The organism is Blautia sp. 2227st1_G12_2227SCRN_220401 (genome assembly GCF_039062885.1).
GTDB classification, from domain to species: domain Bacteria; phylum Bacillota; class Clostridia; order Lachnospirales; family Lachnospiraceae; genus Blautia_A; species Blautia_A fusiformis.
The window spans coordinates 1-115343 of sequence record NZ_JBCLNI010000003.1; the positions used below are offsets into that span (position 1 = coordinate 1).

Consider the following 115343-nt stretch of genomic DNA (forward strand, 5'->3'; position numbering starts at 1 on the left):
TCTCAGTCCCAATGTGGCCGTTCACCCTCTCAGGCCGGCTATGGATCGTCGCCTTGGTGGGCCGTTACCTCACCAACCAGCTAATCCAACGCGGGTCCATCTTATACCACCGGAGTTTTTCACACTGAGCCATGCAGCTCTGTGCGCTTATGCGGTATTAGCAGTCATTTCTGACTGTTATCCCCCTGTATAAGGCAGGTTACCCACGCGTTACTCACCCGTCCGCCACTAGAAACAATCTAAATCTGCCGAAGCTTCAATAAAAGGTTTCCCGTTCGACTTGCATGTGTTAAGCACGCCGCCAGCGTTCATCCTGAGCCAGGATCAAACTCTCTGATAAAATGTTTGATTCATTTACTCAAGACAACCGTTTGGCTATCTCTCGTTTTTACTGCTTTTGGTTTGTTTAAACCGTTCTTTAAATGTAAAGAAATTTTCGAGAATCGTATGTGTTTCACTGTTTAGTTATCAAGGTTTGTTGTGTCTGTCTCTCAGACAGCTCGTTTATTTTATCTCATCTCTTTTTGTTTGTCAAGCACTTTTTTAAGTTTTTTTCAAACATTTTTGAGTTAAGATCTTGTTGTCGTTTCGTTGACGACTTGGATACTTTATCATATCTTCTGTCTTTTGTCAACTGCGAATTTCATTTTTCTGAAATTCTTTTTAATTGTTTGTTTTTTGAAAACAATTATTTGCGACAGCTCAGTTATAATACCACTGGGAGTTATGCTTGTCAACCATAAATTTCAATTTTTTTAGATTTTCCTGGAAGTTTATTTTTATAGGACAATTTCTTTTCTGCTATCATTCATCTATTATGCTATTATCTTCCTGTTTATTATTTTATATGTGTTGTTTTTTAATAAGACTCTTCGCTGTATGGCGCTACGCCGGTCGCATTTTCAATGCGGGAATATGCAGGGGGAAGGCCATCTCAGAGTTCCGTAGCCCGAAGGCCCTCCCCCTGCACCCCCACCCTCTTGGGCACGGAAGGAGTTCTGCGTTGTTGTATGTACTGCGTTGTTGACTTTTGTCTGTATGCTTCGGTATTGGATGTGGAACGTTGTGCCGATCTGGTTTCTGTATTCTTCGATATTTATGGTGATACACTGGGCCGATCTAGTTCCTGTATTCTTCGATATTTATGGTGATACGCTGTGACGATCCCGTTTCTGTATTCTTCGATACTTATAGGAATATTCTGTACCAGTCTGACATTTCAGGACAGGACGCCCAGTCTGCTTCCATCCCCCGCATGTTTTTTCCTGTCGGTTGGAAGAGTCAGCCAGAGGAAGGTGGCATCGGGCCGGGCTGCTGCGGAGGAGGGGTGATTACTACTTGGGCTGCGGGAGACGGCGTTATTGCGGCAGGGCCTGCTGTCTGAGCCGGAGGCGAGTTCTGGCCCTGCCACAATGCTTTTAGCCGTCTCACGGAGCCCTAGTAGTATCCCCCGACGGAGTCCCTGCCCGGAGCGATGCCACCTCCCTCTGGCGTCCCTCAACCACATCCACCTCTCAAAATCTCAAAAACATCCCCGCCTGCATCCACCCCCGGACCGATGCCACCTTTCTCTGGCGTCCCTCTCCATCCACCCCACAAAACCGCAAAAACACCCCCGCCTGCATCCACTCCCCGGAGCGATGCCACCTTCCTCTGGCGTCCCTCTCCATCCCAACAAAAAAAACGGCACCCGGCAGTTCCAACACTGCCAGACACCGGAACCAAAACACCCGTCAAACAGACCTATACAATATATAATCAACATTCGCTATCTGCTCAACTCAATTACCACCAGAAAGTTCTCTCAGCAACTCAAGATCGCTGGCCTGCACTTTAATATTCGTAGTCAGCTTCTCACCCTCAGGGCTAATATACGTCACCTCAAGAATGCTCCCCTCACGAATCCCACGCCGGGAAATCGCACTACAAAATGCCGGAAACTTCGGATGATTCTGTTTAAATGTATTCCATGCATTCATAACCTTCATCATATTTCCAATATTTCCAATATTACCAATACCCATAACCAACACCAGCCTTTCCCTTACTATCATCTATGTTTTTTTATCTATTAACCCAAACACAGCCGCCGTACAAACCATACAGCGGCTGACCACATGATCCTATTCAAAATAACCTGCCGGGAACTCACAACCCTCTGATAAAAGAAATCGCATCCCGGATCCCAGCCACATAAACCAATTTAATTCCTTTAATACTCTCTGTAGCCGTCCGGTTCACCTCAGGAAGTATCACCGTCTCAAACCCAAGCTTTTTCGCTTCCTGCACACGCTGTCCGGCCATACTCACTGCACGAACCTCGCCACTCAGACCAATTTCACCAAACGCCATCACAGAATCCGGGATCACGATCTCCTTCGCACTGGAAATAATAGCAAGACAAATACCCAGATCGATCGCCGGCTCTGTCATCTTCATGCCACCCGCAATATTCACATAAGCATCCGAAGCAGCAAGATGAACTCCCGCCTTCTTCTCCAGAACCGCCATCAAAAGATTCACACGATTAAAATCCGTACCAACTGCTGTTCTTCTCGGAATTCCAAAATTACTCTGACACACCAGAGCCTGAATCTCCACCAAAATCGGTCTCGTCCCCTCCATAGAACATGCAACAACAGACCCCGAAGCATTCTCCGGTCTTCCATTCAAAAGGAACTCGGAAGGATTCTTCACTTCTTCAAGTCCGGAATTCTGCATCTCAAAAACACCAATTTCATTGGTAGAACCAAAACGATTTTTCACCGCACGCAGGATCCGGTAAGAAGCATGCCTGTCTCCCTCAAAGTAAAGCACAGTATCTACCATATGTTCCAGTACACGAGGACCTGCCACATTTCCCTCCTTGGTCACATGACCCACGATAAAAATGGACACTCCCATACCCTTAGCGATCTGCATCAGTACATTGGTAGATTCCCTCACCTGAGAAACACTTCCCGGTGCAGACGAAATATCTTCATGAAACATCGTCTGGATAGAATCCACAACAGCTACATCTGGTTTCGTCCGCTCAATGATCTCCCGGATATTTTCAAGATTCGTCTCACAGAGCAGTTTCAGTTTATCATTAAACGTTCCAAGCCGATCTGCCCGGAGCTTGATCTGTCTGAGAGACTCCTCACCAGAAATATACAAAACAGAAATCCCCTGTGAAGATAAATTTCTGCACACCTGCAACAACAATGTAGACTTGCCAATACCAGGATCTCCACCTACCAAAACAAGGGAGCCGGGGACGATTCCGCCTCCCAGCACCCTGTCAAGTTCACCGATTCCACAGCTCTGACGTTCATCTGAAGAAAGACTGATATCTTTCAGAACTACAGGCTCCGTTTTCTTTTGTGTAGTTTTAATACTCCCTGAGGAAGATTTTTTGGAAGAAACCGTTTCCTCCACAAAAGTATTCCATGCCTTGCATGCCGGGCACTGCCCCATCCACTTGGCTGATTCATACCCGCATTCCTGACAGAAATAAACCGTTTTTTTATTTTTTAGCATTTTACAATTTTAACTTCTGCTTTGGTGTTCGCATCCAGTTCAACACTGAAAGAAAGCTTGCCGCCCAGGTTTGTGGTCATTGTACCTGTACTTACATCATCAATAAATACCTGATACTCTGTCTCAGCTTCCAGTTCAACAGTAATCTGAGAATCCTCAAAGCCCTGAACCTCAAAACTCATTGCTGTTCCATCCTGCTGAAGATGGAACACACTGGTTCCCGGAACAGACTCATATACGAACATTCCATTACGCTCAAGTTTGGTGATCTCCTTATATGTTTTTACTTTATACATATCTCCCTGATACTGATAATCCGACAATTTGGATTTCTGATTTAATTCATAATCTCCAAAACTGATAGTCCCATTATCTTCTGTGCGGATCAATTCCTGTACCACTGCCATGATCTTATGTCCTCCTGAAATCTTTCGTTGTATAGTTTTAATTTTGTTAATTATAACTTATTTCTGTTTTTTTGGCTATAGAAAGTAATAAAATTCTTACGCTTTCTCCGCATCTTTTACTTCAAAGTAGATTTTCTTGTCTTTGACCTTCACCTGTACGGTATCACCGGCTTTGATCCGACCTTCAAGGATTTCTGTTGCCATCTCATCCTCAATCTTTGTCTGGATCGCACGACGCAGCGGTCTTGCACCGTATTTACTGTCAAAGCCTGCATCTGCGATAAGATCTTTAGCTGCTCCGGTAACTTTCAGTATGATATCCAGCTGTTCCTGACAGCGTTTTTCCAGGTTTTTCAAAAGAATAGTAACGATCTTTCTGATATTTTCTTTATTCAGAGAATGGAATACCATGATCTCATCGATCCGGTTCAGAAATTCCGGCTTAAACATCCGCCGCACTTCTTCCATCACTCCGGACTTCATCCGTTCATAATCACGCTTTTCCGTATCTCCGGACATAAATCCAAGATGTTTCGGTTCCATGATCATCTGCGCACCTGCGTTAGAAGTCATGATAATGATCGTCTGCTTAAAATCCACTTTTCTGCCTTGAGCATCTGTAATATGACCATCATCAAGTACCTGCAGAAGAATATTAAACACATCCGGATGAGCCTTTTCAATCTCGTCAAAAAGAATGACACTGTATGGATTTCTGCGCACTTTTTCGCTGAGCTGTCCACCTTCTTCATAGCCTACATATCCGGGCGGCGATCCGATCATTTTAGAAACACTATGTTTTTCCATATATTCGGACATATCTACACGGATCATTGCCTGCTCACTTCCAAATACAGCTTCCGCCAGCGCTTTGGAAAGCTCCGTTTTTCCCACTCCGGTAGGTCCCAGGAATAAGAAAGAACCTATAGGCCTTGCGGGATCCTTTAATCCTACTCTTCCCCTTTTTACCGCACGGGCAACTGCAGAAACTGCCTCATCCTGTCCGATCACACGTTTTTTCAGAACCTTTTCCAAATTTGCAAGCCTACGGGATTCCCCCTCTGTCAGACGCTGTACAGGTATTTTTGTCCAGTCAGACACAATACCGGCAACTGCCTCTTCATCAACTGTAAGTGGATTTTTCCGATTTTTCCGCTCCGCCTTTCTTCGGATCTTTTCCAATTCTGCTTCCGCCTCATTCTGCTTTGCCTGTGCTGCTTTTGCACCTTCAAGATCTGCATTTATGACTGCCTGTTCTTTTTGTTTCAAAATATCGTGGATCTCTCTTTCCAGTGCTTCTGCTTTCGGAGACGGACGATATCCCGCCAGTTGTACTTTCGACGCTGCCTCATCAATAATGTCAATGGCTTTATCCGGAAGAAACCGGTCATTGATATAACGAACGGACATTTTTACAGCCGCCTCAAGGGCCTCATCCAGAATCTCTACATCATGATGTTTTTCATAATATGGGCGCAGCCCCTTCAGGATTTCAACAGCCTCCTCTTCTGTAGGCTCTTCCACGATGATAGGCTGAAAACGCCGTTCAAGCGCTGCATCCTTTTCAATGTATTTCCGATATTCTTCCAGTGTCGTTGCTCCGATCAGCTGGATCTCTCCACGGGAAAGAGACGGTTTCAGGATATTGGAAGCATCCAGTGCACCTTCCGCTCCACCTGCTCCGATGATCGTATGAATCTCATCAATAAAGAGCAATATTCCCTGCTGTTCGCTTACCTCATCGATCACATTTCGGATACGTTCTTCAAACTCACCGCGATATTTACTTCCTGCGACCATTCCGGAAAGATCCAGAACTACCACACGTTTATCTTTTACAGTATCCGGTACCATTCCTGTGACGATCCGCTGTGCAAGTCCCTCTACGATAGCCGTTTTTCCTACTCCCGGCTCTCCAGTCAGGCAGGGATTGTTCTTTGTTCTTCTGCTCAGGATCTGGATCAGTCTGGCAATCTCTTTATCCCTTCCCACTACAGGATCCAGCTTACCTTCTTCTGCCATGGCCGTCAGATCTCGGCTATACTGATCCAGAGTTGGTGTTACACTGCTGTTTCTTCCCTTTGAAGCTTTTACAGCCTGGAATTCTTCCGCAATGGCATCGCTGTCCATTCCCATAGCTGTCAGCACTGCCGCATAAAGCTTCTGGATATTGGCACCCATTGTGTACAGCAGTCTGGTACCCACACAGTCTGTTTCTTTCAACATTGCCAGCAGAATATGTTCTGTCCCGACTTCCTCAAAACGCATGGATTCTGCTTCTGCATATGCACCCTCCAGAACTCTTCTGGTTCTCGGACTGAATCCCGGTCTCTGTGAAACAGCCGTATTTCCCGGCGGTGCGATCAGTTTATCGATCAGAGCCATCGCTTTATCAGCCTGGATTCCAAACTCCTCCAGAACTCTTCCTGCTGTGCCCTCCTTTTCTTCTACAAGCCCGACCAGCAGATGCTCCGTGCCGATATAACTATGTCCGCAGGAGCTGGCTGCCTCTTTTGCCAGAGCAAGAACATTCTCTGCCTGTTTTGTATATCGTTCCTGCATGATGTCTCCTCCTATCTGTCTGTGTCATACTCGTCAAAAATCTCGTCCACCAGCTGATGGACTTCTTCTCTTGTTACATTTTTACAGCATCCCCATGCCATTGCTACTGTCAGATTCTGTTTCATTTCTTCCAGTGCTCTGACCTTATCTGCATCTATGGAGATCACCGCTCCCTTTCGCCTGTCAATAGTCACAAAGCCTTCCTGACGAAGCAGCGCATATGCCTTATTCACAGTATGCATATTGATTCCTGCAATGCTTGCAAGCTGCCGTACAGAAGGCAGAGTATCCCCTTCATGAAGCCTTGATGTAGCGATCCCCATTATGATCTGATTGGTGATCTGCATATAGATTGCCTCATCACTGTTAAAATCGATTTCTATCACCATAGGGTAATCTCTCCTCTACAACAGCAAAAGGCTGCACAGTTTCATCCTGGCAGCCTGCTGTGATTTTTGTTTTTATTTACTGATCCCTGCAATCTTCTCTATCTGTTCTTTGTTAAGAACCAGATTAAATCCCATTGGATTTACCACATAAGCGTTTGCCTGCGGAATCATCAGGCTCGGAAGTTTATCTATAGTCACTTTCGCAACACGGAGATTCTTGCCTCTTCCAAATTTCTCAAATTCCATAACATCTGTAAACACAGGCTGCATGATCTTATCCTCTTTATTTTTCAGATACGGAATATGGAGCTTTCCATCTTCTTCCTGCTCTGCATTGATTGCGATCAGAAATTCTGCCTTACGCAGGTTAGCTATCAGCTCTTCTTCCAGCTCACGGATATTTTTGTGCTCTTCCTGTTTTACCGGACGACGCAATTCCTGCATAAAATAGATTCCGGAAAGTTCAAGCGAAGGATTCAGAAGCGGTCTCTTTGACGGCTCGATCTTACTCATATCTCTCTGGTTTGCGATCTTTCCGATCTCAATCTCGATCTTCTCTTCTCCGTCGATCCAGATCACACTGTTCACTCCGATCGCGTACAGCGTACCATACAGTCTTGGATAGTCTTTTTTCTCATATTTCATGCCCATAAGAAGGATCTTATCCTCAAGGAGCTGTTTACCATATTCTTTGATCTCTTCTTCTGTGGCAAAAATCCTTGCCTGGTCATTAAATGTTTCTTCATCACAGGTCACATATGGAAGTCTGGTTGCCTGTGAATATGCAACAAATACTTCCTCTCTGTTTCTGAGCTCATGGATTGCTTCTTCTACACTGATTCCCATTTTTCTGTCCTCTCTGCCTCATCACTTGGATGCGACACCTCATCAAGGAAAATGGTTGGTTCCTGTTGTGCCCTGTCAGCATCCAGCTTTTCATGTTCGTAACTACTCACTGTGTTTCATAGTTGTTACTATTGTACAATGAAATCCCTGTTTTCGTCAAGCTGTGCCTGTGAAAAATGACCAACTTAAGCCTCGTCGATAGCTTTTCCGATATCGTGACGCATATACTTATTTGCAAAGCTGATCCACTCTGTAGCAGCATATGCATTCTTTCTGGCTTCTTTTAATGTCTCTCCTTTGGCAGTGATGCCAAGAACACGCCCACCGTTCGTAACGATTTCTCCATCTTTAAATTTGGTTCCCGCATGGAAACAGTAGTATCCGTCTTTGTCCTTAAAATTCTCAAATCCATGGATCGGGATACCTTTTTCGTATTTTACCGGATATCCATCACTTGCAAGAACAACACAAACTGCTGCATTGTCCTCAAATTTCAGATCGATCTGATCAAGTTTGCCGTCTACACAGGCTTCCATTACTTCAATGATATCATTCTCCATACGCGGAAGAACAACCTGTGCCTCCGGATCCCCAAATCTTGCATTATATTCCAGAACCTTCGGGCCATCTGCAGTAAGCATCAGTCCGAAGAAAATGATTCCCTTAAACGGACGTCCCTCTGCTGCCATGGCATCTACTGTTTTCTGATAAACATATTTCTTACAGAATTCATCTACTTCCGGAGTATAGAACGGACTTGGAGAAAATGTTCCCATTCCGCCTGTATTCAGTCCCTGATCCCCATCCTTCGCACGCTTGTGATCCTGCGCGGATGTCATGGTACGGATCGTCTTTCCATCTACAAAAGAAAGTACGGAAACCTCACGGCCAGTCATAAATTCTTCAATTACCATGGTATTTCCGGCATTTCCGAATTTTTTGTCTTCCATGATCTCTTTTACGCCAGCTTCTGCCTCTGCAAGATCCTGACAGATCAGAACTCCTTTTCCAAGAGCAAGACCATCTGCCTTCAAAACGATCGGGAATTTTGCCTCGGTCCTTAAATATTCCAGAGCTTTTTCCGGATCATCAAAATTCTCATAAGCAGCTGTAGGAATGTCGTATTTTTTCATAAGATCCTTGGAAAAAGCCTTGGAGCCTTCCAGAATAGCAGCATTTTTGCGCGGTCCGAACACACGCAGTCCCTCTGCCTCAAATACATCTACGATTCCGCCCACAAGAGGATCATCCATTCCCACGATAGTAAGATCGATCTCTTTTTCTTTGGCAAAGGCTGCCAGTTTTTCAAATTCCATTGCTCCGATATCTGCACATTCCGCATACTCTGCGATTCCTGCATTTCCAGGTGCGCAGTAGATCTTGTCAACTTTCGGGCTTTTTGCAACACTCCATGCAATTGCATGTTCTCTTCCGCCGCTTCCTACGATTAATACTTTCATCTGTTTACTCCTTTGTTTCATCTGTCTGCTGATTACTTTAAAGAAACAATTCCATCTGTCACTGTGATCTTGTCATTGGCGATAAGATTGATTGCTTCCGGAAGGATCTTCCACTCTGCTTTTTCCATTACACGTCTCTGAAGCTCCTTGGATGTATCTCCGTCTTTTACCTTTACTGCTTTCTGAAGAATGATCGGACCTGTATCCGTTCCGGCATCTACGAAATGAACCGTAGCGCCTGTTACTTTCACGCCTCTTGCAAGAACTGCATCATGGACCTTAAGTCCATAAAAACCTTTTCCGCAGAAAGACGGGATCAGAGATGGATGGATATTGATGATCTTGTTGGGATACGCTTCCACCATCATCGGAGGGATCGCAACCAGATATCCTGCAAGAACGATCAGATCCACCTCTTTTTCCTGAAGCTTCGCCAGTAATGCTTTATGGAAAGCTTCTCGGTCCGGATAGTCTTTCGGTGCGATGCATACCGCCTCTATATCATGCTTTCTGGCTCTTTCCAGAGCATAAGCGGAGGCATTATTACTGATCACAATATCCACTTTTGCATTTGTGATCTCTCCTGCATCAATAGCATCCAGGATCGCCTGAAGATTCGTTCCCCCACCGGAAACAAGAACACCGATCTTTAACATAAGGTCACTCCCTTTTCTCCCTCTTCAATGGATCCTACCACATATGGCTTATCGCCGGTTTTGCGGATAGCTTCCATTGTTTTGTCAACATCTGCAGGATCTACTGCCAGGATCATTCCAAGACCCATATTATATGTATTATACATCATATGCTCATCAATATTTCCTTTTTCAGCAAGGAGCTTGAAGATCGGAAGTACCGGATAGCTGTCTTTTTTGACAACAGCTCTGGTTCCCTCTTTCAGCATACGCGGGATATTCTCATAAAATCCACCACCTGTGATATGGCTGCATGCATGGATCTTCACGCCAGACTCTCGGATGCTCTTCAGCGCTTTTACATAGATTCTGGTCGGTGCGATCAGTGCCTCTCCCAGAGTTGTTCCAAGCTCTTCATAATAAGTATCCAGAGACTCTTTTGTCATGTCAAATACTTTACGTACAAGAGAAAATCCATTACTGTGAACTCCTGTGGAAGCCATACCGATCAGGACATCTCCTGGTTTCAGGGCCTCTCCTGTAAGAAGATCTTTTTTGTCAACGACTCCTACTGCAAATCCGGCAAGGTCGTACTCATCTTCCGGCATAAGTCCAGGATGCTCTGCTGTCTCACCACCGATCAGAGCTGCCTCAGACTGTACACAGCCCTCTGCAACACCTTTTACGATCTCTGCGATCTTTTCCGGATAATTTTTGCCGCAAGCAATGTAGTCCAGGAAAAACAATGGCTCGCCGCCTGCACATGCAATATCATTTACACACATGGCTACAGCATCGATTCCGATGGTATCATGCTTGTCCATAACCATGGCTACCTTAACCTTGGTTCCACATCCGTCTGTTCCGGAAACCAGAGTAGGCTCTTCCATATCTTTGAATTTCTCCATGGAAAATGCACCTGAGAATCCACCGATTCCTCCAAGTACCTCCGGTCTCATTGTCTTGGCAATGTGCTTTTTCATCAGCTCTACTGATTTGTATCCTGCCTCAATATCTACGCCTGAAGTCTTGTAATCCATAATGTCCTCCTTATGACAACACCTTTTTATTTTTATGGTAAAAGATTTATTTAGTAATTTTTGTATCCAACTTCCTGAAGCCTTGCGTCTTTCTTCTCAACCTGCTCCTTCAGATCCTGACTGTAGGCTTTCAGTCTGGAAAGAAGCTCTGCGTCGGAAGTTGCAAGGATCTTGGCAGCAAGAAGTCCCGCATTGGCGCCACCATTGATCGCTACTGTAGCAACCGGGATACCGCTTGGCATCTGTACGATTGAGTAAAGGGAATCTCTTCCTCCCAGAGAGGTTGTATGCATCGGAATACCGATCACCGGCATCGGAAAGATCGCTGCGCACATTCCCGGAAGATGAGCTGCCATTCCTGCGCCTGCGATGATAACTTTGAAGCCTTTTTCTTCTGCTGTCTTTGCATACTCGAAAAATACATCCGGTTCTCTGTGTGCGGAAATGATCTTCATTTCATAATCAATCCCCAGTTTCTCCAGGATATCTGCTGCTTTGCTCATAACCGGCATATCTGAATCACTACCCATTACAATTCCTACTTTTGCCATTGTGTTCTCCTTTCATGGTACACTAACTGAATATTAGCCTGTGTCCTTTGACTATTGTTATGGTTATTCTACGTATATTCTCACTTTCTGTCAATACGATCGGAAAAACTGTAAATTTACTAATTAACTTATATTATTATTTAATGGAAGATTCTCAAAAGGACGGTTCAATTCCTCTGTTCCGGGAAGAACAAACCTTCCGTTTTCGATAATGGAGATCATTTCTCCCTCATCATCGATCACCCGGATACTTCCAAGCTCATCATAAGGTATCGTAATATCTGTATGACAGCCATAATAAGCAAGGCTTACGTCATCCTTTCGCATCTCGGAAATCTCATTATCCCTGGCAATGATCTCTTTTCCATCCGGATTATATACCGGTGTATCCTCTGCCCAGCTGTAACAGGTATCGCCCACAGCAAAATGCGGTCCCATTTTTTCTGCGATCAGGATCGGAAGCTTATCCGCAATTCCGTATTTCAGCGCCGCCACATAAGCTGTGGTATTTGTACCGATGGCAAACTCTCCCATGGGGATCTTCGGATGGTGGTGGAGGATATTATCTTCAATATATTTCCGGTTCTCTTCTTCGGTTTTAAAATTCGAGCAGGTGTAATCAATAACCTGGCCGCAGTCAAATACCAGCTTCAGATCCCGGAACTGAAGACCGTTCAGATATACTTTTTTCACATGAAGGATTCCGCCTGTGCCTGCCAGCTGCGGAGATGTAAAGACTTCGCCCACCGGAATGTTCACATCTGCCACGCAGTTCTCAAAATTCGTCTGTTTCTTCGGATCTGTCAGTTCATGAAGATGGATCAGAAGATCCGTCTCATTGTCTCCACGTCCTTTGACTTCCACCCACTCACAGGTATCCAGGGTATTGATGATCGTCTGCTGGATTTCCTGATAGAGATGGTAATCCAATGTATTGATCTTTACGATCTCACGGAAAATTTCCTCATAATTTCCACCAATCTCAGGAACCGGATATGCAATGATCGTAAAACTTCTCTCATCACCTTTGATGTATCGGTTTACGATCTGTCCGGATTCATTGTCAAGTTCTGTCTGAAGCTTCTGCTGTGTCTCGCTTAATGCATAAGCTTCCGGTTTACTTATCGGAGAGAAAGGATTTTCTCCAAATGTATCAATGCAGGCCGGACCGCCATGTACTTCTGCCAGTTCTCTGTACTTCTCATAGGAGGTCTGCATAGCACGAAGTTTTCGCTGAACAAAATCCCCATCCAGGAACAATGCACTGTCCTGACGATGATCGTAATCGTACTGCGGATTGGCAACGCCGCCTGTATAGCCTACTCTCACGGCGCCTCTCTTATTTACCACATGCGTTGCATGGCGATAGATCACCGGCTTCAGACCCATTTTTTCAAACTGGAGGATCGCTGCTTTTACCATCCGTTCAAAACCAAGACTATATCGGATATTTACTGTTTTCTTTTTTGTGATATCCTTCCGTCCGGTGATAAATCCGATCCGATAGCCTTCTGTATAGGTAGAAGCCATCTTATCGATCTCTTCCTGAGAAAGGGAGTTCAGAAACTCTGCAACTCCTGTTTCATTCTCTGAAACAAACTCGCCATAGCGATACAGATATCTCAGATCCGAAAGATCCGAATTCATGATGATATCTGCTGCAAAGTCAAGCTCCGGATCTACACCTTCCCGTATCCTCTGCTCCATCATATCCTGGCAGTAATCATTTACATAGGAACGGAGAATCCCCTCCACTGTTGCCGCCTCCGGAAGTTCTTCCTCACAAAATGCAGAATATACTTCTAGAAACAGTTCCATGGATACAGTCATATCCCACAGCCTTTTCTCATGAGCATAAGCTACAGTTCCTGCGATCTCTGCATACAGAAAACTGAAGGCTTTTCCATATTCTCCCATCTGCTGTACTGCATACGCCGGATTTCCATAGCTGCTTTCATAATTTTCCGAGAGGATATCCTGATAAAAGCAATGATTTCTCTCTTTCAACACCTCCATCGTAAGCTCTGCTGCGCTCTCATCCATCACATCTGCTGCCATGGAAAGAAACTTTGCCCTGTTTCTGAAAAAATCTCCAAACGGTTTTTTTACGGTTTCTTCTGTTATGATCTCACGGATCCGTTCCTTCGCAAGTCCATAACGTTCTTTCATGCATTCTTCCAAGACTTCATCTCCCATCTTTTTCATCATCGATCACATGCCCCAGGGCAATGTGTTTGTCAACGAGTTCTTTCATATATTCCCAGATCACTTCAGAACCCTCTCCTGTTTTCCGGTTTCTCTTATAAATCTGACTTTTCTTCACCTGATGCTCTTCCCAGCTTTTTCCGTTGGAAGCATCATTTAGAAACAATGGCTGACAATTATCTAGCACATGGGCAAATTTCGCCTCCGGGGTTTCGTAAGCCTCAAACTCCTCCCATAATGCTTTTAACCACTGTCCCTGATCTTCCGGCAATAGTCCATAGATCCGTTCTGCTGCCTGCTTCTCCCTGTATTCCTTGGTTGTCGCTCCTTTTTCATCATATGCATAGGTATCACCTGCATCGATTTCTACCAGATCATGCGCCAGTACCATAGGAATCACCTTCGAAAGATCCACTTCCTCATTGGAATATTCCTTTAAAAGCACCGCCATCAACGCCAGATGCCAGGAATGCTCCGCATCATTCTCTTTCCGCTTTCCGTCTGCAAGATATGTCTGTCGGAAAATATTCTTGACTTTATCTATCTCCATAATAAAGTCCAGCTGTTTTTTTAAGCGTTCTTTTTTATCCATCTGTTATACCCCCGATAAAAAAAGTCCCAGCCAGATAACCAGGATCACTCCGTTCAAAATAGACCCGACCATGCTCGTCCTGTGTTTCCGGTTTTCTTCCGAAAAGCTGGAAAGCCCCAGTGTAAAGCCATATGCAGAAAGCAGCATGGCAAAAAGCCCGGTTCCGCCGATCAGGCCCCCGAGCTTTCCATCAAAAAAGAGTGCAAGCACAACTGCCGCGATAAACAGCACGAGGGAAGCCGCCGCAAGTCCTACAGACCATTTTCCCTTGGAAGCTTCTCTTTTTTTTGCAAATGCATATCTATATCTTCTTGCCATTAATTTTTCTCCTAATCCTGTCGCAGACTGCATAAATCCCATATCCAAGCGCTGCGCCCAGAGTATTCAATATCATATCATCCACATCAAAGCAGCCAACTTTTGTAAGCAGCTGGATCACTTCTATCGTCAGACTGATAAAAAAGCCGGATAATATGATAAAAAAGCCATTTCGCATTTTTCCGGTTATTACCGGAAGAATAAATCCGTATGGCACAAATCCCAGCACATTTCCAAAAACATTTGTGAAAAGCGCAAATGTACCCACTATTTTTCGATAAGTCCAGAAACGCCTGATCTCCACAAACGGAACAAGATTGTAACGGTATTCTCTTTCTGCATCCGCCACTCTTCCGTATCCTTCGGAAAAGAACAGAAGATACACAAGAACAAGAACATACAATACAAAAAAAGCTGTCCCGAGTTTTTTTACTCTGCGTTTTGTCCCTTTTTCCAATATTCTCCCCTGCTTAAATAGTCCGAAAAGCCACACGGAACAACGTGCGGCTTTTCAGATCATATTAGATTAATATCTCTGATTTTCTTCTGAGCAGTCTCGCACCGTTCACGATCATCAGAATTCCTGTGACAAGTCCCGTCACCAGAATGACAATACCGAGTGCAAGGCTTCCCGCCCCGCTGCTCGCCATAGTTTTATAAATTTTTTCATTCATAAGGCTGCGTCCTCCCAGTAAAAGCGGACCTTCGGAATCCGCCGCTCTTTTATGACCTTTTATAACAATATTATTCTGCGCCGTACTGGTCATAATATGCATCAATGGCAGCTTTCAGCTTATCATCGATCACAACACGGCCTTTGTATTCTTTGTTGTAGAGATGCTCAACAACCTCCGCCATAGTTACAATAGCTGTAGTCTGAAGGCCGTAGGTTTCCTCGATCTCTTTGAGCGCACTCTTTGTTCCCTGGCCGCGTTCCATACGGTCAACAGAAACCACAAGACCTATCGGATTTACATCTCCCTGCGCTTTGATGATCGGAAGTGTTTCTTTAATGGATGTTCCTGCAGTCGTAACATCCTCAATGATCACTACCTTATCCCCATCCTGGATCGGGCTGCCAAGAAGAATTCCTTTATCTCCGTGGTCTTTCACTTCCTTACGGTTGGAACAGTAACGGATATCCTTTCCGTACATTTCACTGATCTCCATAGTTGCTGCTACAGAAAGCGGAATTCCTTTGTATGCCGGTCCAAACAGCACATCAAAATCCAGTCCGAATTTGCTTTCTATCGCTTTTGCATAATACTGTCCCAGCTTGCGAAGCTGCGCACCGGTACGGTAAAATCCTGTATTTACAAAAAATGGTGTCTTTCTTCCTGATTTCGTAGTAAAATCTCCAAATTTCAGGACATTACAGTCAATCATAAATTCAATAAATTCCTGCTTATACTGTTCCATTTATCTAATCCTCCATGTTTTTCATATATACGACAAACCCAGGATCCACACTCTGCTGCAATCCCAGTGTAAAATCCCTTTATTTATCCTGTTAATTCTAACATATGAACAACAGAATTGCAAATACGGCAATCCTCCGTTATTTCACTACTCCGATCAGCTCATTGATGTCTTCCACTTTCTGTTTTTCAAGAAATGCCTGAATACCATCTGCGATCTCCACAGTAGCATAAGGGTTAAAAAAGTTTGCAGTTCCCACAGACACTGCAGTAGCACCTGCCATAATAAATTCCAGGGCATCCTCAGCAGTTGCGATTCCTCCCATACCGATGATAGGAAGGGATACTGCATTTGCCACCTGATATACCATACGGACAGCTACCGGTTTTACTGCAGGACCGGACATTCCACCAGTTTTATTTGCCAGTGCAAATGTACGTCTGTTGATATCGATCTTCATTCCTGTCAGGGTATTGATAAGAGAAAGAACATCTGCGCCGCCAGCTTCTGCTGCTTTCGCCATCTCGGTAATATCGGTTACATTTGGGCTCAGCTTCATGATCACCGGCTGTTTTGCATATTTCTTTACTTCTTTTGTGATCTCTTCAAGAGCTTTCGGATTCTGACCGAAGGCAATTCCGCCTTCCTTGACATTCGGGCAGGAAACATTAATCTCCAGCATATCCACAGGCTCATTTCCAAGGCGTTCTACAACCTCACAGTAATCCTTTGCAGATTTTCCACAGACATTGACGATGATCTTTGTATCATATTTTTTAAGGAACGGAATATCTCTTTCACAGAAAACATCAATCCCCGGATTCTGAAGACCAATGGCATTGAGCATTCCGGATGCTGTCTCTGTCACTCTCGGTGTAGGATTTCCCGGCCACGGTACATTTGCCACACCTTTTGTCACAACTGCGCCAAGTCTGTTCAGATCCACAAATTCACTGTATTCCGCTCCGGAACCAAATGTTCCGGACGCTGTCATCACCGGATTCTTAAGTTCTACGCCGGCAAGATTTACATTCATTCTGCTCATAGCTCTACCTCCGTGCTCAGGAATACAGGTCCGTCTTTACATACTCTCTTGTTATGGACATGAGAATGAGAATCCACATCTTTGGATTTGCACACACAGGCAAGACACGCGCCTACGCCACAGGCCATACGCTCTTCCATGGAGATCCAGCACGGAATTCCTTTTTCAAGGGCATATGCCTTGATGGCACGGAGCATCGGGGCAGGTCCGCAGGCAAAGATCGCATCTGCCTCAAGATCGTTCTCACGGATGGCATCCATAACATTTCCCTTTGTTCCTGCAGAGCCGTCTTCTGTTGCCACATAGACATCTCCATAAGCTTCAAATTCCTTATTTAAAAACAGCTCATCTCTGTATCCGAGAACCATGATCTTTTCTGCGTCCAGCTGTTTAGCAGTTTCCAGCATTGGCGGGATTCCGATTCCTCCACCCATGAGAAACACTTTTTTGCCTTTTACTGCATCCAGCGGAAAACCATTTCCCAGAGGTCCCATAGTCTCAATGGGGACCCCTGCATGAAGTCTGGAAAATTCCTCCGTACCGGTTCCTTTTCCTGTAACGCGATATACCAGTCTCAGTTTTCCTTCTGCTTTATCGATCTCACAGAGACTGATGGGTCTTGGCAGAAGCTTACCGCCATTGCGGCTGTAAAGTGATACAAACTGTCCCGGCACTGCATTTTTTCCAATCTCACCTGCATCCAGCCACATACTGTAAATATCTGTACCAATACATTCCTGGCTGAGTATCTTACAGGGCTTTTTTGTTTTTTTACTTTCTGATGTACTCATAAAATGCCTCCTGTATTATCTGTTCTCCAGCGCACCGCTGATATCCGCGATCATATCTTTTACTGCCGCTCTGGAAGCATCTGCGTAATTTTCAGCGCCAAACTCTTTATATTTCTCCTGCTTATATGCAGCGATGATTCCTCTGGAAGAGTTTACGATAGCACCAAGTCCGTCCTCATTAAAGAAATGGACAAGATCTGCGCCCTTTCCACCCTGAGCACCATATCCGGGAACAAGGATAAATGTCTTCGGCATGATCTTTCTTAATACCTTTCCCATTTCCGGATAGGTCGCACCTACAACAGCACCAACATAACTATATCCATCACCCATAAGCTCATCGCCCCATTGTGCAACCTTCTCACCTACCAGCTCATAGAGCGGGCGACCGTCGATGACACGATCCTGGAACTCACCACTTGATGGATTGGAAGTTTTGACCAGAACAAAGATACCCTTTTTCTCTTCCTTACATACATCCATAAAGGGTTTCACACCATCAGAACCAAGGTATGGATTGACCGTTGCAAAATCCTCATCAAAACCTGCATATTTTTTTGAGCCTACCTGAACCTGTCCCAGGTGACCAACTGCATATGCTGCAGATGTGGAACCGATATCACCTCTTTTGATATCACCGATCACAACCAGATCTTTGGCTTTACAATACTCAACCGTTTTCTTGTATGCGATCAGTCCCGGGATACCAAACTGCTCATACATGGCGATCTGTGGTTTCACTGCCGGGATCAGATCACAGGTCGCATCCACGATCCCTTTGTTATACTGCCAGATTGCTTCTGCAGCGCCCTCCAGAGTCTCTCCAAACTCTGCAAAAGCCTTCTTCTGGATATGCTCCGGAATATAATTCAGCATAGGATCCAGTCCTACAACGATTGGTGCATTTGTTTTGCGGATATTGCTGATCAGTTTGTTAATCATGATTCTTTCTCCTCCTGGTTTTTAAATACAATTTTTCCGTCACAGATGGTATAAAGCACTTTTCCCTTTACTTTCCAGCCATCAAACGGTGTGTTATGTCCTTTGGAAACAAATTTATTTTTATCGATAGCATACTCCTGCTCCGTATCCACGATGATCACATCTGCCGGATGGCCTTTCTGGAGAGTTCCTCTGTCAAGCCCGAGGATTTTCGCCGGGTTCAGGCACATCTTCTCAACCATCTGTTTCAGTGTGATCACATCTTTTTCCACCAGCTCTGTATAGGTGAGCGGAAGGCTTGTTTCCAGACCTACGATCCCAAATGGTGCATTCTTCATAGAACCTGTTTTTTCCTGTGCACTGTGCGGTGCATGGTCCGTGCTGATCACCTCGATGGTACCGTCCTTCAGGCCCTGTTTCAGCGCTTCCACATCCTTCGGTGTACGGAGCGGCGGATTCATCTTGTAATTCGGGTCATCTGTTTTAATATCATCGGATGAAAGGATAAAATGGTGCGGGCATACTTCAGCTGTGATATTGTCGTATCCTTTCTCTTTTACGATCTTCATCATCTGAGCATCCCCATAAGTGGAACAGTGGCAGAGATGAAGATGGACTCCTGTCTCCAGCGCCAGAATGATATCTCTGGCTGTAATGGTATCTTCCACTGCATTGCAGATTCCGGGAAGCCCCAGTCTTTTGGCGTTCTCATCCTCATTCATGCATCCATCTCCACGCAGATCGATATCTTCACAATGGTCAAAAAACGGCACGCCACATTCTGCCGCGATCCTCATTGCTTCTTTACAAAGCGCTGTATTCATCACAGATTTACCATCCTCGGACACTGCCGGGATCCCTGCTTTCACCATTCCGGCAATATCTGCAAGTTCAGTACCTTTTTCTCCCATGGTGGCTGCACCTGCCTGAAGTACATGAATACCGGAAACCTGCGCCGCCTTGTTATGTACATAGTTTACCCGGTCCGGATTATCAATAGTGGGAGTTGTATTTGGCATAGCAACTACAGTTGTCACACCACCACGTGCTGCCGCAGCAGCACCACTCTTGATATCTTCCTTATGTGTCTGGCCCGGATCACGAAAATGGACATGAAGGTCGATAATTCCCGGCATGACCAGCTTTCCTTTCGCATCAATCACACGGTCGCCGTCTTTCTTTTTCAGCTTCTGGCCTATTTCCGCAATGATTCCGTCTTCCAGATAAATATCGCCTGTTTTATCCGTATCTGTAGCCGCATCCACGATCCGGCCTCCTCGAATCAGAATCCCCATTTCTGTTCTCCTCTCATCCTGTATTTTCAAAGCAGATCCTTCAATCCGCTTGTATTCTCCTATATCATACACGAAATCTCTCTATTTATAAAGATTTTTTTTACAAAGCAATTTCGCCCCTTTTTACACCCCGGAATTGTTGGAATTTTCTCCTTGACATTTCAAAACACGGGTTATATAATCAGAGCATGGCAAAATATTTAATGTAAAATCACTAGTTTTTAGAGATTATATTTACATGAATATAGTCTGTAAAATCTGGTGATTTTTTATTATCATCAGAAGGCTATTTTAATTTTTTTTATTTTTATGGAGGTAACACAAAATGAACAAGGGAACTGTAAAATGGTTCAACGCAGAAAAAGGTTATGGTTTTATCACAGGTGAGGACGGACAGGATGTATTCGTACACTTCTCCGCTATCAACGGTGAAGGCTTCAAATCTCTTGAAGAAGGACAGGCTGTATCCTACGACTTAACAGAGGGCGCTCGCGGAATGCAGGCTGCTAACGTTACAAAGTTATAATTCTATAACCATAAAAAACGTATAAGTCAAAACGGGGCTGCTTTATGGCAGACCCGTTTTTTATTGCATTGTATTTATCCTGTATATAAAAATCCCCGGGATGCTTCAACACATCCCGGGAACCCATCATTTCATATGTGTTTTCTATTCCGCACTGTCTGAAGATAATCCGGAAATATAATCTGTCAATGCAGAAGTATCCATCACAGTATCCACCTTCACACTGGCTTCCTTCGCCTGGATCTTGGCATATGCGGAATATCCGATCCAGCCTACAAGCAGAACCGCGATGAGGATCCATGCCGCCATCTCAAGTACAAATTCTGCGCGTTCCTTCTTCAGGGCACTGTTTCGCGAGTATTTGTTGTTTTTATATTTGTCAACTTTCTTCTGGCTCATTGTCTTTCTCCTTTGCCGCTTCAGTACTTCGTACATTATAGCACACTTGTTTTCAAAAGAAAAGCGGCAACTCCCTGAAGAAATGTGATAATTTTCTGAACTGGAGATTTTCTCTGATCAGACTGCTACGATAACGCCACCATCGTTGGCATACATACTGCTGACACCGGCAGTATCCATAACTACGATCTTTGCTGGGTGCAGTTTCTCACGGATAGCCTCCTCCAGCATCTTCGCTCTTTCCGGACAGTTGCAATGAGTGATGGCAACTGTCTTTTCCGGGATGTTGATCCCCTTCTCTCCAATGTGATCCACCATTTTTACGATTGCTTTATTCATGCCTCTGGCCTGATCCAGCTGACAGATCGTTCCTTCCGGAGTAGCTCCCATAACCGGCTTGATCTTCAGTGCACTGGCCACCAGAGCTTTCACTCTGCCCAAACGTCCGTTCTTGCGCAGAGTTTCCAGATTCTCCAACACAAAAAATGTGTTCATCTCTTCAATATATTTCTCTACTTCACTTACTACTTCTTCAAAAGAAAGTCCCTTTTCTTCACACTCCACGATCTTCATGGCAATCAGACTCTGACCACCGGATGCAGATTTGGAATTAAATACATGAACCTTTTTCTCCGGCTGCTCTTCCAGGAACAGGTTTTTTCCAAGAATCGCACTGTTATAGGAACCACTCAATTCTGCCGATAGCGTCACCGCATAAATGTGTTCCGCATCACACTCATATGCCTTCATATAGCGTTCCGGAGAAGGGCATGCAGACTTGGGGCATTCCGGGCAGGCCGCAACCTTCTTTAAAAAATCTTTCTGATTGAAATTCTCATCATCTATAATATTCTCACCGCCCACCGTCAGCGTCAGTGGTATGGATTCAATCCTGCCGTCATTTTTCCATTCATCTAAAAGCTCCCCACAGCTATCTATCGCAATCTTATAGCTCAATTATATCGTCCTCTTTTCCATTATATGTAGTATTCAATACCACATCTATCGTATCACATAAACAGATATTTGAAAAGAGTTTTTTAAAAAGTCTGTCCTTTTTTCTTTATCTGAGATATAATGTCTACACGCGATCACATAAAAGAAAGGAAGTGCGGCATGCTTGCATTAAAGATCACAGATATCCGGGATTTCACAAACAAACTTTTTATAGGAGAAGTATTTGACAAATTCTGTCTGTCCGAAGCGACTGTGACTACTTTTAATACTTTTACCATTGATGGCAGGCTTCAGAAAGATTTTTTTGATACAGACAGCATGAACAGACTCACAGAGCACGGCCGGACACATTCTCTCTGGAAGGACATCAGACCTTTCTGCTGGTCTGTGATCCGCGGTAAGCGTACGCCCTTAAGCTTCAGGATCGTGCTGCATTTAAGTCGGAGTGGAGTTGAAGCCGCAATGAGAAATACAGATTTCGGAATTTCCTCCGAACAGATAGACGGACTATTCTTAAATCTTCAATTTAAAAATAACAGCCTTCTTTGTACTACCGGAACCTCTCTTAAAACATTCTCTATGGATAAACGCCCAGAGCAGCTCTGGGATGATATGATCCTGAGCTTTCTGTCCAGGAATCAGATTCTTTTTGAAAGGCTATAGTCAATTCTCTTCTTCTATTTCCCTCAGGTAATACGCAAGCATATCAATAAATTCACTGTTGGTAGGCTTGTATTCCAGAGGATATCCTGCAATCTCATCCAGCAGTTTTTTATTTCCTTCCCAACACACATTTACCATTGTTCTGATATCATGCTCAATATTGGTAGGTGTTGATCTGTACTTCCGCGCCAGGCATGGATAAATGTCCTTTGTGATCCGCAATGGTTTATACTGATACCCCATGGAAATCTTTACCGCTTCCGCAACGAAAAAATATCCTTTGTATTTCGAATTTGCACCAAGTCTTCTGATCAATCCATACACCTTTTTCATACATTTGTTCCTCCATTTCATTTTTTTCTCTTTTTAAAAGCACTCCCTTATGTATAATACGACAGTTATCTATATTTTTCGCTTTCTTCTGAAAATTTATTTTATACATATTAGATACTAATTTAAATTTTTAGTCATATTTTACAGGTTATTTTTATTTAATATCTATTATTTTATTTAAAATTCCTATAATTGTGTTAAAGATACACATATTGTTATAAAAAAAGCAAAGGCTTTGCCCCATTACGGGCAAAGCCTTTCGATCATTTTATATGTCGTTTTATTTTGTAAGGACCATAAGGATATCGTTGCTTCTCTTTACAAATTTTGTCATTTCTTCAGGAGAAAGCTGTTTATGGCTCATCATTGCAAGATCATAAAGCTGTTCACAGATCACCGGAACATACTCTGATCCCTGATTTTCTGCTATAAATCTTACAAGAGGATGATTTGCGTTCAGTACAAGTACTTCCTGACCACCGAACATATTCGGATCCATTCCGTACATATTGTACATTTTCATCATATCCTGCATACGGCGACTCTCCTCAGGAAGAGTGATCATCGCTGCAGTTCCCTCATTTTTCAGCTTCTCTACTTTTACTTCAAGTTTATCCTTGCCAAGATTCTTACGGAACACCTCAGTAAGTGTCTTGACTGTTGCTTCATCCGCTTTTCCGTCTTCACGAAGCTCTTCTGTCAGATCTGCATCAATTCTCTTGAACTGGATCGTCTGATCCTGCTGTTCAAGATGGGAAATAAACTGTGAATCGATCACATGCTTCAGCAGTACAGCATCTTTACCCGCTTCACGGAACATATTAATGTACTGGCTCTGCTGTACCTCATCGGTCACATAATAGATCACCGTTTTTTCCGGTTCCTCATTCTGGGATCCTTCAGAAGCTTTCTCCTCTGTCTTCTCCTCTTCAGCTGCTTTTGTTTCTTCTTTTTTATTTTCCTCAATGCAGTCTTTCAGGGTAAGATATTTGCCATCCAGATTCTTAAAGAGGATATAATCGTTCATCTTCTCACCAAATTTCGCATCCTTGATGCATCCAAATTTGATAAACGGGCTGATATCATCCCAGTACTTCTCATAAGACTCTCTGTCTGTCTTGCACATTCCGGTGAGCTTATCTGCTACTTTCTTGGTGATGTATTCAGAAATCTTTTTCACAAAACCATCATTCTGCAGTGCAGAACGGGAAACATTCAGTGGAAGATCCGGACAGTCGATCACGCCTTTCAGAAGAAGAAGGAATTCCGGGATCACCTCTTTGATGTTATCTGCAATAAATACCTGATTATTATAAAGCTTGATGGTTCCCTCAATGGAATCATACTCTGTCCTGATCTTCGGGAAATACAGGATACCCTTCAGGTTGAACGGATAGTCCATGTTCAGATGGATCCAGAACAGCGGTTCCTTGTAATCCATAAATACCTTACGGTAAAATTCTTTATACTCTTCATCCGTGCACTCATTTGGGTGTTTCATCCAGAGCGGCTGTGTATCGCTTAAGGATACCGGCCGTTTATTGATCTTTACTTTATCTTTGGCAGGAGAAACTTCCACAACTTCTTTCTCGCCTTTATCATTCTCCTTTTCCTCTGTCTTGGCATCCTCATGGATATGCTCAACTACCACATCATCTTCACGGAGATCTGCCTCATCGATCGTTTCATACTCCTGTTCAGCATTTGCTTTGGAAAGATAGATATTTACCGGCATGAAAGAACAGTATTTCTCGATAACCTCTCTCATACGATATTCATTGGCAAACTCCAGGCTTTCCTCATTGAGGAAAAGAGTGATCTCTGTTCCCGGTTCTGTTTTGTTTCCGTCTGCCATCTCATACTCCGTACCACCGTCACAGGTCCAATGTACCGGTGTGGAACCCTCCTTGTAAGAGAGAGTATCAATATGAACTTCATCTGCAACCATAAATGCAGAATAAAATCCAAGTCCGAAATGACCGATCATCTGATCATCCGTTGTTTTATCCTTATATTTCTCAAGAAACTCTGTGGCACCGGAAAAAGCGATCTGTGTGATATATTCCTCTACTTCATCTGCTGTCATACCAATACCGTTATCGATAAACTTCAAAGTTTTCTGATCCGGATCAACGATAACATTTACAGCCGGTTTGTAACCTTCCGGGAATGTATAATCTCCCATAACTTCCAGCTTTCTCAGTTTGGTGATCGCATCGCATCCGTTGGAGATCATCTCTCTTACAAAAATATCATGGTCGGAATATAACCATTTCTTGATAATCGGAAAAATATTTTCACTGTTGATTGATAAACTTCCATGTTTTGCTGACATATATGTCACTCTCCTTTTGTTTTTATTTTTATTTCTGATGTTCCGACAGAGCCGGAAACCTGTTGTTTTTTTCAATAAATATATACTAATACGACTTTTTACAAAAGTCAAGAAAAATTTAGCACTCATCATTATAGAGTGCTAGTAACAGCATATAAAACGGATCTCTATGTGCAAAAAAATCCCTCCGTACATTTTTTGTACGGAGGGTGCTGTAAAACTATCTTCTACATTCTGTTCTTATTTTTTCTTTCTACGATATACAAGGATTCCTCCAATACATACCACAGTCACGATCAAAATGATCACAAATGTCATGATCGGTGTACTGTCTCCCGTCTGCACTGCAGATTTCTGATTTGTCTGTGTCACTGCCGGACTCGGAGTCGCAGTAAGAACTGCTGCCTGTGATACCGTAAAAGTAACCGTACTTTCTGACTGTGTACCGGTATCCTTCCAGCTGGAGCCGTCGTATTTCTGCTGTCCAAAGGTAACTTTCAGAGTATATTTTCCCGGCTTGCTGACACGGAATGTTGCAGTATAAGGCTCTCCATCCCAGGTACGGGTCTCTGTGATCTTCCAGCTCTTCGGCTGATATCTGGTATCTCCCTTACGCGGGTTTGTATTATCCATTCCTGCACCAGCTGCTGTAAAGGTGATCTTTGTATTGGTATCATACTTGCCATTGGAATCAATGCCTGTGATCTTATTGTCCGATGCAGCGGCTTCCGTGCCCTGATATCCATTTACTGTAATACTTACTGCGATCACTGTACTGATCTTGTTGGGATTCTTAACCCCCTCCGGAAGAATGACGGTACCTTTTACATTAAATATCTGACGTTCTGCAGAAGACGGATCATAAGAAGATCCCTTAACATCCCATTTAACAGATGCCTTCTGCTCTCCCTTTGTTGTAGTGATCTTTACTGTTCCCGGAAGCTTCAGGGCTTTCTGGGTTTTCTGGGTTCCATTGGGTAGATCTTTGATATCGGATGGCTTTTTGATGCCTGTAAGGTTATTCGCCTTCTTACCGTTATCTGTTTTTTTCTTTGTAACGCTGAAATGGACATTTACATAAGCTTCCACATTTGCATCATTGGCGATCACAATGTCTTCCAGATATTCCCCCTGTGAAAGTCCGCTGACCGGCTGTACGCTAAAGGTTGCATTATCTCCTGCTTCCAGCTCTGTGGCGGAAAGTGTACCAATTGTATATGCATTTGATGAAGGCTGTTTCAGAACGATCTTTGTATTTCCGGTGTTGGTAACTGTAACTTTCTTCGCATCAGGAAGTTCCTTATAGCCTTCCTCTTTGGTTCCAAACTCCAGACTATCTGTTACCGAAAGACCGGGATTGGGTTCCGGTTCCGGCTCCGAAACTGTAAATTCCAGCCGGACTTCAGCCAGTGTGTTTCCGGTATTCTGATCTGTCACAGAAATCGTATCGCTGTGATCTCCGACCTGAAGACCGGTCTTGGGCTGTACGGTAAAGGTTGCCGCCTTATCTCCGGGATTGAGCACTTCCGCAGAAGGCTCTCCCACCTCATAATCCTCCGGAGCAGAAAGCTGGATCCGGATAGCCTCTGTACCTGTATTCTCTACGGTTACAGGCTGTGCATCCGGCGCAGTCTCATAGCCCTGTTCCAGTGTTCCAAACTTCAGAGGACCTTCCGGTTTCACTGTTGCAGTAACTGTTTTTGGTGTTTCTGTCTTTACCATAACCGAAGCCGTCACTGTAGCAGATGCTTCCGTGCTTTCATCAGAAGCAAATACAAGCTCTTCCACGTATGGATCATCTTTTGCAGAGAGTCCAAGCTTAGGCTGTACGGTAAAGGTCTGCTCTCCTCCCTGCGCCAACTGGATATTTCCGCTACTCTCCACTTCACTGACCGGCGCAATATCAAAAAACTCCGACTCAGGCTGTACTAACGTCACAGCTTCTGTACCTTCGTTTTTGATCGTGACTGTACTTGTTGTTTCTACCTTTTCATAACCGGCAGTCAGATCATCAAAAGGCAGTTCTGTCGGATCCGCAGTTAGCTTGTATATTTTTTCCGCTGCAGGGTCCGATGTTTCCCCGGGATCTGTCTGCTCATTATTTTCATGATCTTCGGCTTTTTTATTTTCCGGTTCTTTTACTGTAAAGTCCGCTTCAAAGAAGACATCGGCACCTTCTTCTGTCTGATACGTGATCAGATCTTTGTATTCTCCAGCCTTCAGACCTTCTCGTGGTTTTACCCACACAGCAACACTTTCACCACTCTTTAATGGCGCATCGTTAATATCCGCAGCCATGAAATTCTCCGGGGCAATCTCTTTAAAATTGAGATCTCCGGTTCCGTTATTTGTGATAGTAACCATCTGTGCTTCCGGAATTTCCGTATATCCCTCTTCCACGGAACCAAAATCCAGAATTCCACTTCCATCTTCCGTGTATGCAGATGCCGAATATGTCGGTTCCTCATTTTTTTCGGAAGCGTCTGCTGCTGTACCTGCGGAATCCGGTGTCTCTGTCTGACTATCTCCAGATGTATCTGCCTCATCGGTATTCTGAGGCCCTGACTGTTCTCCGTTTACTTCTATAACAGAGTTTTCAGCAGGCTCCTGGGTATCTGCAGGTTCCTGTGCATCTGTATTTTCCTGTACATCTGTATTCTCCTGCACATCCGCAGACTCCGTTTCTTCTGCCGGCTCTATGGTTTCCTCAGGCTGAGCACTATCAGGCTCCTCTGACGTTCCAGCTTCTGTATCCGGCGTGTTCTCTGAAGACTCCGAATCTGCCGAAGCTTCACTTTCCTCCGCATCCGGATCTTCTCCTACTGCTTTGGCTTCCTCCTCTGTTTCGGAAACCTCCTGGGTCGTCACCGTAAGCTCACCACTGACTCCCGTCTCTTCTTTTCCGGTGATCTTCAGAACGATCGGAAGACCCAGATCTTTTTCATCGATTTTATAAGTCTTATCAGTTCCTACCTCTGTAAGAAGGTCTCCGTCCTTTAATGACCAGGAAAAACTCACATTATCATCTGTGATCCCCTCCGGCTTGACCTTTGAGTAATCTGCACTTAAGGTAGACCCGATCGCAAGTGTTCCTTTGACCTTCAGCTTTCCATCAAGAGTTCCCGATGGAGCTGCAGTGGCAAATACCATCGATGGAAGCAGCGTTACCATCATAAGCACAGCCATGACGACTGCCAGCACTCTGCTTTTTTTCATATCCCATCCTCCTTTACATCATTTTATTTTCCCCACATTTACCCTTTCTACGCAGGGCTTTCTTTTTGCTGATGCAAGTTTATCATATTTAATTTTCAGAGGTGTAATCCCTGCTTTCCGTCAGCCTTCTACGATCATATATTTTCCGTCCGGGAGTTTAAATACTTCGCTTTCTTCTTCCAGCTCCTTCAGGGAAATCCCCTCCACATCTGCGCCCATTCCATCCAGATATTTTTTAACATCCTTCAGGGAATCCAGCACAACTGCCATGCAATCCTCTAGAAATTCCTCTGCCTCCTCAAAATCCTCTGCTACCGGCTCATCAAAAAGCTGCCCCTGTTTTTCCAGAAATGTCTGGACATATTCTTTCTTGTACATATTAAAGTTCCTCCTTTATATCTCCGCCCGCCGCGATCAGTCTGCGAAGTACTGGTTCCACCTTCTCTGTCTCGTAGAAAGCCGCCGCCTTTACCCCTGGCTTCGCATGCTTCATGGCAAAGCTGTATTTTACAGATTTCATCATTTCAATATCATTGTATTCATCCCCGAACGCCATGCATTCATCCGGTCCGATTCCCAAAAGTTCCTGGTATTTACGGATCCCTTTTGCTTTGTTCGTGGTAAATGGAACAAAATCCACCCACGCAAATCCGGATGTCACAACAGTACATCTGTCTTTGAACCGTTCTCTCCAGTACCGGATGGATTCCTCCGTCATTCCTTCTCTCTCATAAACTGCAACCTTCATACAAGGCTCTGCGATCTCATCAAAACTCTTTATGATCTTACACTGATTTTTTACTTCTTCGATCATCAGATGGCGATAATGTTCTGTCTTGGGCATGATATAATAAAAATCTTTTGTAGAACAGGAAAATTCCGCTCCGGGCTTTTCCCATATTGCCTGAATGATCTCTCTGACCAGTTCTTTGTCAAAGCTGTCGCAGTACAGAAACTTCTCATTCTGGACAGCAAGCCCGCCATTTTCACTGATAAATGCCATCTCGTCCTTTACCGGCGCAAAAAGATTCCTCATATTGGCATACTGTCTGCCACTGGCTGCCACAAAGAGGATTCCCATTTTTTTCAGTTCCTTTACCAGCGGAAAGATCTCTTCCGGCAGCGTCTGTCTTCCACCGATAAGCAGCGTTCCATCCAGATCACTGGCAACCATCTTAATCATGCTGCTTCTCCTCATAAATAGTAAACAGATCACCAGGTACAGCTGCTACAATATCTGCACCGTTATTTTCAAGCTCTTCTCTGTCACGGAATCCCCATAGTGCACCAACGGTATACATTCCGGCAGCACTTCCTGTCTGCATATCTGTCTTTGTATCTCCGATATACATACATTCTTCCGGCTTTACGCCGAAATCTTCTGCAATCTTCAGCGGACCATCCGGCGCCGGCTTTCTGCGGATCCCTTCCTGCTGTCCCATCACCTCATCAAACAGATCGCCATAGATCGCCTTTACCACTTTCTGCGCCGCAACATGAGGCTTATTGGAGCATACAGCCATCTTAAGGCCTGCATGTTTCAGCTTCTGAAGGGTTTCCGGCATATCTTTATATGGCACAACTTTATACAGCGGATCTTCATCAAATTTCCTGCGATAAAGTTCCCTGACTTCTTCGTAGTGTACCAGCTCCGGATCTCCTGCATCGATCAGGCATCTTCTGATCAGCATATCTGCACCTTCACCGCTGTAATAACGAAAATTATCTGCCGGCTGTGGTTTCAGGGAAAACTTTTCCATGATCTCATTCGCCACATATGCCATAGATTCTAGTGTATCCGCAATTGTTCCATCCAGATCAAATATACAAGCTTTTATCATTTTGTCTTTCATCCTCTCAGGTTCATTCCCAGTTTTTTTGTCTCATAGATCAATCTTGCTACAGGCAGTCCCACCACGTTGTTATAATCACCACGGATTCCCTTCACATAGGCTCCCCAGGCGCCCTGAATCCCATAGCTTCCGGCTTTGTCCATTGGGTCTTTGCTGTTTACATATTCCTTTATTTCTTCCTCTGTCACCGGATAAAAGCTCACATCTGTGCACTCATGGAAGGTATGAGCTTTCCATCTTCCTTTTTCTCTTATCAGCAAAGTTACACCGGTATATACCTGATGTGTATTCCCCTGCAGCATAGCGAGCATCTCTATTGCAGCTGTCTCATCTGCCGGTTTACCTAAAATCTTACCTTCATAAGATACAACGGTATCTGCACCGATCACAACCACATCTCTCAGATCTCGGTTCTCCTCTTCCTCCAGCGCGTATGCCGTAAACATAGCTTTCTGACGAGAAAGTTCCTCCACCACTTTCGCAGGCTCTGCACTGGTGATCCGTTCTTCCCCGCTGGCAGGCTTCACTTCAAAGGCGACTCCTACCTGGCTTAAAAGTTCCCGCCTCCTGGGAGATGCGGAAGCAAGCACGATTTTCTTCATGTGTAATTCCTCTCTTTCCTGTGTTATCAGTATAACCGTTTCTGTAAATGGGCGCAACCGAAATCGTTGCAGGAGCATTTTGTACTTATCCATTTATTCCTGATGACGACAAAACAAAACAAGCAGTACACCCTGATACCTGTTCACGGTGTACTGCTGTCATATGTTTCGTATTCTTTTTGACAGTTTTTATGCTTTCGGTAATTTGAAAGAGCTCTTCAGAGATACAATACGGTTAAATACCGGTGCTCCCTCCCTGGAGTCATGGATATCTGCGCAGAAGAAACCGTTACGTACAAACTGATAGCTGTCATAACCTTTTGCTTTCAGAAGCTCCGGCTCTACATAGGCACTTGTTACTGTAAGAGAATTCGGATTTACATTAAGAGAACCATCTTCTTTATTGTAAACACCTTTTTCTTCATCTACGATATTCTCGTAAAGTCTTACCTCAACTTTACCTGCATTGGATGCTTCCACCCAGTGGATCGTTCCTTTTACCTTACGTCCGTCCGGTGCATTTCCGCCCTTGGTCTCCGGGTCATAGGTACAGTGGACTACACGGATCGTTCCGTCGTCATCTGCCTCATAACCTGTGCAGGTTACAAAATATGCATTCATAAGACGAACTTCATTTCCAATATAGAGACGTTTGTATTTCTTAGGAGGCTCTGCCATAAAATCATCACGTTCAATATAAAGTTCTCCACTGAACGGGATCTTTCTGGTTCCAAGTTCCTCATTCTCCATATTATTCGGAGCTTCAAGATACTCAACCTGTCCTTCCGGATAGTTATCGATCACGAGCTTGATCGGATCAAGGATCGCCATCATACGCGGACGTTTCAGCTTCAGGTCCTCACGGATGCAGTACTCGAGCATTGCATAATCTACAGAACTGTTCGCCTTTGAAACACCACAGAGTTCTACAAATTTACGGATAGACTCCGGTGTAAATCCACGGCGGCGAAGTGCGGCGATGGATACTAGTCTCGGATCATCCCATCCATCTACGATGCCGTCCTCAACAAGCTTCTTGATATAACGTTTACCTGTAACAACGTTGGTCAGGTACAGCTTTGCAAACTCGATCTGCTTCGGTGGGTGCGGATATTCCAGCTCCTTTACCACCCAGTCATAAAGCGGTCTGTGGTCCTCAAACTCCAGAGTACAGATAGAATGTGTCACACCCTCAATGGCATCCTCGATCGGATGAGCGAAGTCGTACATCGGATAGATGCACCATTTATCTCCTGTATTGTGATGTGTCATGCGGGCTACACGGTAAATGACCGGGTCACGCATGTTCATATTCGGTGATGCCATATCGATCTTGGCACGGAGAACCTTCTCGCCATCTCCGTATTTGCCCTCACGCATCTCTTCAAAAAGCTGAAGATTCTCTTCTACAGTACGGTTTCTGTACGGGCTCTCTTTACCTGGCTCTGTAAGAGTTCCTCGGTACTCACGAATCTGGTCTGCAGTCAGGTCGCAGACAAAGGCCTTGCCTTTCTTAATAAGCTTCACTGCTGCCTCATACATCTGATCAAAATAATCAGATGCAAAGAAAAGTCTGTCTTCCCAGTCTGCACCAAGCCATTTCACGTCAGCCTTGATGGACTCTACAAATTCGGATTTCTCCTTTGTAGGGTTGGTATCATCAAAACGGAGATTGAATTTTCCGTTGTATTTCTGAGCCAATCCATAATTTAAAAGAATGGATTTCGCATGTCCGATATGAAGATAGCCGTTAGGTTCCGGCGGGAAACGTGTATGCACGGTGTCATAAACGCCTTCTTCAAGATCTTTGTCTATAATATTTTCAATAAAGTTTTTGGAAACTGTTTCGTTCTCCATTGCTTTCCCTCCTAAATATCATCCTGATGTTTTATCTTATCATAAATCCGGAGTTTTTGAAACCCGCAAAACCTGTATCTAAACAAAAAATTGTCTGTTTTTAGACACAAAAAAAGCTGCTGACGGGAATCGAACCCGTGACCTCCGCCTTACCAAGGCGACGCTCTACCGACTGAGCCACAGCAGCTTGTTTCGCGACGTTTGTGCCGCTCACAGTTGTTTATATTATCAGATGATTGTCATATTGTCAATACATTATTTTTATTTTTTTAAAAATTCATATTTTCATGATTATAGCACAAAAAATCCTGTGTGCTGTCGCTCGCAGACACAGCACGCAGGATTCTCTTTTTACTCTTCTGTCTTTGTCTCTTCTGCTTCTGTCTCTTCTTCCGCTTCGGCCTCCGATTCATCATCTGCAGGTGTTTCCTCTTCTGCTTCTGTTGGTGCCTCTTCAGCATCATCTGCCTCTTTGGAAACTTCTACAGTCTCAGATGCAGTCTTGTCCCAGTCCTGGAAGACTTCTTTCTCTTCTTTTTCTTCCTTCTTCTCGTCATCCTTGAAATCATCAAGATCTTCGAAATCATCCTCAAAGTCTTCTTCGCATACAGATCGTCTGGATACAAGTGCTGCGATAGCTCCTGCTGCGGCAGCGGTAAGCGCTCCTACTGCAACAAGTCCCCAATATTTATTGATCTTTGCCATAATTTGGTCTCCTTTCTTATTCTGCTCCTTATGAATATTATTTTAATACTTTTATATTCAAAAGGAAAGAGGTATTTACTCTTCTCAAAAATAGCTTTTAATTTTCCCACGGATCCTCTGCAGTGCATTATCAATGGATTTCGGTGTTTTTCCAAGGATCCGGGCAATATCCATATATCCATTTCCATCCAGATACAACTGCAGTACCCTGTTTTCCAGAGGGCTCAGGCTCTTTTTCATTTCATTTTCGAGAGCCGCCACATTTTCCCGGTCGATCAGGATCGATTCCGGATTATCATGCTCCACACAGGAATCTCTGAAGTTTTCCTCCGCCTCTCCGTCGCTTAAAGACACATAAGTGTTCAGTGGCTGATGTTTCTGGCGGTTTGAACTTTTAATTGCAGTATATATCTGTCTGTCAATACATATATTTGCAAAAGACTGAAAAGACGACTCCCTGTCTGGCTGGTAATCACGGACTGCCTTAAACAGTCCGATCATCCCCTCCTGTATCAGATCATCTGTGTCCCCACCTATCAGAAACATGGCACGGGCTTTTTTTCTGACCAGACCTTTATACTTTTCCATCAGATAATCTGCAATTGCAGATTCCCCTGCACGAAGTCTTTCGATAAGAGCTTCATCCGTCATCTCATTATATCGGCACATTTTTTCTCCGAACAGCTATGGCTGTATTTGATGTATTTATTTTGACAGTCTCTGTCTCACGATCTCAAAAGCAAGCACCCCTGCTGCTACAGAAGCGTTGAGGGAATCGATATCCCCCTTCATCGGGATCGCGGTAGTAAAATCACATTTCTCTTTTACAAGGCGGCTTACACCATTTCCCTCATTTCCGATCACAAGGCCAATAGGTCCTGTCAGATTCTGACGGTACATCACCTCTCCGTCCATATCTGCACATACGAACCAGATGCCTTTTTCTTTCAGTTCATCAATAGTCTGTCCCAGATTAGCAACCTTGGCAACCGGTGTATAATTCAGTGCGCCTGCCGACGTCTTGGCAACCGTAGCAGTCAGTCCTACTGCTCTGTGTTTGGGAATGATCACACCATGAGCACCTGCGAGATTTGCGGTACGGATGATAGCTCCCAGATTATGAGGATCTTCAATATTATCAAGAAGAATGATAAACGGAGGCTCTCCCTTATCTTCTGCTTTTTTCAGGATATCTTCCACTGTAGAATAATCATAAGCCGCAACCTGTGCGATCACACCCTGATGTGCACCTGTCTCGCTCATGGAATCCAATCGTTCCTTTGGAACAAATTTTACAATGGTATCATGTTTTCTGGCTTCTCTTGCGATGGTGCGGACCGGTCCGTCCTGACAGCCATCCAGAATAAACAGTTTATCAACACATTTACCGGAACGAAATGCCTCAAGGACCGCATTTCTTCCTTCTATCATTTCAGTCAATTTAAATTTCCTCCTTCTCAAGTCCTGCATGGACCAGTTCCAGTATCCTTGAAAAATCCTCTTTCAGGTAAAGATATCCCATCAGCGCCTCAAACCCTGTGGCACGCCGGTAATCCGCCATGGTGGCATGTTTGGCCATAGTAGCGGAATGCGCATTCCTTCCTCTTCGATATACACTTTTTTCTTCTTCTGTCAAAAGTGGTTCGAGGATCTCCATCATACCCGACTGTGCAGATGCTTTTACAAGGCTGCTGGCTTTTTTGTGGAGACGATTTACCGGACAATTCGCTTTTTTCACAAGAATAGTACGGATCACCAGCTCATAAACACCATCCCCGATATAGGCCAGCGTCAGCGGCGAATAAGTCCGAAGGTCTGCGTCTTTCAGATCAAACAGCTCTTTCAGTTTCTTTAAGCTCTCTGCCATTTCACACCTTCTCTTGTATCTTTAAGGATGATACCTTTTTTCAGGAGCTCATCTCGGATCTCATCTGCTCTCTTGAAATCCTTTGCCTTTCTTGCAGCCTGGCGTTCCTGGATCAGATCCTCGATCTCTTTGTCAAGAATCTCTTCTTTTTTCTCGATTTTCAGTCCCAGCACATCACTGAGCTTAAAAAGTTCCTCATAAAGACCACCGGCAAACTCCCTTGAGCTGTTCTCGTCTACGTTTGTGTTGGCAAATTTTACAAGCTCAAAAATTGCCGCAAGTGCATCTGCAGTATTAAAATCATCATCCATGGCAGCTTCAAATTTGGTAACAAAACCTTCTGCCTCTTTGAGAAGCGCAAGCTCTTCCTCTGTAATATTCTCTGCCGCCCCATTGTCTTTACGGTCGCTGAGCTTGCCTGCCGCCTCAAGGATACGCTCCAGAGAGTTCTTTGCTGCCTCCATCAGATCTGCGCTGAAGTTCAGCGGACTTCTGTAATGTGCGTTCAGCATAAAGAAACGGAGAACCTGAAGATCATACTGTTCACCGATCTGACGAACGGTACGGAAATTTCCGAGAGATTTGGACATCTTGCGGTTGTCGATGTTCAGGAAACCATTATGCATCCAGTATCTTGCAAAAATCTTACCATTGCAGCACTCACTCTGTGCGATCTCATTCTCATGATGCGGGAAGATCAGATCCTCACCGCCTGCATGGATATCAATCTCTTCTCCGAGATATTTCTTGGACATAACAGAACACTCAATATGCCAGCCAGGACGTCCGTCGCACCACGGTGACGGCCAGGACGGCTCGCCCTCTTTCTTTGGTTTCCAAAGCACGAAGTCTAACGGATCTTCCTTCTGATCCTCACCGGATACCTTAAGAGAACGGAATCCTGACTGGAGATCATCCAGATTCTTATGAGAAAGCTTGCCATACTCTTTGAATTTCTTTACACGGAAATAAACGGTCCCGTCAGCTGCCGGATATGCATATCCTTTATCAATAAGAGTCTGGATCATGTCGATCATGCCCTGGATCTCCTGTGTAGCCTGGGGTGCAGTTGTAGCAGGTTTTACATTCATATCTGCCATATCCTTCTTGCACTCTTTGATATAACGGGTAGAGATTTCCTCTGCGGAAACGCCCTCTTCAATTGCCTTCTTGATGATCTTGTCATCTACATCGGTAAAGTTGGATACATAATTTACTTCATATCCTTTATATTCCATATACCTGCGCACTGTATCAAAAATGATCATAGGGCGGGCATTTCCGATATGGATCAGATTGTATACCGTAGGTCCGCAGACATACATTTTTACTTTTCCTTCTTCCAGAGGTACAAATTCCTCTTTTCTGCGTGTCAGTGTGTTAAAAATCTTCATGTTACTCTTCCTCCAATTTCCCGATTCTGTACAGGGAGCAGATCGCCTGTGAGGAGATTCCCTCTCCCTGTCCTGTAAATCCAAGGCCTTCCTCTGTGGTCGCCTTGATATTCAGCTGTGATATTTTAATCCCAAGTGCTTCTGCGATATTTTCTCTCATCGTCGGAATATGTGGTGCCATCTTCGGTTTCTGAGCGATGATGGTGGCATCGATATTTCCGATCGCATAGTCATTCTCCTTCAGTAATCCGGCAACATGCACCAGAAGTTTCACACTGGAGATTCCCTTATATGCAGGGTCTGTATCCGGAAAATGCTTTCCGATATCTCCAAGAGCCGCAGCTCCCAGAAGTGCATCCATGATCGCATGGATCAGAACATCTGCATCCGAATGGCCCAAAAGACCTTTTTCCCAAGGAATATCAACACCACCAAGGATCAGTTTCCTGCCCTCTGTCAGTTTATGTACATCATATCCCATTCCTACTCTCATCAAACCGTTCATCACTGCCTTTCCTAAAATTTATGTCAAGTCAAAAGAACCTTTTATGAGCTGTTCCTGCTCAGTATGTGAGCATCTTCCGAAGTCTCAGAAGGCTCAACCTTCTTCTTGTATACGGTGCAAGTCTGAGACTCTCCTCGATCGCTTTTCCCGGCAGTCCGATATCCCGGACTCTGCTCACGCAGCCGACGATACTCATCATCTCCTGCATATCTGTAACTGCAGGAAGAAGATCTATGATCTTAAGGATTTCCGGAAGTGCACCGGAAAGTGTTTCTGTGCTTACATCGTCCAGAAGTTCCGGAGTGTTTTCTTTTTCAAGTGCTCCAAGAATCCCTTTTCTGCCGAAGGTCTCCTGCAGGAGTTCTCTGTCTCCGTCTGTAAAGGCATGCACTCTGCAGGCTCCTCTTCGGATAGCATCTGCAAGCTTTTTATATTCCAGAAGGACCAACATGGTTGCTGCAGAAACCTTCTCCCCGTGAAGAGCATCCAGGTGGCCATTGACCACTTCCATATCCCAGAGGTGGACCATATGGTGCTCCGCCCCGGATGCCGGTCTGGAGTTTCCTGTCATCTGCATGGCCAGTCCGGAAAGGATCAGCGCATACATCAGCTTCTCACATGCATCTTTCTCTCCTGCTGCAATTTCTTTCAGATTATCCTTAACAGTCCGGATCGCTTTTGTTTCCAGGTCTGCCACCGCTGTACAATAGTATTCATCCATAAGAATACTTGCTATCTTCCAGTCTGCCAGCGCAATGTATTTTCCCAGAATATCCGACACCCCGGCTGCTGTAAGCCTTGCAGGCGCCTTAGCAAAAATATCCGTATCCGCAAAAACAAAAAGTGGCGCAGATGCCTGAAATACTTTTTTTACACCATTCCAGGTCATGTCTGCTACTGTGGAAGTAAATCCGTCTGAACTGGCTGCGGTGGGCACAGAGACAAAAGGGATCCGGTACTGATGGGCGACAAAACGGCTGAGATCATGGATCGTCCCCGCTCCAACTGCAAGAACAAGATCGATGTCCTCTTCCATATAATTCTCCACGATCTCCACGGCACGCTCATCTGCCTCAAGACCTTCAGCATCTAGGATCAGTACCTGACACCGGTCGTAGATATCCTCCATCAGTTCCTCTGTAGCTTTGTAACTGTTCGTGTCACAGATCAGAAGCGGGGAAATACATTCTTTCAGATCACCGTCTGACATTTCCTTTTCCAGTTTCCCGATAGCTCCTGATTCAATTACAATTTCTCTAACGTCTATGTGGTGCTCCCTCCCGCAGCTGCAAGGTCGGGCAAAATCGTCCGCATCGACTCGCATGTACTTATGTCCTCCTGACTTCTTTTAATGATTCACAGCGTATTTCTCTGTCCGCTGAATGATACAATATTACAGTTTGGTATTATACAGGATTTTTTTTTATTACGCAATGATAGAGTTCAACTTGTTTCATCATATAGCAAAAATCCTTTATTTTCAAGGATTTCCGGTGTTTCTACGCCAAACAATGTTTCGCCTGGTTGCGTCTATTTTCTTTTGTTTGTCACAAAAATTGTCATAATAAAAAGCCACTCACAATAAAGGGAAGTGGCTCTGATTATTACATTACATTTTCAAGCTTTTTCAATTCATTCTGTACTCTTGCTCTTCTGCATCCTTCCCCTCCGCTTATTTCCATTCAGCGTCTGCTTCACTTAAAGTCTTTAATTGCCCAAAAAACTCTTTTGCAGCATCCAGACCTACAACCCCACTGTCTGTCAAACAGATATTCGCAATCCGCTTCGCTACTTGCTCATAACCGAATAACATCATAAAAAAAACACCGTCTCACAGACAGTGCACCTCATTTCATGCAACTGGCTGCCATTTTACAGGCCCTGTAGCTTTGCGTCCCAGACTTTCATCTGGTTTGCCGATCATCCTTATTAAGCTTTTATACGTATCCTAAAAAACTGGTTTTATTATACTACAGCGTTCTACTTTACACAAGAAAAAACATTACCGTTTTAACGCCTGAAAACACAAAAAAGAGATTGCTCCAAAACAGAGAAAAATACTTTATCACCACGAAAAAAAATCCCCGCTGTCTGACTGAAATCAGACAACAGGGATTTTTTATCAGATCATCCGATCGCTGCGATCACTTCTACCTCGCAGAGAACGTTCTTTGGCAGTGTCTTGACTGCAACACAGGAACGTGCAGGTTTATTTACGAAATATTTGGCATATACTTCATTAAATGCCGCAAAATCGTTCATATCTGCAAGGAAGCATACTGTCTTGATCGCATTCTCATAGCTGGAACCGGCAGCTTCCAGAACTGCTCCGAGATTCTTCATAACACGGTCAGCCTGCTCCTCGATGGTTGTGCCAACTACCTCTCCAGTTGCCGGATCCACCGGGATCTGACCGGATGTGTAAAGTGTATCTCCATGGATGATAGCCTGGGAGTATGGTCCGATTGCTGCAGGTGCTTTGTCTGTATGTACTGTCTTCATAATAGAATTCCCCTTTCATGAACATTTCGGATACTTCTCTGGCGGAAATATCCATCAGGATCTTACTCAGCTGTTTTTTATTCTAACTCACAGATCACCCCTGGTCAAGGTCCATATTCAGATAATTATAAACAATACCGGAAATATCCCGGATATGCGAAACTGCGTCCCCAGGTTTACAGTCTTCTGACATCACACAGAGGATATATGTAATCTTTTCTCCATATATAATGGCGATATCATGCTGGTCCGTATCCGTTTCTCCAGTCTTATTTGCAATTTCCACGGACACAGATATCCCGCTGGGGATCTTAGTAGTAACCTGCTGGTTCAGAAGCAGGTTCAGCATAGCCTCCGAAGCTTCTTTCGATACACATTCTCCTTTATAGATCCGGGAAAGAAGCTCTGTGCAGTCTTTTACAGAAGTGGTGTTCCTGCCACCGAGGCCGACATCCTTTGAAGAGGACGGGCTTAAGATGTGCTGTACGGAAGTATCTGCAAATTTCTGTTCCGCAAGAAATCCATTTACAGCCTGTGCTCCGTCCTTAAAAACACCCGATGCTGTCTGCAGACGTACCAGCTCATTAAAGGATTCATTGTCACTGACTGTGATCATATTCCAGAGAAGGTCATTGACCTTTGTGGATACGGACGGATCTGTAACATCTTTTTTCATTTTTGCCGCTTCGTTCTGAAGGACTGCATCCATGTTGGCATAGGTCTGGGCCATGACAAACACTTTGATCAGACTGGCTGAGTACAGTGACTGACTGTTCTGTTCAAACTCCTGATCACTGGTTAGATCCTTTACATAAACGCTCCATGTACCCTCATAGGTTCCAAGAAGATCCGCAAGCCGTTTCTCAAGGCCATCCATTCCCAGATCTTTCGTCTCGACTTTTCCGGATTTATCCACGGAAAATCCCTCCGGAGTCTCTCCCTCTTCCTGGAGCAGAACGCCGTTTTCTCCGCCAAAATAATAATATCCGTCAAACATCTGTCCTGCAGCATTCATTTCCAGATAATGGATACCTGGATCTGTAACCATTTTTCCATATTCATCAAAATAATACAGCCCGTTGTATGTTGTTTTGTCCACCACCAGCTCATCCATATAACGTACCTGTGGAGAGGCGCTGAGTTTTCCCAGATTGTTTACCATATAACAGCCGTCAAAAGAAACTTCCTCACCGCTGCCGTCTTTTGCCGGAGCCTTCAGATCGGTGATCTGGACCATATGCGAGTTTCCCGCTGTAAATTTACCGCTTTCGTCGTGATAATAATATCCATCAAAAACCGTTCCGTCGATCTCAAAATGATCAAAATAATACACTGCCGGAGTATTTTCTTTGGTTCCATCTTCATTCAGGCAGTAAAAGCCATTGCTTTTCAGAATATATTTCCCGTTTTCACCGGGAATTGGAAGTATCTGGGACTCCTCCGTAACAGAACCAAGGCTTCCCTGTGCCGTCTGCTGCACTGTTGTCGCAAAAACCGGCTGTGCGAGCATCACTGTGCTCAGACAAAATGCCAATGCTTTATATATTTTTTTTCGTCTCATATACTTCTTTCACTTTTCTTATGATCCTATTTTACAGTTTCTTGTCCTGATCCGGCATCCACACATTCCTCCAGTGATTTTCCAGATAAAGACTCTATAAGTATATCGGATTTCTCCGTTCTGTCAAGTAAACCTCTTCCAGAACGTCTCCACTGCACCTTCTACCGTATCCAGCCTGCAGCCTGTACGGTCCTGCCATTCCCTGGGAAAGATTTCCTGGTAATCCCGATCCCAGAAGCGGTCATCCAGAAGCAATATCACGCCTTTATCCTCTTTTGTGCGGATCACGCGCCCGGCGGCCTGAAGCACCTTGTTCATACCCGGATAGCGATATGCATAATCAAAACCACAGTGATTCTTTTTATCGTAATACTCTTTCAAAATTTCACGCTGACTGCCGATCTGGGGAAGTCCGGTTCCTACGATCACTGCCCCGATCAGACTTTCCCCTGTCAGATCAACACCCTCAGAAAAAATCCCTCCAAGGACACAGAACCCTACCAGGGTACCTTCCCGTTCCTGAAATTCCTCCAAAAATCCTTCCCGTTCCTGTTCTGTCATATCCGGCGTCTGACACACGCAGCGCACCCAGTCTACGGAAAATTCTTCCTCATAAACCTGCAGTACGTCTTCCATAAGACGATACGACGGAAAAAACACCATATAATTTCCCTGCCTCTGCCAGACACATCTGGCAATATATCCGGCGATCTTCCGGTATTCTGCACGATTTCTCCGGGTATACCGGCTGCTTACGTCGCTGCCGATAAGAATCCTGCGGTTTTCTTTTGGGAAAGGAGACTGCACATAAATCCCATAGGCATCACGGTCTGTTGTCAAAAGCTCCCTGTAATAGAGCATGGGAAACATTGTAGCTGAAAAGAAAATAGCACTTTTCCCTTTTTTCAGGTATTCTCCCAGATTTTCTGCCGGGTTCACACAGAACAGCCTCAGACGAAATCCTTCTTCTGCGCTGTTTTCGGTATATACTACATAATTTTCATCTACCAGCTCTGAAACATTTAAAAAATCACGCACTATAAAATAAAATTCCAGTATTTCCCTGCGTAGTTCTTCTTCCAGTTCTTTTTCCTCCAGTATTTCTTCCAGTTCACCTGATATCGTAAGAAATGTGATCGGCAGTACTCCGGGATTGGGAAGCACCTGATACCCTTTTCCTGTTTCCGCAAGATTCTCTTCCAGTTCCATCATCTGGCGATTTGCTTTATCCAGTGTTCTGGCCAGTTTTGAAAATCTCTTTCTTATCTTCTTTCGAAGTGCTACCAGACTCTGACGGGAAATACCGGCACTGTACATCTCTCTGCCACGTTCTACCAGATTATGTGCCTCATCGATCAGAAAAATATAATCCCCGGAAATATTTTCCCCGAAAAAACGTTTCAGATGAACATTGGGATCAAACACGTAATTATAATCACAGATGATCCCGTCTACCCAGATTGAAAGATCCAGACACATTTCAAAAGGGCACACCTGCCATTTTTCTGCATGAGCACGGATCACTTCTCTGGAATATACCTCTTCAGTGGTCCAGAGCTCATAAACCGCATCATTTACACGGTCAAAATGCCCCTTTGCATAAGGACATTTCTCCGGTGTACATTCCGGAGTATCCTGAAAACACAGCTTTTCCTTTGCCGTGATCGCCGTTACCTTGAATTTCAGACCTTTTTCCCGCAGGATGTGAAATGCCTCCTGCGCCACAGTTCCTGTGATGGTTTTTGCGGTAAGATAAAAAAGTGTTTCACCTTTTCCCTCACCGATGGCGCGCACGGACGGAAAAATGGCAGACATGGTTTTTCCCACACCGGTAGGCGCCTGAACAAATAAGGTCTTCCCGCTGGAAACCGTATGGTACACACCACTAACGATATCTCGCTGCCCTTCTCTGTATGGAAACGGAAACTGCAGATCCTTCATGGATGCATTTCTCTCTTTTTTCCAGTTAAGAGAATATGCGATCCATTTGTGATAGGCATCCAGAAGCTTCTGATACCAGCCTTTAAGCTCCTCTATGGAAAAATCCTCACGAAATCTCCTGGTTTCCTCCGTCTCAAGATGAGCGTAGGTCATCTGAATGTGGATTTCAGAAATCCCTTCTTTTTCTCCCCAGATCAGTCCGTAACACATGGCCTGGGCACGGTGAACAGGTATTGGCATGTCCATTGCCTGGACATTTCCGTAAGTCCCCTTGATCTCATCAATATAAACGGCTCCGTCCTCTGTAAAGATCCCATCTGCACGGCCCTCGACCTGAATGACCACATCGTCGTATTCACTTTCTTTTTTCAGAGAAACCTCTGCCTGATAATCGCCCTTCATACTCCGCTGTATCTTGCGGTGAAGCCTTCCGCCTTTTAACATGGCTTCCTTATCTCCGGATGTCCCACTGCTGTTATCCAGATCTCCGCTCCTCAGTATAAATTCCACAAGATTTCTGACAGAAATCCGCACTCTTGGTTTTTCCATATTTTCACTCCCGGCAGCTGCCGGAATTCCAGTCCGACAGCTATTCTTTTTCCATGCTATACCAGGATTATACCATAAAATATGATCCGAAAGCTTCCCATAATAAAAAGGACGCATGTTCTGCTTTTTTTCTCATGAACTGCGCCCTTTTATCACCGTTTTTCTTTATTCATATTTCTCAACCTGCTGCATACTTGGAAAGAACACGATTAAAATCCTCATCTTCTCCGTAACACTTTACTGTCAGAGTCTTTGTCAGATCCAGACTCAAAAGTCCGAGGATCGACTTTGCATCAATGATAATACGGTTATAAAATACATCAATATCAAAATTACATCTGCTGGCTGCACTGACAAACTCCTGTGCACTTTTTTCATCCAGTTTGATCTGTTTCTCCATAGCTGACCGCCTGCCTTTCTGATTTTTTCATATTTCAGTTTTACACAAAAGTTAAGTTTTTGTCAATACTGTTTATTTCATATCAAACTTTTTTCGACACAATGTACAATATCTTTGTCTTTCCTTTGGAAATCCTGTTGAATTTGATTGTATTATTTTTAGATAAATCTTGGATTTTTCCATAAAAATCCGCCGCAGGACGGTATGTTACACGTACTGCGGCGGTTTTAAATAAATCGGATATTCGGAATCCGTTTCCGGATTTATATAAATCGGATATTCGGAATCCGCTTCGCTACTTCCTCATAAACAAAATCCGTTTCCGGATTTATATCAATCGGATATTCGGAATCCGCTTCGCTACTTCCTCATAAACAAAATCCGTTTCCGGATTTTGTTTATATCCGTGTCAGAACAAAAATATCGTAGATTGCTCTGACTGCTTTTTCGAAATCACGATTCTCTACACCGATGATGATATTCAGTTCACTGGAACCCTGGTCGATCATTTTTACGTTTACATTTGCATGGGCAAGAGCAGAGAAGATCCTTCCTGCAGTGCCTCTCTGGGATTTCATTCCACGACCAACAACTGCGATCAGTGCAAGGTCAGATTCCATCTCCACAAAATCAGGCTGCACCAGACGGTGGATACCTGCGATAACCTGCTGCTCTTTCTCCTCAAATTCGTCCTGATGAACATATACAGTCATGGTATCGATTCCGGATGGTACATGCTCAAAGCTGATTCCCTGATCTTCAAATACCTGAAGTACCTTGCGTCCGAACCCGATCTCACTGTTCATCATGGATTTCTCGATATTAATAGAGCAGAAGCCTTTCTTTCCGGCGATACCGGTAATAGTGAATTTCGGCTTCTTACAGGTGCTCTCTACGATCAGAGTACCTTTATCCTCCGGGCTGTTTGTGTTACGGATATTGATCGGAATTCCCTCTTTACGAACCGGGAAAATGGCATCCTCATGAAGAACAGTAGCTCCCATGTAGGAAAGCTCACGAAGCTCTCTGTATGTGATCGCCTCGATAGGCTCCGGATTGTGAACGATACGCGGATCTGTTACAAGAAAACCGGAAACGTCCGTCCAGTTCTCATAAATATCTGCATGGATAGCCTTTGCAACCAGGGAACCTGTCACATCAGAACCACCTCTGGAAAATGTCTTTACCGTGCCATCTGCACATGCGCCGTAAAATCCCGGAATAACCGCATGCTGGGATTTGCTGAGTTTTTTGGAAAGGAGTTTATTGGTCTCCTCCGCTTCCAGATTACCAGCTTTATCAAAACGGATCACAGAAGCTGCATCCACAAAATCATATCCAAGATATGCAGCCATGATCTTACCATTGAGGAACTCTCCTCTGGATGCCGCATACTGGATTCCTGCTTGTGCACGGAAATCCTCATCGATCTTCTTGAACTCCTCCTCAAGAGAAAGGCTCAGTCCGAGTCCCTTGATGATCTCATAATATCGCGCCTTGATCGCATTGATCTTCTCAGTGATATCCTCCCCTTTGGATGCTGCGTCATAACATCCATAAAGCATATCCGTCACTTTGATATCCTCGTCAAATCTCTTTCCCGGAGCTGACGGAACTACATAACGGCGGCTCTCATCACTGCGGATGATATCGCCCACTTTCTGGAACTGCTCCGCATTTGCAAGAGAACTTCCACCGAATTTTACAACTTTTTTCATGATAACACCTCTCACCTGTAATTTCGACTTCCAGCGCCGCCTTTTCACCATTCACTGCAACGCTTTACCACAGAAACCTACGGCTATTTTATTGAATAATTTGTAATTTTGCAAGCCTTTCCGTAACATTTCTGCAAAAAAAGTCAAATTATACAAGAGAAAAGTATCTCCTGACCTGTTTCTTATGCACAGTACTGCTTCAGAATGTTCTCGAGAGCTGCAGCGCTGCTTGTGTGACAGCGGCATACCGGAATGGATTTTTTCTTTGCTTCTTCTACTGCGCAGTTTACCATTTTGTGGGAAACGGTACTGGTGAACAGGATCATCAGATCCGGCACCCCGATCTTTTTCTTCATGGCTCCTTTTTCCTTGGCAAAAACTTTCGCCTTGCATCCGAAGCCTTTGCAGATATCCTCATACTGACATACCATTCTTTCATTACCGCCTACAATTACAACGCTCATAATTCACTCTCCTTTGATCTCTGAACTTTTATATGACTGTTTCAAGGTTATTTTAAACTAACTTTACTTTTAAAATATTGAGTTAGCACTTGCTAACTCATTTATTATAATACCATCTTACAAAAAGTTTGTCAAAGGTAATTTTAAATTCTGTCTGATTTTTTATATCCTGTGATCTCGCATACTGTAAGTATGCCGTTTTTTACCTGAAAATGAACATCCATTCCTGCAAAAGGCATTCCGTATATCCTCTCCGGATCTTTCTGGTAGGCAGGCCTCGGATCCTCTCTGAGCACGCCTTCCAACGCAGTAAGCTTATCCTCCGGAATCCTTGCCTTCCATTCTTCCGGGATCTCTACCTGCAGAAAATGCTGCTCCACCTTCGTCGCAAAGCCGCCCAGTGCTTCCGGATGGCAGTCTGCCACAGGCAGATATGGCTTGATATCATAGATGGGGGTTCCGTCCATCAGGTCCGCACCGGATACGATCAGTACAGGAGCTTCTTTGCTTTCCAGATCGATTTTTTCAAGCTTCACACAGGATAAGCCTACAGGATTGGGACGGAAGGGCGATCTGGTGGCAAATACGCCCATCCTTTCATTTCCGCCCAGGCGTGGCGGACGTACTGTAGGGGACCAGTTCTCACGGATCGACTGTGAAAACTCCCACAGCAGCCAGATATGCGAAAAATCTTCCAGTCCTTTTACCGCTTCCCGTACCCGGTATTCCGGTTCAAAAACAATACAGGCTGTCAGTTCTTCCACTCGACCGCTCTGACGCGGGATTCCGAATTTTGTCGGAAAATCACTTCTGATCCTTGCGATTATCTTCATATCCCTATTCTCCCTTTCACTTGCCAGATATACACCTCATGCGCCTGTTACATAATTCTGCTTTCAATGACTGTCATGTCATTTCCGTCAGATTCTCTTGTAGGCAACACAGTTTTTTTGCCGCTTGGCCTGATAGAGAAGCCTGTCCGCTTCCATCACTCCATCTCTGACCTTACAGCTTCCATATACACCTCCCACGCTCATGGAAAGCCAGATTTCTTTGTATTCCGGCACATCTGCCATTGCGATCTCTTCCCGGATATCTTCCAGCTTCTGCTGAAATACCTTTTCCGGGATTTCTTCAAACATCAGAAGAAATTCGTCTCCTCCATAACGCAGTACCACGTCATCTGCCCGCACATGCTCAAAGATCGTTCTGACAATGGTACAAAGCGCCGCATCTCCAGCTACATGGCCATAGCTGTCATTGATCTGTTTAAAATTGTCCACGTCGATCATAGCTATAGCCCCCATCTTATCCAGGGATTTCAGCTGTTCCTCAAAATATCTCCGGTTTCTGGCACCAGTCAGCGGATCTTCATATAATTCCCGGTTGAATCTGCTGATCTTATCGATCAGAAATCCGCTTCCATAAGCTCCCAGAAAGATCTTATCCGTCATTTTAAAGACCATTTCCATGACAAGAGGTGTCCCGTCTATAACCACATATTTGGCGATTACCTGATAAATGTCATCATTGACGAACTCAAATTTCGTCATTTTGTTTTTACGGGCAAAAACTTTGGCAGAAATACAGTTCTCACATCTTCTGCCTTTATTCCACACTGCAAAGCATTTATGTTCTGCTTCATAAGAGCAATCGTCTAAGCCAATATTTACCGGAGCTGTACGGCTAACATCCACCAGTCTTACAATGTCAAAAACCGTCTTCAGCATTTCTATTTCCATATTTACTTCCCGGGCAGTCATAAATACACCCTTATCTTTATCCATAGTATTATCCTGCGTTTCTGAAATATTATATACATTCATGATAACATATTGCACATCAATTCACAATTGTATTTCATCGTCGTTTATGCTATTGTATAGTGTATAAGAAGTAATATTTTTATCAGGAGGTTTCATATGGCACAGAGACGTACAAAGATAGAAGTACTCAATGAGAAAATTTCCAAAGTAGATTCCAAGATTGCTGCCTGCACCGAAAAGATAGCAGCGCTGGAGGATGAAAAAACTGCACTGGCAGCTCAGCTGGATGAGATCCGCAAAGCTGAAAAAAAGGCAAAGGAAGCTGCTGAACTGAAACGTCTGCTCAAGCTGATGCAAAAAAAAGACATTTCCGTAGAAGATCTAGAAGCCATGATCTCCAGGGAAGCCTGAAACAGATCCTCAGCAAACAAAAAACCGGTTTACGAAGAATTTTTTCTTCCAAACCGGTTTTTTTTGCGATCTTTCTATGATACGATCTGTATATTTCTGCAATCTTTATATTCTTTGGAACAGCTTTCCGTCAGGATCACTGCTCCGTCAAATGAAAAGAACGTCACCGCACTGATCTGTCCGAATTTGGAGCTGTCAGACACTACGTACTTTTCCAGACACTGCTCCATGGCGGTTCGCTTTACCAGTGCTTCATTGGATTCCGGCGTGGTAAAGCCTTCTCTCTGAGTCATCCCGTTGGTCCCGAAAAAGCCCTTTGTAAAATGATAATTCTTCAGCATCTGCATGGCCTGACTTCCGATCACAGCTTCCGTAGATCCCTTCAGTTCTCCGCCGATCAGCAGCACACGGACTCCCATCTGAGCCAGAGCCCTGGCATGGGAAACACCATTGGTGACAAAAGTCGCCCCGGAGCCTTCCAGATGCTCCAGCATATATCCGGTAGTCGTTCCCGCATCCAGATACACAAAATCTTCCGGACGGATCAGAGCTGCCGCATAGGCTGCGATCTTCTTTTTTTCTTCAATATTCAGCTCAACTTTCTGGGCTACGGTAGGCTCATAGGCATTGACAGTATGTTCCAGTGCCACCGCACCGCCAAAAACCCTGGTCAGCTTCCCCGCCTTGTAAAGCGCCGTGATGTCTCTGCGGACCGTAGATTCCGATGCATCCAGGATATCTTTCAGTTCTGTTACCGTAACACTGTTTTTTTCTCTGAGAAGGTCGAGTATGATCTCGTATCTCTGCTCCGTCAGCATTCCTTTTCCTCCTTCAAAAAAGACATCCCGATCGACCGGACCGGGATGCCTTCTGTTCACTCATTCTGAGATTACAGGTTCTCCTGCATGAATTTGCTTACTGCCTCGTATGCTGCATCCTCATCTGCACCATCGAATGTAAAGGTAACCTCATGTCCCTTCTTTACGCCAAGTCCCATAAGTGCAAGAAGCTTTCTGCACTCTACAGTCTTGCCGTCCTTCTCGATAGTGATCTTGGACTCGAAACCTTTTACAAGCTTCACAAGCTCTCCGGCCGGACGTGCATGGATTCCTTCGTTATCTGTTACCACATACTTGAATTCTTTCATTTCTTTATCCTCCAGTTTTTTATTTTAATTTAAAAAAATTTAAGCAACTTTTTTCTTCAGTACCCCGAGAAGTACAGCTGAGATCAGAGTTCCCACAACCAGTGCGACCAGATACATCATTGCATTACCTACAACCGGGAATACGAAGATTCCGCCATGTGGTGCCATCAGTGTACAGTTGAAGAACATGGAGATCGCTCCAGCTGCTGCGGAACCGACGATACAGGACGGAAGTACATGGACCGGGTCAGATGCCGCAAAAGGAATCGCACCTTCTGTGATAAATGCAAGTCCCATAATAAAGTTGGTCGGTCCTGCCTCACGCTCTTCTTTTGTAAATTTGTCTTTAAACAGCAGGGATGCGAGTGCGATGGCACACGGAGGAGTCATACCTCCCACCATAACTGCTGCCATAATGTCATAGTTGCCTGCCGCAATAGCTGCTGTACCAAATACATATGCTGCTTTGTTGAACGGGCCGCCCATATCAATGGCCATCATACCACCAAGAACCAACCCTAAAATTACTTTACTTGAATTTCCCATGCCTGTCAAGGCATTATTTAATCCTGTATTAATACCGCCCATGATCGGCTCTACAACGAAGGTCATACAGAGTCCCATAAGAAGGACACCAACAACCGGATAGATCAGTACAGGCGCTATTTTTTCCAGTGCTTCCGGAAGCTTATCACAAACCTTACGAAGTCCAAGGATCAGATATCCTGCAAGGAAGCCTGCAAGAAGTGCTCCGAGGAAACCGGATTTTCCGTTTGCCGCGATCATACCGCCCACAAGTCCAACTGCAAGTGCCGGTCTGTCACCGATGGCCATTGCAATAAATCCGGCCAGGATCGGAAGCATGAAACCAAATGCGGTTCCACCAATGTTTTTCAGAACAGCCGCTACCGGTGTGATGGTACCAAAGTTTGCTCTCTGGTCTGCAGGAAGGGAACTCAAATCTACACTTAAACCATCGATCAAGAATGCTAGAGCGATCAGGATACCACCGCCTACAACCAGTGGAAGCATATGAGATACCCCGTTCATCAGCTGCATATAGATCTTGTGGCCTGCTCCGCCGCCTGCTTTTGCATTTGAGGAAGAGCTCTGACTGCCTGCTGCTGCATGATATACCGGAACATCTCCGGAAATCGCACGTTCAACAAGCTGGTCCGCTTTGCTGATTCCATCTGAAACCTGACATTCGATGACTTTCTTTCCATCGAAACGATCCATGGGAACCTTGGCATCTGCAGCTACAATGATGCAGTCTGCCTCCCGGATCTCCTGATCCGTAAGTACATTTTTTGCTCCACCGGAGCCTCGTGTCTCTATTTTAATGAAACAGTCTTTCGCCTTTGCTGCTTTTTCCAGTCCCTCTGCTGCCATGTAGGTGTGGGCAATACCTGTGGGGCAAGAAGTAACTGCCAGCAGTTTAGCTCTGGCTCCTTCGGAACTTCCTGTATCTGCCAGTCTTTCATCAATATCTTTTTTCTCCTCATCGGCCTTGTCGATGATCTCCATAAATTCATCTACAGAACCTGCGTTGCGTAAGGATTCTGTAAAATTATCATCCATCAGCATTACGGAAAGCTTGCTGAGTACATCCAGATGAATGTTATCTTCTGTATTCGGTGCTGCGATCAGGAAAAGAAGGGTAACCGGCTCATCATCCAGTGCCTCAAATTCCACGCCGTTTTTTACTACCATGGCAGCAAGTCCCGGTTTCTTTACCGCATCACATTTTCCATGAGGAATAGCGATTCCCTCACCGATTCCTGTCGTACTTTCTTCCTCTCTTAAATACACCTGTTTCCGATAAGCTTCCCTGTCACTGATCTTTTCACTTTTTACCATAAGATCTACGGCCATGTCCAGAGCTTCAGATTTCGTCTTCGGTGCAGCATCCAGTGATATGCTTCGTTTGTCAAGCAGATCTGTGATTCTCATCTTCCCTTCTCCTTTCTTCTTTACCCCTCTGTTACCTGTTCATATACTGCCTGAACCTCTTCCCTTGTGGCAAGATTTTCAGAAAATGCACTTGCGCTTCCTGCGGAAATTCCCATATGGAATGCATATTCGTGATCCTGTTTTTCCATCCAGCCTGCCATAAAGCCTGCTACCATGGAATCTCCGGCTCCTACGCCGTTTACCAGTGTTCCTTTCGGCGCCGGTTTCTCAAACACCTGACCGTTTTCTGCTACCAGGACAGCTCCCTCACCGGCCATTGAGATCAGCACGTTTCTGGCTCCTTTTTCCTGGAGCTTCTTTCCGTAAGGGATTACATCCTGACGGTTCTTAAGCTCTACGCCGAAGATTTCTCCAAGCTCATGGTTATTGGGCTTCACCAGGAACGGATGATACTTCAGGACATTTACAAGAAGATCTCTCGTTGCATCCACAACGATCATCACGCCTTTTCCGTCCAGTCTCGCCATGATCTTCTCATACATATCATCCGGCATAGATGAAGGAATACTTCCTGCCAGAAAAAGCACATCTCCCTCTTTCAGTGTGTCAAGCTTCTTCATCAGCTCCTGAACCTTTTCAGCGCTGATCTCCGGTCCCATTCCGTTGATCTCAGTCCCATCAATAGATTTCAGCTTCAGGTTGATCCTTGAAACGCCTTCCGGGATCCTGATAAAATCAGATCTCACTCCCATCTCCTCAAGCTTTCTTACAATCTCATCTCCGACGAATCCTGCCATGAAACCAAGTGCTGTATTCTCGATTCCAAGATTCATCAGCACGGTGGAAACGTTGATTCCCTTTCCGCCCGGAAGCATCAGCTCAGAGCTTGTTCGGTTGGTAAGTCCGAGTTTAAAATCCTCCACGGAAACGATATAGTCCAGAGACGGATTAAAAGTAACTGTGCAGATCATTTTTTCTCCTCCCATATCTTTTATCCTGCGGTTTTTGACCGCTTTTTGTTGTTTTTCATTTGTTGAACTCAGTATACTTCCAAATTCATTCAAAGTCAATCAAATTACTTCACAAAATTCATGAACGTTTTTGGTTGAGTTTGCACAAAAAACGTGCATCAACCTTAGCTTTCCCTGGTTAATGCACGCTTATCTCTGACTGTATTGGTCACTTTCATTCAAATTCCGTTATAAATCTATGTACCATTACAAATTCCTGTTTATATTACCTCCATCCTCAGGTATATTTCCCGGAAAACCGGATCTTCACATTCCATCACCTTTCCTGAATGTGATAGTTTCGCAATAACATTTATCTGATTTGTTTCTTATTCGCAGTATCTCTGACCATCTTCCGATATCTTCTCATCAGCTCCCTTGTCACTTTGTCTTCCTCAAACTGGATTCCTCCGATCTGACGCACCGGCATGATTCCCATCAGGGAATTTGTGACAAAGCATTCCTGATACCATTTAAGATCCTGAACATAGATATAGGTTTCTTCCACCGCTTCCGTGTCACAGAGATATTCACGGAGGATTCCCGGAAGAAGTCCGCAGCTGACTTTTGGTGTATAGATCACGCCTTTTCGCACAAAGAATACATTACTTACTGTCCCTTCCGATATCTGTTTCTTTGTATTCAGAAACAACCGTTCATCCATTCCTGCTGCTGTAGCATTTCGTTTTTCCAGGATACAATCTCCGTAATTCATGGTTTTGTGATATACAAGAGGTGATGTTTCATTTCGTTTTACCTTGCTGACATCCATGATAAAGCCTTTTTCATAATTCTCCGGCGTATAATGATTGGCACGAAGAGAATACACTGCATTTTCCTTTGTAAGCATAAGCTTCAGCGCACAGTGTTCCAGTCCGTCAAATTCTTTCTGCACCTCCGGGCGTTTTTTTTGTTCTTCCAGATATTCTTCGATCCTCCCGGCTGTGATCCCACGTACTGCCGGATCACCCAGCTTCAGGAAATCTGCCGCTCGTTCCAGTCTTTTCAGATGCTTTTCCAAAAGTATGGGGATTCCCTGCTCTATTCCTATGGTCTCAAACGCTCCCAGACCGAACTGAAAACATTCGTCTAAGGTTATGTTGTTCATTTCCTTTGACCTCCTTATGAAGTGTCCCTGTCAGATTCTCTGATCTGTCCACAGAGCCTTTCACTTTTACCGTTCTGTATGTTTCTCTACTGCAGTGCATCCAGGATTGCTTTCGCCTTCTGCAGAGTTTCCTCATACTCAAATTCCAGATCTGACTCTGCTGTGATCCCGCCGCCGACACCAAGGTGATATTTTCCGTCTTTATGAAGGGCTGTACGGATCACAATATTGAAATCGCAGCTTCCGTCCAGTGTCAGGTAGCCGATAGAGCCTGTATAAAGATTTCTCTTTCCGTGTTCCAGCTCGTCAATGATCTCCATGGCACGGTATTTCGGCGCACCGGTAATAGAACCGCCGGGGAATGCAGCCTCCAGAAGATCCATGACATTTTTTCCTTCTTCCAGTTTTCCTTCAATATCCGATACCAGATGAAAAACCGTAGCGTATGCTTCCACTGTAAAAAGCTCGGTTACCTTCACGCTTCCCGGTGTACATACCCGGTTCAGATCATTTCGCTCCAGGTCTACGATCATAAGAAGTTCACTCTTATCTTTTCCGGAATCCTGAAGCTCCCGACGGAGCATTTCATCTTCCTCAGATGTTACGCCACGTTTTCTTGTTCCCTTTATAGGACGGGTATTTACATGACGGTCTTTCATCTTCAGAAAACGTTCCGGAGATGCACAGACGATCTGATAATCTCCGAAATCCAGATATCCGCCGAAAGGAGACGGATTATTTTTCCGAAGATCATAAAAAACATCCAGAGGTGGTTTTTCGCTTTCAATGGTCAGCTGCTGCGTCATATTGGCAATATAGATATCGCCCTCTATAATATAGCGGATCATCCGATCTACTGCCTGTTTGTATTCTTCTTTCTCAAAGTTGGGATGAACCTGGATCCTGAATTTCTCACGGTGAGAATTTTCCGTGACCATCTTGTTTCCGGATTCCTTTTTTTCCCCTGTTTCCGATCCTTCCTGTTTCCCCGCCTCTGTAAATTCCCGGATTGCTTTTTCCATCGCTCTGATTTCTGCTGCAGCGTCTGCACTGATTCCGTTTGACACAAGATAGGTTCTTTTTTCCTGACAGTCTTCTATGATAAAACAGTCATAAAACGTCAGAACTGCCTCCGGAACAGTCACAAGATCCTTTTCTCCGGATGGTACTCCCATCTGTTTTCTTCCGTAATCATAGGAAAAATATCCTACTGCACCGGATACGATGGGAAGTCCGCTGTTATTTTTGTCTTCATGGGTATTTAAATATTCCCGCATATAGTCTTCAAAGGTTGTTTCTGTTTCCGGCCTTCCGTTGATAGTAAAGTTCTCTCCGTCCTTTACCAGCTTCAGATACGGACATCTTCCGATCACGGAATAATGTCCCAGCTCATTGACAAGGGAGGAATCCAGAAACGCTGCTCCGGGTTCTCCCTCGTAGATCCGAAAAATGTCCACTGCCGGGATATATGGGGTCAGTTCTTTTATTCTTCGCTGATTTTTGTACATATTTTTACTCCTCCTTCTGAAAATTCTCCGCGATCCTGCAAAAATTCTCAAGAAGCTCATGTCCATATTCCGTAAGAACGGCTTCCGGATGGAATTGCACACCATAGATAGGCAATGCTTTATGGGAAATTCCCATAACAGCACCATCATCAGAAAGCGCATCCACCTGATACTCCTCCGGAATGCTGTCTTCCCGCACGATCAGGGAATGGTATCTTGTCACCTTGTATTTCTCAGGCAGGCCTGCAAACACTCCTGTTCCGTGGTTGCGGATCTCTGTTACTTTTCCGTGCATGGGACACACGCCCTTTTCCACTACTGCTCCCGCACAGTGGCCAATCACCTGATGGCCCAGACAGACACCAAGAACAGGAATCCTCCCCTGAAATCTTTTTACAGTATCTACGCAGAGCTTCGCATCCCAGGGACGCTTCGGTCCCGGAGAAAGGATGATTCCTTCCGGGTTCAGCTCTTCCAGCTCCTCCAGGGTGATCTCGTCGCAGCGTCTGACCAGGATCTCTCTTCCAAGCTCCTGAAAATATGCCTTGAGATTATAAACAAATGAATCGAAATTATCGATCATCACATACATGCTTTTTTCCTCCATATCAAGCAGATATTTAAGACTCTCTTTATCGTCTGCTCACAAAAAAAGGGATAACGACGGCATGCCAAAAAGACATGCACAGTCGTTATCCCCTTGCGGTCCGTAATCTGTACGTTCTAATATAAATTGTACTGCTGATTATTTCTGCTTCTTGGTTTCCTCATAATGATGGATGTCTGCCAGTACAGCGTTTACATCAAGTCCGTGTACCATACATGCCTCCTCAAGAGACTCACCAATAGAAGACGGACAGCCGATGCAGTGCATTCCTTCCTGCATAAGAATGTATGCGATCTTCTCATCGTATGCAAGCATCTCGCCCATTGTTGTTTCCTTTGTGATTTCCATGATCTATATTCTCCCTTCTGGATCTGTAATCTTACCCGGAATCCCGGTTTCCTGGTTTCCTGGTTTTTTCCGCAGTTATAATATCATTATAACTGTATCTTCCATAATTGCAAGCCTAAATTTATTCTTTTCATTTTCTGTATTATACCCACTCAGGCAGTAGTTTCCTTTTTTCCCCTGCTCCACTTTTTCATCACATAAATATAATACGGGATCAGAGGGATCAGCGCTGCGATCCATGCGGCAGGATCTGCCAGACATACACCTGCAAAACTTGTTTTTCCTGCAACAAACATAACGATCGCACTTCTTGCCGCCAGTTCAAACACACCGCCCAGCATGGGAACCAAGCCATATCCCAGTCCCTGAAGTCCGTTTCTGTAGAGAAAGATACTTCCAAGGAACGGATATGCCCAGAATACCGTATGAAAATAAGTAACAGAAACATTAATAACATCCGTCTGGGATTTGTCAATAAATAACCAGGTCATGTACTTTCCGAAAAAGAACATAATGATCATAGTGATCACACTCCAGATCAGGATCATGATCTGGGTATATTTCATTCCTGCTTTTACACGGTCCATCTTTCCGGCGCCCCGGTTCTGTCCTACATAGGTTGCCATCGTCGCACCAAAAGCTACAAATACAGTTGCAATAATATTCTGTATTTTTCCCGCAGCGGAAAATCCTGCCATATATACAGAACCGTAAATATTTACCGCACCCTGCACAATAATGGTTCCGATCGCTGTGATGGAAAACTGAAGTCCCATGGGAATACCAAGGGCCAGCAGATAACGGAAGCTGGTAAAAGAAACTTCAAAGTTTTCTTTCTTCAGATGCAGGATCGGGAACTTTTTGATAATATAGATCAGGCAGCAGACTGCGGAAATTGCCTGCGCGATAACCGTAGCATAGGCACAGCCTTCCACTCCCATCCCGATTTTTACAATAAACAGAATATCCAGGAACACATTGATCACTGCCGAAATGATCAGAAAATACAGCGGAGATTTTGAATCTCCAAGTGCACGGAGAAACGCTGCCAGTGAATTATATGCCGCTGTTACAATCAGGCCTGCATAAATAATTCCCATATATCCCTTCACAGATCCCATCAGATCCTCCGGTGAATTCATCAGCCGCAGAATCGGTTCATTCAAAGCCTCAAAGCCAATGGTCATCACAATGGCAAAGGCTGCTGCCAGATAAATGGACATAGCTACGTAATGACGCATCTTATCATATTGCTTCGCCCCGAACCACTGGGATACCAGAATGGCAAAGCCACTGCTCAGTCCGTTAAGCCATCCGGTAACAAAAAACATCAGTGAACCGGTGCTTCCGATTGCAGCCAGCGCATCTACTCCCAGGAACTGCCCCGCAACAATGGAATCCGCAATGTTATAAAACTGCTGAAAAATATTTCCGAGACACATGGGAATCATAAAGCGGATGATCAGGCTCACCGGATTTCCCACGGTCATATCATTGGTCTTGTCCTTTGTCAATTTCAGTCCAACTCCTTTTCCACAAATATAACTATCTTTTATTTTTTAAAAACAATCAATTTACTGATCACATAATTCAATACGATCACAACCACCTGAGCAACAAGTTTCACTGCCATGCTGTTAAATCCAAGCCAGGTGATAAATACCGCAAGGATTGCTTCCTCCACAATCAGAGTAAAGAGCCGTCCTCCGAAAAACGAAGCCATCTGCTTTAAAAATCCGGCGGCGGAATCCACCTGCCCGTCGAATACCCATGTCCTGTTTGTAAAATACTGGAACAGTACGCAGACCACCCAGCAGATCACATTGGCAATCAGCGCATTCATGCCCAGGCCCTTATCCAGCCATGCATACAATGCAATGTTCAGAAAAAATGTGAGCCCTCCAAAGAACAGATACATCAGAACTTCCTTATGTTTCTTATAAAAAGGTTCAAATATATTCAGCACCGGAAGATGCATCAGTTTATCAAAAATGTCCTTCTTTTCCTCCACATCCATACCCTTTCTCCTATTCAGTTTAAGCCGTAGCTTTATCATATGTAAACTTATATAACATAGCAAAAAAAATCCCGAATGTCAACGCATTCCAGGATTTTTCTGTTTCTGTATTTGTATCAGAACTGCTCTTTCACTCTTCACTCAGGCCTTCACAGCCCAGCGCATCTTCGTGGATCTGGCGCGCCCATTCTGTGCACATTCCTGTGCGGAAGGACGGATCACATCTTTTGAATAGTCGGAATAGATGCCGTCTTTATAGCCCTGCTTTAAGGCTTTCTTTACCAGCTTGTCCTCTCCGGAATGGAAGGTAAGGATTGCTACACGGCCGCCTGGCTTCAGCGCTCCGGGAAGTTTTTCCATAAAATCATAGAGGACCTCGAATTCCCGGTTCACATCAATACGCAGTGCCTGGAAAACTCTCTGGCATGTTTTTTTCACCGTGTCTTTCCTCTCTTTTTCAGGAAGGAAAGACAATGTCTTCTCAATGACTTCACGAAGCTTCGTAGTGGTATCTATGTGGTTTCCTCTTCGGATCTCATCTGTGATGGCCTTCGCGATCTCCTCACAGTACGGCTCATCGGAATTCTCATCCAGCATTCCGGCAAGCTCTTCTCTTGAAATGGTATCCAGACGCTGTGCTGCGCTGATCCCGGTTTCCTGGTTCAGCCTTAAATCCAGAGGACCATCCACCTTAAAGGAAAACCCTCTCTTGGGATTGTCGATCTGCATAGAAGACACCCCAAGATCCGCAAGGATAAAATCAAAGCCTCCAACTTCCTCTGCGATCTCATCAATGGTGCAGAAATTCTGGAGTTTAATTGTCAGGATATCTTCTCCGAATCCCTGCTCTGCCAGACGTTTTCTTGTCTTGGCAGATTCTTCCGGGTCCACATCCGTGGCGTACATGTGTCCCTGACCTCTCAGACATTCCAGCATGGCCTTTGTATGCCCACCGTAACCAAGTGTAGCATCAAATCCAACCTGTCCCGGCCTAATCTCCAAAAAATCAATGATCTCTTTTACCATAATGGAAATATGCATTCCAGCCGGTGTGTTTCCCTTGCTGATCACATGTTCAATGGTATCCTTATACTTTTCAGGCTGAAGCTCTTTATATTTCTCCTCGAATTTCTTCGGATATTTTCCTTTATATCGTACACGTCTCTTATGAGGTGTCTGTGATTCCTGATTCATAAAATTCTCCTTATCCTCCGGCTTTATCTGCCCTGTTTCTTTCATGATACCATGAATCCTATTTTTCGTAAACCGTCGGAATACTTCAAAAAATATCATAAAGAAAAAAAGCCTCTGACAATCTGTATTTCTACAGACTGCCAGAAGCTTTATATATGCTCAGACTGAAACTTCAGCCTGAAATGTATTCTTACTTATGCGTTCTTCTTAGCGATTGCTGCCTGTGCTGCTGCAAGACGAGCGATCGGTACACGGAACGGTGAGCAGGATACATAGTCAAGTCCGATCTCGTTGCAGAACTCTACGGAAGACGGATCTCCACCGTGCTCACCGCAGATACCTACGTGAAGTTTCGGGTTAACCGGTTTTCCAAGCTCGATAGCCATCTTCATAAGTTTGCCGACACCTGTCTGGTCAAGCTTAGCAAATGGATCGTTCTCGAAGATCTTAGCATCATAGTATGCGTTAAGAAACTTACCAGCATCATCACGGGAGAATCCGTATGTCATCTGTGTAAGGTCGTTTGTACCGAAGCAGAAGAAGTCAGCCTCTTTAGCGATATCATCAGCTGTAAGAGCTGCTCTCGGGATCTCGATCATAGTACCAACCTCGTACTCAAGGTCAGAACCTGCTGCTTTGATCTCAGCATCTGCTGTCTCTACAACGAATTTCTTAACATATTTAAGCTCTTTGATGTCACCAACAAGCGGAATCATGATCTCCGGTTTGATGTTCCAATCCGGATGATTCTTCTTAACGTTGATAGCTGCACGGATAACAGCGCTTGTCTGCATCTTAGCAATCTCTGGATAAGTAACAGCAAGACGGCATCCACGATGTCCCATCATCGGGTTGAACTCGTGAAGGGAAGCGATGATTGTCTTGATCTGCTCTACAGTCTTGCCCTGAGCATCAGCCAGTTTCTTGATGTCCTCTTCCTCTGTAGGAACGAACTCATGAAGTGGCGGATCAAGGAAACGAATTGTTACAGGATTTCCTTCAAGTGCCTCATAGAGTTTCTCGAAGTCTCCCTGCTGCTCCGGAAGGATCTTAGCAAGTGCTGCTTCTCTCTCCTCTACTGTCTCAGAGCAGATCATCTCACGGAATGCATCGATTCTGTTGCCCTCAAAGAACATATGCTCTGTACGGCAAAGACCAATTCCCTCTGCACCAAGCTCACGAGCTTTCTTAGCATCAGCAGGAGTATCAGCGTTTGTACGAACTTTCATTGTTCTGTACTTGTCAGCCCATCCCATGATACGTCCGAACTCACCAGCGATCTTAGCATCTACAGTCGGGATAAGTCCGTCATAGATGTTACCTGTTGTACCATCAATGGAGATTGCATCTCCTTCATGGAACTCTTTACCAGCAAGTGTGAATTTCTTGTTCTCCTCATCCATAGCGATATCGCCGCATCCGGATACACAGCAGGATCCCATACCACGAGCAACTACAGCTGCGTGAGATGTCATACCACCACGAACTGTCAGGATACCCTGAGCAGCTTTCATACCTGTGATATCCTCTGGGGATGTCTCAAGACGAACAAGAACAACTTTCTCTCCTCTTGCAGCCCACTCAACAGCGTCCTCTGCAGAGAATACGATCTTACCGCAAGCAGCTCCTGGAGAAGCACCAAGACCTTTACCCATCGGTGTAGCAGCTTTAAGAGCAGCTGCATCGAACTGCGGATGAAGAAGTGTATCAAGGTTACGAGGATCGATCATTGCAACAGCCTCTTCCTCAGTTCTCATTCCCTCATCAACGAGGTCACAAGCGATCTTAAGAGCAGCCTGTGCAGTTCTCTTACCATTACGTGTCTGAAGCATATACAGTTTACCATGCTCTACAGTAAACTCCATATCCTGCATGTCTCTGTAATGTTTCTCAAGAGTCTCGCAAACCTGTTTGAACTGTACGAATGCTTCCGGGAACTTCTGCTCCATCTCGGAGATGTGCATAGGTGTACGAACACCAGCAACTACGTCCTCGCCCTGTGCATTGGTAAGGAACTCACCGAACAGACCGTTAGCACCTGTAGCAGGGTCACGTGTGAAGGCAACACCTGTACCACAGTCATCACCCATGTTACCGAATGCCATCATCTGTACGTTAACAGCTGTACCCCAGGAATATGGGATATCATTGTCACGACGATATACGTTCGCACGTGGGTTGTCCCAGGAACGGAATACGGCTTTGATTGCGCCTACCAGCTGCTCCTTCGGATCAGTTGGGAAATCAGAACCGATTTTGGATTTATACTCAGCTTTGAACTGGTCAGCAAGCTCATGCAGGTCAGCAGCTGTAAGCTCAACGTCCTGCTTAACACCTCTCTTAGTCTTCATCTCATCGATGAGCTCCTCGAAGTATTTCTTACCAACTTCCATAACTACGTCAGAGTACATCTGGATGAATCTTCTGTAGCAGTCCCAAGCCCAACGCTCATTGCCGGATTTCTCAGCAAGAGTGTTAACAACTTCTTCATTTAAACCAAGGTTGAGGATTGTATCCATCATACCTGGCATAGATGCTCTCGCACCAGAACGAACGGATACAAGCAGAGGATTTTCTTTGTCACCGAATTTCTTACCGGTAACTCCTTCCATCTTGGTAATTGCTTCCATGATCTGAGCCATGATCTCATCGTTGATGGATCTGCCATCCTCGTAGTACTGTGTGCAGGCCTCTGTTGTGATTGTGAAGCCCTGCGGTACAGGAAGACCGAGGTTTGTCATCTCAGCAAGGTTGGCACCTTTGCCGCCCAGAAGATTTCTCATAGTAGCATTACCTTCTGTAAACATGTAAACCCATTTTGCCATTTTACATTTTCCTCCTAATTATTGTTCTTTAAAACATAAAAAATGTATGTTTTCTACGCACATAATTATTTTATAGATTTATCCTTCATTAGTCAAGGTTATTCTTCCAAAAAACAGTAATTTCTCTTGTGAAATATGACAGATTTTCCAGTTATATTTTTCACAGATTGTATTTTTCTCGTTATCATCTGAAAAATGTGCTAAAATAGAAAAAAACATGCAGCAATTCCGAGGTAATATTACCCGAATGCTGTCATACAGGAGGTTTATCATGACACGAACGATTGAAAATAGCTTTCTTAAGATTTCCGTTTCCGATCACGGTGCTGAACTCACCGGCATCTATGACAAGACTAATGACAGGGAGATCCTCTGGCAGGCAGATCCGGCTTACTGGAAACGCCATGCGCCTGTACTTTTTCCCAACGTGGGACGTAACTACAAAGATATCTGGCGTCTGAACGGAAAGGAATATCCTTCCAGCCAGCACGGCTTTGCAAGAGACAGCGATTTTATCTGCACGGATATCACCGATACTTCCCTTTCCTTTGTCCTTAAGTCCTCTGAAGAAACCCTGAATGTTTATCCGTTTGCTTTCGCTCTGAAGATCACCTACACTCTGAAGAAGCACGACCTGGAAGTATGCTGGGAAGTAGTTAATAATGATTCTGAAACTATGTATTTTACCATCGGCGGCCATCCGGCATTCCGTGTTCCGGTACGTGAAGGCGAATCCCAGAGTGATTACCGTCTTGCTTTTGAAGGCCTGGACACTCTTACCTATCTCCTTATCGATACGTCTGTAGGAACAGTCCTTGCTGACGAGCCACATACACTTTCCCTTGAAAACGGAACCTGTTCCATTGCTCCTCACATGTTTGATAAAGACGCTCTTGTTTTTGATAACGGCCAGATCCAAAAGGCCGGTATCCTCTTCCCGGACGGAACTCCATATCTGACACTTACCAGTGAGGGCTTCCCGAATTTCGGTATCTGGTCCGTACCCGGTGCTCCCTTCGTATGCCTGGAGCCGTGGATGGGACGCTGTGATGACTGTGGTTTTGAAAAGCCTCTTTCCGAAAAAGCAAATATCAATGTGCTGAAACCGGATGAGGAATTTATCAAGAGCTATCAGATCACCGTACACTGAGCTATGATAAAAAAAGATCCGCCATACATCGGCTTTTTCAGCTGTCTGTATGACGGATCCTTTTATTTATCTTACTGTCTCAATACGCTCTTATTCTCTCACAAAATGATACTGATAAGCTCTGTACTCCCCAAACTCTGCAGGAAGCGGCATTCCACCATGCATCAGAGCAGCTCCGGAATAGATTCTGCCGGTAGTCTGTTCCTTATAAAGTGCACTCTCATCAAGGCCGCGAAGCTGCACATAATTCACAGTCATATTTCCATGGATCTCCTCCATGACAACATTGAGCAGAACTTCTTCCTGAGAATTTCCAACGATTTCCCATGCACAGACCTCACTCTTAAACGGATCTGTCAGGCGATAGTACCGTCCGTTCTGGATCAGTGGCGCATATTTACGGAATTCCCCGATCTGGCTGCGGACCTCATCTTTTTCTTCCTCAGTCAGCTTCAGAAGATCCAGCTCGTAGCCGAAGGTTCCGGACATAGCAACCACACCTCTGGTATGTAACGGAGTGATCCTTCCTGTCTGATGGTTCGGCACTGCAGATACATGTGCTCCCATGGCCGATACCGGATATCCGAAGGAAGTGCCATACTGGATCCGAAGCCTGTCAATAGCATCAGAGTTGTCGCTGCACCAGATCTGCGGTGTGTAATACAGCATACCTGCGTCAAATCTTCCGCCGCCGCCGCTGCAGCCCTCGATCAGAAGATCCGGATAACGGTTCACCATACGGTCCAGAAAATCGTACAATCCCAGGACATAATCATACATTACACGTCCCTGATCCTTGGTCATTACGGAAAATACATCCATCAGGCTTCGATTCATGTCCCATTTAACGTACTCAATATTGGCATTATCCAATACCGCACTGATCTGTCCGAAGATTCCGTCTACAACTTCTTTTCTGGAAAAATCAAGTACCAGCTGATTTCTGGATCTCACTGGTTTTCTTCCCGGAATCGTAAGTGCCCAGTCCGGATGCTCGCGGTAAAGATCACTGTCCTCAGAGATCATCTCTGGCTCGATCCAGATACCGAATTTCACTCCGAGGTCATTGACTCTTTTTACCAGTCCGCCGAGAGTCTCTCCAAGCTTCTTCTCATTGACATACCAGTCCCCAAGACCACTGTTGTCATCGTCACGTTTTCCAAACCAGCCGTCATCCAGAACCAGCATATCGATACCAAGGCTCCTTGCCTCTTTTGCCAGATTATATAAAGTCTCCCCTGTAAAATCAAAATATGCTGCCTCCCAGCTGTTTACCAGCACCGGACGAACCTCTGTCTTATATTTACCACGGCAGATATGATGACGGATGCAGCTGTGCAGATTCTGGGAAAGACGGTTCATTCCCTGATCTGTGTAGCTTAAGATCACCTCAGGTGCATAGAAGGTCTCCCCGGCTTCCAGCGGATACCGGAAGCACTCCTCCTGTACACCAAGGAGCATTCTTGTCTGATTGTACTGATCTTTAAGAACCTCACCCTGGAAATTTCCACTATATACAAAGGACATAGCATAGCAGCCTCCATGATCCTCTGTTGTGTCCTTCTCTGCCAGGATCATCATCGGATTATACTGATGGCTGGATGTGCCACGGACACTGCCGATCATCTGACTTCCATGAGCCACCGGTACTCTCTGCAGATTCCGCTCCATGGCATGTCTTCCGTAAAAAGTAAGCAGGTCATAATCTCCGTAAAGAAAATCCAGTTCTGCGGACATCACCTTGTTCACATAGATCTTCTCACTGCTCTGATTGCGGATATAGACGCTTCTTGTAATGATATCCAGTTCCGGAAGTACACCGTAAAGAAGCATGGCCTCCACGCCAGTAGCCGGATCCTCCAGTACGATCTCCAGAGTCTGTGCCTCATCATTATCTGCATAAACCGCCGGAAGCCCCGGAAGGCTGTATTTACCGTCACGGATAGTATAGTTCTTGTAACGCATATCACAGCTCATGCTTCCGTCACCGTTTTCCAGCATCAGTGATGCACTGCGGAAATCTCCGTTTCCGTAGCAGGAAAGCTCCTGTGGAAGAGAGTCCATGGAATAGGTTCTGTCTGTTCCCGCATCATAGGGATTTCCGGAAAATCCTCTGTCATAGTAGGTCAGAAGATAATCCATGCAGCCTTCTGCCTTTTTACCATAATAGAGATGAAGAAGAAATCCGTACTGATCCACCTGCATCTGATATGTAGTTTCTTTTGTCTGCAGGGTAAACGTTCTGTCTTTCTCGCAGTAGATGATTCCCATATGTGAATCCTCCTTTTTCTTGTGTTTTTATTTTACGGCACCGTTTACAACACCATTTAAAATATGCTTCTGGCAGATCAGATAAAACAGAAGGATCGGAAGCAGTGCCAGCAGATAAGAGGCAAACGCAAGGTTATAGTTTGTTCCGAACTGAGTCTGGAAATTCAGCTGTGCCAGAGGCAATGTGGTTCCACCCGTAGATCCGGACATGATAACCAATGGAGTCATAACATCATTCCAGGTTCCAAGTGCTGTCAGAACTGCCACTGTGGCATGCATCGGCTTCATGATCGGAAAGATGATCTTCCAATATGTTTTCCAGGTGCTGGCTCCATCCACACAGGCAGCCTCCTCAAGGGCCATTGGAATGTTTGTCAGATATCCGGAATAAAGAAGCACGTTCATAGGCATATAAAATACCGTGTAAAGAATGATCACACCGACTTTGTTATCAAGGCCCATCTCAGCAGTCTGCTTTACAAGCGGCATCATCAGGATAGCAAACGGAACAAACATACCGCTCACTACATAGAGATAGATAAATTTATAAAATTTACTTCTCTTGTTTCTGGCTATAGCATAACCTAAAAGTGAATGAATTACAATAGCAAGAACCACTGTGATCACAGTGATCAATACACTGTTTCCAAGAGAATGCCAGAAGTCTGTTACCTCCATAGCTTCCCTGAAATTGGCAAGACTGAATTTCTCTGGCAGAGACAGGATCCCGGCTACACTGTTGGTCATCTCTGTCGGCTGCTTGAATGCGATCACAATTGTCATATAAAGCGGAAATACCACTGTGATAAGGCCAAGGATCAGAAGGATCGTTACCGGCCAGTTCGCTTTTTCTCTTACTTTCGTTTTCATTACAGCTGCTCCTCCTTTTTCCCTGTGATAGTCAACTGCACTGCAGAAATGATCACGATCACAATAAAGAATATAACCGCATTGGCACTCTGGAATCCAAACTGACCGCCACTCATACCATTGTTATAGATCAGATAGGAAATGGATTCTGTACTCTGTGCAGGACCACCCTTTGTCAAAGCCATGATCTGATCAAATACCATCAGGAAGTTTTTCACACAGAGAACCATGTTGATGCTGAAAAACGGAACGATCAGCGGGAATGTCAGGTAACGGAACTTACTGAATCCGGTAGCACCGTCAATAGCTCCTGCCTCGTATACATCCTCCGGCACTGTCTGGAGGCCCGAAATATAGATAATGGTATTCATTGCGATGGACTGCCATGCACAAACGATCACGATGGCTACCCATGCAAGGCTCGTACTGGAAAGCATGCTGGAAGACAATGTTTTATTTCCGATCATCTTTCCGAATGCAGGCAGGATATATGTAAAGAAATAATTGAAAATATATCCTACGACCAGTGCGCCAAGTACATTAGGAATAAAATAAGCTCCACGCATTGCACTCTTGAAACGGATCTTGCTGTTCAGTCCAAGTGCCAGGATCAGGCTGAGTACATTCGTTACGATAGTTGCCACGATGGCCAGCTTAAAGGTAAACAGATAGGAACCGCCAACACGGCTGTCTGTAAAAAGATCCTTATAGTTTCGAAGTCCTACCCAGTCATAGCTTCCATAGCCTTTAAAGTTCGTAAAGCTGTAGATCACACCCTTGATCAGAGGCAGTGTGTTAAAGCAGAAAAATAATGCCACGATCGGAATGGTGATCAGAAGAAAGGTCAGCTTTCTTCCACTCATAGATTTTTTTCCCATGATCAGTTCTCTCCTTCCCCGTTCTTCTCCTCATAGTCCTGTACTTTACGGATAATGTCACGGTTATATCTTGTCCAGTCTGTATCAAATTTTTTCAGGAATGCATCTTTATCCTTTTTCATCAGGAAGGTCTGGATCTGTGCATCCACAGCCATCTCTGTAGGATAATAATGATCCTGGTAGTCGGCCATCCTTCCCTCTTCTATGTATTCCTTCATACCATCCAGCGTAGAGGGAAGTGTGAAATCACCCTCTTTACAGGGAACTGCCTTCTGGTCATCCAGATATGTCTGTATATTCTCATCCTCAAGAAGGAAATCCAGCACTTCATATGCAGCTTCCTTATTCTCACAGTCATCCATCACACAGAACTGAAGGTCAACTCCGGAATTCAGTTTGTTTTCTGACGGATCATTGCTTGCCGGTGTTACAAAAGAATCAATATCCATATCCGGATTTACACTCTGGATCTGCGGGATCGCATAGCTTCCGATGGGATACATGGCAGCCTCCCCTTTTGCAAAAGCGGTGCAGGCTCCATTGTAATCATAGGCAAAGGGATCATCCGGTCCATACTGGATAAGCTCCAGCATACGGTCTGCTACTTCCTTATACTCTTTTGCAAAAGTAGTGTTTCCCTGGTTTACCTGGCGGCATACATCGGCTGGTGCAAGATCTACCGCAATAGAATTCCACGGTGCAAGACAGGTCCAGGTATCTTTAAATCCGAAATAAAGCGGCTGGATACCTGCATCCTGAATTTCCTGGCAAAGGCTCATAAATTCATCCCATGTAGTCGGGATCTGCCAGCCATGCTCCTTGAAAAGCTCACGATTGTAAAGGATTCCGGCGGCATTGGCCACGTAAGGAACCGCATAGACTCCGTCTTCCGGAACGAATTCCAGCGCTTTATCAATTTCTTTATATGCATCTTTGATCGAATCCAGTCCCTGATAATCGGAAATATCCATCAGCATATCAGAATCAATAAAATTGGAAAAGTTAACATCGCCTCCGATTCCAATGATATCCGGATTATCCTCACGGATAAATCTTGTCTTCAATACAGTCATAGCATCGTTTGGTGATTCGATGGTAAGATGGATATCATCATGAGTGGCATTGAATTTTTCTTCCAGTTTTTCAAATGCCTTAACCGCTTCCGGTTTATACTGCACAAGTTCGATCTCTGTCTTTCCGCTGTCCTTTTTACCTGTGCCGCATCCGCTCAATGTAACGGAAGCTGCCATGGTAAAGGCAAGTCCCATACAGAGGATCCATTTACTTCTGTTGCGCATCTTGTAATGCTCCTTCCTTTTCCTTTTATTTGATAAGTCGGATATCACCCATTTAACTGATATGGCTATCCGGGCTCTCCAATACTTATTCTCTGGTTTCTTTTTTCTGAAAGCTATTTTAACATAGCTTTATGCTTGCATAAATAGCAGTGTTTTTCTTGTTTTATACCAAAATGCAATTTTTCTCTGTCTTCATTAAAGTCATCTAGCATTTTGATATATTTTACGCCTATATCACTACTTTTATCTAAAATTAGTATATTCCGAATTTATCGAAAATCAACAAGTTTCTCGAGAAACTTAATTTTCTCACAAAGTTTTATCGATTATCCTCCTCTTTTTAGTATATTTTACAGGCTGTTTTTGTAATTGCATTTTTATACATATGTTGAAGTTCCCTGCTGTTTTAATATATAATGTTACTGAAACCAGACAAAATCATACGCCTAAAGGATAAAAATATGAATGACCTTCTCTTCTCCGTTTTTCCAAATGAAAACTTTGTTGATATCGGACTATACCAATACGGCTGGGAGCACTGCGCTCCGGCACATTCATTCGGCCCGGCCGCACGAAACCATTATATTTTTCATTATGTGATCTCCGGTACCGGAACTCTGATGGCAGACAATTCCGCAGGAGAGACCATCACCTATCAGGTAAAAAGCGGCCAGGGTTTCATGCTTTTTCCCGGTCAGATCAACACCTACATTGCAGATACCGACTTTCCATGGGAGTACACCTGGGTGGAATTTGACGGGCTCCGGGCAAAAGAGATCGTGGAAACTGCAGGTTTAAGTCCGGACCATCCGGTCTATCACAGCCACTCTGCAGATCTCCGCCAGAAAATGATGGAGGAAATGCTTTATATCAGCCATAATTCCCAGGAATCACCCTTTCATCTTATCGGACATACCTGGCTTTTTCTGGATTACTTTATGCGCTCTACTGAAACTGTCCGCATGAAACAGGATGGAAGTATCCGTGATTTTTATATCAAGGAGGCGCTCTCTTTTATTGAACAGAATTTCCAAAATGATATTTCCATTGAGGATATCGCAGCCTGCTGCGGCCTGAACCGAAGCTACTTCGGTAAGATCTTCCACGACACCATCGGACGTTCTCCCCAGGAATTCCTGATCAGCTATCGCATGACCAAAGCTGCAGAACTTCTTAAGATCACAGCCCTGTCTATCGCAGATATCGGAAATGCAGTCGGATATCCCAATCAGCTGCATTTTTCCCGGGCTTTCAAAAATGTATACGGAATGTCGCCAAGAAACTGGCGGATGAAAAACAGACTTATTGAAAAAAAGCCTCCGGCCAGAAAATAGCCGGAGGTTTTTTATTAAAAAATGTATTTACTTAAAATGTAAATTTATCAGCAAAGTATGCATCAAGCTCATCGATCTTCACACGTACCTGCTCCATAGTGTCACGGTCACGGACTGTAACTGCACCGTCATTCTCAGACTCGAAGTCATAAGTGATACAGAACGGAGTACCGATCTCATCCTGTCTGCGGTAACGTTTACCGATATTTCCACGGTCATCGTACTCACAGTTGTACTTCTTGGAAAGCTGCTGGTAGATCTTCTCAGCACCCTCGTTAAGCTTCTTGGAAAGCGGAAGCACACCGATCTTAACCGGTGCAAGTACCGGATGGAAATGAAGGACTGTACGGACATCGTTCTTCTCTTCATCCAGAACTTCCTCATCGTAAGCGCTGCAGAGGAAAGCAAGTACCATACGGTCTGCTCCAAGTGATGGCTCGATAACGTATGGGATATATTTCTGTTTCTTCTCATCATCAAAGTATGTGAGATCCTGGCCGGATACATTCTGATGCTGTGTCAGGTCATAATCTGTTCTGTCAGCGATTCCCCAGAGCTCACCCCATCCGAATGGAAAAAGGAATTCCACATCTGTGGTAGCCTTGCTGTAGAAGCTCAGCTCTTCCTTATCATGGTCACGGTAACGAACCTCATCATCCTTAAGTCCGAGAGCACTCAGCCAGTCAAGGCAGAACTTCTTCCAGTATGCAAACCACTCAAGATCTGTATCCGGCTCGCAGAAGAACTCAAGCTCCATCTGCTCGAACTCACGGGTACGGAATGTGAAGTTACCCGGTGTGATCTCGTTACGGAAGGATTTACCGATCTGGCCGATACCAAACGGGATCTTTTTACGAGATGTTCTCTGTACGTTCTTGAAGTTTACGAAAATACCCTGTGCAGTCTCCGGTCTTAAATATACAGTATTCTTGGCATCTTCGGTAACACCCTGGAATGTCTTGAACATCAGGTTGAACTGACGGATATCTGTGAAGTTGTGTTTACCACAGCTCGGACATCCTACCTCGTGTTCTTTGATGAAGTCCATCATCTTCTCCTGGGACCATGCATCTACGCTTCCCTCAATGGCAATGTCATGCTCTGCACAAAAGTCCTCAATGAGCTTATCTGCACGGAAACGCTCGTGGCACTCTTTACAGTCCATAAGAGGATCAGAAAATCCGCCAAGATGTCCGGAAGCGATCCATGTCTGCGGGTTCATAAGGATCGCACAGTCAACACCTACATTGTACGGAGACTCCTGAATGAATTTCTGCCACCATGCACGTTTTACGTTATTTTTAAGCTCTACACCGAGATTTCCATAATCCCATGTGTTTGCCAGGCCGCCGTAGATCTCGGAACCCGGGTAAACAAATCCTCTGGCTTTTGCAAGAGCTACGATCTTTTCCATTGTCTTTTCCATGATTTCTCTCCTCTTGACTTGCAGCTGTTTCGCCAAATGCGTCCGGAAAGCTCCGGAAAAAGCTGCTTTTTTACATTTTTGGTCTTATTATACTAGTATCCTCATGATTTTTCAAGGATATTTCCATTTGCATTGCATCCTGTCCTGCTTTTGAAAAATAAATCGTTACGGTTATTCCGCAGCCGGCAGTGATCTATCTCATCAATTCCAGGATCTCCAGACTTTTAAACCGCTTGTCTGTATTCAGCTCCGTATACCGGTAAATGTGGCGTTCCAGTTCCCGCAGCACATCATCCCGCACTGTAAACGTATACAGCTTTGCCAGGGGGGACACGGCTATGTAGCGCATGGCATACAGGGCAGCCGCTGAGATTCGTTTCCTGTCCATGGCCATCCTGCTGCAGTCCGCACACAGGATCCCATGCTCGCCCTGGGAGAAAAAAAGTTCTCCGGTTTCTTCCTCCGTAAGCTCTCTCCCGCAGCCCGCACACTGGAACAGCTGCGGCATCACGCCCTGGATCACCATAGTCCGCAGTTCATAGATACAGCGCACCAGCCGGTCTTCTATATGAGGATTCAAAATGGCTTTGATGGTCACATAGAGAAGATTCATCATCTCCTTCTCATCCGTTCCCTCTTTGCCAAAATAATCTGCCAGCTCCAGAAAATAATATCCATAGTAAACCCCCGGCTGCCGGGTGGCCAGCTCCACAAAATGATGCTGTACGCTGACCTGATTGAGATTATAACTTGTCCTTCCCTCATAAAGAGTAAAGCTTCCAAATACAAACGGGTTAGCTGCTGCCATGAACGGACTGTTCTGCCGTCTCGCTCCCTTGGCAAAAGCGGAGATCTTCCCCCTCTCTCTTGTGAGAAGGACGATCCGCTTGTCATAATCCCCTACCGGCATGGCAGAAAGTACCACTCCCTGTACGGTAATCAGATCACTCATTTTCAGATTTCTTTCTTATCATATCCAAAGTTCTTGATCAGGAAATCACTGTCTCTCCAGTTCTTAGTCACCTTGACCCAGAGCTTTAGGTTTACCTTTGCTTCCAGCATACGCTCCAGCTCATAGCGGGCATTGCTTCCGATCTTTTTCAGCATGGCACCCTGTTTTCCGATGATGATGCCTTTATGGGAATTACGCTCGCAGATGATGGTCGCATCAATATCTATGATGTTGCTTCTTCCCGGACGTTTCTTCATCCGGTCGATGGCAACGGCGATACCGTGAGGGATCTCCTCATCCAGTGCATGCAGAGCCTTCTCACGGATGATCTCTGCGGCGATCTGGCGCTGAGGCTGGTCGGTAACTGTATCTTCATCATAGAACATCGGTCCGTACGGAAGATATTTGAAAATACTTGGAATGATATCCTGTGTGTTTTTTCCGCGGAGGGCAGAGCAAGGAATGATCTCTGCAAAATCACAGATCTTACGGTAGGTATCGATCGCAGGAAGAAGCTCTTCTTTTTTTACCGTATCGATCTTGTTGATGATGAGAATCACTGGAACTCCAACCTTCTGCAGCTGCTCGGCAATGTGGCGCTCTCCCGCACCTACGAATGTGGATGGCTCCACCAGCCACATAATGGCATCTACTTCCTTCAGGGTTCTCTCCGCAACCTGTACCATGTATTCTCCAAGCTTGTTTTTTGCCTTGTGGATACCCGGTGTGTCCAAAAATACGATCTGTCCCTCATCACAGGTATACACAGTCTGTATCTTGTTTCTGGTTGTCTGTGGCTTGTTTGATGTGATGGCGATCTTCTGTCCGATAAGATGGTTCATCAGCGTGGATTTTCCAACATTCGGTCTTCCGATGATCGCAACAAAGCCTGATCTAAAATTATTATCCATTCTTTATCCTCTCATAATCCTTTCACAGCCTGCTATCCCATTTAACGGACAGCAGGCTTTGTTTCTCATCAGCCGATCAGTGGCTTCACTTCCATGAATACATCTTCCGCCTTCTCTATTGCAGTCTCACTTCCTACTACGCAGATCTGATCATCGGAAAGTACTGCTTCTACAAGAGCTGCCAGTTTCTGGATATCCTCCTTCTGCGCTCCGAGGATCTGATTTCTTTCCTTCTGGAGCATATCCTCTGTAACATTGGAGAAATATGCGGTTTTTGAGATACTTCCCTGCATCTGCGGAGTTCTCGGCACATCCTTGTTGCTGATCGTTCCGATAATATATTTTGTCATCTCACGCTCGTCTGCCTCAAAGGCACGGATATAATCCGGCACTCCTTGGTATACTTCCAGGGTTCTCTTTAGATGGGGATCACGGTAGGATACCAGGAAGCTCTCTCCGTTTCTCTTAAAGCCGCTCATGCAGCCATACGCTCCACCCTTTACACGAAGGTTGATCCAGAGATAATCGTAGCTTAAGATCACTTTCAGGATCTCCAGTGCACCGGTATACTCCAGGCCTTTTTTGCGGAAGTTTCCGTTCTGTGCCACATACTGGACCTGGCCGGAGGTCTTGAAGGCTTCGTTTTTCTTTATGCAGGGGGCCTGCTTCACAGACTCCGGCTTCTGTCCGTTAAACAAAACTTTTTTGATCCCGGCAGCCTGTGCTTTTACTACATCCAGAGATTCTCTCTCTCCGGTATAGCTTACACAGAAATTCTCCGGACGAAGGACCTCTTCCATCACCTTACGGAGATTTTTCACGATCTCATCCTTGCAGCTGTCAAAATCCTTCTCCAGTTTTTCGATAAACTGATAATATCCGATTCCTGCCATCTCATCCTGGAATGCCGCCATCGGAGATGCGTAGGAAGCACCACGGAGAACGGCGGTGGAATGGCCTGCACTTGCAAGGCTGGCCTGGGCTCTGGATCTCACTCTGGCAATGATCTCGTAGAGACGTTTGGTGTCATCCAGCTTCGAAGTTGTAAGAACCTCCCGGATCATGGAAAACATGAAATCCATCTCCGGATATAACGCTTTTCCTCTTACGGCAAACATGGCACGGAATGCATCGGTATCCTGGGCATCATCAAAAACCTCTATCCCATAGGCAATACCGCCGGTTCTCGCATTCACTTCATTAAACAGCTCGCCATAAGTGTAATTCTCCGTATCCACTGCACCAAGCACAGATTTCAGAAGTCCCAGATAATGGACTGTATCAACATCAAAGTCATGGATCTCAAAAAGAAGATCCGCATAACCGATACCATTGGTGCACACATCATGATACAGAAACAAGCTGTCCTCCACATGGTGCTCCTCGTTTGTCAGCCCTGTGATCTCTTTTTTGATGTCTTCTCTGGAAAGCATGGGGATGCAGGTCAGCGCTTCCGGAGCTTCCTCCGCTTCCTGATAAGCCTCCAGCGCTTTGGTATTCTCTACCATCCGGGTAAGCTCTTCATCAGAAAGGCTCTTTCTGTAATTCTCCAGCTTTTCTTCCAGTTCCTTATCCCTCTTTGCTGCAAGGCCCTTCTCCGGTACCAGGGAAAGGATCGCACCATGAGTGTTGCCCAGAAGATATTTTCGGATCAGCTCCTCAAAATATCCCTCTTCCAGGGCTTTCTTAAGGAACTCAAAGCCCTCCAGAAGCTGCACCTCACAGAACGGCTTCGTATCATCATAAAGCCAGCTGCTTAAAATATCCAGGCCATACATCAGCCCCTTCGGATAGGAAGAAAAATCTGCTTCGCGGAAACGGAATTCATAGTAATTGATCCCGGCTGTTACTGCCTTTTTATCAATTCCCTCCTCTGCGATCTTTGTGAGAGTGTCGCGGATCACCTTTATAAATTCCTCTTTCCGACTTAAGTTTGCTCCCTTTGCCACAATGGAGAAATAGGTCTGCTTGATACCGTCCTCAAAGGAGCCGTAGATATCTTTGCCGATCTTTGCATCCAGAAGTGCCTGCTTCAGTGGTGCACCCGGTGCGCTTAAGAGAGCATAATCCAAAACCTCGAAAGCAAGACTCAGGTTGATATCTGCCGCTTCACCCACAACCATATTGTAGGAAAGATAGGTGTTATCCTCTTCTCCCTCATCCTCTGATACCGGATAAGACTTCTGGATGTCCTTTACCTGAGCAAAGGCTTCCTGATTCCGGATCTCGGAATCAATGACAAGAGAATCAAAGGCAGACAGATAATGGCTGTCAAGAAATTCCAGCTTCTCCTCCATATCCATGTTTCCGTAGAGATAGATAAAGCTGTTGGACGGATGATAGTACTGTCTGTGGAAATCCAGAAATTCCTCATAGCTGAGATCCGGAATATTTACAGGATCTCCGCCGGACTCACAGCCATAGGTTGTATCCGGGAACAGCGAATTCATGATTTCTCTCTCCAGAACATCATCCGGTGAGGAAAAAGCACCCTTCATTTCATTGTAAACGACACCGTTGTATTTCAGCGGGCCTTCTTTTTTCTCCAGATGGTAGTTCCAGCCTTCCTGACGGAAGATCTCTTCTTTTTTGTAAATATTCGGATAAAATACCGCATCCAGATATACATGCATCAGATTCTGGAAATCCCGGTCATTACAGCTTGCTACCGGGTAGCAGGTCTTATCCGGATAGGTCATGGCATTAAGGAAGGTATTAAGAGAACCTTTTACCAGCTCCACAAAAGGATCCTTAAGCGGAAATTCCCTGGAGCCGCACAGTACGCTGTGTTCCAATATATGAGCAACACCTGTGCTGTTTTTCGGCGGTGTACGGAATGCAATGTTAAAAACCTTATTCTCATCACTATTCTCGATGAGCATCACTCTGGCTCCTGTTTTTTTGTGTCTCAGAAGCCATCCTTTTGAATGAATATCCTGAAGCTCCTCTTCCTTCAGGACTTCATATGCGTTCAGATGATTGGGATTCATAAAATAGTAACCTCCTGAATGTTTCTCTTCACACCCGACATGGATCTTCGTTCAAAAAATCTCAGAATATTTTATCGGATGCATGGCAACAAAAGGCTGCCTGAGTAGTCAGACAGCCTGAAACGGAAGCGCTCCGGCCTCCTAAATGTTTCCTTCGTTGGGATAATACTGCCTGTAGATCTCTCTGGCAGCTCTTGTGATGATTCCAAGCTCAGCTTCCATTCCAAGATTAGCCGGAAGCTCCACAGCTGTTTCCCTGATGTCTCTCTGGACCTTGGCCTTCGCACTGTCCTCCTTGATGTGGATCAGGCCGAAAATCATTGTGTTATAGGATTTATCTGTCTGACAGAGATCCATGTAGACCAGAACCAGATGACAGCATTCCCGGTAAAGAAGCTCCTCATAAAGACCGCCCTTTTCCTGGAACTCCTGAAATTTCAGCTTCTTAAGATACTTGCCTATCTCTTTCTTCGCACTTCTTGTACCAAAGAATCTGGAAGCGGAATTCCGGTTAAACTCCATGGTCATCCAGAGACCGAGATAACCGTCTGCCCTGGTATCACCAGTCTCAGCTTTATCGCTGTAACGGATCTCCCAGAGTTCCTTGCGGATCCTGTTTTCTTCCGGTTCTTCTCCTGCTGCAATGGACTGCTCCAGAAGCTTCAGGCGCTCCATGGGATCTTTCTCTCTATAGTATTTCGCAATTGTTGGTGTATCCATTCATTCTTCCTCCTGATATCTGAATATTATATCAGACAACCTGCCAAAAATACACCCCTATCTGTGATTTCGAAGCTTTTTCCCAGGGCTTTTCACTTTTTTTCCGCGGTTATCACATAGATATACATTGCGGATATACCACAGGGTCTTATCCTCTCCGTATTTATCCAGGATCCGGAGAAGTCCCTCCAGCTCTTTCTTTGTCTGTGGGTGGATAAACCACAGCTTCTCCTTGCTTTTCAGAAAATACTGCAATGGTTCATGATAGGTATATTCCTCTCCCAGATAGTTTCTGGATGCACTGATCCGGTCCATGACCATTTCCGCCACATATTTTCTGGGCATTCTGGCTCCCATGATCACATGCTCACCGTCAAGGGAATAGTCTACCCAATGTTCAAAATGGTGTCTGTTTCTTCCCTTATGGTGCAGCCAGGACATGGATACGCCGGTTGCCTCACGTTCCGCGTTGTTGGGGCTTCTTGTCCCCTGATAATATTTACAGCCTACCAGAAATTCCGTCGGGGAATATTTGGACAGGTCATGAAGCAACCCCTGCTTATATAACCCGATACGAAAACAATATTTCATCACCAGAAGCTTATGCCTCGTGATGGTCCTGAAGTGCAGCCACGGGTGCCATGATCGCATCTTTCTCCGCCTCCTGTCTGCCCAGCAATACCACAATGGCGCGGGGGCCTATTTCGATTGATTTTTTATATTCTTCTTCCTCCTCCAGACAGAATCCTGTTCCGTGAAGAGAGGTATCTGCGATTTTTTTCCAGCACATGCCTTCCGGGAGATTGGGCAGAGCAAGGCTCCGGTTTTCCCAGTGGAAATTATAGCCGATGTAAATAAAATCATCCTCTGCAGCCTCCAGATCCTCTTTTTCCCTTGCATAAGCTCCGTAGTACATCATACCAAGAAGCCTGCTGGTATTCTCATAGCTCAGATACCAGGCACGTTCCCCGTGAAGAGACACATCCGGGAACCCCTTGGTCAGATAATCTACCCCTTTCAGTTCCACCGGCATATGAAGAACAGGATGGGCCTTACGAAAAGCAATGGCATCCTTTACAAATTCCCTCAGTCCCTGGTTTCTGGAAAGGCCCTTCCAGTCTGTCCAGCCGGTAGCATTATCCTGACAGTAGGCATTATTGTTTCCGCTCTGGGAATTACCGAATTCATCGCCGTGATAGATCATGGGAACACCCTGACTCAGCAGCATCATCAGAAAGGCATTTTTGATCTGGCGTTCCCTCATCTGACGGACGGAAACCTTACGGGTAGGGCCTTCCACGCCGCAGTTCCAGGAATAATTATAGCTGCTTCCGTCCTGATTGCCTTCGCCATTGGCCTCGTTATGTTTATAATTGTAGCTCACCAGGTCATTCATGGTAAATCCGTCCTGGCAGACCATGTAATTGATCACTCCATGATTCTCGCTGTTATGACGGATATGCCATGCTGCAGCCTCCACCATACCTTCATCGCTTTTCAGGAAACGGCGCATATCCTGGAGAAAATTCATATTGCTCTCCGCTCCGCAACGTCTGGCCGGAAGCTTTCCTCTGTAAAAATGATCAAAATCAAAGCCCTGGAAGATCAGTTTTGCTCCGGAAAGGATTCCATCCCGAAGAAGCATCTCCCGGTTAAAGCCCTCTCCCAGCACATGAAATCCATCTACATGGTAAAAATCTCTCCAGAACTGCAAAGCTCGAAGAGCCATCAGGCTGTCTGTTTCCTCTGGAAAATAGAATTCCATGATACAGGCAATGCCGTTCTTGTGCAGCTCCCGGATCATATACCGAAATTCCTGCTCCGGTTCTCTGGTGCTACAGTAAGCACTCTTCGGGCTGAAATAGAAGCCGGATGCATAGCCCCAGTAATTCACTACATTTTCCTTTCGACGGGTCTTGATGTGTTCACTGCCTTCCTTCGATTTACTGATCGGAACCTCACAGAATTCATAGGCAGGCATCAGTTCAATGGCATTGATCCCAAGTTCTTTCCAGTAAGGGATCATCTCTGTCAGGCCAAGAAAAGTCCCCTTATGGGAAACCATCTTTCTGGCAAGCTTCGTATAACCACGGACATGAAGCTTGTACAGGATCATATTTTCATATTCTACTGCCGGTGCAGTTTCATTTTCCCAGCCGGAAACATTCTCATTAAGGAAGCGACAGCGGACCTCCTTTTCCGGATCGTAAGGTACTCCGAAATGCTCTCTCCCGTGAAGTCCGTATGCATACGGATCCTGCACGATCTCTCCGTCTATTTTATAATTATATTCAAAATCCCTCAGAGAAGCACTGCACAGCTTCAGTGCCCACACACGTCCTGTATGGAAATCCTTTGGAAAAACGATCTCCACCGGTGCGGCAGCTCCTCTTTTTTTATATAAAAGCAGGGATACTTCAGAATCCTCCGATGCCTCCACTGCAAAATTATAACCGCCCTCCATTTTGTTGGCTCCAAGTATCAGCGGCTGACCTTTCTCCACTCGACCTAATCTGCGGCTTGCCAAGGCAACTCCTCCTTTTCTCTTTTTATTATTCAAATCCATAGAAATCCTTTTCGCCGGATCCGTCACAGATCAATATCCAGCTCAACCGGGCAATGATCGGATCCCATGATCTCTCCGTGGATCTTCGCATCCTGAAGCTTTTCTTTCAGGGAAGGGGAAACAAGGAAATAGTCGATACGCCAGCCGGCGTTCTTCTCTCGTGCACGGAAACGATAGGACCACCAGGAATAAACGCCTTCTTTATCCGGATAAAAATAGCGGAATGTATCAATAAAGCCACTCTCAAGGGCTCTGCTAAAGCAGGCTCTCTCTTCATCCGTAAAGCCTGCATTTTTGCGGTTGGTCTTCGGGTTCTTGAGATCGATCTCCTGATGTGCCACATTAAGGTCGCCACAACAGATCACCGGTTTCTTCTCCTGCAGTTTCAGAAGATAAGCCAGGAAATCCTCTTCCCATTTCATACGATATTCCAGACGGCGGAGCTCGCTCTGGGAGTTGGGAGTATATACAGTCACAAAATAATACTCTTCGAATTCCAGTGTGATGACACGTCCTTCCTTATCATGCTCCTCTATCCCAATCCCGTAAACTGCAGACAATGGCTCCCTCTTTGTAAAAATGGCTGTACCTGAATAGCCTCTGCGGTTTGCGTAGTTCCAGTACTGATGATATCCGGGAAGTTCCAGTTTCACCTGTCCCTGCTGGCATTTCGTCTCCTGCAGACAGAAAATATCCGCATCCAGCTCATGAAAGCGTTCCTCAAAGCCCTTGGTGATACAGGCCCGGATCCCATTTACATTCCAGGAAATAAATTTCATATTTTTATATTTTCTCCTCATTTTTTCGTCATATTTTTATTATATCTCACATTGTCGGATTAAGCAAAAAATATTTTGAAAGTTTTCTCAGGCTCTCAAATATTTTGTTGCTGTTCTACGTCATATCTGTTAAAATGTTCTCTATATCATGCAGAGCTGCCCTCTTATTTACAGGCAGCAGCAGAACGGAGGATTTTTTTATGAGTGATGAATTTAACAAAAGCGGATGTGCACCAAGCGACTGCGCTTCCTGCACAGCTAACTGCGAAAGCAAAGTAGATGAAGCACATCATACCATCACCCTGACTATGGATGATGATACTGAGGTAGAATGTGCCATCCTTACTATTTTCCCTGTAGAGAACAAAGAATATATCGCACTTCTCCCACTGGATGAGAACGGCCAGAATGAGACCGGTGAAGTTTATCTCTACAGTTTCTCCCGCACAGCAGACGGCGATCCGATGCTGGCAAACATTGAAGATGATGAAGAGTACGACGCTGCCGCAAATGCCTTTAACGCAGTCGTGGAAAAAGCACGTGCAGACGAGGAAACCGACACACTTCTCAGCTAAACAAGCCATTCACCAAAGATAGTAATTACACAAAACAAGCCCGGAAAAGCGGATGTATGTGGTCTTCACACCTCCGCCTTCCGGGCTTTTGTTTTATTTTGTGGTACTTCCGAAGCCGCCGTTTCTTACTGCATCTGCATCGTCATCCACGGTGATTCCGTATTCCACAAAGATCCCCTGCATAAAACCGGTTCCCGCCGGGATCTGGATCGTTTTATCTTCTCTTGTATCGTTAGTCAGCTTGGCAAAGATATGACCTTCGTTGTCGGAAAAGAAATAATCGCTGTCAATGATCCCCACGGTGTTATTCAACTGCAGCCGGAATTTAAATCCCAGTCCGCTTCTCGGATAACATTTCAGAACCCAGCCCTCTTCCATCTCTACACGGATACCGGTCGGTATCTTTACGATCTCACCTGGCTTCATGGTCACATCCACAGGTGCATAAAAATCATATCCTGCACTTCCGGTCGTAGCTCTCTTCGGAAGCTTCAGACTGTCGTAGATATTCCGGATCTCCTCTTCTGAATACTGTTCAAAGGTATCCTTCCAGTCCTTTGCAAACTGTTCAAAACTTACCTTGTGAAATTTCGCAATTCTTTTCATTTTTCGTTCCACTCCCAATAGGTAATTTCAAAAAAACCTCTGATCACTCCGTGTACAGAACCACACGGTTCTCACGAAGTGACGCCTGTACATCGATCACCCTCTGATTTGAGGAGCCTTTCCATTTCAGACGAACCTCTTTCTTGTCCACCTGAAATTCCCCGTCCACGCATACATCCAGATAATGGATGATCTCGTACTGCTGGATTTCTTCCCAGAGAGAACCCGTATACAGCCAGATCGTCTTATCCGGATACTTCTCTCTGATCTCTCGTGCAAGAGCTGTTACCTCAGCGATATTGGAAGGATGCAGAGGATCGCCTCCCGAGAAGGTGATCCCGCTGATATAATCCTTGTCCAGCTCTGCAAATATCTCGGCTCGCTCGCTGTCCGTAAAGGGCAGGCCTCCATTCGGATCCCAAGTAATGGGATTCTGGCACTCCCGGCAGCCGTGTGAACAGCCGGCTACCCAGAGCACTACACGAAGTCCGTCTCCGTTTAACATATCGTCCTTGGTAATATTGTGGTATCTCATCATTTATGCTTCTTCCGGTACATCCTTCATGCTGAAGCTGATTCTTCCCATCTTGTCCTTGCCAAGGCAGATAACCTTAACTTTGTCGCCAAGTGTGAGAACATCCTCAACACGGTTGATCCTCTGTTTGGAGATCTTGGAAATGTGTACCATTCCCTCCTTGCCCGGTGCAAACTCAAGGAATGCGCCAAACTCTTTGATGCTGACCACGCGTCCTGTAAAGATCTGTCCTGCCTCAAACTCGGTAGTGATGATCTCGATCATACGTTTTGCTTCATCCATACCCTTCTGGTCTGTTCCGCAAATAGAAACTGCGCCGTCGTCTGTGATGTCAATCTTCACACCTGTACGCTCGATGATCGTGTTGATAGTCTTTCCTCTCTGTCCGACTACATCACCGATCTTCTGCGGGTCGATCTGGATCTGGATGATCTTCGGAGCAAACTCCCCAACAGTTGTACGAGGCTTGTCGATACATTTCTCCATAACTTCTGTCAGGATATATTCTCTTGCCTCTTTTGTTCTGCGGATCGCTTCCTCAACGATCGGTCTTGTAAGACCATGGATCTTGATATCCATCTGGATCGCTGTGATTCCGTCATGTGTTCCGGCTACCTTGAAGTCCATATCTCCGAAGAAGTCCTCAAGGCCCTGGATATCTGTAAGAACGATGTAATCATCGTCTGTTTCACCTGTAACAAGTCCGCAGGAAATACCTGCAACCGGTTTTCTGATCGGTACACCGGCAGCCATCAGTGACATAGTAGATGCACAGATACTTGCCTGGGATGTGGAGCCGTTGGACTCAAATGTCTCAGATACGGTACGGATTGCATATGGGAATTCTTCCTCTGTAGGAAGTACCGGTACCAGTGCTCTCTCAGCAAGTGCTCCGTGACCGATCTCACGACGTCCCGGTCCTCTGGAAGGCTTGGTCTCACCTACAGAGTAGGACGGGAAGTTGTAGTGGTGCATATATCTCTTGGATGTCTCAAACTCATCCAGTCCGTCAAGACGCTGTGCCTCTGTAAGAGGAGCAAGTGTAGTAACGGTACAGATCTGAGTCTGTCCTCTTGTGAACATGGCAGAACCATGAACTCTCGGGATGATATCTGTCTCTGCAGCCAGCGGACGGATCTGTCTGATCTCACGTCCATCCGGACGTTTATGATCTTTGAGGATCATCTTGCGGACAGTCTTCTTCTGGTACTGATATACAGCCTCACCGAGAACGGCAAGCCATTCCTCATTGTCTGCAAAAGCTTCTTTCAGCTTATCAGTGATCTCGCTGATGTTATTCTCACGTGTCTGCTTGTCGTCAGAGAATACGGCAACCTCCATCTCTTCCGGAGGAACGATCTTCTTAATCTCATCAAAAAGCTCCTGAGGTACTGCACAGGACTCGTAGGAATGTTTCTCTTTTCCGCACTCTGCTACGATCTGGTCGATGAATTTGATGATCTCCTGGTTCACTTCATGAGCCTTGTAGATAGCCTCGATCATCTTATCTTCCGGGATCTCATTAGCTCCGGCCTCGATCATGATAACCTTCTCTCTTGTAGAAGCAACCGTAAGCTGAAGATCAGAAACTGCCTTCTGTGCAAGTGTCGGGTTGATGATAAACTCGCCGTCGATCATACCAACCTGTGTGGTTGCGCATGGACCGTCAAATGGGATATCAGAAATACAGGTTGCAATGGAAGAACCAAGCATAGCCGGGATCTCCGGATTGCATTCCGGATCAACAGACATAACCATATCTACCAGAGTTACGTCATTTCTGTAATCCTTTGGAAACAGCGGACGCATCGGACGGTCGATAACACGGGATGTAAGGATTGCATGCTCGCTTGCCTTACCCTCTCTCTTGTTGAAGCCTCCCGGGATCTTTCCTACTGCATACATCTTCTCCTCATACTCAACGCTTAACGGGAAGAAATCGATCCCTTCTCTCGGCTCTTTGGATGCGGTAGCAGTAGCAAGGACTGTAGTATCACCATAGTGCATAAGAGCAGCACCATTGGCCTGTTTTGCTACACGTCCGATATCTACAGTCAGTGTTCTTCCTGCAAGTTCCATGGAATAACTTTTGTACATATTCGTTCTCCTTTTCTTATTATATTAATATCTGACAGGAGCCCGAAACAACTGAAAAGACCACTTCCTTTGAAAAAGATCTCGACCGGAAATGGGCTTTTCAGTAGTCTCGGAAATCACTCCTGCGGTAATTCCGTCTGTGTTTATCACACATGTTAAAATGGGGCGGATGGAATCATCCGCCCCTCCCGTAGCAATTATTTTCTTAAACCTAATTTCTCAATCAGTGCACGGTATCTTTCGATGTCTGTTTTCTTAAGATAAGCAAGAAGGCCACGTCTCTGACCTACCATTTTCAGAAGACCTCTTCTGGAATGATGATCTTTGTGGTGTGTTTTAAGATGCTCTGTGAGCTCCTGGATTCTTGCTGTAAGAACTGCAACCTGAACCTCCGGTGAACCTGTGTCACCCTCTGTTCTTGCATACTCTTTCATGATCGCTGTTTTCTTCTCTTTAGAAATCATTGTTGTTTCCTCCTTGAAATTTTAATTAAACGCCGGGTATTAAGAAGTGGTCGGAGTCTCCGGCTTCTGAATACTGGCTTTTTTCACCTCGAACAGTATAGCACACGGTTTCTGACCTGTAAACTGTTTTTTCGAAAAGTTTTTCCCGAAAGTTTTTATTTTTCGAGGCTGCGGAAATAAGCCTTTCCCTTTTCTGCATCCTTCAGGAGCTGCTGCTTTAGTGCTTCTATGGACGAAAAGCGCTTCTCCGGTCTGGAATAATGAAAGAATTCCACTCTGCAGGGCTCTCCGTACAGATCCTCCTCACAGTCAAAAAGATAGGTCTCAACACCCAGGAATTTCTCTCCGATGGTTGGTTTATATCCTACGTTTGTGATCCCGCAAAGGGTTCTGTCCTTAAAATGGGACACTGTATCATAAACGCCATTTGGCGGCATCAGCTTTTCTTTTGCAGGAACGATATTGGTAGTGGGAAGAAGGACCTTATGTCCCATTCCTCTTCCATGTTCGATCACACCGTCCACAAAAAAGGGGATTCCCAGCAGATCATTAACCTTTTCCATATTTCCCTTTTTCAGTTCCTCACGGATAAATGTACTGCTGATCTTTCTGCGGCCTTCCATTTCTTTCGGAACAACATCCACAGTAAAACCAAGCTTCCTTCCCATAGTCTCCAGAAGCTGTGGTGTTCCCTTGCGTTCATACCCGAACCTGAAATCTTCTCCCACTGCAACATGCTCCGCCTGAAGATCTCCCACCAGGATTTCTTTAATAAAGGTTTCCGCCTTCATATGACGGATCCGGTTATCCAGCGGACATTCGATCAGCACATCCACGCCTGCTTTCTCAAGAAGCTGACATCGTTCCTCTTTTGTAAAGATCATCTGACTGCCGATGCCAAGAGAAAAAAGGACTGTCTGCAGACCTTTTTCTTTCTGTTCCAGGATCTTCTCCACCAGTTTCTGGTGTCCACGGTGTATGCCGTCAAATTTTCCAAGTGTCACCGCACTCTTTGAAAGGCGCGGAAATTCTCCGTCGATCTTCAAGTATTCCATATCTTCTGCTGCTCCTGCAAGTTTTTATAAAATGTCATACAAAAAACATGCGGATGGGTACGTATTTCTGTTTTCTTTCATCCCAGCCGTATATTCCTGTGAAATTTCCGCTGCTTTTATACATCCGGACTTTTTCTTCCCTGCTGCCTCCCTGTACCAGTTCTTCCGGAAGCGGGTTTCCGTTATTGAGAAGTCTGTCTCCCTCCGGTGTACAGGTAAGGACCGGATACATGGAAAGTACATCCTCGATGGAAACAAGCTTTTCCCCGATGGTCCCATCGGCAACCGCCTCCTCCACCTGGGAAAGTGTCATGCTCTCTTCCAGAGTGAAATTTCCGGACCTGGTCCGAAGCAGCTCTTCCATGGCTCCGCCGCAGCCTAATTTTTCTCCGATGTCATTGCAAAGTGTACGGATATAGGTGCCCTTGCTGCAGGTAACGCTTATGCGTACCAGCGGAAGCTCCATATCCAGTATCCTTATCTCATAAAAAACCACAGGGCGTGGCTTACGCTCTATGGTTTTTCCTTCTCTGGCCAGTTCGTAAAGCTTCTTTCCGTTTACCTTCAGGGCCGAATACATAGGAGGGACCTGCTGCTGTTCTCCCACAAAGGATCCCACTGCCTCACGGACTTCCTCTTCCGTGACGGTAACAGGTTTCTCAGAAAGAACAGCTCCGGTCATGTCCTGGGTATCTGTGGAAACTCCCAGCCTTAAAACCGCCTCATATGTTTTTTCTTTTTCTGTAAGAAGCTCCACCAACCGGGTCCCCTTGCCCAGTGCAACAGGAAGTACTCCCTCTGCTGCCGGATCCAGAGTCCCGGTATGGCCGATCTTTTTCATGTGGAGAATCCCACGCAGCTTTGCAACAACATCATGAGAGGTATAACCTTTTTCCTTTCGGATCACAAGTATTCCGTCCATGATCTTATCTTTACTCCTCTGCAAGCTGTTTTTCAATTTCAGCGGTAAGGTTGTTGATCACATCGTACATGGAGCCCTGCATATCACAGCCGGCTGCACGCACATGTCCGCCGCCTCCGAAAAATACGGCAATCTTGCTTACATCCACCTTACCATTGGAACGGAGAGATACCTTAAAGAACTGCGTCTGCATCTCATAGATAAAGATCGCAACCTCCACACCAGCAGTCAGACGGAGCTGGCTCACGATTCCCTCCAGATCCTTTCCTTCCACACTGTAGAAATCCATCTCCCGTTTTTTCAGATATCCGACCACACACTTACCGCCCTGAAGGAGAATACTCTCTGCCAGGACACGTCCCATGACCTGATTCTGAAGATATGTTTTCTGGTAAAAGGACTCATCGATGATCCTGCTGAAATCAAATCCTGTTTTCATCAGTTCTCCGGCGATCCTCATGGTTTCCGGTGTTGTGGAAGAATACTGGAACACGCCGGTATCATGTGCCATTCCTGTATAAATAGGAACCGCAATGGAACGATCGATCTTGTCTGAATCCAGAAGTCCGTAAAGAACTTCGCTGGCAGAGCTGATCTCGCCTCTTACATGATTGACATCCGCAAATCCGTTATTGCTCACATGATGATCAATGCAGGCTGTCTTTTTTGCTGCATCGAAATATTTCCGGGCAACAGCAAGCCTGTCCAGTGCGCTGACATCACAGGTGATAAAAAGATCATACACCTTATCTTCTTCTGCTTCTGTCTTAACCTCATCCATTCTGTCAATGTAATCAAATACAGGTTTCCGGTCTTCCAGATAAACATCTGCTTCTATATCAGGAAAATATTTCCGGATATAGAGATACAGAGCCATACAGGAACCAATGCAGTCCCCATCCGGACGGATGTGACCGCCAATGCCAACGGTTTTTACATTTTCCAGTATTTCTGAAATGTTTTTCATTTTTTCCACCTATTCCTCTGTTTCCATCCCACTCATTACGTCATTGATCTTCTTTGACATATTTACACCATATTCAATAGACTCATCCAGAACAAAACGGATCTCCGGTGTATTGCGGAGATTCAGTCTTCTGGCCAGTTCTCTCCGAACATAGCCCTCTGCATTCTTTAAGCCCCGGAGGGTGGAATCCTTGGCCTGTTTCTCGCCCAGCACACTGATGTAAGCTTTGCAGGTCTTAAGATCCGGTGCCACCTCAACAGCTGTCACAGAAGTCATCGGATGAATTCTGGGGTCCTTGATCTCGCTGTGTATGATGGTGCTGAGTTCTTTTTGAACTGCACCATTCACACGTGTATTTTTAATGCTGTTTTTTCTCATTACGAATCACTCCTATCTTGGTACCTCTACCATGATATATGCTTCGACTTTATCTTCTTCTTTAACATCATTAAAGTCATTAAATACAAGACCGCACTCATATCCGGCACGAACTTCCTTGACATCATCCTTAAATCTCTTCAGGGATGCAAGCTCACCCTCGAAGATCTGGTCCTCACCTCGTGTGATACGAACCTTACAGTTACGCTGGAATGTACCATCCAGCACATAGCTTCCTGCGATGGTTCCGACACCGGATGCCTTGAACAGCTGACGAACTTCTGCGTGACCGATAACCTTCTCCTCGAATACAGGATCCAGCATACCCTTCATAGCTGCCTCTACATCCTCGATTGCCTGATAAATAACTTTATAAAGTCGAAGGTCAACGCCCTCCTGCTCAGCAAGCTGTTTTGCTGTAGTATCCGGACGTACGTTAAAGCCGATGATGATCGCATTGGATGTTGCAGCAAGGCTGACATCAGACTCATTGATGGCACCTACACCACCATGGATCACCTTAACGATAACTTCCTCGTTGGAAAGCTTGGTAAGACTCTGTTTTACAGCCTCAACAGATCCCTGTACATCGGCCTTGACGATGATCGGAAGCTCCTTAAGATCGCTGGCCTGGATCTGGTCAAACAGGTTATCCAGAGAAAGCTTGCCTTTGGTCTCCTCGAGAAGACGGCTCTTGTTCTCTGTAACGAATGCGCCTGCAAAGTTCTTGGCTTCTTTATCGCTCTCAAAGGACATCAAGATCTCACCTGCATTAGGAACATCACCAAGTCCGAGGATCTCAACCGGAGTAGACGGACCTGCCTCTTTTACACGACGTCCCTTATCATCCATCATTGCACGTACCTTACCATTGCATGCACCTGCGGCAATAAAGTCTCCCACATGAAGAGTACCCTTCTGAACAAGGATGGTAGCAACCGGTCCTTTACCTTTATCAAGCTGAGCCTCAATAACAAGACCTCTTGCCTCACGGTTCGGATTGGCTTTGAGCTCGGAAACCTCAGCAGTAAGAAGAATCATCTCAAGAAGATTCTCAATTCCTTCTCCTGTATGTGCGGATACCGGAACAAAGATGGTGCTTCCGCCCCAGTCCTCAGGAATCAGTTCATACTCGGAAAGCTCCTGTTTTACACGCTCTACATTTGCACTTGGTTTATCGATCTTATTGATGGCAACGATGATCTCAACACCGGCTGCCTTTGCATGGCTGATTGCCTCTACTGTCTGCGGCATTACACCATCGTCTGCGGCAACGACCAGAACTGCGATATCTGTAGCGTTGGCACCACGCATACGCATAGCTGTGAACGCCTCATGTCCCGGTGTATCCAGGAATGTGATCTTCTGACCTTTGATATTTACCACGTAAGCACCGATGTGCTGTGTGATTCCGCCGGCCTCGCCTCTGGTTACGTTTGTATTACGGATGGCATCCAGAAGAGATGTTTTACCATGGTCAACGTGACCCATAACACAGACTACCGGAGGTCTCGGAACCATATCATCCTCATCCTCTTCGTCCTCTTTGAGGAGCTCTGCGATCACATCCACCTTTTCTTCCTTCTCAGCAATGATATCAAAGCCAAGTGCGATCTCCTCTGCCTTTTCAAAGTCGATCTCCTGGTTTACGGTTACCATGACACCTTCCATGAAAAGCTTCTTAACGATCACTGACGGCTGCATCTTCATCGCGTCCGCAAGCTCACGGATAGTAAGCTTCTCCGGAATGGTGATCTCCTTGATCTCCGGTTTCTTCTCTTCCTGCTTCGGCTGTGGATTCGGTTTCTGAAGTGCTTTCGGGATTCTGGAATTCGGTCTGCGTCCACCCTGATTTGGTCTGCGTCCGCCCTGCGTACCTTTCTCGAATTCTTTCTTCTTGTTCTTATTCTCTCTGTCACGCTCACGCTTGCTGTCCTTGGATGTCTTGGTCAGCTCCGGAGTGAATACAGCATCTGAAGAGCCACCGCTTCTTCTCTGTCCCGGACGCTGTCCGCCGCCCTGGCCACCACGGTTTGCTCCGCTGAAACGGTTGTCTCCGCCTCTTCCGCCTTCGGAACGTCCGCCCTGGCCACCCTGGCCACGGTTTGCTCCACCGCCGAAACGACTTCCTCCGTCTCTTCTTCCTTCAAAGCTTCCGCCCTGACCTCCCTGGCCACGGTTTGCTCCACCGCCGAAACGGCTTCCGCCTCTTCCGTCATTCTGACGTGGGCCTCTGTTTCCCTCGCCCTGTCTTGCCGGACGTCCCTCACCATTCTGGGAACGGTTTCCGCCAAAACGATTTCCGCCATCTCTTCTTCCCTCGAAGGTTCTTCCGTCACGATTTCCGTCTCTTCTTCCTTCCGGACGGTTGCCCTGCGGTCTTCCGCCCTGAGTACGATTCTGGCCACTCTGACCGTTTCTCTGCTCACCGGACTCACCGTTTCTTGTGTTTGCTCCTGCGCTTCTCTGACCGCCGTTCTGTGGACGTGCCGGTCCCTTTCTCTCGCCTGCTGCCGGTTTTCTTCTTCCTTTACCGCCATCGCTGGCATTCTGTGCATGAAATACACGAATGATATTTTTTTTCTTTTTCGGTGCTTCAGATTTGTTACCCTCTGTATTCACCGTTGTTGTCTTTTCTTCTGTTTTTGGAGTATCCAATTGTCTATATTGCTCCTTTCCCGATCTGTTGAATTTATCTTTTATCATTTCTATCGTCAAACCTCCTTACAGACGCCTGTATCATGCAGGTTATCTGCCGGATTCTTTTTCCAGCGCCTTCATGATCGCCTTTGCAAAATTTTCGTCCTGCACGGCAAGGCTGGCACGGAATTCTTTGCCCATTGCTCTGCCCAGGCTCTCTTTGTCTGAAAGGAAATATAACGGAACTTCATAATAGGTACACATATTCCGAAATTTCTTTTTTGTGTTTTCGGAGGCATCATCTGCCACCAGTGCCAGGAAACCTTTTCCTGTTTTTACGGATTTCTCTGTGGAAAATTCTCCGCTCACTGTTTTTCCTGCTTTTGTCGCAAGTCCGATGAGTGATAAAACCTTATTGTTTTTCAATTGATCCAAACTCCTTTTTGAGGTTCTGATACACTTCATCCGGAACTGCCATTTTCAAGGAACGCTCCAGGCCATGGTTTTTGATAGCCTTTTCCAGGCATTCCTCTGAGAAACAAAGGTATGCGCCGCGTCCGTTTTTCTTACCTGTAGCGTCCAGGATGATCTCATTCTCTGATGTCCTGAGAACTCGTATCATTTCCTTTTTGCTTTTCATTTCCCTGCAGCCGGTACACTGACGCATGGGAATCTTGGTTCTCGTTTTCATTATTCTTCGGCATCTCCATCTGCTGTTTCTTCAGCTTCTGTTTCTGTCTCTTCTGTATCTTCCTCGTGTTCCTCATCGTAATCATCGTAGAAGTCACCGGACTCTCTTGCCTGTGTCTCGCTCTTGATGTCGATCTTGAAGCCTGTAAGTCTTGCAGCAAGACGTGCGTTCTGTCCTTCCTTACCGATAGCAAGGGAAAGCTGGTAATCCGGAACTACGACCAGTGCGGTCTTCTCATCCGGGTCAGCCATAACTGCGATAACCTTTGCAGGGCTTAATGCATTCTCGATAAGGATCGCCGGGTTCTCATCCCAGTTGATGATATCGATCTTCTCACCGTGAAGCTCGTTAACAACTGCACCTACACGTGCACCGTTCATACCAACGCATGCTCCCACAGCATCTACATCCGGATCGTTGCTCCATACAGCGATCTTGGTACGGGAGCCTGCCTCACGGGCAATGCTCTTGATCTCAACGGTACCGTCTCTTACCTCTGCAACTTCGGACTCGAAAAGTCTCTTTACAAGACCGGGATGTGTTCTGGAAACCAGGATACGCGGTCCCTTCGGTGTATCCTTAACTTCAAGAATGTAAACTTTTACTCGCTCAGTTGGCTGGAAGGTCTCACCCTTTACCTGTTCGTTCTCTGTAAGTACTGCGTCTGCCTTACCAAGGTTGATGCTGACATTTTTGCCCATTACTCTCTGAACAATACCGGTTACCACTTCTTTTTCGATTCCATAGTACTGATCGTAAAGAACTTTACGCTCTTCCTCACGGATTTTCTGAAGAATGACATTCTTTGCATTCTGGGTTGCGATACGTCCGAATTCCTTGGACTGGATCTCAACCTTCATAACATCACCGATCTCTGCGTTCGTGTTTGTTTTCTGTGCATCCACCAGAGAAATCTCCAGCGCCGGATCCTCCACATGCTCTACAACAGTTCTGTCAGCGTAAACACTGAAGTCACAGGTCTCCGGATCGATCATAACGTGAACGTTATCTGCCTTTCCGAAATGGTTCTTACATGCCTGGATCAGTGACTGCTCAATTGCCTCCAGCAGTGTATCCTTACTGATGTTTTTCTCTTTTTCGAGAACGTCCAGCGCATCTCTTAAATCTCTGCTCATTTTTCTTTTTTCCTCCTGAATTTTACAGATTCGATTCTCTTTTAGAATTCGATTGCGAGACGAATCAGGGCAATATCTTTTTTATCAAAGGTACGTTCTGTGCCGTCTTCATCAATTGTCACACTGTTACTATCATATGCATTTAAAATACCGCAGAATTCTTTCTGTTTCTCAATGGGCCGGTAGGTACGGATCTCCACCAGCTTGCCAAGGCTTCTCTTAAAGTCTTTTTCTTTTTTAAGAGGCCGGTCAAGTCCTGGAGAACTGATCTCCATAATGTAGCTGTCCTCGATGAAATCCTGCTCATCCAGTATATCGCTGAATGCACGGCTTACGTCCTCGCAGTCATTGACTGTGATTCCGCCCGGCTTGTCGATATAGCCTCTGAGATACCAGGTTCCGGCTTCCTTGACATACTCCACGTCTACCAGCTCAAAGCCCCTGGACTCCACGATCGGTGTAAGGATCGCCTCTGTCTTCTGTTCATATTCTTCCCGTCTGCTCATGCTTCCCACCTGCCTTTCCTATTTCTGCCTATTTCTGAACAAATTCCTTCTCAGCAAATAGGAGCGGGCTTTCGCCCACTCCTATGCCAACAAGTTCTTAGTTTCGTTCATTGTAACACCAATGTCTATTAAATGCAAGTATTAATTGCGATTTGAATTTCTGTTTATCTTTTACAGGATTTCTCCCGCTTTATAGCATGCTGCTATATAATCTCTCGGCTGATAATAAAAATCTGTATTATAGTCCGAAATATGTGCATCAATCCAGGAATGATAAATATCCCATATTCCTTTTTCGATTTCCGCATCATCATATATGTCTTCTATTAATCGCTCATATACTTCTCCAATATCCCAGTAATCCGGAACCGTATATCTGCACATGGATACATTGTCAAATTTTCCTTCTGGAATATTGCATTGCTCCATAAACTCTGCTGCAACTTTTTGTATTGGCTCACAGTGAAATACATCCGCATAATCGTATATTCTCTTTATGTTTTCTCTGCCAAGATAATCTGTGATTTCCCGCCGATGTTGTTTTCTGTTTCGTCCTATATACTCAATCAGGCTACAGGTAAAAAATAAATTGTTATTATTTTTTTTCGCCATATACGACCTCACTTCCTGCAAATTCCAAAGTATCCAATGCCGAAACTGTATGAAAACTGATCTGATGTGTGGGGTACTTAAATTTTACCAGTTCCCAGAAAGCAGATCTTGAGATCTTACCATCCAGATAGTTTTGCAGGTAATTGTAGATCGTATCATCTGCCATCGGTCCTTCCACAATATCATACTGATGTGCTTGTCCACTTCGACAGGAAATAATAAAGTCCAGCCATTCTTCTGTCATTTTCTCAAATCTAAGAATTTTTAATTCTGTATTTTCTGTATACTCGTACCTGTTAATGTATCCCTTTTCTCCATACCTTGTCGCCCACCGTTCTGCCTGTTTTTCGATGTTCGTACAATAGAAGCCAAAGTAGAAATCTTTGTTAAATCGGGCTTTTCTGATTTCCGGATACTCTACTATATCTTTACTTCCATGATATAAAGTCATATGCACTCCTTTTCAGATTGGACTTAACACAATAGTTTCCTGGAGCTATTATAACAAATGTGTATCGAAAATCGCAATATATTTTACTCTCACAAGAGCATCTATATCACGACACGCTCCCATTCTCCATCTCATACACCACATCCGCTACTTTCATCGTAGAAGTTCTGTGTGACACCAGCACGACGGTACGGTTGGCTTTATCTTCCTTCAGGGATTTCAGGATGATGCCTTCGTTCAGGGAATCCAGATTGGAGGTTGGCTCGTCCAGAAGAAGGCTACCAGCGCGGTTCCTTCCACTACGGGGTCCTGATGCCGGATAAAGTATTCAAAAACGCCGGTTGGGATCCGGGGATTTCCGTTTTCTTCTTCGGCTTTTACCCAGCCGGTTTCTGGGTCCACATACCAGAGAACAGTTTTTTTCCTCCGGTGCTGTGCAGAACAGTTCAAAATAGCTGTCCTCTTTTTTTACATGAAGGCGGATCTGTTCTTTATAATTCTTAAATTCACCGGCCAGTCTTCTTGGACAGGTTTTTTCCATGTAGTAGATTCCCATGAGAAAGGAGTATTCCCTCGGCTCATAGCGGTATCTGAGGTCTGTGTTCCGAAGAGCATGCTCAAAGGTGCTTCCGTAATTTACAAAATTGCAGATCTGCTGCACGGTCTCATCGCTTACCACGTGCTCCATGCGGCAGGCATCTTCTTCTGCAATGCGGCTTTCTACTCCTACATATTCCAGAAGCTGGGTGAAGGTTTCATGGCGATGGCGGCATTCCTCGCCCCGGATCCGTCCCAGCTCTGTGAGGCAGACGCAGATGTTTTTTTCTTCGATTTTTACGTAGCCCTGGGCGGTCAACTGTTTCAGACAGGCCAGAACCTCCCGTCTGCTCATCTTCATCCGCCCGCAAATCTCGGAGATTCCGATCAGGGCGTCCTTTTTTGCAAGAGAGCAAAGCTCCTCCAGTATGTCTTCCTCGATTTCTCTTTTGGATAAGGGTATGCTGTGGCCCAGCTCTTCTGTGGATTCATATGTTATTTTTGTCATTGTTTTTTTCTGAACCTGTTTTATATTTGCGGTTGTGTTAGTTCAGTCTAATTCATTATAAAAGATGACTCATATTTCTGTCAAGAGGGCAAAAAAATCCCCACCGGTCGGGTTAATTGTACCTGATCGGTGGGAAGTATATATTCTGTAAAATTGTATTCTCTTTATTTACGTCCAGTCGCTCTCCGCTTCTGCCAGCTTCTCCCTCAATGTTTTCTCAAGAGCCACAAAAGCCGGAATAAAGCTGTCGCGGATGAGCAGGATCATCTCATCTACTTCCTGCTCATTATATATATGGACAGATGTGTTACGCTTTTTCAGCATGAGCAGCCACACTGCTGAATCGTTTACGAAGCCCAGCTTATAGCCAAGCTGCAGGATTTCTCTCAGTGAACCGGTGTCTGCTCCTTCTGCCCCGTGGAGTCGCAGGATCTCCTGAAGAGCTTTCCAGGCAAGCTCGAAAGTTAGGTTGAACTGTCCGATCACGCCGGTTCTGTAAATATCGTTGTTATCCGCAAGTTTGAAATCTGCATTTCTTAATATAGTAAGACAATTAGAAAAATTATCAAGCTTTTTCATAGATCACAACTCCATCCTTTTTAATTTCTTTTTTGAGTTCTTCAGAAATTGAAGCATCTGCATTAATTACATCAAACATCAGAAGTGAATGGATATTTTCTTTGATATCCCAGTAAAAGGAATCAAAATCTCCTCCACATACAGCAATATCTACATCACTTCTTTCTGTATTGTTTCCTCTTGCACGGGACCCAAAGAGGATGATCTTTCTGACAGAATGTTTTGTGGCAAATGAAAATAGTTCTCTTATAACTCTTTCCGGAAGATCATATCGCATTTTTAACGCCTCCCATTTTCATATAACCCTATCATATCCTATCTGCCAGTTATCCGCAATCCTCTTCGCGTCTTTTATACCCTCGGCTTCACACCCTTCGTATCTCTCTTAGCCAGCTTAACTTTATTCAGCACATACGGCTTATCATGATATTCAATGGCATATTCCTGGCGGCTTTCCAGGAGATAGGCGTGGTGGATGCGGTCTTCGCCGGTAAGCTTCATGCCTCGGACACCCAGGGCGTTTTTCTTGGTGACGGAGATCTCGGTTTTCATGATACGGAGGAAGTAACCTTTCTCAGACTGGAACACAACCTGATCCATCTCATCCGCTGCTCCTACGAATACAAGGCGGTCATCCTCTGCAAGCTTGGTGGAAACAATGGTGCGTTTGGAAGCACGGAACTCGTCACCTTTTACCAGCTTGCACATACCGTTCTCTGTAACAAAAAGTACTGTGGAGGCTGCTACCTGACTCAGCGGTGCCACATAGAGGATCTGCTCGGAAGTACTGTCATAATTACCCAGATTATCTGCAGGAACACCCTTGTCACGAAAACGTACCAGCGGGATATCTTCTGCCTTCACTGTGTGGAGCTTGCCGGTATCTGTAAAGATACAGATCTTGTCCGTATTCATGCAGGTAAAGACATAGCGGCTCTCTGCATGAGCGGCATCCTTATTACGCTCGTAGGCATTCTTGTCAATGAGACGCATATATCCGAAACGATCCATCAGGAAGCAGACTTCGGTCTCTTCCATCTTCTTCTCCTCATAAACAGCTTCCTCTGCGTTTTCAATGGAAGTCTTACGCTTACTGCCGTATTCCTTCTTGATCTGATCCAGTTCACCCATGATCACTGCTGCCATGGAGTCATAATTATTCAGGATATCCTCATAAGCAGCAATGTTCTTCATGGTTTCCTCATGCTCCTTCATCAGAGCATCGATCTCCAGACCGATCAGCTTGTAAAGACGCATGTCCAGGATAGCTGCGGCCTGTTTTTCTGTGAATTTCAAGGATTTTGCCGCTTTTTCGGATGTCTTGGTCTTGAATTTAATCCCTTCTGTGATACCGTCGGTCAGACATTTCTTTACCTGGTCACGGCTCTTGCTGCCACGGAGGATCTCGATGATCAGATCAATGACATCGCAGGCTTTGATAAGGCCTTCCTGGATCTCCCGTTTCTCCTGTTCCTTGGCAAGAAGGGTTGTATATTTTCTGGAATTTACTTCAAATACAAAGTCCACATGGTGAGCAATGATCTGCTTCAGTCCCAGTGTTTCCGGTCTTCCGTCTGCAACTGCCAGCATGTTGACACCGAAGGTATCCTCCAGTCGGGTCTTCTTATAGAGCATGTTGGTAAGGTTCTCCACGTCTGCATCGCGCTTCAGTTCCAGAACGATACGGATCCCCTCTTTGGAGGACTGGTTGGAAATATCCACGATATCTGTGGTCTTCTTGGTCTCTACCAGGGTTGCGATATCATTAAGGAATTTTCCGATGTTTGCACCGATCATGGTGTAAGGAATCTCTGTGATCACCAGCTGCTGGCGACCGCCCTTCAGCTTCTCTATTTCCACCCGTCCACGGATACGGAGCTTACCTGTTCCAGATTCATAGATCTTTACAAGGTCATCCTTATTTACTACGATACCACCTGTCGGAAAATCCGGGCCCTTGAGATAACGCATCAGCCCGCGGGTGCTGATATCATTATTCTTCATGTATGCCTTCACAGCATCCACCACTTCGCCCAGGTTATGCGGCGGGATGCTGGTAGCCATACCAACGGCGATTCCATCTGCTCCGTTTACAAGGAGGTTTGGAATACGCACCGGAAGTACTACCGGCTCCTTCTCTGTTTCATCAAAGTTCGGCATAAAGTCCACAACGTTCTTATCAAGGTCTTCCAGAAAAACCTCCTGGGTCAGCTTCTCCAGGCGGGCCTCTGTGTATCGCATGGCTGCGGCTCCGTCGCCTTCAATGGAACCAAAGTTTCCATGTCCGTCCACCAGTGTACGACCCTTTTTAAATTCCTGCGCCATGACTACAAGCGCATCATAAATGGAGCTGTCACCGTGGGGATGATATTTACCCATAGTATCTCCTACGATACGGGCACATTTACGGTACGGGCGGTCGTAACGGATGCCAAGCTCATACATATCGTAAAGGGTACGGCGCTGTACCGGCTTCAGTCCGTCACGTACATCCGGCAGTGCTCTGGAAATAATAACGCTCATGGCGTAATCGATATATGATTTCTGCATGATCTCCGCATAATCGGTGCGGATGATATTGTCCTGTTTCGTATTCATAGTTTATTCTCCCAATCAAATATCCAGCTCTGCATCTGTTGCATGCTCATAGATAAAGGCCTTACGTGGCGGAACATCGCTTCCCATCAGGATCTCTGTCACATCGGAGGCCATGCGGGCATCTTCGATCTCCACACGCTTCATCATTCTTGTCTCAGGGTTCAGGGTAGTCTCCCAGAGCTGCTGGGCGTCCATCTCACCGAGACCTTTGTATCTCTGGAGCGTGAAGCTTCCCGGTTTATGGCTCTTACGGTATTTCTCAAGAGCCTTGTCATCATAGAGATATTCCTCCTGCCCCTTCTTCGGCATTACCTTATAAAGAGGTGGCATGGCAATATACACATGTCCCTCATAGATAAGCTCCGGCATAAAACGGTAAAACAAGGTCAGAAGCAGAGTAGAGATATGAGCACCATCCACATCCGCATCGGCCATGATCACGATCTTGTCATAGCGAAGCTTCGTGATATCAAAATCATTTCCGTAGCCTTCGGAAAAGCCGCAGCCAAAGGCATTGATCATAGTCTTGATCTCTGCGTTGGCCAGCACCTTGTCAATGGTAGCCTTCTCTACGTTGAGGATCTTACCTCGGATCGGAAGGATTGCCTGATAGTTACGGTCTCTGGCTGTCTTGGCCGAACCGCCGGCGGAATCTCCCTCTACGATAAAAATCTCACACAGTGACGGATCCTTCTTCTCACAGTTGGCCAGCTTGCCGTTGGAATCAAAAGAATATTTCTGTTTGGTGAGAAGGTTTGTCTTGGCACGCTCCTCGGTCTTACGGATCTTGGCCGCCTTTTCCGCACAGGAAAGGACGATCTTCAGTGTTTCCAGATTTCGGTCAAAAAACAGTACCAGCTGTTCTCCTGCTACCTTGCCGGTGGCTCTGGATGCGTCCTGGTTATCCAGCTTGGTCTTGGTCTGTCCCTCAAAGCGGGGTGCCGGATGTTTGATGGAGACTACAGCAGTCATTCCGTTTCGGATATCTGCACCTGTAAAATTGGGGTCTTTATCCTTCAGTACACCGATCTCACGTGCGTAGGTGTTCATTACCGTTGTGAATGTAGTCTTAAATCCGGTCAGATGAGTTCCTCCCTCTGCATTGTAGATATTATTGCAGAATCCTAGAACGTTCTCACGGAACTCATTGGTAAACTGAAAAGCAACCTCCACCTGGATCCCGTCTGCCTCTCCTTTAAAATAAACCGGATCATGGAGAGGCTGTGCATTCTTGTTAAGGTCACGGATAAAGCCTACGATCCCCTCCGGCTCATGATACTCGATATCCTCAGGAGTGTCCCCTCTTCGATCCTCAAAATGGATGGTAAGCTCCGGATTCAGATAAGCAGTCTCATGAAGACGGCTCTTTACATCCGCTGCTCCAAATCTTGTTTTCTCAAAAATCTCCGGATCCGGAAGGAAATTCACACAGGTTCCGGTACCTCTGGTCTTCCCTAATTTGGGGAGAAGTCCTGCTTCCAGTTCAATGGTAGGGATTCCTCTCTCATAGTGGTCATGATGTATATAACCATCACGGCTGATCTTAATATCCAGATACGTAGATAATGCGTTCACTACGGAAGACCCTACACCATGAAGTCCGCCGCTTGTCTTATATGCGGAATTGTCAAACTTACCGCCTGCATGAAGGGTTGTAAAAACAAGACGCTCCGCAGATATTCCCTTGGCATGCATATCCACCGGGATCCCTCGTCCATTATCCTCTACTGTACAGGAACCGTCCTTCTCAAGAACTACATGGATACGGCTGCAGTACCCTGCAAGGTGCTCATCCACCGCATTGTCTACGATCTCATATATCAGATGGTTCAGTCCCTTTCTGGATACGCTTCCGATGTACATACCGGGGCGCTTTCGCACGGCCTCGAGGCCCTCCAGGACAGAGATACTGCCCGCATCATAAGTGTCTTTTTTTGCCATTCCACTGATTCCTTTCTTTTTATACTCGAACGTTTGTTTGTATTATACTCAAAATATATGTACTTGTAAAGTCCACATGATCATCTTTTCTCTGCAATTTTTCCAAAAGATACGCGTGGCAGTTCAAGGAACCGATCTTCTGAAAAATCGCTTTCTTCAGCCGCCACAGCCTATCTATTCTATCAAAAGTATCTGTAAACTTCAAGCAATTTGTGTCTGTCTGAATACAACAGGCGGAAAACCCTGCTTTTTATGAAAGCATGTTTTCCGCCTGTTTCTGATCATTTCAGAAAATTTTTTCCAGAAGCTTCTCCTCGCACAGGGGCCTGGAAAAATAATATCCCTGTATCATATCCACACCCCATTTTTCCAGAAGCTTTACCTCCTTTTCGGTCTCAGCACCTTCTGCGATCACCTTATATCCCATATGCTGCAGGATCATGACAATGCTGCGATAAAAGGTAGCCGTCTGAGGATCGCTGCTGACCCCGGACAAAAGAGAACGGTCCATTTTTACTGCTGAAAACGGGATGCGAAGAACTGCGTTCAGATTTGCATAACCGGAACCAAAATCATCCAGGCACATGTGGATCCCCACTTCTGCAAAATCATCAATGGCTGTGCAGAAGCTTTCGCTGTATTCGGTTGCCACGTTTTCCGTGATCTCAAACTGAAAATATCCCGGATCTAATCCATACCCCTGTATGATCCCGATAAGCACATGGCTGTATCCGGGTTTCATCAGTTCGGAAGGAGAAAGATTGAATTTCACATTCCGGATCTTCTTCATGATATATTCATGTTCTTTTATAAAACGGCAGACCTTGTGAAGCTGAAGACATCCCACTGCCGAGATCATTCCCTGTTTTTCCGCGATCCCGATAAACACATCCGGCGGGATCATTCCCAGAACAGGATGTTTCAGCCGGCTCAGTGCCTCCAGAGTAATAAAATCCTGGTTTTTTATAGAATATACCGGCTGATAATATACTTCAAACAGATCCTCTTTCACAGCCTTCTGAAGAAAATGCTCCACTTCCTGCTCATAGCGGAAGCCCTCCAGGATCTTACTGTCCGACTGGATCAGAACCGTATCCTGACGGTTCTGTATCAGAGAGATCATATATTCAATATAAGAAAGAATACTATCCTCTTTTTCCAGTTTTTCCGCATTCATGATCCCGCAGATCGCAGCATGGAACGACACCTTTTCGTTTTCGATAAAAAACGGCTTTTTCAGAAATTCTTCTATGCCATCTCTGGCTTTTTCATAATCTGTCAGCGAGTCCAGCACTGCCAGAAAGCAATTGCCTGTGATACGAAAGATCTGCACTGAATCCGTGATCTCCCGAAATCCCTTCGCCGCCCGGATCAGCAGCTGATCTCCCACTCTGGTACCGTAGATCCGGTTGATCTGCTTCATATTGCGGGCATCCACAGCAAGCAGATGAAAGCTTTCTTTTCGATAGAGCTTTTCTCCGATCCATTTGTCAAAATACTGTTTGTCAAATAAACCTGTCATGCTGTCCGTATATTCACCTGGATTGTTCATAGTAAGATAGATCAGCCAAAGTCCTACAGAAAGTCCGAAGCCGGTAAGCAGTATTCTTTCCGCGGCAATCTGGAGAAACAGGCAGGCTGCTTCGATAAACCAAAATCTCCATATGGTGCGCCGTATTTCTTTTTCTGCTGTTTTTCCATAAAGTAACATAAATGCAACGATCACCAGCATAAAAAAGAATACATATCCATAGAGCAGAAAATGAAAACTTCCCCGGATAAATCTACCTTCCTGGTCAAAATAAAAAAGCCATCCCGTCCGTAAGTTTGCTGTAACTGCCAGCAGCATTGCAGCCGGCAGGACCACCCAGCCGGTTTTCAGCCATTTATATTTCTCCTTTTGTCTTCCGGTGATGATCCGAATGTAGCAGAAAAGCCCGTAGGTAAGTATGACATCACAGAAATAATAGAGCGTCAGGACCAGCGCTGACATTCTGCAGCCTTCGCTGCTGCCGCCTCCCGCGATCACCGCACTCAGCATATCCAGCAGCACGTAAACGCCGCTGAAAGCCAGAAAACATACAAAATTCCTGTTTTCCGCATTGTTCAGTCTTTTATGAGAAAAATAATGTATCGCGATCATCGTCACCAAAACAAGGGATGTGATCTGAAAACAGTTAATATACTCCATTTTTCAAATCCCCCTTCTTTTTGTTCTCATAAAGCTTCCTGTCTGCCTCATATTTCCATTCTCCCATGGATTTCAGAGAGCCATCCTTATTTCGCAGATGGCTGCATCCCAGGGACAACGAAAAACGATGTCTGCATCCTCTCCCGATATTCCGGAGTTCTTCTTTCAGGCGTTCCGGCCAGAATTCGTCCGGTACTTCCGGATCATAGACCAGAACCGCAAATTCATCCCCACCGATGCGGTAGCAGGTTCCTTTTTCCCGGAAAACGTTCTCCACACATCTGGCCGAGATCACCACCATCTCGTCTCCTGCAGCCCGTCCGTATTCTTCGTTGATCACGCGAAGCTGATCGATATCGATATACATAAGAAGGATATCCCGGTATCTGCCCATATCTGCGGAAATACTTTCCAGTTTTTTCTCAAAATTGGCTCTCGTCTCAAGTCCTGTCATCCCATCCTCTCTGGACAGTCGTTCGTAAGCCTGGGATTCCAGACGGTAACGGACGTTGTCTGCCATCATCATGACTGCGTCTGCAATGACCAGCACAAGAAACACAAGATTTCCCAATTCAAAAATGGATCCATAGTAGGAAATCTCGAACAGCCAGTACAGGATCAGCGCTATGATACCGCTTGCTCCCACGATGATATATGCAATGAGAAGCAAATGTATCTCACGCTGTTTATGCTTCCGGTACTCCCGGATCAGAAGTACCGCTGATATCAGGACCCACACAAACAGCAGGATATGTGTTACAAACAGCATATCCTTAAATTCAAAGGCTCCTAGGATCACCAGAACTCCCTGTAAAACAGCATTCAGATAAAATGTAAAGATTCCAAGATCCAGGAGCCTGTATTTTTTCATGTTTCCGATATTCTGCAAAAAACGCAGCATCGGAACTGCCAGCAGCATGAACATATAAAAAGAAATGAGACATAATACTTCGGGGCATCTGCTGTAGCTTTGTGCCAGTGATGAGTCCGTCACCAGCCAGATACTGCACATCATAAGGAACAGTGCCACATCCCGGAACCGTCTGTCCGGCATCTGCCTTATTCTCATATAGATGCAGATGCACAGGGCGATCATACTTAATACGATCATGATCGTTGCCGCCCCTAAAGGAATGGCTGCTTTTCTGATCTGATACCAGGCTATTGCACTTCCGGTTCCTATGCATACCGGCTCTATAACATATTTTCCTCTCTGAGGCGCAGAATAGCTGAACGTCAGGACTTTTCCCTCTGTGTCATTACCCAGAGCGGCGATGCACTGCACCTTGGAACGCATCTGCACATTTTTGGAAAACATGGCCTCCTTATATTCATACAGGATCTTTCCATTCAGGCGTATCACCAGATCGTACTGGGCTCCTGTAGAAACCACGGTCATTCCTCTGCTTTCCGCTCCCAGACTTTCATTGTACAGGATCAGCTTTTCACCTGTTTTTGCCGGAATTTCCGCAGGCAGGGTGATCTCCTGTTTTTTTCCGTCTTTTATGTAGTACCATCCTTTGTTAAGAAGCTGTACACTGTCCTGCTTCTGGATCAGCCCCCCTGTGTGGATCGCCGCAAAGATCGCGCCAAAAACCAGCAGTACCACAAAAAAAAGAAAGGATTCTCCCTTCCATATCAAATTTTTCTTTTTTCTATAATCCATACTCTTCCTCTTTATTTTTTTTATTCCATTTCGTTTTGTATCTATCATATCATCAATCGATTTTTCCGTCAAAAAAATTGTCAAAAAACAGGGTGAAAATTTTTTTCAAAAAAAGGAAAAAAAGTGCTTGCATTTTGTAAGAAAGTATTATATACTAACGAAGTCGGTTGCGAGAAACAGCAAAAATCAAGAGCAAACGACACAAATGAATATGGCCAGTTGGTCAAGGGGTTAAGACGCCGCCCTCTCACGGCGGAAACACGGGTTCGATTCCCGTACTGGCTATCAACTAAAAGCAGTTAGGATTTTTATTCTGACTGCTTTTTTGTGATTGTTATACTTCACTTTTTCCTGTTATCGCTATCAAACGTTGCTCTGAACATTGCATATAAAAATTTCGTTCTTCCTGTTTATCTGTTTTCTGTATTTTCACATATATTATTTTGCATTTCTTTCTCTTCTGTTTTATAATTTCCCCTGAAAATACTTAAGATAAGGGGTGACTTCTCATGCATCACAAACATTCTTTTCGCAGAAAGCTGCAGACATTTTTTCTTTCTCTGCTGCTTGTTCTGCTAACAGTCGCAGGAGTTCCCTCTGCTGCTTACACAGCCGAGGCTGCTTCTGCTGACACAACAATGGCTGTACACTTTCTGGATGTAGGGCAGGGGCTTTCGATCCTGGTCCAGTCACAGGGGCAGAATCTCCTGTATGACGGCGGTGACCGAGGACATTCCAGTTTCGTGGTTTCCTATCTGCAGAAACAGAATATTTCCATCATTGACTATATGATCTCCTCCCATTATGACGAGGACCATGTGGCTGGTCTTGTAGGATGCCTGGACAGCTTTTCCGTAAAAAATGTGATCGGTGCAGATTATATACAGGATACAAAGATCTATCAATCTTTTGAAAACAGTGTTGCCTCTCAAGGATTAACTGTGCAGCATCCGGAGCCCGGAACGGATTTTACTTTCGGAGGCGGGAAATTTACGGTTCTTTCTCCTCAATCGATCAGCAGCAACGATAACGACAATTCTGTTGCGATCCGACTGGAAAACGGAAATAACCATTTTCTTTTTACCGGGGATGCAGAATCTGCCGGGGAGGAAGCGATCTGTGATCTGGGACTTGATCTTTCCTGCGATGTGATCGTTCCTGGACATCACGGTTCTGCCACTGCCACCACCTGGGATCTGCTCCAGCAGACTGTTCCGGAATATGCAGTGATCAGCTGCGGCGCCGGTAATTCCTACGGACATCCTCATAAGGATACCATGGATAAGCTTGCGGATATGGGAATACAGGTATTTCGTACTGATGAGCAGGGTACGGTGATCGCAATCAGCGACGGAAGCAATATCCAGTGGAACCAGAGTCCCTGTAATGATTATTCTGCTGGAGATGAATCGGATACCGGCACACAGCCTTCCTCCGCTTATAAGGATTCCGGTGCGTCCGGCTATGGATCTTCTGATTCGGCTGCTGCAGATCCTCAGACCGGAGTGCAGGCCGATCCGGAACCAGTGGGTGATATGGTCTGGATCTCCGCTACCGGAAGCAAGTACCACCGGATCCCTAACTGCGGAAATATGAATCCGGATAATGCCACAGAGATGACACGCTCCCAGGCTGAAGCTGCAGGATATAAAGCCTGCAAGAAGTGTTATTAGAAACGTCCGCATGCTGTCAGTTTTTCTGAATATCATGCAGTATTGACATAATATGGATAATCTTTGAGAACATTATTTAAGGACAGCTGTATCATAAATTGATATGACAGGCTGTCCTTTTCTTTTACTATTTTATAATATCCTCCGCCGGTTCAGCCGGTACGAAAACTCTCTTCTTTTCTTTTTTCTCCTTTTTTGCTGCCTTTGCCCGCTCGGTAGCCTCCCTGCAGAATTCCATCTGGGAATTTATCAGCGTTTTGCCACGTTTGTCCTGCTTCTCATACAAACCGGAGGGCTGCAGGATATGTGCTTTTACATTGTCACGGAATTCCAGATCCAACACATGCATGATCTCTTCCTTGATCCGCTCATCTTCCACAGGGAAAACAATCTCCACACGACGATCAAGGTTACGTGGCATCCAGTCCGCACTTCCCATATAGATTTCATCGGAACCGCCATTGCGGAAATAGAAAATACGGCTGTGCTCCAGGAAATTACCAACGATCGAACGCACGTGGATATTTTCGCTGATACCCGGAATGCCCACCTTCAGGCAGCAGATGCCGCGGATCAGAAGATCGATCCTGACACCACAGGAAGAAGCATAATACAGCGCTGCAATGATCTCAGGGTCACACAGAGAATTCATCTTTGCCGCAATGTGAGCCTCTTCTCCCTTTTTCGCATGCTCCGCTTCTCTTTCGATCATTTTTACAAAACGGTCCTTCATCCAAATCGGTGCAACGATCAGGCGATTCCAGCGCTTCGGCTCGGAATATCCAGAAAGCATGTTGAACACAGCAGTTGCATCCTCTCCAAACCGTTCGTCACAGGTAAATATACCACAGTCTGTATAAAGCTTGGCTGTGGAATCGTTATAGTTTCCGGTTGCCAGATGCACATATCTGCGGATCCCGTTTTCTTCTCTTCTCACAACAAGAGTGATCTTACTGTGTGTTTTCAGGCCCACCAGACCATAGATCACATGACAGCCTGCCTTTTCCAGCATTTTTGCCCAGACGATATTGTTTTCCTCATCAAAACGCGCTTTCAGCTCTACAAGAACAGAAACCTGCTTGCCGTTTTCTGCGGCCTGAGCAAGTGCCGCGATGATGGGTGAATTGCCGCTGACGCGATACAGGGTCTGCTTGATTGCCAGTACATCCGGGTCCTTTGCCGCCTGACGCACGAAATTCACCACCGGATCAAAGCTCATATACGGATGATGCAGGAACACATCACCCTCCCTGATCACCTGAAAAATATCTTTATCATTCTGAAATGCAGGCACTGCTGCCGGTTTGTATTTCGGTTCCTTGAACTGATCGTATCCGTCAATACCATAAACCTTCATCAGCATGGTCAGATCCAGCGGTCCGTTGATAAAAAAGATATCATCTCCATGAACCTGAAACTCCATTTTCAGAATATCCAGAAGCCGCGGATCCATCTTATCTTCCACTTCCAGGCGGATCACCTCTCCCCACTGGCGCTTTTTCAGCTGTTTCTGGATCTCAACCAGAAGATCCTCTGCCTCATCCTCGTCAATAGGAAGATCCGCATTACGCATGATCCTGTACGGATGGGCACAGATCACATCATAGCTTAAGAACAGCTTGTCGATGTTGCGCTCAATGATCTGTTCCAGAAGTGTTACGGTTGTATGGCCTTTTTTCTCAGATGGAATGATCACTACTCTCGGAAGTACAGAAGGCACCTGTACAGTGGCAAAATCAATCTCTTCTTTTCCTTTTTTGGTATCTTTTTTGGAAAGAAGTGCTCCGATATTCAACGTTTTATTACGGATCAGAGGAAACGGTCTGGAAGAATCCATTGCCATTGGTGTCAGGACCGGATATACATTGTCTTCAAAATACTGATCCACAAATTCTTTCTGCTTCTCGGAAAATGCCTCGTGCTCAAAGATCACATGAAGTCCTGCTTTTTCAAGTGCAGGGACCAGAGACCGGTTTAATGTACTGTACTGTACGTGAACAAGATCATGTGTCTGCCGGCTGATGGCTTTCAGCTGTTCCTTGGCTGTCATTCCTGCAATATCTGTTTTTTTGTACCCTGCATGAACCTGATCCTTCAGGGATGCAACACGGACCATATAAAATTCATCCAGATTGGATGAGGTGATACTCAAAAATTTCAGTCTCTCAAACAGAGGTAGATTTTTGTCTCTGGCTTCACTGAGCACACGATCATCAAATTTGATCCAGCTCAGCTCTCTGTTTACAAAATATTCCGGTTTGTCAAATTCCTTAAATTTCATACAAAAACCTCCTCCGTTATCTTCTTCCCTTCCGTCTCATTACAAGCCGGATTCCAAACACCTCTTCAAAAAATTCTTTTTTATCTTTCAGAAGCCCCAGCTCCAGAGAAACATCCCTTGCGGAATCCACCACCAGGTAAAGGATCCTGTCTTTTAAGGTTACATTAAGCGCTTTTACCTTCTGGTAATGGCTTCTGTCCATAGCATTGGCCAGGCGGAGAATCGCGGTCAGCTTCGCAGTCAGGAGATAATTTCCCCTATTCATGGATGTTTCACGGTTGATTTCTTTGTAGCAGCCGAATTCTCTGGTATTGTACCTCACCGCACTAGCGATCACCTGCCGCTCCTCTGTGGAAAGACCTATGATCTCCGTAGCCATGATGATCCGGTAAGAGCATTCTGCCACCTCACTCATACTGATATATTTTCCGCAGTCATGAAGAAGAACTGCAATCTGCAAAAGAAGCCGTTCACGTTTTCCCATGCCGTGGATCTTCCTTGTGCTGTCAAAAATATCCAGTGCCACATCGGTAGTTCCTGCAATGTGGTTCTTTCCACTGGAATACCTTTTGGCAATGTTCCTGGATGCCACCAGGATATCATTTTCAAAATTGTGTACACTTTTCAGATATTTGTTTTTTTCCGCATAGTCATAGGCAATCCCGTCCAGAAGAGAAACACCCGGGATCCAGAGTGCTTCTGCCTGAAAGATTTCTATAAAGTTTCGGATGATAACCATGTTCGGCACGATCAGAGACGCATATTCCGGTTCCAACTCCATGGATTCGGCAAGGTCATGATCGGACATGTTTACAATGGTCTCGTATTTCTTCAGGAATTCCTCCTTTGTGATGATATTCTCTCCGGATCTGTCCTGAAAGATCGTATCTGTGAGAAAATCTCCCATCAGGATCAGATTGGAGATTTCCTTGTCCTTAAGATAAAGACGTTGAAAGCTTATCAGATCATTTCGGATAAATTCCTCTATCAGCCGGTCATAATGTGGAGTTGTTTTCTCCAGTTCTTTCAGACGTTCGCGGATACGAAGACTTCCCATACGGATACTCTGGGTCAGCACCAGAGCATCTTTATCAAAGAGAGAGATCTGCAGATTTCCTCCTCCGATATCCAGGATCGCCGTCCCCTTCTGAATAGCCTTTTTGAAGCCGGATTCAATGGCAGCAATGGATTTATATCCCAGAAAATGCTGTTCCGCATTACTCAGGATCTCTACCCGGATGCCAGTTCTCTGATAGATCTGCTCCAGGATGATCACCGGATTTTCCAGCTCACGGAGAGAGCTTGTTGCACACGCACGCCAGCTTTCTACCCCAAATTCAGCCATCATGCGTTTAAAATCATTAAGGATCTCGCAGAGCTCATCTACAGTCTCCATCTCTAGCCGTCCTGCAGCATAAGTTCCACGACCCAGCTCCAGCTGGTAACGGACATCATTGATCTCCCGGAAGCCGATCCGCTTTGACATTTCAAAGATCTTCATACTGACTTCATAGGAGCCTATATCAATTGCTGCAAAGGTTGTCACCGCCATAGTTTTTCATCCTTTCCCCCAATACACAGGTAAACTATTTCTTTTTTTCTTCCTCTGTTCCCACAATGTAATCAATAAACTGCTGCGCTGCACGTCCGGTCAGTCCGCCGTGAGAGATCTCCCACTGGTTGGCTTTCAGAAGCAGTTCCTCCTCCGGCATGGTAACTCCATAACGGGCTGCCAGTGTACGGACGATCTCCTGGAACTGTTTTTTGTCCGGTTTGCCAAAGTAGATACGGACACCAAAGCGATATACCAGGGAAAGCTTCTCCTGCACGGTGTCGGAGGAATGCAGATCATTGTCATCTGCGATCTCCAGCTTGTCTGTGGCACGCTCACGGACAAGATTACGCCGGTTACTTGTGGCATAGATCAGGACATTGTCCGGTTTTTTCTCAAGACCGCCCTCGATCACGGCTTTCAGGTATTTATATTCAATCTCAAATTCCTCAAAGGAAAGATCATCCATATAAATGATAAAACGATAGTTACGGTTTTTGATCTGGGCGATGACTTCATTAAGATCCTGGAACTGATGCTTATAGGCCTCAATGATACGAAGTCCCTGATCATAATACTGGTTCAGGATTCCCTTGATACTGGAAGATTTACCGGTTCCCGCATCACCAAAGAGCAGGCAGTTGTTCGCCTTTCTCCCCTGTACAAATGCCTCTGTATTATCAATGAGCTTTTTCTTGGCGATCTCATATCCTACCAGATCATCGATCTTCACATGTGCGATCCTTGTGATAGGCTGGATCTCCACCTTTCCCTCCTCATCGTGGCCGATACGGAATGCCTTATGGAGACCAAGCTTGCCAACACCGAAATCTTTATAGAAGGATACCATATCATCCATAAATTCTTCGGTTGTGGTGGCTGCTGCTAGGGTTTTGCTCATCTGACAGATACGGTCACGGATCCTGGTATTAAAGAGCTTGCTGTTCTCATCCGGTGTCTGGTAATCACAGATCACCCTGCAGCATACAGTTCCGAACACTTTATCAAAGACCGTGATGTCAAAATCATACAATTCCTTGAAAATCTGGAAATCATTTTTTGCCAGGTCGTTAATGCTGCCCTTGATCGCTCCTCGTATCTCGCTTGCCATACTGAAAGCGTTCTCATGATTTACCAGAAGGAAGGTAAGATATGTATGCCAGATATTTCCGGAAAAACCGTACATTCCTGCCAGCTCCACCAGCCCGTTGACACTTTTGAAAAACTGGTCTTCTCTTGCCTTGAGTGCTTCTTCATCTGCTTCATAAAGATTAATAAGTTCTGTCATATCGTCCAGTATCTCACCGTTTGAAAATCCACGGTAAAGGATACATTCCTGAATTCTTGCCAACATAATAATTTAGCTCCTCTGTCTCTTAATAATTTCCAAGAACACGGAGAACATTCGCCTCCGCCTCGATTCCTCTTAACGCATTCTCCACAGCGCTTTCGCCAAGTTTCCCTGTGAAATCCACGAAAAAACGGTATTCCCAGGATTTTCCCGGAATCGGACGGGATTCAATTTTGGTCATGTTCAGTCCGTTGTAGATAATATGTGAAAGCATGTTGTAAAGAGTTCCGCTTTCATGAGGCAGCTCAAAACAGATGCTGATCTTCCCGGCCTTTTCCTCGTATTCCGGTTTCCTGCTTACAATAATAAAACGTGTAGAGTTTGCTTTTTCTCTGCAGATATTTTCTGCAAGGACCTTCAGACCGAATACCTCACCAGCCTCACGGCTTGCGATAGCTGCCACGCCTTTGTCCCCCACCTCACTGACCTTTTTGGCCGCGCCTGCGGTGTTTTCCACTTCCTTCTTTTTCCAGGAAGGGTTTTCCTCCAGAAATGCCTTGCACTGGGCAAGCCCCTGAGGATGAGAGCAGACTTCCCTGATATCCCCTATCTGTGCATCCGGCATGCCCAGAAGCACATGATCCACACGGATGATCTGCTCGCCTACGATATACAGCTTGTACTCCATAAGAAGGTCATAGATATCAGCCACGATACCTGCAGTAGAATTCTCAATAGGAAGTACCGCATAATCGGCCTTGCCATGGGTTACATCCTCCATAGCTGTCCTCCATGTTTTTACATGGTAGCTTTCGATATTTTTCCCAAAGTACTGCCGCATAGCCGCATAGCTGTAGGCACCCTCTACACCCTGGAACACAACCGTTGCGTTTTCAAGGGGAACATGCTTCACAGTTGTGAAATTGCGCTCTCCGTAAATCCCATGCTCTGTCAACAGCTGGTACTGTCTCTTACGGCTGATGGCCATGATCTGACGAAAAAGCTCCTGCACGCCGAGGCTGTTAAAGTCCCCGTGGGCCTTGTTTTTCAGCGTATGGATCTTCTGGCTCTCACGTGCCGGATCCAGTACCTGCTTACCGGTTTTTATTTTATATTCAGCGACTTCCTCACTCACCTTCATTCGTTTTTCAAAGAGACGTACGATCTCACTGTCGATCTCATCGATCTCGTCTCTGTATCTTTCCAAATCCGTCATTGGTTTCCTCCGTTATGTTTCCTGATAATTTCTGTAAGATCCCCCAGGAACGCCAGGGAACCAAAAGCAATGATCACATCCTCTTTTCCTGCCAGCTGATAGGCCTCTGCTACTGCGGCTTCGATGTTGTCAAAGGGCCTTACATCAGAATGAAATTCCCGCACCGCATCTGCCAGCTCCTGCGGGGTCAGAGCCCTGGGGTTATCCGGTGCCGCAATCGTCAGGATGGTATCTGCGTATTTTTCTGTTTTCCGGATGACCTTGCGGTAATCCTTGTCACGGAACATTCCCATGATGTAGATGATCCTTTTTCCCTTAAAATACCGTCCAATGGATGCAGCCAGCATGTCTGCCGCTGCAGGGTTATGAGCTCCATCAACCACAAAATCCGGTTCTGTCCCGAGAAGTGCAAATCTTCCCGGCCAGGTGGTACGTTTCAATCCATCCTGTCTCTGGACCAGTGTTGTGGGATATCCCTGTTCATTCAGGATTTCCAGTGCTCGGAGCGCTGCCACCGCATTTTCCTTCTGATAGGCACCTGCCAAGGATATTGTATATTTTTCTCCTTTATAAAGAAAGGTCTGGCCAGTTATGGATGCTTCCAGTACCTCTGCGCTGTCCTGGTCTGCCGCCTCGTATGGCACATTCTGTTCTGCGCATATTCTTCGTATGACCGCCTCTGCCTCCGGCTGCTGCTTTACAGTTACCATATGACTGTTCGGTTTAATGATGCCGGCCTTTTTTTCTGCTATCTCGCCCAGGGTATTTCCAAGAAATGCCGTATGATCCATACTGATGGATACCAGAATGGAAAGAACTGTAGTACTTATAATGTTGGTGGCATCCAGATCACCGCCCATACCAACTTCCATTAATACCAGATCGCATTTCTCATCCCGAAAATAAAGAAATGCGGCTGCAGTTTCAATTTCAAATACTGACGGATGCGGTTTTCCCTCTTTTACGATCTCATCGATCACCTCCGCGATCCTTGTCACATATGCTGCAAATTTCTCTCTGCTGACAGGTTCTCCGTTAACCTCCATCCTCTCTCTGTAGGAATAGACCGCCGGGGAAATATATCTTCCGACCCGGTAACCTGCACCTGATAAAGCGGAATACAGATATGCGATCACAGAACCCTTTCCGTTAGTTCCCGCTACATGAACATACTTCAGTTCATCCTGGGGATCTCCAAGCCGCCTCATCAGTTCTCTCATATTTTCCAGTCCCAGAACAATTCCCTTTTTCAATTCCGCAGCTCTGATGTAGGCACGACTTTCTTCATAATTCATCGTCTGTTTTCTCCTTCCGCATGTGTTAATGATCCATTACTGCTTTTTCACTTTGCAGTAATAATTTTGTTCATTATAACCCACGTGTATATTTTTTTCAAGGCAGGGAAGGCTATTAAAGACGCTTTTCCACGTTAAATATATTTAAAGTCCAGGCGGATATTCGCAGCCCCGCAGGGGACTTTCTTAATTCAGTTAAACTGACATTTTTCCGGAAAGCGCAGGATTTCTGCTGATGAAAAGGAGCTTTAAAATGCAAAAGAAGGATTTTTTTCTGTGCGGTTTTACAGGCTGGTGTCTGGAGATCTTATGGACAGGACTGCACTCTCTTGTCACCGGACATTTTACTATGATGGGCAAAACCTCTCTTCTGATGTTCCCTGTTTACGGACTTGCAGCACTGATCCGTCCGGCTTACTACAAGCTTGCCCGCTTTCCGGTTATGGTACGGGGGATCATTTACAGCTGCGGGATTTTTTTCGTGGAATTTTTAAGCGGATCTTTTTTTCAGAAGCTTCACATCTGTCCCTGGGATTATTCTCATGTTCCGCTTCAGTATAAAGGAGTGATCCGGCTGGACTATGCTCCTCTGTGGTTTTTTACCGGTCTCTTTTTCGAATGGCTTCTTCGACAAAATCCTCGGAAAGTCTCTTGAAAATCTCACAGTTATATTATATGATAATTGGAAGGAATCTTATTTCCAGTAAATAATTGGAGGTACAACATGAGACATTTAATGAGTCCATTGGATTTCTCGGTTGAAGAGCTTGATAAGCTTCTGAATCTCGCCGACGACATCGGGAAAAATCCAAAAAAGTATGCGCATACCTGTGATGATAAAAGGCTTGCGACATTGTTTTACGAACCAAGTACACGTACACGTTTAAGCTTCGAAGCAGCCATGATGAATCTTGGAGGAAAGGTTCTCGGTTTTTCTTCTGCTGATTCCAGCTCCGCATCCAAAGGCGAAAGCGTTGCCGATACTATTCGCGTTGTTTCCTGTTATGCAGATATCTGTGCTATGCGTCATCCGAAAGAGGGTGCTCCGCTTGTAGCTTCTATGTCATCCAACATTCCGGTGATCAATGCCGGTGATGGCGGCCACCAGCATCCTACCCAGACATTAACCGATCTTTTAACTATCCGTTCCCTGAAGGGCAGACTTGACAATATTACCATCGGCCTCTGCGGTGACCTGAAATTCGGCCGTACCGTTCACTCTCTGATCGAGGCTCTGGTCCGTTATGAAAATGTGAAATTTGTTCTGATCTCTCCGGAGGAGCTTCGTATTCCAAGCTATATCCGTGAGGATGTTCTGAAACGCAACAATGTCGAGTTTGTCGAGGAGGAACGTCTGGAGGATGCACTTCCGGATCTGGATATCCTGTACATGACCCGTGTTCAGAAGGAACGTTTCTTCAACGAAGAGGATTATGTCCGCATGAAAGATTTCTATGTTCTGGACAAACAGAAAATGGAGCTTGCACCGAAGGATATGTATGTCCTCCACCCACTCCCACGTGTTAACGAGATTTCTGTTGAAGTGGATTCTGATCCACGTGCCGCTTATTTCAAACAGGTCCAGTATGGTGTGTATGTCCGTATGGCCCTGATTCTTACATTACTGGAGGTGGAACTGCCATGTTAAACGTAGGTGCTCTTCGTGAGGGTTATGTTCTGGATCATATCAAAGCCGGCAAGGCAATGACGATCTATCATGACCTGAAGCTGGATAAGCTGGACTGTACGGTTGCTATCATCAAAAATGCCCGCAGCCAGAAAATGGGAAAAAAGGATATCATCAAGGTTGAATGCCCCATCGAGGATCTGGATCTGGATATCCTTGGTTTTATCGATCATAATATTACCGTAAATATCATCAAGGACGAAAAGATCGTTGCAAAGAAAGAGCTGAAGCTGCCGAAGCAGGTTGTGAACGTGATCAAATGCAAGAATCCTCGCTGCATTACTTCCATCGAGCAGGGACTGGATCAGATTTTTGTTCTTGCAGATG

At 45.2% G+C, this 115343-nt stretch carries 106 protein-coding genes, 2 tRNA genes, 1 rRNA gene, 1 pseudogene and 1 riboswitch (1 of these 111 running past the window's edge); of the genes and pseudogenes, 11 read left to right on the plus strand and 99 right to left on the minus strand.

Annotation, left to right across the window (positions count from 1 at the left end; genetic code table 11):
* The 21 genes from ABCM67_RS02020 to ABCM67_RS02120 all read right to left on the minus strand — a co-directional run.
* A 16S ribosomal RNA gene (locus ABCM67_RS02020) occupies positions 1–340 on the minus strand; the annotation flags it as partial.
* Between the two features lie 1441 nt (positions 341–1781).
* On the minus strand, positions 1782–2024 hold the full coding sequence (locus ABCM67_RS02025; protein ID WP_022426205.1) for a hypothetical protein: 243 nt from the start codon (positions 2022–2024) through the stop codon (positions 1782–1784).
* A gap of 124 nt (positions 2025–2148) precedes the next feature.
* Positions 2149–3522: a DNA repair protein RadA gene (gene radA / locus ABCM67_RS02030; RefSeq protein ID WP_021650957.1), complete on the minus strand. Its 1374-nt coding sequence runs from the start codon at positions 3520–3522 to the stop codon at positions 2149–2151.
* Entirely contained in the window at positions 3516–3929 is a 414-nt protein-coding gene (locus ABCM67_RS02035) for a hypothetical protein (RefSeq protein ID WP_015525913.1), read from the minus strand. The genes radA and ABCM67_RS02035 overlap by 7 nt, the downstream gene beginning before the upstream one ends.
* Positions 3930–4025: 96 nt before the next feature.
* Positions 4026–6491, minus strand: a complete 2466-nt coding sequence (locus ABCM67_RS02040) for an ATP-dependent Clp protease ATP-binding subunit (protein ID WP_342992456.1) — start codon at positions 6489–6491, stop codon at positions 4026–4028.
* 11 nt (positions 6492–6502) lie between these two features.
* On the minus strand, positions 6503–6880 hold the full coding sequence (locus ABCM67_RS02045; protein ID WP_015525911.1) for a GntR family transcriptional regulator: 378 nt from the start codon (positions 6878–6880) through the stop codon (positions 6503–6505).
* A 72-nt stretch (positions 6881–6952) separates the two neighbouring features.
* Positions 6953–7726, minus strand: coding sequence for an SseB family protein (locus ABCM67_RS02050; RefSeq protein ID WP_015525910.1), 774 nt, complete (start codon positions 7724–7726; stop codon positions 6953–6955).
* 185 nt (positions 7727–7911) lie between these two features.
* Positions 7912–9186 (minus strand): phosphoribosylamine--glycine ligase, encoded by a 1275-nt coding sequence (gene purD, locus ABCM67_RS02055; RefSeq protein ID WP_022426209.1) that lies wholly within the window; start codon positions 9184–9186, stop codon positions 7912–7914.
* A 32-nt stretch (positions 9187–9218) separates the two neighbouring features.
* Positions 9219–9842: a phosphoribosylglycinamide formyltransferase gene (purN, locus tag ABCM67_RS02060; protein WP_015525907.1), complete on the minus strand. Its 624-nt coding sequence runs from the start codon at positions 9840–9842 to the stop codon at positions 9219–9221.
* Positions 9836–10861 carry a phosphoribosylformylglycinamidine cyclo-ligase gene (purM, locus tag ABCM67_RS02065; RefSeq protein ID WP_015525906.1) on the minus strand — a complete coding sequence of 342 codons (1026 nt, stop codon included), beginning with the start codon at positions 10859–10861 and terminating at the stop codon, positions 9836–9838. The genes purN and purM overlap by 7 nt, the downstream gene beginning before the upstream one ends.
* Positions 10862–10911: 50 nt before the next feature.
* Positions 10912–11412: a 5-(carboxyamino)imidazole ribonucleotide mutase gene (gene purE / locus ABCM67_RS02070; RefSeq protein ID WP_015525905.1), complete on the minus strand. Its 501-nt coding sequence runs from the start codon at positions 11410–11412 to the stop codon at positions 10912–10914.
* A 123-nt stretch (positions 11413–11535) separates the two neighbouring features.
* Positions 11536–13620 (minus strand): aminopeptidase, encoded by a 2085-nt coding sequence (locus ABCM67_RS02075; protein ID WP_342992458.1) that lies wholly within the window; start codon positions 13618–13620, stop codon positions 11536–11538.
* Positions 13598–14209, minus strand: a complete 612-nt coding sequence (locus ABCM67_RS02080; protein ID WP_021650961.1) for an HD domain-containing protein — start codon at positions 14207–14209, stop codon at positions 13598–13600. The genes ABCM67_RS02075 and ABCM67_RS02080 overlap by 23 nt, the downstream gene beginning before the upstream one ends.
* Before the next feature lie 3 nt (positions 14210–14212).
* Positions 14213–14527, minus strand: a complete 315-nt coding sequence (locus tag ABCM67_RS02085) for a hypothetical protein (protein ID WP_015525901.1) — start codon at positions 14525–14527, stop codon at positions 14213–14215.
* Positions 14511–14984: a VanZ family protein gene (locus ABCM67_RS02090; protein WP_022426214.1), complete on the minus strand. Its 474-nt coding sequence runs from the start codon at positions 14982–14984 to the stop codon at positions 14511–14513. The genes ABCM67_RS02085 and ABCM67_RS02090 overlap by 17 nt, the downstream gene beginning before the upstream one ends.
* A 64-nt stretch (positions 14985–15048) precedes the next feature.
* Positions 15049–15201, minus strand: coding sequence for a hypothetical protein (locus ABCM67_RS02095; RefSeq protein WP_342992459.1), 153 nt, complete (start codon positions 15199–15201; stop codon positions 15049–15051).
* A gap of 70 nt (positions 15202–15271) precedes the next feature.
* On the minus strand, positions 15272–15946 hold the full coding sequence (gene pyrE / locus ABCM67_RS02100) for an orotate phosphoribosyltransferase (protein ID WP_015525899.1): 675 nt from the start codon (positions 15944–15946) through the stop codon (positions 15272–15274).
* A gap of 139 nt (positions 15947–16085) precedes the next feature.
* Positions 16086–16982: a dihydroorotate dehydrogenase gene (locus ABCM67_RS02105; RefSeq protein WP_092069490.1), complete on the minus strand. Its 897-nt coding sequence runs from the start codon at positions 16980–16982 to the stop codon at positions 16086–16088.
* A gap of 5 nt (positions 16983–16987) precedes the next feature.
* Positions 16988–17782 carry a dihydroorotate dehydrogenase electron transfer subunit gene (locus tag ABCM67_RS02110; RefSeq protein ID WP_021650964.1) on the minus strand — a complete coding sequence of 265 codons (795 nt, stop codon included), beginning with the start codon at positions 17780–17782 and terminating at the stop codon, positions 16988–16990.
* A 15-nt stretch (positions 17783–17797) separates the two neighbouring features.
* On the minus strand, positions 17798–18724 hold the full coding sequence (gene pyrF / locus ABCM67_RS02115; RefSeq protein WP_059085168.1) for an orotidine-5'-phosphate decarboxylase: 927 nt from the start codon (positions 18722–18724) through the stop codon (positions 17798–17800).
* Positions 18721–20019, minus strand: coding sequence for a dihydroorotase (locus ABCM67_RS02120; protein ID WP_022426216.1), 1299 nt, complete (start codon positions 20017–20019; stop codon positions 18721–18723). The genes pyrF and ABCM67_RS02120 overlap by 4 nt, the downstream gene beginning before the upstream one ends.
* A gap of 325 nt (positions 20020–20344) precedes the next feature.
* Between ABCM67_RS02120 and ABCM67_RS02125 the strand changes: the two genes are divergently transcribed.
* Entirely contained in the window at positions 20345–20545 is a 201-nt protein-coding gene (locus ABCM67_RS02125) for a cold shock domain-containing protein (protein ID WP_015525894.1), read from the plus strand.
* A gap of 144 nt (positions 20546–20689) precedes the next feature.
* On the opposite strand, the gene ABCM67_RS02130 is transcribed toward ABCM67_RS02125, so the two are convergent.
* Positions 20690–20944: a hypothetical protein gene (locus ABCM67_RS02130; RefSeq protein ID WP_015525893.1), complete on the minus strand. Its 255-nt coding sequence runs from the start codon at positions 20942–20944 to the stop codon at positions 20690–20692.
* A 117-nt stretch (positions 20945–21061) separates the two neighbouring features.
* Positions 21062–21901 carry a DegV family protein gene (locus ABCM67_RS02135; protein ID WP_059085169.1) on the minus strand — a complete coding sequence of 280 codons (840 nt, stop codon included), beginning with the start codon at positions 21899–21901 and terminating at the stop codon, positions 21062–21064.
* A gap of 159 nt (positions 21902–22060) precedes the next feature.
* On the opposite strand from ABCM67_RS02135, the gene ABCM67_RS02140 reads away from it, so the two are divergent.
* Complete coding sequence (locus tag ABCM67_RS02140; RefSeq protein ID WP_022426217.1) at positions 22061–22564, plus strand: DUF5721 family protein; 504 nt, start codon at positions 22061–22063, stop codon at positions 22562–22564.
* On the opposite strand, the gene ABCM67_RS02145 is transcribed toward ABCM67_RS02140, so the two are convergent.
* The 24 genes from ABCM67_RS02145 to ABCM67_RS02260 all read right to left on the minus strand — a co-directional run bounded on the left by ABCM67_RS02145 (position 22565) and on the right by ABCM67_RS02260 (position 48153).
* Positions 22565–22897, minus strand: coding sequence for a sporulation initiation factor Spo0A C-terminal domain-containing protein (locus tag ABCM67_RS02145; protein WP_022426218.1), 333 nt, complete (start codon positions 22895–22897; stop codon positions 22565–22567).
* A 280-nt stretch (positions 22898–23177) separates the two neighbouring features.
* Positions 23178–25232, minus strand: a complete 2055-nt coding sequence (gene htpG, locus ABCM67_RS02150) for a molecular chaperone HtpG (RefSeq protein WP_059085170.1) — start codon at positions 25230–25232, stop codon at positions 23178–23180.
* A 240-nt stretch (positions 25233–25472) separates the two neighbouring features.
* The gene (locus tag ABCM67_RS02155; protein ID WP_342992460.1) at positions 25473–28448 is read right to left on the minus strand and encodes a hypothetical protein; all 2976 of its coding nucleotides are present in this window, start codon (positions 28446–28448) and stop codon (positions 25473–25475) included.
* Between the two features lie 120 nt (positions 28449–28568).
* Positions 28569–28826: a hypothetical protein gene (locus tag ABCM67_RS02160; RefSeq protein WP_015525887.1), complete on the minus strand. Its 258-nt coding sequence runs from the start codon at positions 28824–28826 to the stop codon at positions 28569–28571.
* Position 28827: 1 nt separating this feature from the next.
* Positions 28828–29631: an HAD family hydrolase gene (locus tag ABCM67_RS02165; protein ID WP_342992461.1), complete on the minus strand. Its 804-nt coding sequence runs from the start codon at positions 29629–29631 to the stop codon at positions 28828–28830.
* Positions 29624–30289: an HAD family hydrolase gene (locus ABCM67_RS02170; RefSeq protein WP_147603664.1), complete on the minus strand. Its 666-nt coding sequence runs from the start codon at positions 30287–30289 to the stop codon at positions 29624–29626. The genes ABCM67_RS02165 and ABCM67_RS02170 overlap by 8 nt, the downstream gene beginning before the upstream one ends.
* Before the next feature lie 8 nt (positions 30290–30297).
* Entirely contained in the window at positions 30298–30903 is a 606-nt protein-coding gene (locus ABCM67_RS02175) for a Maf family protein (protein WP_022426223.1), read from the minus strand.
* A 189-nt stretch (positions 30904–31092) separates the two neighbouring features.
* Positions 31093–32760, minus strand: a complete 1668-nt coding sequence (locus tag ABCM67_RS02180) for a glutamine--tRNA ligase/YqeY domain fusion protein (RefSeq protein ID WP_015525883.1) — start codon at positions 32758–32760, stop codon at positions 31093–31095.
* A 114-nt stretch (positions 32761–32874) separates the two neighbouring features.
* A tRNA-Thr gene (locus ABCM67_RS02185) sits at positions 32875–32947 on the minus strand.
* Positions 32948–33111: 164 nt separating this feature from the next.
* Positions 33112–33465 (minus strand): hypothetical protein, encoded by a 354-nt coding sequence (locus ABCM67_RS02190; protein ID WP_147603663.1) that lies wholly within the window; start codon positions 33463–33465, stop codon positions 33112–33114.
* 84 nt (positions 33466–33549) lie between these two features.
* Positions 33550–34134 carry an RNA polymerase sporulation sigma factor SigH gene (gene sigH, locus ABCM67_RS02195; RefSeq protein ID WP_022426224.1) on the minus strand — a complete coding sequence of 195 codons (585 nt, stop codon included), beginning with the start codon at positions 34132–34134 and terminating at the stop codon, positions 33550–33552.
* Between the two features lie 36 nt (positions 34135–34170).
* Entirely contained in the window at positions 34171–34935 is a 765-nt protein-coding gene (gene rlmB / locus ABCM67_RS02200) for a 23S rRNA (guanosine(2251)-2'-O)-methyltransferase RlmB (protein ID WP_021650979.1), read from the minus strand.
* Positions 34907–35332 (minus strand): ribonuclease III domain-containing protein, encoded by a 426-nt coding sequence (locus tag ABCM67_RS02205; RefSeq protein ID WP_021650980.1) that lies wholly within the window; start codon positions 35330–35332, stop codon positions 34907–34909. Before ABCM67_RS02205 ends, rlmB begins: the two co-directional genes overlap by 29 nt.
* A complete protein-coding gene (gene cysS, locus ABCM67_RS02210) occupies positions 35317–36726 on the minus strand; it encodes a cysteine--tRNA ligase (RefSeq protein ID WP_021650981.1) in 1410 nt (469 codons plus the stop codon). Before cysS ends, ABCM67_RS02205 begins: the two co-directional genes overlap by 16 nt.
* 1 nt (position 36727) lies before the next feature.
* On the minus strand, positions 36728–37219 hold the full coding sequence (gene ispF, locus ABCM67_RS02215) for a 2-C-methyl-D-erythritol 2,4-cyclodiphosphate synthase (RefSeq protein WP_044961210.1): 492 nt from the start codon (positions 37217–37219) through the stop codon (positions 36728–36730).
* Positions 37220–37289: 70 nt separating this feature from the next.
* A complete protein-coding gene (locus ABCM67_RS02220) occupies positions 37290–38555 on the minus strand; it encodes a sn-glycerol-1-phosphate dehydrogenase (RefSeq protein WP_021650982.1) in 1266 nt (421 codons plus the stop codon).
* 528 nt (positions 38556–39083) lie between these two features.
* Positions 39084–39159, minus strand: a riboswitch (cyclic di-GMP riboswitch).
* A gap of 199 nt (positions 39160–39358) precedes the next feature.
* Entirely contained in the window at positions 39359–39736 is a 378-nt protein-coding gene (locus ABCM67_RS02225) for a RidA family protein (protein WP_044961177.1), read from the minus strand.
* A 91-nt stretch (positions 39737–39827) separates the two neighbouring features.
* Entirely contained in the window at positions 39828–41294 is a 1467-nt protein-coding gene (locus tag ABCM67_RS02230) for a serine hydrolase (protein WP_342992462.1), read from the minus strand.
* A 123-nt stretch (positions 41295–41417) separates the two neighbouring features.
* On the minus strand, positions 41418–43784 hold the full coding sequence (locus ABCM67_RS02235; RefSeq protein WP_118752479.1) for an ATP-dependent DNA helicase: 2367 nt from the start codon (positions 43782–43784) through the stop codon (positions 41418–41420).
* Positions 43785–43962: 178 nt separating this feature from the next.
* Positions 43963–44184: an HPr family phosphocarrier protein gene (locus tag ABCM67_RS02240; RefSeq protein ID WP_015525837.1), complete on the minus strand. Its 222-nt coding sequence runs from the start codon at positions 44182–44184 to the stop codon at positions 43963–43965.
* A gap of 398 nt (positions 44185–44582) precedes the next feature.
* A complete protein-coding gene (locus ABCM67_RS02245) occupies positions 44583–45902 on the minus strand; it encodes an aspartate kinase (RefSeq protein ID WP_015525836.1) in 1320 nt (439 codons plus the stop codon).
* 182 nt (positions 45903–46084) lie between these two features.
* Positions 46085–46366 carry a DUF2325 domain-containing protein gene (locus tag ABCM67_RS02250; protein ID WP_015525835.1) on the minus strand — a complete coding sequence of 94 codons (282 nt, stop codon included), beginning with the start codon at positions 46364–46366 and terminating at the stop codon, positions 46085–46087.
* 143 nt (positions 46367–46509) lie between these two features.
* Positions 46510–47199, minus strand: coding sequence for a tRNA (N6-threonylcarbamoyladenosine(37)-N6)-methyltransferase TrmO (gene tsaA / locus ABCM67_RS02255; protein WP_021650988.1), 690 nt, complete (start codon positions 47197–47199; stop codon positions 46510–46512).
* 87 nt (positions 47200–47286) lie between these two features.
* A complete protein-coding gene (locus tag ABCM67_RS02260; RefSeq protein ID WP_342992463.1) occupies positions 47287–48153 on the minus strand; it encodes a GGDEF domain-containing protein in 867 nt (288 codons plus the stop codon).
* A gap of 135 nt (positions 48154–48288) precedes the next feature.
* Between ABCM67_RS02260 and ABCM67_RS02265 the strand changes: the two genes are divergently transcribed.
* Entirely contained in the window at positions 48289–48543 is a 255-nt protein-coding gene (locus ABCM67_RS02265; protein WP_022426090.1) for a hypothetical protein, read from the plus strand.
* A 74-nt stretch (positions 48544–48617) separates the two neighbouring features.
* On the opposite strand, the gene ABCM67_RS02270 is transcribed toward ABCM67_RS02265, so the two are convergent.
* The 12 genes from ABCM67_RS02270 to ppdK form a co-directional block, all read right to left on the minus strand.
* Positions 48618–49361, minus strand: a complete 744-nt coding sequence (locus ABCM67_RS02270) for a DeoR/GlpR family DNA-binding transcription regulator (protein WP_147603661.1) — start codon at positions 49359–49361, stop codon at positions 48618–48620.
* Positions 49362–49432: 71 nt separating this feature from the next.
* Positions 49433–49690: an HPr family phosphocarrier protein gene (locus ABCM67_RS02275; protein WP_015525831.1), complete on the minus strand. Its 258-nt coding sequence runs from the start codon at positions 49688–49690 to the stop codon at positions 49433–49435.
* Positions 49691–49729: 39 nt separating this feature from the next.
* The gene (locus ABCM67_RS02280) at positions 49730–51643 is read right to left on the minus strand and encodes a fructose-specific PTS transporter subunit EIIC (protein WP_015525830.1); all 1914 of its coding nucleotides are present in this window, start codon (positions 51641–51643) and stop codon (positions 49730–49732) included.
* A 20-nt stretch (positions 51644–51663) separates the two neighbouring features.
* The gene (gene pfkB, locus ABCM67_RS02285) at positions 51664–52575 is read right to left on the minus strand and encodes a 1-phosphofructokinase (protein WP_022426093.1); all 912 of its coding nucleotides are present in this window, start codon (positions 52573–52575) and stop codon (positions 51664–51666) included.
* 352 nt (positions 52576–52927) lie between these two features.
* Positions 52928–53722, minus strand: coding sequence for an aminotransferase class IV (locus ABCM67_RS02290; RefSeq protein WP_147603660.1), 795 nt, complete (start codon positions 53720–53722; stop codon positions 52928–52930).
* Positions 53723–53808: 86 nt separating this feature from the next.
* Entirely contained in the window at positions 53809–55230 is a 1422-nt protein-coding gene (gene pabB, locus ABCM67_RS02295; RefSeq protein ID WP_021650995.1) for an aminodeoxychorismate synthase component I, read from the minus strand.
* Positions 55231–55234: 4 nt separating this feature from the next.
* Complete coding sequence (locus ABCM67_RS02300; RefSeq protein ID WP_147603659.1) at positions 55235–55822, minus strand: aminodeoxychorismate/anthranilate synthase component II; 588 nt, start codon at positions 55820–55822, stop codon at positions 55235–55237.
* Between the two features lie 153 nt (positions 55823–55975).
* The gene (locus ABCM67_RS02305; protein ID WP_021650997.1) at positions 55976–56185 is read right to left on the minus strand and encodes a DUF1858 domain-containing protein; all 210 of its coding nucleotides are present in this window, start codon (positions 56183–56185) and stop codon (positions 55976–55978) included.
* 152 nt (positions 56186–56337) lie between these two features.
* A complete protein-coding gene (locus tag ABCM67_RS02310) occupies positions 56338–57675 on the minus strand; it encodes an MATE family efflux transporter (protein WP_342992471.1) in 1338 nt (445 codons plus the stop codon).
* A 62-nt stretch (positions 57676–57737) separates the two neighbouring features.
* Positions 57738–58202 carry a GtrA family protein gene (locus ABCM67_RS02315; RefSeq protein ID WP_015525821.1) on the minus strand — a complete coding sequence of 155 codons (465 nt, stop codon included), beginning with the start codon at positions 58200–58202 and terminating at the stop codon, positions 57738–57740.
* A gap of 141 nt (positions 58203–58343) precedes the next feature.
* Entirely contained in the window at positions 58344–59396 is a 1053-nt protein-coding gene (gene rsmH, locus ABCM67_RS02320; protein ID WP_129974628.1) for a 16S rRNA (cytosine(1402)-N(4))-methyltransferase RsmH, read from the minus strand.
* A 194-nt stretch (positions 59397–59590) separates the two neighbouring features.
* The gene (ppdK, locus tag ABCM67_RS02325; RefSeq protein WP_118513621.1) at positions 59591–62221 is read right to left on the minus strand and encodes a pyruvate, phosphate dikinase; all 2631 of its coding nucleotides are present in this window, start codon (positions 62219–62221) and stop codon (positions 59591–59593) included.
* A 271-nt stretch (positions 62222–62492) separates the two neighbouring features.
* Here ppdK and ABCM67_RS02330 point away from each other — a divergent pair, with 271 nt between their 5' ends.
* Positions 62493–63371, plus strand: a complete 879-nt coding sequence (locus ABCM67_RS02330) for an aldose 1-epimerase family protein (protein WP_015525818.1) — start codon at positions 62493–62495, stop codon at positions 63369–63371.
* A 90-nt stretch (positions 63372–63461) separates the two neighbouring features.
* On the opposite strand, the gene ABCM67_RS02335 is transcribed toward ABCM67_RS02330, so the two are convergent.
* Genes ABCM67_RS02335 through ABCM67_RS02350 form a run of 4 tightly spaced genes read right to left on the minus strand, consistent with a single transcriptional unit; the run spans position 63462 to position 68688 of the window.
* Positions 63462–65642 (minus strand): alpha-galactosidase, encoded by a 2181-nt coding sequence (locus tag ABCM67_RS02335; protein WP_110101999.1) that lies wholly within the window; start codon positions 65640–65642, stop codon positions 63462–63464.
* Positions 65643–65669: 27 nt separating this feature from the next.
* Positions 65670–66512, minus strand: coding sequence for a carbohydrate ABC transporter permease (locus tag ABCM67_RS02340; protein WP_015525816.1), 843 nt, complete (start codon positions 66510–66512; stop codon positions 65670–65672).
* A complete protein-coding gene (locus tag ABCM67_RS02345; protein WP_092069381.1) occupies positions 66512–67390 on the minus strand; it encodes a sugar ABC transporter permease in 879 nt (292 codons plus the stop codon). The genes ABCM67_RS02340 and ABCM67_RS02345 overlap by 1 nt, the downstream gene beginning before the upstream one ends.
* 2 nt (positions 67391–67392) lie before the next feature.
* Positions 67393–68688 (minus strand): extracellular solute-binding protein, encoded by a 1296-nt coding sequence (locus ABCM67_RS02350; RefSeq protein ID WP_015525814.1) that lies wholly within the window; start codon positions 68686–68688, stop codon positions 67393–67395.
* 461 nt (positions 68689–69149) lie between these two features.
* Here ABCM67_RS02350 and ABCM67_RS02355 point away from each other — a divergent pair, with 461 nt between their 5' ends.
* Entirely contained in the window at positions 69150–70022 is an 873-nt protein-coding gene (locus ABCM67_RS02355) for an AraC family transcriptional regulator (protein ID WP_022426301.1), read from the plus strand.
* A gap of 31 nt (positions 70023–70053) precedes the next feature.
* Here the strand turns inward: ABCM67_RS02355 and ABCM67_RS02360 are convergent, their stop codons facing one another.
* The 8 genes from ABCM67_RS02360 to ABCM67_RS02395 all read right to left on the minus strand — a co-directional run bounded on the left by ABCM67_RS02360 (position 70054) and on the right by ABCM67_RS02395 (position 80366).
* Positions 70054–71448, minus strand: coding sequence for a glycine--tRNA ligase (locus tag ABCM67_RS02360; RefSeq protein WP_092069375.1), 1395 nt, complete (start codon positions 71446–71448; stop codon positions 70054–70056).
* Positions 71449–71641: 193 nt separating this feature from the next.
* Complete coding sequence (gene recO / locus ABCM67_RS02365; RefSeq protein ID WP_118752444.1) at positions 71642–72400, minus strand: DNA repair protein RecO; 759 nt, start codon at positions 72398–72400, stop codon at positions 71642–71644.
* A gap of 2 nt (positions 72401–72402) precedes the next feature.
* Entirely contained in the window at positions 72403–73311 is a 909-nt protein-coding gene (gene era, locus ABCM67_RS02370; protein ID WP_015525809.1) for a GTPase Era, read from the minus strand.
* 68 nt (positions 73312–73379) lie between these two features.
* The gene (locus ABCM67_RS02375; RefSeq protein WP_147603657.1) at positions 73380–76301 is read right to left on the minus strand and encodes an insulinase family protein; all 2922 of its coding nucleotides are present in this window, start codon (positions 76299–76301) and stop codon (positions 73380–73382) included.
* A 141-nt stretch (positions 76302–76442) separates the two neighbouring features.
* A complete protein-coding gene (locus tag ABCM67_RS02380; RefSeq protein WP_021977108.1) occupies positions 76443–77021 on the minus strand; it encodes a DUF6553 family protein in 579 nt (192 codons plus the stop codon).
* A gap of 57 nt (positions 77022–77078) precedes the next feature.
* The gene (locus ABCM67_RS02385) at positions 77079–77672 is read right to left on the minus strand and encodes a DUF5662 family protein (RefSeq protein ID WP_021977109.1); all 594 of its coding nucleotides are present in this window, start codon (positions 77670–77672) and stop codon (positions 77079–77081) included.
* Positions 77623–79548, minus strand: coding sequence for a Type II secretory pathway, pullulanase PulA and related glycosidase (locus ABCM67_RS02390; RefSeq protein ID WP_243148556.1), 1926 nt, complete (start codon positions 79546–79548; stop codon positions 77623–77625). Before ABCM67_RS02390 ends, ABCM67_RS02385 begins: the two co-directional genes overlap by 50 nt.
* Before the next feature lie 62 nt (positions 79549–79610).
* Positions 79611–80366, minus strand: coding sequence for an exodeoxyribonuclease III (locus ABCM67_RS02395; RefSeq protein WP_147603655.1), 756 nt, complete (start codon positions 80364–80366; stop codon positions 79611–79613).
* Between the two features lie 200 nt (positions 80367–80566).
* On the opposite strand from ABCM67_RS02395, the gene ABCM67_RS02400 reads away from it, so the two are divergent.
* Positions 80567–80941, plus strand: coding sequence for a DUF1292 domain-containing protein (locus ABCM67_RS02400; protein WP_147603654.1), 375 nt, complete (start codon positions 80567–80569; stop codon positions 80939–80941).
* A gap of 93 nt (positions 80942–81034) precedes the next feature.
* Here ABCM67_RS02400 and ABCM67_RS02405 read toward each other — a convergent pair whose 3' ends face one another.
* The 23 genes and pseudogenes from ABCM67_RS02405 to ABCM67_RS02515 form a co-directional block, all read right to left on the minus strand.
* Positions 81035–81547, minus strand: coding sequence for a deoxyuridine 5'-triphosphate nucleotidohydrolase (locus ABCM67_RS02405; RefSeq protein WP_015525804.1), 513 nt, complete (start codon positions 81545–81547; stop codon positions 81035–81037).
* Between the two features lie 43 nt (positions 81548–81590).
* Positions 81591–82082: an anaerobic ribonucleoside-triphosphate reductase activating protein gene (gene nrdG / locus ABCM67_RS02410; protein ID WP_044961222.1), complete on the minus strand. Its 492-nt coding sequence runs from the start codon at positions 82080–82082 to the stop codon at positions 81591–81593.
* A gap of 3 nt (positions 82083–82085) precedes the next feature.
* Entirely contained in the window at positions 82086–84179 is a 2094-nt protein-coding gene (locus ABCM67_RS02415) for a polyribonucleotide nucleotidyltransferase (protein WP_015525802.1), read from the minus strand.
* A gap of 197 nt (positions 84180–84376) precedes the next feature.
* Positions 84377–84643: a 30S ribosomal protein S15 gene (rpsO, locus tag ABCM67_RS02420; protein ID WP_015525801.1), complete on the minus strand. Its 267-nt coding sequence runs from the start codon at positions 84641–84643 to the stop codon at positions 84377–84379.
* A gap of 155 nt (positions 84644–84798) precedes the next feature.
* On the minus strand, positions 84799–85698 hold the full coding sequence (locus tag ABCM67_RS02425) for a bifunctional riboflavin kinase/FAD synthetase (protein WP_118625419.1): 900 nt from the start codon (positions 85696–85698) through the stop codon (positions 84799–84801).
* A gap of 34 nt (positions 85699–85732) precedes the next feature.
* Positions 85733–86620 (minus strand): tRNA pseudouridine(55) synthase TruB, encoded by an 888-nt coding sequence (truB, locus tag ABCM67_RS02430; protein ID WP_114001444.1) that lies wholly within the window; start codon positions 86618–86620, stop codon positions 85733–85735.
* A 10-nt stretch (positions 86621–86630) separates the two neighbouring features.
* The gene (locus ABCM67_RS02435; RefSeq protein ID WP_110102007.1) at positions 86631–87587 is read right to left on the minus strand and encodes a bifunctional oligoribonuclease/PAP phosphatase NrnA; all 957 of its coding nucleotides are present in this window, start codon (positions 87585–87587) and stop codon (positions 86631–86633) included.
* 9 nt (positions 87588–87596) lie between these two features.
* Positions 87597–87965: a 30S ribosome-binding factor RbfA gene (rbfA, locus tag ABCM67_RS02440; RefSeq protein ID WP_015525797.1), complete on the minus strand. Its 369-nt coding sequence runs from the start codon at positions 87963–87965 to the stop codon at positions 87597–87599.
* Between the two features lie 12 nt (positions 87966–87977).
* Complete coding sequence (gene infB, locus ABCM67_RS02445; protein WP_114001443.1) at positions 87978–90671, minus strand: translation initiation factor IF-2; 2694 nt, start codon at positions 90669–90671, stop codon at positions 87978–87980.
* 42 nt (positions 90672–90713) lie between these two features.
* Positions 90714–91031, minus strand: a complete 318-nt coding sequence (locus ABCM67_RS02450) for a ribosomal L7Ae/L30e/S12e/Gadd45 family protein (protein ID WP_021650310.1) — start codon at positions 91029–91031, stop codon at positions 90714–90716.
* Positions 91018–91296 (minus strand): YlxR family protein, encoded by a 279-nt coding sequence (locus tag ABCM67_RS02455; RefSeq protein WP_015525795.1) that lies wholly within the window; start codon positions 91294–91296, stop codon positions 91018–91020. The genes ABCM67_RS02450 and ABCM67_RS02455 overlap by 14 nt, the downstream gene beginning before the upstream one ends.
* Positions 91296–92432 carry a transcription termination factor NusA gene (gene nusA, locus ABCM67_RS02460; RefSeq protein WP_178016020.1) on the minus strand — a complete coding sequence of 379 codons (1137 nt, stop codon included), beginning with the start codon at positions 92430–92432 and terminating at the stop codon, positions 91296–91298. Before nusA ends, ABCM67_RS02455 begins: the two co-directional genes overlap by 1 nt.
* Before the next feature lie 41 nt (positions 92433–92473).
* Entirely contained in the window at positions 92474–92938 is a 465-nt protein-coding gene (gene rimP / locus ABCM67_RS02465; protein WP_021650312.1) for a ribosome maturation factor RimP, read from the minus strand.
* Positions 92939–93109: 171 nt separating this feature from the next.
* Positions 93110–93550, minus strand: coding sequence for a hypothetical protein (locus ABCM67_RS02470; protein WP_021650313.1), 441 nt, complete (start codon positions 93548–93550; stop codon positions 93110–93112).
* Positions 93534–94001 carry a DUF3990 domain-containing protein gene (locus tag ABCM67_RS02475; protein ID WP_022426617.1) on the minus strand — a complete coding sequence of 156 codons (468 nt, stop codon included), beginning with the start codon at positions 93999–94001 and terminating at the stop codon, positions 93534–93536. The genes ABCM67_RS02470 and ABCM67_RS02475 overlap by 17 nt, the downstream gene beginning before the upstream one ends.
* A 106-nt stretch (positions 94002–94107) precedes the next feature.
* Positions 94108–94278: pseudogene (locus tag ABCM67_RS02480) on the minus strand (ABC transporter ATP-binding protein); the annotation flags it as partial.
* Positions 94279–94329: 51 nt separating this feature from the next.
* Positions 94330–95046: an iron dependent repressor, metal binding and dimerization domain protein gene (locus ABCM67_RS02485; protein WP_178016019.1), complete on the minus strand. Its 717-nt coding sequence runs from the start codon at positions 95044–95046 to the stop codon at positions 94330–94332.
* Positions 95047–95214: 168 nt separating this feature from the next.
* Positions 95215–95625, minus strand: coding sequence for an HI0074 family nucleotidyltransferase substrate-binding subunit (locus ABCM67_RS02490; RefSeq protein ID WP_178016018.1), 411 nt, complete (start codon positions 95623–95625; stop codon positions 95215–95217).
* Positions 95612–95902: a nucleotidyltransferase domain-containing protein gene (locus ABCM67_RS02495; protein WP_178016017.1), complete on the minus strand. Its 291-nt coding sequence runs from the start codon at positions 95900–95902 to the stop codon at positions 95612–95614. The genes ABCM67_RS02490 and ABCM67_RS02495 overlap by 14 nt, the downstream gene beginning before the upstream one ends.
* Positions 95903–95976: 74 nt before the next feature.
* Positions 95977–98223, minus strand: a complete 2247-nt coding sequence (locus tag ABCM67_RS02500; protein ID WP_161209004.1) for a DNA topoisomerase (ATP-hydrolyzing) — start codon at positions 98221–98223, stop codon at positions 95977–95979.
* 15 nt (positions 98224–98238) lie between these two features.
* Positions 98239–100164 carry a DNA gyrase subunit B gene (locus tag ABCM67_RS02505; protein WP_022426613.1) on the minus strand — a complete coding sequence of 642 codons (1926 nt, stop codon included), beginning with the start codon at positions 100162–100164 and terminating at the stop codon, positions 98239–98241.
* A 286-nt stretch (positions 100165–100450) separates the two neighbouring features.
* Complete coding sequence (locus ABCM67_RS02510) at positions 100451–102355, minus strand: EAL domain-containing protein (protein ID WP_342992464.1); 1905 nt, start codon at positions 102353–102355, stop codon at positions 100451–100453.
* A complete protein-coding gene (locus tag ABCM67_RS02515) occupies positions 102342–104021 on the minus strand; it encodes a diguanylate cyclase (RefSeq protein ID WP_288866923.1) in 1680 nt (559 codons plus the stop codon). The genes ABCM67_RS02510 and ABCM67_RS02515 overlap by 14 nt, the downstream gene beginning before the upstream one ends.
* Positions 104022–104234: 213 nt before the next feature.
* On the opposite strand from ABCM67_RS02515, the gene ABCM67_RS02520 reads away from it, so the two are divergent.
* Together ABCM67_RS02520 and ABCM67_RS02525 are read left to right on the plus strand one after the other, a co-directional pair.
* Positions 104235–104306, plus strand: a tRNA-Glu gene (locus tag ABCM67_RS02520).
* A gap of 224 nt (positions 104307–104530) precedes the next feature.
* Complete coding sequence (locus ABCM67_RS02525) at positions 104531–105694, plus strand: ComEC/Rec2 family competence protein (RefSeq protein ID WP_161209009.1); 1164 nt, start codon at positions 104531–104533, stop codon at positions 105692–105694.
* Between the two features lie 127 nt (positions 105695–105821).
* Here ABCM67_RS02525 and ABCM67_RS02530 read toward each other — a convergent pair whose 3' ends face one another.
* From ABCM67_RS02530 to ABCM67_RS02550, 5 genes are read right to left on the minus strand one after another with little or no spacing between them, the layout of a single operon-like run.
* Positions 105822–107975 (minus strand): RNA degradosome polyphosphate kinase, encoded by a 2154-nt coding sequence (locus ABCM67_RS02530; RefSeq protein WP_059085223.1) that lies wholly within the window; start codon positions 107973–107975, stop codon positions 105822–105824.
* Between the two features lie 16 nt (positions 107976–107991).
* On the minus strand, positions 107992–109527 hold the full coding sequence (locus ABCM67_RS02535) for an HD domain-containing protein (RefSeq protein WP_118752447.1): 1536 nt from the start codon (positions 109525–109527) through the stop codon (positions 107992–107994).
* A 34-nt stretch (positions 109528–109561) separates the two neighbouring features.
* On the minus strand, positions 109562–110878 hold the full coding sequence (locus ABCM67_RS02540; protein WP_044960616.1) for an ATP-binding protein: 1317 nt from the start codon (positions 110876–110878) through the stop codon (positions 109562–109564).
* A 25-nt stretch (positions 110879–110903) separates the two neighbouring features.
* Positions 110904–112034 carry a prephenate dehydratase gene (gene pheA, locus ABCM67_RS02545; RefSeq protein ID WP_021650329.1) on the minus strand — a complete coding sequence of 377 codons (1131 nt, stop codon included), beginning with the start codon at positions 112032–112034 and terminating at the stop codon, positions 110904–110906.
* Entirely contained in the window at positions 112031–113329 is a 1299-nt protein-coding gene (locus tag ABCM67_RS02550) for a folylpolyglutamate synthase/dihydrofolate synthase family protein (RefSeq protein WP_173775699.1), read from the minus strand. Before ABCM67_RS02550 ends, pheA begins: the two co-directional genes overlap by 4 nt.
* 253 nt (positions 113330–113582) lie before the next feature.
* Between ABCM67_RS02550 and ABCM67_RS02555 the strand changes: the two genes are divergently transcribed.
* From ABCM67_RS02555 to ABCM67_RS02565, 3 genes are all read left to right on the plus strand, one after another.
* A complete protein-coding gene (locus tag ABCM67_RS02555) occupies positions 113583–113984 on the plus strand; it encodes a hypothetical protein (protein WP_022426606.1) in 402 nt (133 codons plus the stop codon).
* 69 nt (positions 113985–114053) lie between these two features.
* Positions 114054–114977: an aspartate carbamoyltransferase gene (gene pyrB, locus ABCM67_RS02560; RefSeq protein ID WP_022426605.1), complete on the plus strand. Its 924-nt coding sequence runs from the start codon at positions 114054–114056 to the stop codon at positions 114975–114977.
* Positions 114971–115343, plus strand: the 5' portion of a protein-coding gene (locus ABCM67_RS02565) for an aspartate carbamoyltransferase regulatory subunit (protein ID WP_015525765.1). It continues 65 nt past the right edge of the window; only the first 373 of its 438 coding nucleotides appear in the window; it begins with the start codon at positions 114971–114973; its stop codon lies beyond the right edge, outside the window. The genes pyrB and ABCM67_RS02565 overlap by 7 nt, the downstream gene beginning before the upstream one ends.

Bases quoted from the DNA above. Each gene is read 5' to 3' on its own strand.
- ABCM67_RS02270 (WP_147603661.1), bottom strand. From the start codon at position 49,361: ATGCTGACGGAGCAGAGATACGAGATCATACTCGACCTTCTCAGAGAA.
- ABCM67_RS02525 (WP_161209009.1), top strand. From the start codon at position 104,531: ATGCATCACAAACATTCTTTTCGCAGAAAGCTGCAGACATTTTTTCTT.
- ABCM67_RS02155 (WP_342992460.1), bottom strand. From the start codon at position 28,448: ATGAAAAAAAGCAGAGTGCTGGCAGTCGTCATGGCTGTGCTTATGATG.
- ABCM67_RS02350 (WP_015525814.1), bottom strand. From the start codon at position 68,688: ATGCGCAACAGAAGTAAATGGATCCTCTGTATGGGACTTGCCTTTACC.
- ABCM67_RS02345 (WP_092069381.1), bottom strand. From the start codon at position 67,390: ATGGGAAAAAAATCTATGAGTGGAAGAAAGCTGACCTTTCTTCTGATC.
- ABCM67_RS02240 (WP_015525837.1), bottom strand. From the start codon at position 44,184: ATGGAGAAACAGATCAAACTGGATGAAAAAAGTGCACAGGAGTTTGTC.
- ABCM67_RS02330 (WP_015525818.1), top strand. From the start codon at position 62,493: ATGACACGAACGATTGAAAATAGCTTTCTTAAGATTTCCGTTTCCGAT.
- pyrE (WP_015525899.1), bottom strand. From the start codon at position 15,946: ATGGAACAGTATAAGCAGGAATTTATTGAATTTATGATTGACTGTAAT.
- ABCM67_RS02205 (WP_021650980.1), bottom strand. From the start codon at position 35,332: ATGGCAGAGAGCTTAAAGAAACTGAAAGAGCTGTTTGATCTGAAAGAC.
- ABCM67_RS02380 (WP_021977108.1), bottom strand. From the start codon at position 77,021: ATGGATACACCAACAATTGCGAAATACTATAGAGAGAAAGATCCCATG.
- ABCM67_RS02515 (WP_288866923.1), bottom strand. From the start codon at position 104,021: ATGGATTATAGAAAAAAGAAAAATTTGATATGGAAGGGAGAATCCTTT.
- htpG (WP_059085170.1), bottom strand. From the start codon at position 25,232: ATGTCAGCAAAACATGGAAGTTTATCAATCAACAGTGAAAATATTTTT.
- tsaA (WP_021650988.1), bottom strand. From the start codon at position 47,199: ATGAAGATAATCGCAAGGATCAGAAGTGATTTTCCGACAAAATTCGGA.
- ABCM67_RS02145 (WP_022426218.1), bottom strand. From the start codon at position 22,897: ATGAAAAAGGTGTATGGATTGATCAGAAGACTTGGTGCAAATTCGAAA.
- ABCM67_RS02305 (WP_021650997.1), bottom strand. From the start codon at position 56,185: ATGGAAATCACAAAGGAAACAACAATGGGCGAGATGCTTGCATACGAT.
- ABCM67_RS02025 (WP_022426205.1), bottom strand. From the start codon at position 2,024: ATGGGTATTGGTAATATTGGAAATATTGGAAATATGATGAAGGTTATG.
- ABCM67_RS02475 (WP_022426617.1), bottom strand. From the start codon at position 94,001: ATGACTTTATATCATGGAAGTAAAGATATAGTAGAGTATCCGGAAATC.
- purD (WP_022426209.1), bottom strand. From the start codon at position 9,186: ATGAAAGTATTAATCGTAGGAAGCGGCGGAAGAGAACATGCAATTGCA.
- era (WP_015525809.1), bottom strand. From the start codon at position 73,311: ATGGATAATAATTTTAGATCAGGCTTTGTTGCGATCATCGGAAGACCG.
- ABCM67_RS02555 (WP_022426606.1), top strand. From the start codon at position 113,583: ATGCAAAAGAAGGATTTTTTTCTGTGCGGTTTTACAGGCTGGTGTCTG.
- rpsO (WP_015525801.1), bottom strand. From the start codon at position 84,643: ATGATTTCTAAAGAGAAGAAAACAGCGATCATGAAAGAGTATGCAAGA.
- ABCM67_RS02530 (WP_059085223.1), bottom strand. From the start codon at position 107,975: ATGAAATTTAAGGAATTTGACAAACCGGAATATTTTGTAAACAGAGAG.
- ABCM67_RS02395 (WP_147603655.1), bottom strand. From the start codon at position 80,366: ATGAAATTTATTTCCTGGAATGTAAATGGGATCCGGGCCTGTATCACC.
- rlmB (WP_021650979.1), bottom strand. From the start codon at position 34,935: ATGCAGGACTTGAGAAGGAGGAAATTTAAATTGACTGAAATGATAGAA.
- radA (WP_021650957.1), bottom strand. From the start codon at position 3,522: ATGCTAAAAAATAAAAAAACGGTTTATTTCTGTCAGGAATGCGGGTAT.
- ABCM67_RS02485 (WP_178016019.1), bottom strand. From the start codon at position 95,046: ATGACAAAAATAACATATGAATCCACAGAAGAGCTGGGCCACAGCATA.
- rsmH (WP_129974628.1), bottom strand. From the start codon at position 59,396: ATGAATCAGGAATCACAGACACCTCATAAGAGACGTGTACGATATAAA.
- ABCM67_RS02105 (WP_092069490.1), bottom strand. From the start codon at position 16,982: ATGAATGTAAATCTTGCCGGCGTAGAACTTAAGAATCCGGTGATGACA.
- ABCM67_RS02080 (WP_021650961.1), bottom strand. From the start codon at position 14,209: ATGGATAAAAAAGAACGCTTAAAAAAACAGCTGGACTTTATTATGGAG.
- ABCM67_RS02165 (WP_342992461.1), bottom strand. From the start codon at position 29,631: ATGATTAAGATGGTTGCCAGTGATCTGGATGGAACGCTGCTTATCGGT.
- ABCM67_RS02470 (WP_021650313.1), bottom strand. From the start codon at position 93,550: ATGGCGAAAAAAAATAATAACAATTTATTTTTTACCTGTAGCCTGATT.
- ABCM67_RS02180 (WP_015525883.1), bottom strand. From the start codon at position 32,760: ATGGAGAACGAAACAGTTTCCAAAAACTTTATTGAAAATATTATAGAC.
- ABCM67_RS02140 (WP_022426217.1), top strand. From the start codon at position 22,061: ATGCTTGCATTAAAGATCACAGATATCCGGGATTTCACAAACAAACTT.
- purM (WP_015525906.1), bottom strand. From the start codon at position 10,861: ATGGATTACAAGACTTCAGGCGTAGATATTGAGGCAGGATACAAATCA.
- nusA (WP_178016020.1), bottom strand. From the start codon at position 92,432: ATGAGCAGAGATTTAAGAGATGCGCTGGACGTTCTCGAAAAAGAGAAA.
- ABCM67_RS02435 (WP_110102007.1), bottom strand. From the start codon at position 87,587: ATGAAAAACATTTCAGAAATACTGGAAAATGTAAAAACCGTTGGCATT.
- ABCM67_RS02400 (WP_147603654.1), top strand. From the start codon at position 80,567: ATGAGTGATGAATTTAACAAAAGCGGATGTGCACCAAGCGACTGCGCT.
- ABCM67_RS02315 (WP_015525821.1), bottom strand. From the start codon at position 58,202: ATGGATGTGGAGGAAAAGAAGGACATTTTTGATAAACTGATGCATCTT.
- ABCM67_RS02505 (WP_022426613.1), bottom strand. From the start codon at position 100,164: ATGGCAAAAAAAGACACTTATGATGCGGGCAGTATCTCTGTCCTGGAG.
- ABCM67_RS02245 (WP_015525836.1), bottom strand. From the start codon at position 45,902: ATGAAAAAAGTTGTAAAATTCGGTGGAAGTTCTCTTGCAAATGCGGAG.
- pheA (WP_021650329.1), bottom strand. From the start codon at position 112,034: ATGACGGATTTGGAAAGATACAGAGACGAGATCGATGAGATCGACAGT.
- ABCM67_RS02535 (WP_118752447.1), bottom strand. From the start codon at position 109,527: ATGGCGGTGACAACCTTTGCAGCAATTGATATAGGCTCCTATGAAGTC.
- ABCM67_RS02375 (WP_147603657.1), bottom strand. From the start codon at position 76,301: ATGAATCCCAATCATCTGAACGCATATGAAGTCCTGAAGGAAGAGGAG.
- nrdG (WP_044961222.1), bottom strand. From the start codon at position 82,082: ATGAGATACCACAATATTACCAAGGACGATATGTTAAACGGAGACGGA.
- rimP (WP_021650312.1), bottom strand. From the start codon at position 92,938: ATGAGCAGACGGGAAGAATATGAACAGAAGACAGAGGCGATCCTTACA.
- ABCM67_RS02120 (WP_022426216.1), bottom strand. From the start codon at position 20,019: ATGGGGATTCTGATTCGAGGAGGCCGGATCGTGGATGCGGCTACAGAT.
- ABCM67_RS02360 (WP_092069375.1), bottom strand. From the start codon at position 71,448: ATGGAAAAGACAATGGAAAAGATCGTAGCTCTTGCAAAAGCCAGAGGA.
- purN (WP_015525907.1), bottom strand. From the start codon at position 9,842: ATGTTAAAGATCGGTGTTCTTGTTTCCGGTGGGGGAACGAATCTTCAG.
- ABCM67_RS02280 (WP_015525830.1), bottom strand. From the start codon at position 51,643: ATGAGAATCACAGATCTGCTTGACAAACGAAGCATATCACTGGATGCT.
- ABCM67_RS02085 (WP_015525901.1), bottom strand. From the start codon at position 14,527: ATGGCAAGAAGATATAGATATGCATTTGCAAAAAAAAGAGAAGCTTCC.
- ABCM67_RS02095 (WP_342992459.1), bottom strand. From the start codon at position 15,201: ATGAATGAAAAAATTTATAAAACTATGGCGAGCAGCGGGGCGGGAAGC.
- ABCM67_RS02130 (WP_015525893.1), bottom strand. From the start codon at position 20,944: ATGAGCCAGAAGAAAGTTGACAAATATAAAAACAACAAATACTCGCGA.
- ABCM67_RS02275 (WP_015525831.1), bottom strand. From the start codon at position 49,690: ATGAAAGAATTCAAGTATGTGGTAACAGATAACGAAGGAATCCATGCA.
- ABCM67_RS02265 (WP_022426090.1), top strand. From the start codon at position 48,289: ATGGCACAGAGACGTACAAAGATAGAAGTACTCAATGAGAAAATTTCC.
- ABCM67_RS02300 (WP_147603659.1), bottom strand. From the start codon at position 55,822: ATGTATGTGATGATCGATAATTTCGATTCATTTGTTTATAATCTCAAG.
- ABCM67_RS02335 (WP_110101999.1), bottom strand. From the start codon at position 65,642: ATGGGAATCATCTACTGCGAGAAAGACAGAACGTTTACCCTGCAGACA.
- ABCM67_RS02160 (WP_015525887.1), bottom strand. From the start codon at position 28,826: ATGTACAAGAAAGAATATGTCCAGACATTTCTGGAAAAACAGGGGCAG.
- truB (WP_114001444.1), bottom strand. From the start codon at position 86,620: ATGGACGGAATACTTGTGATCCGAAAGGAAAAAGGTTATACCTCTCAT.
- ABCM67_RS02050 (WP_015525910.1), bottom strand. From the start codon at position 7,726: ATGGGAATCAGTGTAGAAGAAGCAATCCATGAGCTCAGAAACAGAGAG.
- ABCM67_RS02415 (WP_015525802.1), bottom strand. From the start codon at position 84,179: ATGTACAAAAGTTATTCCATGGAACTTGCAGGAAGAACACTGACTGTA.
- ABCM67_RS02510 (WP_342992464.1), bottom strand. From the start codon at position 102,355: ATGGAGTATATTAACTGTTTTCAGATCACATCCCTTGTTTTGGTGACG.
- ABCM67_RS02340 (WP_015525816.1), bottom strand. From the start codon at position 66,512: ATGAAAACGAAAGTAAGAGAAAAAGCGAACTGGCCGGTAACGATCCTT.
- ABCM67_RS02075 (WP_342992458.1), bottom strand. From the start codon at position 13,620: ATGATGAAAAAGATGGGAGATGAAGTCTTGGAAGAATGCATGAAAGAA.
- ABCM67_RS02550 (WP_173775699.1), bottom strand. From the start codon at position 113,329: ATGAATTATGAAGAAAGTCGTGCCTACATCAGAGCTGCGGAATTGAAA.
- ABCM67_RS02190 (WP_147603663.1), bottom strand. From the start codon at position 33,465: ATGGCAAAGATCAATAAATATTGGGGACTTGTTGCAGTAGGAGCGCTT.
- cysS (WP_021650981.1), bottom strand. From the start codon at position 36,726: ATGAAGATTTTTAACACACTGACACGCAGAAAAGAGGAATTTGTACCT.
- sigH (WP_022426224.1), bottom strand. From the start codon at position 34,134: ATGTGCCGATATAATGAGATGACGGATGAAGCTCTTATCGAAAGACTT.
- ABCM67_RS02170 (WP_147603664.1), bottom strand. From the start codon at position 30,289: ATGATAAAAGCTTGTATATTTGATCTGGATGGAACAATTGCGGATACA.
- ABCM67_RS02425 (WP_118625419.1), bottom strand. From the start codon at position 85,698: ATGGAATACTTGAAGATCGACGGAGAATTTCCGCGCCTTTCAAAGAGT.
- ABCM67_RS02035 (WP_015525913.1), bottom strand. From the start codon at position 3,929: ATGGCAGTGGTACAGGAATTGATCCGCACAGAAGATAATGGGACTATC.
- ABCM67_RS02495 (WP_178016017.1), bottom strand. From the start codon at position 95,902: ATGCGATATGATCTTCCGGAAAGAGTTATAAGAGAACTATTTTCATTT.
- ppdK (WP_118513621.1), bottom strand. From the start codon at position 62,221: ATGGCAAAATGGGTTTACATGTTTACAGAAGGTAATGCTACTATGAGA.
- ABCM67_RS02230 (WP_342992462.1), bottom strand. From the start codon at position 41,294: ATGAGACGAAAAAAAATATATAAAGCATTGGCATTTTGTCTGAGCACA.
- rbfA (WP_015525797.1), bottom strand. From the start codon at position 87,965: ATGAGAAAAAACAGCATTAAAAATACACGTGTGAATGGTGCAGTTCAA.
- pabB (WP_021650995.1), bottom strand. From the start codon at position 55,230: ATGTACAAAAATCAGCGAAGAATAAAAGAACTGACCCCATATATCCCG.
- pyrF (WP_059085168.1), bottom strand. From the start codon at position 18,724: ATGATTAACAAACTGATCAGCAATATCCGCAAAACAAATGCACCAATC.
- ABCM67_RS02250 (WP_015525835.1), bottom strand. From the start codon at position 46,366: ATGAGCGTTGTAATTGTAGGCGGTAATGAAAGAATGGTATGTCAGTAT.
- infB (WP_114001443.1), bottom strand. From the start codon at position 90,671: ATGATAAAAGATAAATTCAACAGATCGGGAAAGGAGCAATATAGACAA.
- ABCM67_RS02405 (WP_015525804.1), bottom strand. From the start codon at position 81,547: ATGAAAAGAATTGCGAAATTTCACAAGGTAAGTTTTGAACAGTTTGCA.
- ABCM67_RS02490 (WP_178016018.1), bottom strand. From the start codon at position 95,625: ATGAAAAAGCTTGATAATTTTTCTAATTGTCTTACTATATTAAGAAAT.
- ABCM67_RS02260 (WP_342992463.1), bottom strand. From the start codon at position 48,153: ATGGATAAAGATAAGGGTGTATTTATGACTGCCCGGGAAGTAAATATG.
- ABCM67_RS02175 (WP_022426223.1), bottom strand. From the start codon at position 30,903: ATGAAGAAAATCGTGCTTGCTTCCGCATCTCCCAGGAGGCGGGAACTT.
- ABCM67_RS02310 (WP_342992471.1), bottom strand. From the start codon at position 57,675: ATGACCGTGGGAAATCCGGTGAGCCTGATCATCCGCTTTATGATTCCC.
- ABCM67_RS02045 (WP_015525911.1), bottom strand. From the start codon at position 6,880: ATGGTGATAGAAATCGATTTTAACAGTGATGAGGCAATCTATATGCAG.
- ABCM67_RS02235 (WP_118752479.1), bottom strand. From the start codon at position 43,784: ATGGAAAAACCAAGAGTGCGGATTTCTGTCAGAAATCTTGTGGAATTT.
- ABCM67_RS02220 (WP_021650982.1), bottom strand. From the start codon at position 38,555: ATGCGAGTCGATGCGGACGATTTTGCCCGACCTTGCAGCTGCGGGAGG.
- ABCM67_RS02110 (WP_021650964.1), bottom strand. From the start codon at position 17,782: ATGAGTACATCAGAAAGTAAAAAAACAAAAAAGCCCTGTAAGATACTC.
- ABCM67_RS02500 (WP_161209004.1), bottom strand. From the start codon at position 98,223: ATGAATACGAAACAGGACAATATCATCCGCACCGATTATGCGGAGATC.
- ABCM67_RS02040 (WP_342992456.1), bottom strand. From the start codon at position 6,491: ATGCAGGAACGATATACAAAACAGGCAGAGAATGTTCTTGCTCTGGCA.
- pyrB (WP_022426605.1), top strand. From the start codon at position 114,054: ATGAGACATTTAATGAGTCCATTGGATTTCTCGGTTGAAGAGCTTGAT.
- purE (WP_015525905.1), bottom strand. From the start codon at position 11,412: ATGGCAAAAGTAGGAATTGTAATGGGTAGTGATTCAGATATGCCGGTT.
- ABCM67_RS02125 (WP_015525894.1), top strand. From the start codon at position 20,345: ATGAACAAGGGAACTGTAAAATGGTTCAACGCAGAAAAAGGTTATGGT.
- ABCM67_RS02355 (WP_022426301.1), top strand. From the start codon at position 69,150: ATGAATGACCTTCTCTTCTCCGTTTTTCCAAATGAAAACTTTGTTGAT.
- ABCM67_RS02385 (WP_021977109.1), bottom strand. From the start codon at position 77,672: ATGCGATCATGGCACCCGTGGCTGCACTTCAGGACCATCACGAGGCAT.
- ABCM67_RS02290 (WP_147603660.1), bottom strand. From the start codon at position 53,722: ATGAACAACATAACCTTAGACGAATGTTTTCAGTTCGGTCTGGGAGCG.
- ABCM67_RS02455 (WP_015525795.1), bottom strand. From the start codon at position 91,296: ATGAAAACGAGAACCAAGATTCCCATGCGTCAGTGTACCGGCTGCAGG.
- pfkB (WP_022426093.1), bottom strand. From the start codon at position 52,575: ATGATCTGCACAGTTACTTTTAATCCGTCTCTGGACTATATCGTTTCC.
- recO (WP_118752444.1), bottom strand. From the start codon at position 72,400: ATGAGTGATCTGATTACCGTACAGGGAGTGGTACTTTCTGCCATGCCG.
- ispF (WP_044961210.1), bottom strand. From the start codon at position 37,219: ATGAGAGTAGGAATGGGATATGATGTACATAAACTGACAGAGGGCAGG.